Genomic DNA, 112,610 nt, shown 5'->3' with positions numbered 1-112,610 from the left:
AACGGTAGGAATTCTCGGCATAGCCCTTGGTACCCACGGACGTCTTGCGCGCCGTACCCGACTTGCCGGCAACATGGTAGGCGGGCACTTGGGCACGATAGACACCACGCGGCGCCTCGATCACCTGTTGCAGCATGCCTTGCATCGTCTTGGCGACGTCTTCCGGAATCACTTGGGTGGTTTGCGGCGCCTTGTCGGTCTTGACCAGGGTCAGCGGTGCGATCCGCCCATTGTTGGCCAGCGCCGAGAAGGCGTGGACAAGCTGGATCGCCGTCACCGAAACACCATAGCCATAGGACAACGTGGCGGTTTCGGCCTTGCGCCATTCACGGTAGTTGGGCAGGTTGCCGACGCGCTCGCCCGGGAAGCCCAGGCCGGTGTCCTGGCCGAGGCCGATTTTCTGGGCCAGGCGATAGATCGCTTCGCCACCGATATCGAAGGCGATCTTGCTCATGCCCACGTTACTGGAATTGATCAGGATGCCGGTCAGGTCGAGCACCGGGCCTTCAGTCTTGGACACGTCGCGAATGGTGTATTTGCCGATCTGCAACGTCCCCGGATACACCTCGACGGTGTCACCCGGTTTCCAGCGCCCGGTTTCCAGGGCGGCGGCCATGGACACGGCCTTCATGGTCGAACCCGGCTCGAAGACGTCGATCATTGCGCGGTTACGCATCATCGCCGGTTGCAGGTTACGGCGGTTGTTCGGGTTGTAGGTCGGCTGGTTGACCATGGCGAGGATCTCGCCGGTCTTGACGTCCATGATCACCAGGCTGCCGGCCTTGGCGCCGTTCTCGACGATGGCATTGCGCAGCTCGCGGTTGGCCAGGTATTGCAGGCGCAGGTCAATGGACAACGCCAAGGGCTTACCGGCCTTGGCGTTTTTAGTGACTTGGACATCCTTGATCAGCCTGCCGCGCCGATCCTTGATGACCTGGCGCTTGCCGGCAACCCCGGCCAGCCATTCGTCATAGGCCAGTTCGACACCTTCTCGGCCCCGGTCATCGATGTCGGTAAACCCGACCATGTGGGCGGTGACTTCTCCGGCCGGGTAGAAACGCCGGAACTCTTCGATGCCATAGACACCAGGTACTTTCAGGTCGAGCACACTCTGGCCTTGCTCGGGCGTCAACCCGCGCACCAGGTAGATGAATTCTTTATTGGCCTGGGCTTCAAGGCGCTCGGCCAAAGCCTTGGGATCCTGGCCGAGGGCGGCGGCCAACGCCGGCCACTTTTCCTTGGCCTGCTGCATTTCCTTGGCGTTGGCCCACAGGGTGGTCACCGGGGTGCTCACGGCCAGGGGTTCACCGTTGCGGTCAGTGATCAGGCCACGGTGGGCCGGGATCGGAATATGACGCACGCTGCGGGCATCGCCCTGCTCCTTGAGGAAGTCGCGGTCGACGACTTGCAGGTCGATGATGCGCCACGCGATCGCTGCGACCATGATCCCGAGCAAGCCCAGGACCAGACGGAACCGCCACGGGAACAGTGCCCCTTCGAGCTTCATCATGGCGCCACCATCTGCACTTCGGCGGCGCCGGGGATGCGCATCTTCAATTGTTCGGTGGCCAATACCTCGATACGGCTATGGGCGGTCCAGGTGCTCTGCTCCAGGATCAGCCGGCCCCACTCAGCCTGCGCCTTGTCGCGCACGCTCAGTTCGTTATAAAGGGTGTTGAGCAACTGGCGGTTCCAGTGCGCGCTGTAAGACACGGCGATGGCCGAGACGAGCACGCCGATGAACAGCAGCAGCATGAAAAAGCTGCCGCCCGGCAGGGGCTTGGCGAAGAGCTTGCTCACCGCAGCTTCTCCGCGACACGCATGACAGCACTACGGGCACGCGGGTTGGCCTTGAGTTCGGCCTCGGAGGCGAACTGCGCTTTGCCATGGATCTTGATTTTCGGTACGAAAGCCTCGAAACGCACCGGCAGGTTGCGCGGCAGGTTGTCGGCTTCGCCTTTGGTGAGTTTGCGCATGAACAGCTTGACGATGCGGTCTTCCAGGGAGTGGAAGCTGATCACCACCAACCGGCCACCGATCTCCAGCGCCTCAAGGGCGGCCTCGAGGCCAGCCTCAAGATCACCCAACTCATTATTGACATGGATACGCAGGCCCTGGAAGGCGCGAGTCGCTGGATTCTTGCCCTTCTCCCACGCAGGGTTGGCAACCTTCAGCACTTCGGCCAGGTCACCGGTGCGCTCGAATGGCTTGGTCTCGCGACGCTCGACCACGGCTCGCGCCATGCGGCCGGAAAAGCGTTCCTCGCCGTATTCCTTGAAGACACGGGCGATTTCTTCGACGGGCGCGGTGTTGACGAACTCAGCGGCACTGATGCCGCGGGACGGATCCATGCGCATGTCCAGCGGGCCGTCATTGAGGAAACTGAAGCCACGTTCCGGGTCGTCCAGTTGCGGCGAGGACACGCCGAGGTCCAACAGCACGCCGCTGATCTTGCCAGCCAAACCACGCTGGGCAACTTCCGAACCCAACTCGGCAAAGCTGCGCTGCACAACGACAAAGCGGCCGTCTTCGGCCGCCAGCGCTTGCCCGGTGGCAATCGCTTGAGGATCCTTGTCGAACCCCAGCAACCGGCCATCAGGCCCCAACTGGCTGAGGATCAATCGGCTGTGCCCGCCACGCCCGAACGTGCCATCCAGATAGCACCCATCAGGACGTACGGCGAGAGCCTCGACGGCTTCGTCAAGCAGTACGGTGATGTGGTTAAAGCCGCTATCAATAGTCACAGGATCAAATCACGCAGTTCATCAGGCATGGCGCCCGGTTGTTGAATAGCAGCAAGGTCGGCGGCAGAAACCGCATTCCAGGCATCTTCGTCCCACAGTTGGAACTTGTTCAGCTGGCCCACCAGCATCGCGCGCTTGTCCAGCTTGGCGTATTCGCGCAGGCGCGGCGGGACCAGGAAACGACCACTGCCGTCGAGCTCAAGATCAACGGCATTACCGATCAACAAGCGCTGCAAACGACGGTTTTCTTCACGTAGCGAAGGCAGTGCGCGCAGTTTGGTTTCGATGATTTCCCACTCATCCAGCGGGTAGACGCACAAACATGGGTCAACGGCGTCGATCGTGACGATCAACTGCCCCGAACTTCGCGAAACGAGCTCGTCACGATACCGGCTGGGCATGGCGAGCCGGCCTTTTGCATCGAGACTGATTGCGTTAGCTCCGCGAAACACGTCAGCGTTTCTCCACTTTTTGGCGTTTTACCTTCAAAAAAACCCACTTCATGCCACTTTCCGCCACTTGCGCACACTATAGGAATGCGCCCACCGCACCGTCAAGGCGCGGAATGAAGGAAAAGCCTTATAGATCGGAGATTTAGGAGCGTTTCAGGAGGGGCAACAAGAATCTGACGTAGGAAATTTCGCTCCAACCTGAGGCAGTACAGGGGGCTGCGCGCACAAGTTAAAGTGATTTGTTAAGAGTAAGATTTTTTTGGTATTAGGAACTGCGTCTGCCAGCGATTCCGGCAGGGAGGGAAAAAGGTGGAGAGTCGATCTGTAAGCCGGGTTCTGTCTTGAACAGTCATTCGTCTACGATGGCCATCACTGGACATCTTTAGCAACCTACCCGGTCCCAGCGCGGGCCACGCCTTGGGACCCTATTTGGTCTTGCTCCAAGTGGGGTTTACCTAGCCACGAACTGTTGCCAGCCGTGCGGTGCGCTCTTACCGCACCTTTTCACCCTTACCGGCGCCGAAACGCTTAGGCGGTTATTTTCTGTGGCACTTTCCGTAGGCTCACGCCTCCCAGGCATTACCTGGCACTTCGCCCTATGGAGCCCGGACTTTCCTCCCCCCCCTAATTTTCATAGAGGGCAGCGACTGTCCGATCGACTCTCCGCCGCGAAGGTTAACGGTACAGCGCCTCAAGAACAAGCGCTAAAAGCCCGCAGCCAGCCGGGCATGGCGGTTTCATTGGTCCTTCTGCTTTTGCAGCGCGACCTGATACAGCACATTCTTGCGCTCGCCGGTGATCTGCGCGGCGAGGGCCGCCGCACGTTTCAATGGCATTTCCTCTAACAACAGATCCAGGACGCGCATCGCTTCGCCACTTACGGCGTCTTCGCTTTCCGGCGGCGTCCACCCGGCCACCAGTACAACGCATTCACCGCGCTGTTGGTTGCTGTCGCTTTCGACGAAACCTCGCAATTGCGCCAAGGGCAGCCCCTTGAGCGTCTCGAAGGTTTTCGTCAGCTCCCGCGCCAGCAACGCCTGGCGCTCGGGACCAAACACCAGCTCCATATCCTGGAGGCATTCAAGGATACGGTGCGGCGCTTCATAAAAGATCAATGTGCGCGGCTCTTCCTTTATAGCTTCCAGGCGCGCTCGTCGCCCCACCGCCTTGGCTGGCAGAAAGCCCTCGAAGATAAATCGATCCGACGGCAAGCCGGCCGCCGACAGCGCCGCGATCAACGCACACGCCCCGGGTACTGGCACCACATTGATGCCAGCAGCACGAGCCTGGCGCACCAGGTGATAACCCGGATCGGAAATCAGCGGCGTGCCGGCATCGGAAATCAGCGCCACGTTATCGCCCGCCAGCAGCCGGGTGATAAAACGACTGCCCTCGTCCCGCTCGTTATGTTCATGACACGCCGCCAGCGGCGTGGAAATGCCGAAATGCTGCAGCAAGCGCTGGGAGTGACGGGTATCTTCAGCGGCGATAAGGGCGACGTCCTTCAGGATCTTCAGCGCACGGGCGCTGATATCGTCCAGGTTGCCAATAGGCGTCGCCACCACGAAAAGCGAGCCAGCAGCGGAATTCGAAGCACCTGGAGCAGTCAAAACGCACACCTCATGAGGGTAAAAACCGCCATTGTAGCGTGTGCCGCCATTCTCGGCCGGTCACATTAGCAGTTGTGGCGAGGGAGCTTGCTCCCGCTCGGCTGCGCAGCAGCCGTAAAAATCTGACAGCCACATTCTGATGTACCGTGTTGAATGGTTTTGGGGCCGCTGCGCGGCCCAGCGGGAGCAAGCTCCCTCGCCACGGGGAATCGACACCCTCGGATTTATGCTGCGCCGCACTCTTTGAAATACCTAAATTGATCGATTCACACCACTAACATCGCGCCCCAGCCGCTGCTTGGGTACAATTCGACGCTAATTTGATCTCGTATCAGGAACACTTACATGATCGCTTGCCTGCGGCTGCTCTCCGCCCTCTGCCTCGCTGCCCTCCTGGCGGCTTGCGCCAGTTCGCCTTCGTCCAGCCTTGGCGAACTCCCACGCACCCCGGATGCCAGTATCGAGCAATTGCTCGAACAGGCCACCCAAAGCAAAAACCCGGAAAAAGCCGCCCTGCTGCGCCTGAGCGCCGCGGACCTGGCCTACCGCCAGGGCAATGCCGGCCAGTCCGCACAGATCCTGCAACAAGTGCCGCTGGAGCAACTCAAGCCCGGCCAGCAGATTTTCGCCAGCACGCTGTCAGCCGAACTGGCGATGACCCGCAACCAGCCCAAGGCAGCGCTGACGTCCCTGGGCCATCCAAGCCTGCAGCACCTGGGCGAAATGCCGGTGGAACAGCAAGTGCGCACCGGCACCGTGCGTGCTCGCGCCCTAGAAGCCGATGGCCAGACCCTGGCGGCCGCCAAGGAGCGGATCTTTATCGCGCCGTTGCTGGAAGGCGAAGCCGCGGCGAAAAACCACGAGGCGATCTGGTCGCTGATCGCTTCGCTGCCTACCGATCAACTGCAACCGACCACCACCGACGACCTCGGTGGCTGGTTGAGCCTGGCCAAGGCGGTGAAAACCGCCGGCACCCTGGAGCAACAACAGGCCGCCATCGACAGCTGGCGCGAACAAAACTCGAAACACCCAGCCGCGCTTCAACTGCCGACGCCACTGGTCAAGCTCAAGGAGCTGGCAAGCCAGCCGCTGAGCAAGATCGCCTTGCTGCTGCCGCAGAACGGCCCGCTGGCCTCGGTTGCCAAAGCCCTGCGCGAAGGGTTCATGGCTGCGCACTACCAGGCCCAACAGGCTGGACAGAAGCCGCCAAGCATTCAGGTCTATGACAGCGCCAGCCTGACTTCCATGGACGAGTTCTACCGCAAGGCCCAGGCCGACGGCGTACAACTGGTGGTCGGCCCGCTGGAAAAACCACTGGTCAAGCAGATCAGCCTTCGCCCGCAATTGCCGATTACCACCCTGGCATTGAACTACAGCGAGGGCGAACAGGGCCCACCCCAACTCTTCCAGTTCGGCTTGGCCCCGGAAGATGAAGCCCGCGAAGTATCCCGTCGTGCTCGCGCCGACGGCCTGCATCGCGCCGCCGCCATGGTGCCGAAAGGCGAATGGGGCGATCGGGTATTGAAAGCCTTCAGCCAGGACTGGCAGGCCAATGGCGGCACCATCGTTGCGATCGAGCGTGTCGACCAGCCTGTGCAACTGGCCCAGCAGATCGCCGACATGTTCCAGTTGCGCCAGAGCGAAGGTCGCGCCAAGAGCCTGCAAAGCACGGTGGGCACCGCAGTAGCGGCCCAGCCTTCGCGTCGCCAGGACATCGAGTTCATTTTCCTGGCATCGACTCCGCAGCAGGCCCAGCAGATCAAGCCGACCCTGAACTTCCAGTACGCCGGCGACGTGCCGGTCTATGCGACGTCTTCGGTATTCAGCGTCAGCGGCGACCAGAACCAGTACAACGACATGAATGGCGTGCGTTTCTGTGAAACGCCATGGCTGCTCGACGCTAACGACCCACTGCGTCAGCAGGTCACTGCACAATGGCCGCAGGCCGGTGGCAGCCTGGGCCGACTGTATGCGATGGGTGCCGACGCCTATCGCCTCGCTCCACGCCTGGGCCAGCTCAAGGCACTTCCGGACAGCCGCATCGAAGGCCTGTCAGGCAGCCTGGCGATCTCGCCAACCCAACGCGTGCAACGTCAATTGCCGTGGGCCCAGTTCATCAATGGCCAGGTGCAGCGCCTGCCGGACACCCAGCGCTGATGCTTGACCGATCACACTTGCAAAGCGGAAAGAATGCCGAGGGCCAAGCCCTCGCGCATCTGCAACAACAAGGTCTGCGCCTGCTGGCACAGAACTGGTTGTGTAAACGCGGCGAGCTGGATCTGGTCATGCTTGACGGCGATACAGTAGTATTCGTCGAAGTCCGCTACAGAAAAAATACCCAATGGGGCGGCGCGATCGAGAGCATCGACGAGCGCAAGCGCCAGAAGCTGATTTTCGCCGCGCAGTACTTTCTGCAACGCGAGTCTCGCTGGGCCGATTACCCCTGCCGCTTCGACGTGGTCGCCATCGACAGCAACGCCGACCAGTTGAACTGGCTGCAGAACGCCTTCGACAGTTGAACGCCCAGCCTGGCCGGACACCTTCATTCAACTTTTTTGCTCTTTGCTTTGCGCGCCGCACATGCTTGTGCCGATAAGTCGCGCTACTTAAGGTCACACAGATGGACATGCAATCGCGAATCCGCCAGCTTTTTCAGGCCAGTATCGACACCAAGCAACAGGCGATGGACGTACTTGCACCGCACATCGAGCAAGCCAGCCAAGTGATGGTCAACGCCTTGCTCAACGAAGGCAAGATGCTCTCGTGTGGCAACGGCGGTTCGGCCGGCGATGCCCAGCACTTCTCATCGGAGCTGCTCAACCGCTTCGAACGCGAACGCCCGAGCCTGCCGGCCATCGCATTGACGACCGACAGCTCGACGATCACCTCGATCGCCAATGATTACAGCTACAACGAAGTGTTCTCCAAGCAGATCCGCGCCCTCGGCCAACCCGGCGATGTGCTTCTGGCGATCTCCACCAGCGGTAACTCGGCCAATATTATTCAAGCGATCCAGGCCGCACATGATCGCGAAATGATTGTCGTAGCATTGACCGGTCGCGACGGCGGCGGCATGGCATCCTTGCTCTTGCCCGAAGACGTCGAGATTCGCGTACCGGCCAATGTCACCGCACGTATTCAGGAAGTCCACCTGCTGGCGATCCATTGCCTTTGCGACTTGATCGACAGCCAACTGTTCGGGAGTGAAGAATGACCCCTAATCGCCTAGGCCTTCTGGCCCTGACCCTGTGCCTCGGCATCAGCGGCTGCACATCGGTGGTTAACGCCAGCCGGGAAAAGCCGATCGAAGATGACCGCGGCACCCGCACCTTCGGCAGCAAGATCGATGACTCCCTGATCGAAACCAAAGTCGGCGTGAACATCGCCAAGGCCGACCCGGACCTGGACAACAATTCGCACATCGTCGTCACCAGCTTCAACGGTGTCGTGCTGCTGGCCGGCCAGACGCCACGGGCCGACCTCAAGGCCAAGGCCGAGCAGGAGGCCAGCGCCGTGCAGCGGGTCAAGACCGTGCATAACGAATTGCAGGTCTTGCAGCCCTCTTCCCTGCTGGCGCGCCAGAACGATGCCTGGCTGACGACCAAGATCAAGACGCAGATGCTGACCGACGCCAGCATTCCAGGGTCGCGCATCAAGGTCGTGACCGAGAACGGGATTGTCTATCTGCTGGGGCTGCTGACCAAGCAGGAGGCTGCGCAGGCGACCAACCTTGTACAGGGTGTGTCTGGGGTGCAGAAGATCGTTAAGTTGTTCGAGTACATCGACTGAACAAGTAAGTTACAAGAGCGGCGCTTTTCCTTGGAGGGAAAGCGCCGTTTTTTTGTGCATCGTTCGAGGACAATCTTCAGCGTGGATGACCTCAACGCAAAAACGGATAGGCACCAAAACCAAAAAAAATGCCCGTATCCAGCGATACAGGCATTCGTTCAAACAGCCGGCAGACAGCTTCCGCCAGTTATTTCACCACCTTCAAGCTCGGCCGCCCGCTAGGCCGCGGCGGTTCGTCATCCGGTGGAGGCATATCATCGTCCGCCTCGAATTCTTCTTCGCCCTCCAGCGGCACTTCCAGCTCGAATACCATGCCCTGGCCATTTTCCCGGGCATAAATCCCCAGGATCGAAGCAATCGGCACGTACAGCGTGTGCGGCACGCCGCCAAAACGCCCTTCGAAGCTGACCGCATCATTATCCATGTGCAGATGACGCACAGCGGCCGGCGATACGTTCAATACAATCTGCCCGTCGTTGGCAAAACCCTGCGGCACCTGGACCGAGGGATACTCGGCATTGACCAGCATGTGCGGGGTGCAATCGTTGTCCACAATCCACTCATAGAGCGCGCGGACCAAATAAGGTCGACTGGAGTTCATAGCGGCTCCCTAAGCCTTAGCGCATGTCACGTTCGGCAGCAGACAGACTCGCCTGGAAAGCCTCACGCGCAAATTGGCGCTCCATATAATCAAGCAGCGGCTTGGCGGGCCGCGGCAGTTCGATACCCAGGATCGGCAAACGCCAGAGTATGGGCAATAGGCAGCAATCCACCAGACTTTGTTCCTCGCTGAGGAAAAACGGCTTGTCGACAAACAGCGGCGACACGCCCGTCAGGCTTTCGCGCAGTTCTTTACGCGCCACGACCCGCGCCGGTTCCTTGGTTCGCTGATCCAGGATCAGATCCACCAACCCGCACCAGTCACGCTGGATGCGATGGATGAGCAAGCGACTGTTGGCACGCGCGACGGGGTATACCGGCAGCAAAGGCGGATGCGGATAACGCTCATCCAGGTACTCCATCACCACGGTCGACTCCCACAAGGCCAGGTCACGATCGACCAGCGTTGGCAGGCTGCCGTAAGGGTTTACCTCGATCAGCTTCGGCGGCTGACGGCCCGCTTCAACGTAAATGATCTCGGCGCTGACACCCTTCTCGGCCAGTACGATGCGTACCCGGTGGGAATAGTGGTCGGCGGGGTCGGAGTAACAGGCCAACCGATTGGTCACGCCCATGGCGATCCTCCTCGCTTGTTGAAATTATCGAAAAACGGAAAAACGAGCGCGCCCAGAGGACGTCTCCCGTAACCACCTGGCCGACCAGGCTCGTTACACCTTCAGAGACGCCCTTGGGCGCGCACGATTAACAGCAACGGCTTACAGCTTTATCAATGCACGTCTTTCCAGTATTCACGCTTGAGCAGATAAGCGAATACGAAGAAGAACGCCAGGTACAGCAATACATACGTACCGATGCGCTGATGCTCCAGCTTCACCGGGTTGGCCGAGTAGGCCAGGAAGGTCACCAGGTTCTTGACCTTCTCATCAAACTGCTCAGGCGTCAGAGTGCCAGAGTTTGGCACGATGGTCAGCTGGTCGCAGGCCTCATGAGTCAAAGCCGTGCCGGTCAGCGGATCATATTGCTTCTTGCCGTCCTCGACGATCTGGACCTGCTTGCAGCCTACCACTTGGCGACCTTGCAAGCCGACCAGTACGTTCGGCATCCCGACGTTCGGGAAGACCTTGTTGTTCCAACCCAATGGGCGCGCAGGATCTTCGTAGAACGAGCGCAGGTAGCCGTAGAGCCAATCGGTACCCCGCACGCGGGCCACCAGGGTCAAGTCCGGCGGCGCGGCGCCAAACCATGACTTGGCGTCCGCAGGCTGCATGCCGATATTCATGTGATCGCCCAGCTTGGCGCCAGTGAACACAAGCTTTTCGAGCATCAGCTCGTGGGGGATGCCCAAGTCATCGGCCACGCGCTCGTAACGCTGGAATTTGGCGCTGTGGCAGCCCATGCAATAGTTGGCGAACGTACGAGCGCCGTCCTGCATGGCCGCCTTGTCGGAAACGTCGATGTCGACTTTTTCCAGTTCCGGACCACCGTGTTCAGCCGCAAAGGACAGTGCTGGCATGGCAGCAAGAATCAGTACAGCAAATAGTTTTTTCATCAGCCAGTCACCCTTTCCGGAACCGGTTTGGTCTTCTCGAGCCTGGTGTAGAAAGGCATCAGAATGAAGTAGGCGAAGTACAGGAATGTGCAGACCTGCGACAGCAGCGTCCGGCCCGGTGTCGGCGCCAGTACGCCCAGCACGCCCAGGATCACGAACGAAATGCAGAACACCCAGAGCCAGATCTTGCTCAGCCAGCCTTTGTAACGCATCGACTTGACGGGGCTGCGGTCCAGCCACGGCAGGACGAACAGCACGGCAATGGCGGCGCCCATGGCGATGACGCCCAGCAGCTTGTCAGGAACAGCCCGCAAAATTGCGTAGAACGGCGTGAAGTACCAGACCGGAGCAATGTGCTCGGGGGTCTTGAAGGCGTTGGCCTGTTCGAAGTTCGGCTTCTCGAGGAAGTAACCGCCCATTTCCGGGAAGAAGAACACGATGGAGCAGAAGATGAACAGGAAGACCACCACGCCGACGATGTCTTTCACGGTGTAGTACGGGTGGAAGGCGATGCCATCCAGCGGTACGCCGTTTTCGTCCTTGTGCTTCTTGATGTCCACGCCGTCCGGGTTGTTCGAGCCCACTTCGTGCAGCGCCAGGATGTGCAGCACTACCAGGCCGAGGATCACGATCGGCAGGGCAACCACATGCAAAGCGAAGAAGCGGTTCAAGGTGATGCCCGAGATCAGGTAGTCACCGCGGATCCACTGGGTCAGGTCATCGCCGATGACCGGGATCGCACCGAACAGCGAGATGATCACCTGGGCACCCCAGTAGGACATCTGGCCCCACGGCAGCAGGTAGCCCATGAAGGCTTCAGCCATCAGCGCCAGGTAGATCAGCATGCCGAAGACCCACACCAGTTCGCGCGGCTTCTGGTATGAACCGTAAAGCAGGCCACGGAACATATGCAGGTAGACGACGATAAAGAACGCCGAAGCGCCGGTGGAGTGCAGCAGGCGCAGGATCGAGCCGTACTCGACGTCGCGCATGATGTATTCAACGGAGGCGAACGCCTCTTCTGCCGAGGGGGTGTAGCTCATCGTCAGCCAGACGCCGGTGACGATCTGGTTGACCAGGACGAGCAACGCCAAGGAGCCAAAGAAGTAGAAGAAGTTGAAGTTCTTCGGAGCGTAATACTTGCTGAGATGGTCTTCCCACATTTTGGTCGCGGGAAAGCGCGCATCAAACCAGTCCATTAATTTGCTCATCACGCTTTCTCCGTATCGACGCCAACGACAATGATGTCGTCCGACTCATAGGAATGCGGGGGAACTGGCAGGTTTAGGGGTGCGGGCTGCGATTTGTAGACGCGACCGGCCAGGTCATAGTGGGAGCCGTGGCATGGGCAGAAATAACCACCGACCCAGTCTTTACCCAGGTCGGCAGGGGCCACTTCGGGACGGAACGTTGGCGAGCAACCCAGGTGCGTGCAGATCCCGATCAGCAGCAGGACTTCCGGCTTGATCGAGCGCGTTTCAGGGTTGACGTATTCCGGTTGGACCGAGTTCTTGGAGGAGGGATCGGAGAGCTGGCCCTCGATCTTTTTCAGATTCCCCAGGATTTCCTCTGTACGGCGGACGATAAACACCGGCTGACCGCGCCATTCAGCAATCATCTGCTGGCCTGGCTCGATCTTGCTGACATTCACTTTCACCGGTGCACCTGCGGCTTTCGCCTTGGCGCTGGGAAACCATGACCCCACGAACGGGACCGCAGCCCCCACCGCTCCTGCAGCACCCACCACGGATGTGGCTGCTACCAGGAAGCGACGCCGGCCTGCATTCACGCCGTCATTGCTCATTCAGTCCTCTCCCATCAGCTTTGTGGCCTGTTAAATCAGGCGTCTACTAAGTAAAAATCTGAACTTATAAAAATTTTGCCGAATGGTAATGAAAACCCCCAATTCTGACAAGGTAATTACCAAGCGGCTAAACCGCCAAGCCTTGTAGTATAGGGGCTCTACGAATGTGGCAAGTTGTCACAGAGCATTTATTTCGCACATAAAAAAACGCCCAGCTCCGTGAGGAACTGGGCGCCTTTTGAACGCGGAAGCGAAATTAACGCTTCGAGTACTGCGGACGCTTACGCGCTTTACGCAGACCGACTTTCTTACGTTCAACTTCGCGAGCATCGCGAGTTACGAAGCCAGCTTTACGCAGGGCGCTGCGCAGAGTTTCGTCGTAATCCATCAGGGCGCGAGTGATGCCGTGGCGGATTGCGCCAGCCTGGCCACTTACACCACCACCGATAACGGTGACGTAGATGTCGAATTTTTCGACGGTCTCGGTCAGTTCCAGCGGCTGACGAACTACCATGCGGGCAGTTTCGCGGCCGAAGAAGTTATCCAGGGAGCGGTTGTTGATGGAGATGTTACCAGTGCCCGGACGCAGGAAAACGCGTGCGGTTGCAGTCTTGCGACGGCCAGTGCCGTAATTTTGAGTCGCCGACATAATGAACTATTCCGTTAAAACTTCAGTTCTTGGGGCTGCTGAGCAGTATGAGGGTGAGCAGCGCCCGCATAAACCTTCAGCTTACGATACATGTCGCGACCCAGCGGGTTCTTAGGCAGCATGCCTTTAACCGCGGTCTCGATCACGCGCTCAGGGGCTTTGGCGATCAGCTTTTCAAAGTTGATCGACTTGATGCCGCCAGGAAAACCGGAGTGGGAGTAGTACATTTTGTCAGTGGTTTTAGCGCCAGTAACACGTACTTGCTCGGCGTTGATTACGACGATGTAGTCGCCGGTGTCAACGTGAGGGGTGTACTCAGGCTTGTGCTTGCCACGCAGACGGCTCGCGATTTCGGTGGCCAGACGACCCAGGGTCTGACCAGCAGCGTCGACGACAAACCAGTCGCGCTTTACTGTTTCCGGTTTAGCAGTAAAAGTTTTCATTCTTTATAGCCTCAGGGGCCGCCCTGTAAATTAGACGGCGGATCTTACTGAATAGTGCGTACTTTGACAAGTCAAAGGCAGCCGGATACAGACGCTTTCGGGGGCTCGGGTCGGCGCGTCCGTTCAACGGCAAGATTCTTCGGCGGCGGCGCATCACTTCCACTGCAGAAAGAGGTGCGCAATTATGCAGATTGCGAAAAATATTTCAACCTGCTTTTATGATTGTTTTGCCCAAGGAGTCCCCGATGGACTATCGCAAGCTAGGCCGTACCGATCTGAATGTCAGCGCCCTGTGCCTCGGCACCATGACCTGGGGTGAGCAGAACAGCGAGGCCGAGGCATTCGCCCAAATCGAACGCGCCAAGGGTGCCGGCATCAACTTCATCGACACTGCCGAAATGTACCCCGTGCCGCCCAAGGCCGACACCTACGCGACTACCGAGCGCTACATCGGCAACTACTTCAAGAGCCGTGGCGACCGCGCCGACTGGATCCTGGCGAGCAAGATCGCCGGCCCAGGCAACACCATCGACTACATTCGCGACAAGAACCTCAAGCACAACCGCCGCCACATCGTCGAAGCACTGGACGCCAGCCTCAAGCGCCTGCAGACCGACTGGATCGACCTTTACCAACTCCACTGGCCGGAACGCAGCACCAATTTCTTTGGCCAACTGGGCTACACCCACAAGGCCGACGAAGACTTCACGCCCCTGGAGGAAACCCTCGAAGCCCTCGACGAGCAGGTCCGGGCCGGCAAGATCCGCCACATCGGCCTGTCCAACGAGACGCCGTGGGGCACCATGAAATTCCTCGCTTTGGCCGAGGCCCGTGGCTGGCCGCGCGCCGTGTCGATCCAGAACCCGTACAACCTGCTCAACCGCAGCTTTGAAATCGGCCTGGCCGAGGTTGCCATCCGCGAACAGTGCGGCCTGCTCGCTTATTCACCGCTGGCGTTCGGCTTCCTGTCGGGGAAATATGAAAACGGCGCGCGCCCCGCCAAAGGCCGCCTGACGCTGTACAGCCGCTTCATGCGCTACTTCAATCCGCAGTCGGAAGCCGCGTGCAGCCGCTATGTGGCCCTGGCCCGTGAGCACGGCCTGGACCCGGCGCAGATGGCGCTGGCGTTCGTCACCCAACAGCCATTCGTCACCAGCAACATCATCGGCGCCACCACGCTGGAGCAACTGGACAGCAACATCGCCAGCTTCGACTTGAAGCTGTCGGATGAAGTGCTGGCGGGGATCGAGGCGATTCACAAGGATCAGCCGAACCCGGCGCCTTGATTGACTCATAGGCCCAATCGCGAGCAGGCTCGCTCCCACACTGGCTTTATGTTCGACCGCTAGATCGCGAGCGACACAAACACCTGTGGGAGCGAGCCTGCTCGCGATAGCGGACTCAAGGCCACCCCCTTATCAAAGCGACCGCGCAATGATCTCCTTCATGATTTCATTGGTCCCGGCATAGATCCGCTGCACTCGCGCATCCGCCCATGCCCGGGCAACCGGGTATTCCCACATGAAACCGTAACCGCCATGCAGCTGTACGCATTCGTCCAGCACTTTGCATTGCAGATCGGTGCCCCAGTACTTGACCATCGCCGCCGTCGGCACGTCGAGCTTGCCTTGCAGGTGAAGCTCCAGGCAACGGTCGACAAAGACCCGGCCAATCTGGATTTCGGTGGCCATTTCGGCGAGTTTGAAGCGGGTGTTCTGAAACTCGGCAATGGACTTGCCGAATGCCTTGCGGTCGCGGGTGTAGTCCAGTGTCCATTGCAGCGCCGCTTCGGCCGAGGCGAGGCCACCAATGGCGACGGTCAGGCGCTCCTGCGGCAGTTCCTGCATCAGGTAGGCGAACCCCATACCCGCCTGCCCCAACAGGTTCTCCTTCGGCACCCGCACGTCCTGGAAGAATAATTCGGACGTGTCCTGGGCTTTCATTCCCACTTTTTCCAGGCGCTTGCCTTTCTCGAAGCCGGGCGTCCCCGCTTCCACCAGGAACAGGCTGGTGCCCTTGGCGCCAGCCTTCGGGTCGGTCTTGGCGACGACGATGACCAGGTCCGCAAGGAAGCCGTTGGTGATGAATGTCTTGGAGCCGTTGATGACGTATTCATCGCCGTCCAACACCGCGGTGGTCTTCACCCCTTGCAAGTCGGAGCCCGCGCCCGGCTCGGTCATGGCAATGGCGGTCACCATTTCGCCGGATACCAGTTTCGGCAGATATTTATGTTTCAACGCCTCGCTGCCGTAATGAAGGATGTACGGCGCAACGATATCGGAGTGCAACGAGAAACCGATCCCGGTCAGCCCCAGGCGACCGATTTCCTCGATCACCACCGCGCTGTAGAGAAAATCCGCTTCCAGCCCACCGTAGGCCTCCGGAAGGTGCGAGCACAACATCCCCGCCTCCCCTGCCTTGTTCCAGAGTTCACGATCGATGTGCCCCTGTTTTTCCCACTGGCTGTGGTACGGCACGGCTTCTTTTTCTAGGAAAGTTCGTACGCTGTCGCGAAACAATTCGTGCTCGGGACTGAACAGGGTTCTGGGGATCATGGCGCACCTTTGGTTATTGTTGGATGGCTTATCCGACAGAGCCTAAGCCTGCCGCGCACAACGGGACACTGGACACTTGCGCCAAAAAATAAGACGATCCAGCCGTTTGATGACCACTATCCCCTATAAAAATAAAGATGAATTATGTCCATGCACGTCTCCACGCCCTTGCGGCGCGTCAGCATCCTGGCCATCGACCGGGTTTTCGCTTCCACCCTCATGCAAGCCAAGGATTTTTTCCACCTGGCCAGCCTGCGCTATGGCAAACAATTGGGCCACGGCCTGACGCCGGCGTTTGAAACCCGCCTGGTCAGCCCCGATGGCCAACCGGTGAACAGCTTCAGCGATGTGATCATGCCGGTGGACGGCGGCCTGGAAAACACCGACGTCATCATCCTGCCGGCCTTCTGGGATGATTTCGCAACCCTCAGCCAACGTTACCCACAAGTCCTGCCGTGGCTGCGCGAACAACACGCGCGCGGCGCGGTGCTCTGCGGCGAAGCCACCGGGGTCTTCTGGCTGGCCGAGGCTGGGCTTCTCGACGGTAAGGAGGCCACCACTTATTGGCGCTTTTTCAATGCCTTCAAGGAACGTTTCCCCCAGGTCCACTTGAACCAGGACAAGCATTTGACCGACGCGGACAACTTGTTCTGCGCAGGTGGCACCACGTCGGCATGTGATCTGTATATCTATTTGATTGAGCGCTTCTGCGGCGCCAACGTCGCCCAAGCCGTGGCGCGGGACATTCTCTATGAAGTGCAACGTAGCTATTCACCAGGACGGATCGGCTTCGGCGGGCAGAAGCTGCATCAGGATGTGATCATCCTGCAGATCCAGCAGTGGCTCGAAGAGCACTTCGCCGACAAGTTCCGCTTCGAGGACGTCGCCCGCGAGCACGGCATGAGCATCCGCAATTTCATGCGTCGCTTCCAGACCGCCACGGGCGACAAGCCCCTGCATTACCTGCAACGGTTGCGGATCGAAACCGCCAAGGGCCTGCTGTCCGGCAGTCGAAAGAGCATCAAGACCATCAGTTATGAAGTGGGTTACGACGACGCGAGCTTTTTTGCGCGACTGTTCCGGCAACACACCGACCTGTCGCCGAACCAGTATCGGCAGCAGTTTCAGCAGGCGGCGTAGGCCAAGTACCGGGCAAAAATCCATTGTGGGAGCGAGCTTGCTCGCGATGGCGGTGGATCAGCAGCATGGATGTTGACTCACACATCGCCATCGCGAGCAAGCTCGCTCCCACAGGGGTTAAGTGGGGAACCAGCAAATAAAAAGGCCTGCAATCGCAGGCCTTTTTTGATTTTCCGATCTCTTAAGGCTTATGCGCCCGCGACAGGAATTCGTGGGACTGCATCTCCAGCAAGCGACTCAGGGTCCGCTGGAACTCGAACGTCAGGCGCCCGCCCGTGTACAGGTCCTTGAGTTCGACTTCGGCCGAGATGATCAGCTTCACGTTGCGGTCGTAGAACTCGTCAACCATGTTGATGAAACGCCGAGCGATGTCATCAGTGGTGACGCTCATCTGCTCGACGCCGCTGAGCAACACAGCGTGGAAGATCTTGCCCAGCTCGATGTAATCGTTCTGGCTGCGAGGGCCGTCGCACAATTCGCGGAAGTCGAACCAGGCCACGTCGTCACAGGTGCGGATGGCGCGGATTTCGCGATTCTCGATGATCAGCACATCGTTCTCGACCGCCTGGGTGCATTCCGGCGTGAGGGCGCGGAAGCTCTTGCGCAGGCTCTCTTCGGCGGCGGCATCCAGCGGGAAATGGAACAGCTCCGCTTGCTCGAGGTGACGCAGGCGATAGTCCACGCCGCTGTCGACGTTGACGACTTCGGTGTGTTCTTTGATCAGCTTGATGGCCGGCAGGAAACGCGCCCGTTGCAGGCCGTCCTTGTAGAGGCCATCGGGCACGATGTTCGAGGTGGCGACCAGGGTTACGCCGTTCTTGAACAGCTCCTCCATCAGCGTGCCCAGGATCATGGCATCGGTGATGTCGGAGACGAAGAATTCATCGAAGCAGATCACCCGGGTTTCGGCGGCGAAGCGCTTGGCGATGATGGTCAGCGGGTTCTTTTCGCCGCCCAGGGTTTTCATTTCTTCGTGCACGCGCTTCATGAAGCGGTGGAAGTGCGTCCGCGTCTTTTCCTTGAACGGCAGCGCTTCGAAGAAGGTGTCCACCAGGTAAGTCTTGCCACGGCCGACGCCGCCCCAGAAATACAGGCCCTTGACCGGCGCCTGGTCTTTCTTGCCGAACAGTTTGCCCAACAAGCCCGGCTTGTTGTTCGACGCGGCGATCAGGTCGTCGTACAGGCGCTGCAAGTGCCGCACGGCCGTTTCCTGGGCTGCGTCGTGAAAGAATTCCGGGCGTTTCAGATCAGCTTGATATCGTTCTAGGGGCGTCATATTCGTTAGCAAGGCAACAAAAACGGGCCGTCACTGTAGCGATGGCCCAGAAGAATGGCAATCGGCCCTTATTCGGGCCGATGGTCGGGTGACGTCTTCGCTTAGTCCTGGGCAGGCGTCAGGGCCACGCGCAACGCGTCGATGGCCGCATCCCGAGCGGCGCTGTCAGCAAACGCCGGGCTCTGGGCCACGCATGCACCGTCGAGCCAGACACCGAAACCCAAGTCGTCACTGCGTACGTCCAAGGGTTGGCCGGACTGCAACTGCTTGGTCACCTGCCCCGCTGTCTTGCCGTCGGCAAAGTTGTTGGAGAGCAACAGTTGCTCGCCATCGGCGGAAAGCAGGCGGAATCGGAAACTCCCGTCCTCGTCGCGGAAGCTGACGAAGCGCGCTGCCTTGGCTGCTTTCTTTTTGGTCTGGGTCGCCACTTGGACCTGGCTGACGAAGGAGCGCAGGCCGACGGCCTCCCGCAGCTCGTTGAGGAACGGTGTCGCCACGGCCCGGGCCTTGCTCGCGCCCAGTTGCAGGATGTCTTCGAGGTCCGATGGGCGCTCGATGAACTGGTGATAACGCTCGCGCGCTTCGCCCAGCTCGCTGTCGAGCAACTGGAACAGACGATTCTTGGCTTCGCCCCAACCCAGGCCCTGCAGCAGTTCGCTACGGAACTCGGCGGACTGTTCGGCAGTGGCGAACGCTTGGAACAAGGTGAACAAATGCGAGTTGTCCGGATCCTTGGCTTCGCCTGGTGCGCGGGAGTCAGTGACGATCCGCGAGATCGCATCCTTCATGTCCTTGGCGCTGCTGAACAACGGGATGGTGTTGTCATAGCTCTTGGACATCTTGCGGCCATCGAGCCCCGGCAACGTGGCGACGCTTTCCTCGATCAGTGCCTCGGGCATGGTGAAGAACTCCTTGCCCTTGCCGAACAGGTGGTTGAAGCGCTGGCCGATGTCGCGGGCCATTTCCACGTGCTGGATCTGGTCGCGACCGACCGGCACCTTGTGAGCGTTGAACATCAGGATGTCAGCCGCCATCAACACCGGGTAGCTGTACAGCCCCATGGTGATGCCGGCGTCCGGGTCTTCGCCGGCCTCGACGTTCTTGTCCACCGACGCCTTATAGGCGTGGGCACGGTTGAGCAGGCCCTTGGCGGCGACGCAGGTCAGCAGCCAGGTCAGCTCCGGAATTTCGGGAATGTCAGACTGGCGATAAAACGTCACACGGTCCACATCCAGGCCGCCGGCCAGCCAGGTGGCGGCGATTTCCAGGCGCGAGCGCTGGATGCGCATCGGGTCATCGCACTTGATCAGGGCGTGATAGTCAGCCAGGAAGTAGAACGAATCGGCATTGCTGTCGCGGCTGGCGAGGATCGCCGGACGGATGGCGCCAGCATAGTTGCCCAGGTGCGGGGTGCCAGTAGTGGTGATGCCAGTCAGGATACGGGTACGCGTCGTCATGGATTATCGCTTGTCAGACTGCTGTCAATTCGAGAGGCGCGGCAAGAGCAGATCCTTGAGATCGGTCAGCTTGCCATGGAAAAAGTGTCCGCATTCTGCCACTTTCAGCAGCTCATGGGGGCGTTCGAGCGCCTCGGACCAGGTGTAAACCAGTTGCGGATCCACCACTTCGTCGGTTTCCGGCTGGATCACGGTCAACTCTCCCCCCTTCGGCAAAGGCGATTGCTCGTTCAGGCGCATCACCGCGGGGGCAACCATGAACAGGTGCTTGAGGGATTGACCCTGGGCTTCCAGGCGCCCGCCGAGGGTCGCGGCAACGAAGCCGCCGAAAGAGAAACCGAACAGGGTCAGCGGCAGGCCGGGGTGTTTTTCCAGCAGCCAGGCGGCTGCGGCCTGGGCGTCATCCACTTCGCCGGTACCCATGTCATGACTGCCGGCACTGGCGCCGACGCCACGATAATTGAAACGCAACGTAACCAGGCCGGCATCCCGAGCGGTGCGTTGCAGGGTCGACACCACTTTGTTGAGCATGGTCCCACCCTGTACCGGGTTCGGGTGGCAGATCAGCGCCAGGCCGCGGGGAGCCTCGCTGTCCAGGTACAAGGCTTCCAGTTGGCCCACCGGGCCATCGATGACTACAGGGGTTTCGCGCATAAGCAAGGAAAGAACTCCGTGACCCCGAATAGGGTCGACTCGTCTAGCTAAAAGTCTGTGCCTGGCATGATTGCGATGTTCTTCGCGGTATACAGCGCAGGTCCGAGCCGTTAACGTAAAGCAAAGCCGTTTATAGAGGAAGGACTCGTGGAACACTCGCTCTTAGTTTGGCTGTTGCCGACTCTTGCCCTGGTTGCCGGTGTCGCCATTGGTTTCCTGATTGCCCGCCTGCTGCCCAACGCGGTGCCCAACAGCACCCAACGTCAGCTGGACGACATCCAGGAACGTTTCGACAGTTATCAGAATGAAGTGGTCACTCACTTCAACAGCACCGCCTCCCTGGTGAAAAAACTCACCCAGAGCTACCAGGAAGTCCAGGATCATCTGTCCGAGGGCGCCAACCGCCTGGCCCTTGACGAACAGACCCGCCAGCGCCTGCTCGCCGCCCTGCAAGCCGATGCGACGCAGAGCCCACGGGAACGCCTGACCCCACCGAAAGGGATCCAGGAACCGCCACGGGACTACGCCCCAAAGGCCCCGAATTCGCCCGGGATGCTCGATGAGCATTACGGTTTGAAGAAGTAATTTCCAAGCGACACCAAAAAGCCCGCCCGATCACAGATCGGGCGGGCTTTTTTTGGGTTCTATCTCCTCACTGCCATTTGATCCCCCTGTGGCGAGGGAGCTTGCTCCCGCTGGGTCGCGAAGCGGCCCCAAACCAGGCAACTCGGTGTGCCAGGAAAATCGAGTTCGCTGCTAAAGGGCTGCCGCGCAGCCCAGCGGGAGCAAGCTCCCTCGCCACAGGGATTGGTGCCCTGAGGCATCTCAGTTAAGGCAACACTTCTTCCGCCACCTGGTTGATGGCCGCTTTGGTGATGTCGACGATCAGGTCCGCATCCTCGCGAGTCAGGATCAATGGCGGGGCGAAACCCAGGATGTCGCCGTGGGGCATGGCGCGGGCGATCATGCCGCGCTCCAGGCAGGCCGCCGAGACCTTCGGGCCAACCTTGAGGGCCGGGTCGAACGCCGTGCGTTGTTCACGGTCGGCCATGAACTCCACTGCGGCCAGCATGCCGTCGCCGCGAACCTCCCCCACCAGCGGATGACCTTCCAGCGTTTCACGCAACCGACGGTTCAAGTAGCCACCAACATTCTCGGCGTTGGCCGTGAGGTTTTCCCGTTCGAGGATGTCGAGGTTGGCCAACGCCGCCGCCGCGCAGATCGGATGCCCGGAGTACGTCCAGCCATGGCCCATGGCGCCTTCGGCCTGGGAGGCTTTTTCAATCACGCTCCAGACCTTATCGCCGATGATCACCGCCGACAACGGTGCATAAGCACTGGTCAGCCCTTTGGCGGTGGTGATCAGGTCCGGCTTCATGCCGTAGCGCTGGCTGCCCATCTTCGAACCCAGGCGACCGAACGCGCAAACCACCTCGTCGGCAATCAACAGCACGTCGTATTTTTTCAGTACGGCCTGGATCGCCTCCCAGTAACCGGCGGGCGGGACAATGATGCCGCCAGTGCCCATCAGCGGTTCGCCGATGAGTGCCGCCACGGTGTCCGGGCCTTCGGCGAGGATCATTTTTTCCAGTTCATCGGCGCAATAACGCACGAACGTCGCTTCGTCCATCCCCGCCGGTGCCTTGCGATACCAATGCGGGCAAACTGTGTGCTTGATCCCCTCTGCCGGCAGGTCGAAATGTTGGTGAAAGGCGGGCAACCCGGTCAGGCTGCCGGTCATGATGCCCGAGCCATGGTAGCCACGGTCGCGGGAAATGATTTTCTTCTTTTGGGGCCGGCCCAGCACGTTGTTGTAGTAACGCACCAGTTTGATCTGGGTTTCATTGGCATCGGAGCCGGACAAGCCGTAATAAACCTTCTTCATCCCCTCCGGCGCCCAGTCCATGATGCGGCTGGACAGCTCGATGATCGCCTCGCTCGAATGGCCGACATAGGTGTGGTAATAGGCCAGTTCCTTGGCCTGCTTGTAGATGGCATCGGCCACTTCGGTACGCCCGTAGCCGATATTCACGCAGTAGAGGCCGGCAAAGGCATCGATGAACTCGCGGCCTTCATGATCGCGAATGCGGATGCCCGACGCGCTCTTGATGATCCGCCCCTTGAGCGCGCCGCTGGCATGGTCATGGGCGTGGGTTGACGGGTGCATGAAATGCGCACGGTCTTGTTCGAACAGCGTGTTGAGTTCTTGGCTCATGCGGACTCTCCTGGGAACTGGCCTTGATGGTGCAGGCAAAAGTATTTGGTTTCGACAAAGGGCTCGAAGCCCTCGCTGCCACCCTCGCGACCGAGGCCCGAGGCTTTCATGCCACCGAAGGGGATCGGGTGGCCGGTGAACTTGACGCCGTTGACCGCAACCATGGCGTGGTCGAGACGGCGGATCAGTGGGTAAATGACATCCAGGCGGTTGGAGCAAATATAGGCGGCCAGTCCGTACTCGGTGTCGTTGGCCATTTCGATGGCTTCGTCCAAGGTGTCGAACGGCAGCACCCCGGCGATCGGCGCGAAGTTTTCTTCACGGTAGATGCGCATCTGCGGCGTGACATCGGCCAGCACGGTGGGTTGGTAGAACAACCCGCCCAAGGCATGGGCCTCGCCACCCACCAGGCGTTGAGCGCCCAACGCCAGGGCGTCGGCCACACGATCGGAGGTCGCATCGAACGCGGCCTGATGCATCAGCGGACCGACGTCCAGTTCCTGTTCCTGCTGATCGACCATGGCCGGCCCGACCCGCAAGGCGCGCACCGCTGCGGCGAAGCGAGTGAGAAATGCCTGGTAGACCGGGCGCTGCACCATGATCCGGTTGGCCGCGCAACAATCCTGGCCCGACGTCTGGAATTTCGCCTCGACGGCAACTTTCACCGCCAGCGTCAGGTCGGCATCGGCGCAGACAATGAACGGCGCGTTGCCGCCCAGCTCCAACGCGACTTTCTTCACATCATGGGCCGCCGCTTGCAGCACCAGTTTGCCGACCCGGGTCGAGCCGGTAAAACTCACCGAGCGTACGCGGCGGTCCTTGACCAAGGTCTCCATGACCATTTGCGGCTCGCCCAACACCACGTTGAAAACTCCGGCGGGAAAGCCGGCCTCTTCGGCCAGTTGGGCCAGGGCCAGGGCTGAATACGGGGTTTCGTGGGCCGGTTTGATCACCACGGTGCAACCGGCAGCCAGCGCGGCGGCGGCCTTGCGGGTGATCATTGCCGAGGGGAAGTTCCACGGCGTGAGCAGCGCGCAGACGCCCACCGGTTCCTTGATCGTGCCCAGGTGCGCGTTGGGGATATGGCTGGGGATGTTCTGGCCGTAGAGGCGTCGGGCTTCTTCGGCGAACCAAGGGATAAAGCTGGCGGCATAGGCGATTTCGCCACGGGACTCGGCCAACGGCTTGCCCTGCTCCAGGCTCAGGATGCGCGCCAGATCCTCGCGGTGCTCGGTGATCAACTGCGCCCAGCGCCGCAGCAACGCGCCACGGCTATCCAGGCCCAGTTCGCGCCACGCTGGGAATGCGCGATGCGCCGCGTCCACCGCCGCGACGATCTGCGGCGGGTCGAGCATCGGCACATGGCCGACGACCGTGCGGTTGGCCGGGTTGTGGACGGCGACGCTGTGGCCGCTGTCGCTGTGGACCCAATGGCCGTCGACGTAGCAAAGCGCTTTGAACAACAGCGGATGTTGGTAAGGCATGGCGTTCACTCCAGAGCGTGTGCGTGAACCCATGCTAGGGCAGCGACGCTTGGGTTTTCGGGCGTTTGAGCAGCCTCAGACCTTGGTTTTTTTCTGGAAAGAACAGGGCGTAAAGTGGTTTCTGCGGTGCTCAGGAGGGCGATGCCAGCTCCGCCGGCAACGCACCGGCGGTCTTGATGGTCTTGGTGACGATGTAGGTGAAGTAGCGTTCGATGCCAAGGTGTTCGAGCAGCAATTGGTCGACGAAACGTTGATAGGCATCGACGTCGGGCGCCTGGATCATTGCCAGGTAATCCACCCCGCCGCCGGTGGCATAACAGAACGCCACTTCGGGCGCGGCGACCATGCGCTGTTCGAAACGACGCATGTCCTGGGCGGTGTGCCGGGCCAGGGAAATCTCCACCAACACTTGTTGACGCTTGAACACCGCGCCCCAATCGATCTGCGCCCGATAGCCAACGATCAGGCCCGCCGCTTCCAACTTGCGCACCCGCTCCCAGGCCGGCGTCACCGACAGGTTGATGGCTTCGGCCAGGCTCGACTTGGTGATCCGTCCGTCGTCGGCGAGGATTTGCAGGATCTTCAAGTCGTAGCGATCGAGCTTGTGCATGGGGCAGGGCTCTCCAGACAATTCAAATTTCACACCGTCCCTGTGGCGAGGGAGCTTGCTCCCGCTGGGCCGCGCAGCGGCCCCAATAGCAGCTTCGTAATCGCTCAGATCAAAAAGCGACGACTGCTTCGCAGCCGAGCGGGAGCAAGCTCCCTCGCCACAGTGTGTGTGTGTCAGTTGAGGTGCATTACGCCAATACATCCGCAATCACCACCAACGTATCGCCACACTGCACCAGCCCGGGAAAATGCCGGGCCGCGAGCAGGCCGCTGCGGGCGGCGCGGTACTCGACCGGGGCGACGCCGCTGCGGGTGGTGTCATGGATGCGCGCCACCACCTCGCCTCTGCTCACGTTTTCACCGAGGTCGCGGCACATCTCCAGCAAACCGTTGTGCTCGCTGGCGATGAAACAACTGGCGTCCGGCATGTCGAGCACCAACGACGGCTGTAACTCGATAGAGCCCCGCAGGATGCCGGCGTGGATCAGCACGTTGCGCACCCCACGCTCGGCAATCGCCACGCTGCGGGCGGTGGACGAACCGCCGCCGCCCAGCTCGGTGGTGACGAACACCTTGCCCTGGGACTCGGCGGCGGTGTCGTACATCGACCCTGCGTCCAGCTCCAGCATGCGCATGCAATACGGCGCGTTGAAGGCCAGCATCCCGGCCTCGCAGCGGGCCTGTTGCTGTTTGTCCGGCAAGACGTGGCAGGCGGCGAATGGCAGGAAATCCAGGGTCCGGCCACCGGAATGAATGTCCAGGACAATGTCGGCCAGGGGCAGCAAGGTGCGGTTGAAGTAGTCGGCGATTTTTTCCGTGACGGTGCCGTCTGGCCTCCCGGGAAAGCTGCGGTTGAGGTTGCCCTTGTCGATGGGCGAAGTCCGGCGCCCGGCATGGAACGCCGGGGTGTTCATGAACGGCACGATGATCACGCGTCCGCTGATTTCATCGGCGGTCAATTGCTGGGCCAGTTTGCTCAGGGCCACCGGGCCTTCGTATTCATCGCCGTGGTTGCCACCACTGAGCAGCGCGGTCGGGCCGCTGCCGCGCTGGATCACGGTGATGGGAATCATCACCGCGCCCCAGGCCGAATCGTCCCGGGAATACGGCAGCTTGAGGAAGCCGTGTTGCACGCCTTCGCGGGTGAAATCCACCGTGGCGCTAATGGGGTTGATCGGCAATTCAGTCATGGGTCAATCCTTCACGAACAATTGACGAGGCACATTGCACAGCGTCTCGACGCCAGTCTCGGTGATCAGGATGCTCTCGGTGATCTCCAGGCCCCAATCATCCATCCACAGCCCGGGCATGAAGTGAAACGTCATGCCCGGTTGCAACACGCTGTTGTCGCCGGGACGCAGGCTCATGGTGCGCTCGCCCCAATCCGGCGGATAACTGATGCCGATGGGGTAGCCGCAACGGCTGTCCTTGTGGATGCCAAACTTCTCCAGCACCTTGAAAAACGCCACGGCGATGTCGCCCGTGGTATTGCCAGGCTTGGCCGCGTCCAGGCCGGCGGCGATGCCCTCGACCACGGCTTTTTCACCGTCGAGGAAATGTTGCGGCGGCTTGCCCAGGTAAATGGTGCGCGACAGCGGGCAGTGGTAACGCTTGTAGCAACCGGCGATTTCAAAGAAGGTGCCGGCGCCCTTTTCGAACGGCGAATCGTCCCAGGTCAGGTGCGGCGCGCTGGCGTCGGCGCCGGTGGGCAGCAGCGGCACGATGGCCGGGTAGTCGCCGCCATGGCCGTCGGCACCGAGGATGCCGCTGCTGTAGATCTCGGCCACCAGTTCGTTCTTGCGCATGCCCGGCTCTATCCGTTCCAGGATCCGCCCATGCATGTTCTCGACGATGCGCGCGGCGATGCGCATGTAGGCGATTTCCTGGGGCGACTTGACGGCGCGCTGCCAGTTCACCAACCCCGCCGCATCCACCAGCGTCGCGTCGGGCAGATGTTTTTGCAGGGACAGGTAGGCGGCGGCGCTGAAGTAGTAGTTGTCCATCTCCACGCCGATGCTCAGGGCGCCCCAGCCACGGGCGATGATCACCTCGCGGGACAAATAGTCCATGGGGTGGCGCTCGCGGGACTGCACGTAGATGTCCGGGTAGCCGACGATGTTGTCGGCCTGCATGAACACCGTGCGCCTGGCACCGTTGGCATCCTGGCCGCGACCGAACCACACGGGCTCGCCGTCCAGCGCCAGCAGCACGCACTGATGCACATAGAACGACCAACCGTCATAGCCGGTGAGCCAGGCCATGTTCGACGGATCGGTGACCAGCAACAGCTCCAGACCTTGGGCCTGCATGGCCGCGCGAACCTTTGCCAGGCGCTGGGCGTATTCCTCCCGCTGGAACGGAAGATTGACGACTATCTCTGACATCCACCTGCCCTCTGTTGAATGACTCATGAACAAAATGATCTAGCGACCGAACGCAAAGCCCTTGCCCGCCACCCGCGCCCGCTCGGACGCCAGGTTGGCGATGGCGGTGTCCTGGGCGCCGGTGCCGGTGAGATCGCACAGCGTCACTTGCGCGGCATCGGAGCGCCCCAGCCGTTGCCCCGCCAGGACTTGTCCCAGCTCCGTCAACGCCAGCTCATCGCGAACGGTGCCGGCGGCCAAGGCGTGGTGCAGCTCGCCGAGCACGCGGGTCTGGCTCAGGCGATCGGCGACATAGCAATCGACGGCCGCCAACGCTTGCGGGGAGATTTCGTTTTTGTGTTCGGCGTCCGAGCCCATCGCTGTGATGTGCAGGCCCGGATGCAAATGACGGGCTTCGATCAACGGCTCGCGACTGGGGGTGCAGGTGATGGCGATGTCCACGCCTTCCAGGGCGGCGTCAATGGCGTCGCACGGCGTGACGGCAAGCCCCGTGTCCCGCGCCAGCGCAAGGCCGAATGCCTGGGCTTTTTGTGCATCACGCGCCCAGATCCGCACCTCGTCGATGGGCCTTACCAGCCGCAACGCCTGAAGCTGCAACGCCGCCTGTTCACCCGCACCGATCAGCGCCACGCTGCGGCTGTCCTCGCGGGACAGACAACGCGCCGCCACCGCCCCAGCCGCCGCCGTACGGACGGCGGTGAGGTAACCGTTGTCCAACAGCAGCGCTTCCAGCAGGCCGGTGCGCGCCGAAAGCAGCATCATCATGCCGTTCAGGCTGGGCAGGCCGAGCTTGGGGTTGTCGAAAAAGCCCGGGCTGACCTTGATGGCGAAGCGTTCAAGGCCTGGCAGGTAAGCGGTCTTCACATCCACCTCGCCGTTGTGCTCGGGAATGTCCAGCCGCAGGATCGGCGGCATCGCCACGGCGGCGGTGGCCAGCAGCACAAAAGCCTGCTCGACGGCGTCGACGCTGGCCAGGTCGAGGGCCACGCAGCTGCGCAGGTCAGCTTCGCTCAATAGGGTGACTTCACTCATGGCAGGCTCCGTTAAAGGGGATCAGGCGTTGGCGCCAGCGATGACGCGGGCATGTTGTTCGGTGTCGACGTTGCGCCCGCTGACCACCAGGACAATGGGTCCACGCGGCTCGACCAGGCCGTCGAGCAGCGCCGCGATGCCCACCACCGCGGCGCCTTCGAGCACCAGGCGTTCATGGTGATAGGCGTGGCGGATGGCATGGGCGATGGACGCTTCCGAGAGCAGGTGCAGGTCATCGATCAACTGCCGGGTCATGGCGAAGGTGTAGCGGTTGTCCAGCCCGATACCGCCGCCGAGGGAATCGGCCAGGGTCGGCAGTTCTTCGACATCCACGGGCTGCCCAGCGGCAAGGCTGGCGTGCATCGCCGCGCCTCGGGCCATGCTGATGCCGTGGACCTGGATCGCTGGATTGGCGCTTTTGAGGGCCAGGGCAACGCCGGCGAACAGACCGCCGCCGGACAACGGAACGAGGGCCTGGGCCACGTCCGGTTGCTGTTCCAGGATTTCCAGGCCGAGGGTGCCTTGGCCGGCGATGATCGCCGGGTGATCGAAGGGCGGCAGGAAGGTCGCGCCCTGCTCGTTCGCGATGCGCTCGGCTTCGCGCTGGGCATCGTCCTGGGACTGGCCGACGATGCAGACCTCGGCGCCGAGGTCACGAATCGCTTGCACCTTGTTGGATGGCACCAGGTGAGACAGGCAGACAATCGCCCGCACGCCTTGTTGCGACGCGGCGTGCGCCAGCGCCCGGCCGTGATTGCCAGTCGACGCCGTGACCACGCCGCGCGCCTTCTGCTCGACGCTGAGCTGCGCCACCGCATTGCTCGCGCCACGCAGCTTGAAGCTGCCGGTGATCTGCAGGGCTTCCAGCTTGAGGAATACGGGCACGCCCATCCGTCGCGACAGGCTAGGGGAATGCTCCATGGGCGTGCGCCTGACCTGCGACTCGATGCGCTGGCGAGCGAGGTAGATGTCCTGAAGCTGCAACCCTGTCATGACCGCGTCCCGAGCAGATGTGTTGGGCGCAGTCTAAGAGGGCCGGATTGTGGTGATGAATGTACTAGGGCAATTTAGTTTGCATTCACTATCGACCAAAAGAGATGACCACAATCCTCAAAGAACACCTCGCTCCCTGTGGCGAGGGAGCTTGCTCCCGCTGGTCTGCGCAGCAGACCCAACTCCTTTCAACCAGACGCACCTGCAGACGTTTAACTGTTTCTACGACTGCTTCGCAGCCGAGCGGGAGCAAGCTCCCTCGCCACAAAAGCACCTGCAACTTTGGAGTAAGCCCACCGCTTACCCATCAAAAATCATGAATCTGCGGATATTGATTGAAGATCTCCCGCATGCCGATCAACGCATGGCGCATTTCTTCATCGCTGCATTCGGCGCCGACGCACACCCGCACCGCGCGCGGCCTGGGGGTGCCGCGTACAGTGAACGGATCGGGGGACGTGACGGCGATATGCTTGTGGCGCAACGCCCGCACCAGGCTGTCCACTTCCCAGTGCGGCGGGATGCCGATCCAGGCATTCAAGGCATGAGGATGCTGGGCCAATACATGCTCACCCATGTATTCGGTGACCATCGCCTGGCGTCCGGCCAACAGGCGCCGTTGAAGATGCAGCAGCGAATCGGCGCGGCCGTCGCGGATCCAGCGGGCGGCGATTTCCGAGACCATCGGCGTGGCCATCCAACTGTTGACGCGCAGAATGCTTTCGGTGCGCAGCGCCAGGCGCTTGGGCACCACCAGATAACCGATCCGCAACCCCGTGAGCACGGACTTGGTCATGCTCGTGCAATAGAACGACAGCTCCGGCAGGTAGTGGCTGATGGGCGGCGCGCGGCGTTCGTCCAGCAGCGGACCGTACACATCGTCTTCGATGATATGCACGCCAAACCGTCGGGCGATCTCGGCGATTTCCCGGCGACGGGCGTCGGGCATCAGGCTGGTGGTGGGGTTGTTCAAGTTTGGCGTGCACACCAGGGCGGTGATGCGCTCGTTGCTGCACATGTCCTCGAAGTGTTCGGGATCGATGCCATGGCGGTCAGTGTCCAGACCCTTGAGGGTAAAGCCCAGCACCTGGGAGTTGCCGATCACGCCGTGGTCGGTCAGCCCTTCGCAGAGCACCACATCGTCGGGCCCGGCGAGGGATGCCAGGGCGAGAAAAATGCCATGGGCGGCGCCATTGGTGATCAGCACATCGTTGCGATCGACCTTCAGGCCTTGGCGCCCGATCCATTGCACCGCCGCTTCGCGATGGGATTCAAAACCGGCTATCGGACGAAACGCATGGATCCAGGGCTGGTCTTCTTCGGTGCTCAGCTCGGCGCAGGTGTCGCGCCAGAACTGGTCGTGCTCGCGGGTGTGGAGAATGCGCGTGATGGAAAAATCCACCAGCGCCCGCTCGGGGCTGTCGAGTATGTAAGTGGCGACCCGGTCGCTCATGCGCCGCGAGACGAAACTGCCGCGCCCTACTTCGCAACGTACCAGCCCTTGGCGCTCCAATTCTTTGTAGGCATTGGTGACGGTCTGCACGCTGATGCCCATGGCGTCGGCTACCTGCCGTTGCGGCGGCAGGCGCTGGTCGTTGGCCAAGGCGCCCTGTTCGATGTCATCGGCGATCGCCTGCACCAGGATCTTGTATTTGGATTCACCACTGCGGGCGAGGTCCAGGGCTGACTTCCATTTATCCATAACGGCTGCAACCAGCGTGAGAACGGGTGCGCACAGCATTGCGCGGCCATCGCGCCAAAGCAATTGTCCTAGTGCAATACAATCCGCGCCGGGGCTTTTGTATGCTCGGTCCAAGGTCATCGTCCAGGCGGGTTCATTACCCCGACAAAAAGCCGGATCGACCTGTACCGGCGCCGCTACCGATTCCAGGCCTCGCCCGGATCCGCCGCCGTACGCTTTGCTCTTGTCACACTGCCTCCTAACACAGAACCGTCCGCTGACGGATCCACAAGAAACAGGAGATTTTATCGATGAGCAATTTTCTTCCCGGCACCTGCGCACCCTTGCGTCGGATCTTGTTGACCTGTGCCGCACTGGGCCTGGCCGGCAGCGTCCAGGCCGCCACGCTGGACACCATCAAAAGCGACAGCAGCATCCGCATCGGCTACGCCAACGAAACCCCGTTTGCCTTCACCGAAACCGACGGCACCGTCACGGGTGAATCGCCGGAGATTGCCAAGATCATCTTCGCCAAAATGGGCATCAAACAGGTCAACGGCGTGCTCACCGAATGGGGCTCGCTGATCCCTGGGCTGCGCGCGGGTCGCTTCGATGTGATTGCCGCCGGCATGTACATCACCCCGGCACGCTGCAAGCAAGTGTTGTTCACCGATCCGCAATACCAGCTGCCCGATGCCTTGCTGGTGGCCAAGGGCAACCCGAAAAAACTTCACAGTTATGAAGACATCGCCAAGCAACCGGATGTGAAGCTGGCAATCATGGCCGGCACGGTGAACCTGGCGTACGCTCGTGATTCCGGGGTCAAGGATGAACAGATTCTCCAGGTGCCCGACACCACCGCGCAATTGCAAGCCGTACGCGCCGGTCGCGCCGACGCCGCTGTCGGCACCCAACTGACCATGAAAGGCCTGGCCGCCAAGGGCGGTGACAAGGTCGAGGCGATGACTGAATTCAAGGACGACCCGTCCCACATCGGCTATGGCGCCCTGGCCTTCCGTCCCGAAGACAAGGACCTGCGCGACGCGGTCAACGCCGAGCTGAAAAAATGGCTCGGGTCGGAAGAACACCTCAAGGCCGTCGCGCCGTTCGGTTTCGACAAATCCAACGTCACCAGCAAGACCGCGGCCGAGCTCTGCGCTCAGCCCTAATGGCACGCCGAAACGGGCATGACGCGCGGTGCGTGATGCCCGTTCCCTGCTTCATCGGACATCGGGTTGAACCATGGGCGAATTACTTCCGTTATTGATTCAAGGGGCCTGGGTCACACTCCAGGTGACTTTCTTCGGCTCGCTGCTGGCGATTGTCGCGGCGGTACTCGCAGCCCTCGGACGGCTGTCGCCGTGGCGCGCGTTGCGCTGGTTTTCCATCACCTACATCGAAGTGTTCCGAGGCACGTCGCTGCTGGTGCAATTGTTCTGGCTGTTCTTCGTGCTGCCGCTGCCGCCGTTCAACATCGAGCTGAGCCCCTACGCCGTGGCGATTGTCGGCCTGGGCCTGCACATTGGCGCGTACGGGGCCGAGGTGATGCGCGGCGCCATCAGCTCAGTCGCCAAGGGCCAATACGAGGCCTGCACGGCGCTGAACTTCAGCGGTTTCACGCGCTTCAAGCGAATCATCCTGCCCCAGGCGTTGCTGGCGGCCATTCCACCCGGCACCAATTTGTTGATCGAGTTGCTGAAGAACACGTCGCTGGTATCGCTGATCACCTTGTCGGACCTGAGTTTCCGGGCGCGCCAGTTGGATCAGGCAACGTTCCAGACCCTGGAGATCTTCAGCCTGGCGCTGGTGATGTATTTCATCCTCGCCCAGGCCATCAACTTCGGCATGCGCAACATCGAGCGGCGGCTGAGCCGGGGCCGGATGCGTGGAGGTCTGTCATGACACTGTTCGACTGGTCTTACGCCGCGCAAATTCTCCCGGACCTGCTGCGCGCCTCCCTCAACACCGTGGGCATCACCTTGATCGGCTTTGTGATTGCAATCGTGCTGGGGCTGTTCCTTGCGATTGGCCGGCGCAGCCGCCGATTCTGGCTGTCGTGGCCGGCCACGGCGGTGATCGAATTCATCCGCAGCACGCCGTTGCTGATCCAGGTGTACTTCCTCTACTACGTGCTGCCCAACTACGGCCTGAGCCTGACGGCCATGCAGGTTGGCATCGTGGGCATCGGCCTGCACTACGCCTGCTACATTGCCGAGGTCTATCGCAGCGGCCTCGACGCGGTGCCTCGGGCGCAGTGGGAAGCGGTGACAGCATTGAACATCGCGCCATACGACGCGTACCGCAACATCATCCTGCCCCAGGCATTGCGCCCCATCGTGCCGCCGCTGGGCAACTACCTGGTGGCAATGCTCAAGGACACGCCGGTGCTGTCGGCGATCACCGTGGTGGAAATCATGCAGCAGGCCAAGAATATCGGCTCCGAGCACTTCCGCTACCTGGAACCGATCACCCTGGTCGGCCTGTTCTTCCTCGCCCTGAGCCTCGCCTTGGCTTATCTGGTACGGCGCCTTGAAACGCGCATGGAGCTACGCTAATGACTTTACCTCTGTCCACGCCCACCGATCTGTCCCGGCGCAGCACGCTGGCATCGCAGCAGGAGGCCCCGGCCATGAACGTCCCGACACCGTCCCGGCCAATTGTGAGTTTCCAGGACGTGACCAAAAGCTACGGCAGCTTCACAGTGCTCGACCATTTGAACCTGGATGTCGCGCCCGGTGAAAAAGTCGCGATCATCGGCCCCAGTGGTTCCGGCAAATCGACGCTGTTGCGGGTGTTGATGACCCTGGAGGGTATCGACCAGGGCCAGATCCGCATCGAGGATGATTCGCTGACCCACATGCCCAACCGCAACGGCGTGCTGGTGCCCGCGAACGACCGACACATCCGCCGGGTGCGCGGCAAGATCGGCATGGTATTCCAGAGCTTCAACCTGTTTCCCCACATGACCGCGCTGCAGAACGTCATCGAGGCGCCCGTGCAAGTGCTGGGCATGAACCCGAAAGAAGCCCGCGAGCGTGCCGCCGACCTGCTGGAGCTGGTGGGCCTGGGCAACAAGCTAGACCATTACCCGTCGCAGCTGTCTGGCGGCCAGCAACAGCGGGTAGCGATTGCCCGGGCGCTGGCGATGCGGCCCAAGGTGATGCTGTTTGACGAAGTGACCTCTGCGCTGGATCCGGAGCTGTGCGGCGAAGTCTTGAACGTTATCCGCAAACTCGGCGCCGAATACAACCTGACGATGCTGATGGTGACTCACCAGATGGGCTTTGCCCGGGAGTTCGCAGACCGGGTGTGCTTTTTCTACAAGGGCCAGATTCACGAACAGGGCACCCCGGCGCAGATTTTCGAAAACCCGCAGCAGGAGCGTACGTGTGCGTTCTTGAGTGCGGTGAAAGAGGCGAATTGACCCCTAATTACTCAAGTGAACACCTCCGTGGCGAGGGAGCTTGCTCCCGCTGGACTGCGCAGCAGGCCCAAATCAGCGAACACGGTGTGTCAGGAGAATCAAGGCGAATGATCTCAGGACTGCTTCGCAGCCCAGCGGGAGCAAGCTCCCTCGCCACAAAAGCCCAAACGCCAGTCGCAAAAAAAGAGGGACCCCATTTTCGGGGGCCCCCTTTCGTTTACAGCCCAGCGATCAAGGATACTGCTGGTAAGTCTGCCCCTGCTGCTCCGGCGCCTGGTACTGCTGCCCCGGAATAGCCTTGAGGTTGACCTCGACGCGACGGTTCTGCGCACGGCCGTTGACGTCGCTGTTGCTCGCCACCGGGTTGTCCGGGCCGGCGCCACGGGCCGAGAGGTTGGCACCGCTCACGCCCTGGGACGTCAGGTAGGTCGCCACGCTCTGGGCACGGCGCTGGGACAGGTCCATGTTGTGCTGACGGCTGCCAGTACTGTCGGTGTAGCCGACGATTTCGATCTGGTTCTGGTTGAATTCCTTGAGGGAGTTGGCCAGGTTGTTCAGCGGCTGGTAGAAACTGGAGGCGATGTTCGCCGAGTCGGTGGCGAAGGTGATGTTGCCCGGCATGATCAGCTTGATCTGGTCGCCCTGGCGCTGCACCTCAACGCCGGTATTGGCCATGCTCGCACGCAGCTTCTTTTCCTGCTGGTCGGCGTAGTAGCCGTAGCCGGCCGCCGAGGCGCCAACCACCGCAGCGCCGATCAACGCACCCTTGCCCCGGTTATCGTGACCGATGGCCGCACCGGCCAGTGCCCCGGCCAGCGCACCGAGGCCACCGTACTTGGCGGTTTTGCTCATGCCCGACGAGTCGGTAGAGGCCTGGCCCTGATTGTCATAGGGGTTGGGCGACGCACAGCCGGACAACAGGGCCACGGCGGTAGCGACAACGATCAAGCGACGCGAGGTGAACATGAAGATGCTCCTGGGATTTTCAGTCTGGTTGCCAAAGTGTAGGCAATCGACTCTGGCGGGCGTTGGAACGCGGCAATCGTTAAAAATTCCGTCCCGTTGCGCTGCGTTTCGCCCTGACTGAACAACACCCGCCATCGCCCGACCTTGAGCATTCACACCTGCGCAAGGCTGCGGCTCACGCCCCTGGCGATCATCTCCACTTCCCGCCCGTCAATCGTCAGCGGCGGCAACAGGCGGATGGTCTTGCCCCGGGTGACGTTGATCAGCAGGCCATGGTCCCGGGCAGCACGAAGGGTCAGGTCACGGACCGGTTGCTTGAGTTCGATGCCAATCATCAACCCTTGGCCTCGGACCTCCAACACGTTCGGGTTATCCGCCAACTCAGCCCGCAGCCGGCTGAGCAACTGTGCGCCCTGACGCCCGGCGTTCGCCACCAGGCCTTGCTCCTCAATGATGTCCAGCACCGTGCAACCCACACGGCAGGCCAGGGGATTGCCGCCAAACGTACTCCCATGACTGCCGGGCGTGAACAGCTCGGCGGCTTTGCCCCGGGCCAGGCAGGCACCGATGGGGACGCCATTGCCCAAGCCTTTGGCAAGAGTCATGACGTCCGGCACGATGCCTTCGTGCTGGAACGCAAACCATTGGCCGGTGCGGCCGATGCCGGTCTGGATCTCGTCGAGCATCAGCAACCAGGCGCGCCGGCTGCACAGGTCCCGCAGCGCCCGCAGGTAACCCGGCGGCGCGACTTGCACGCCACTTTCCCCTTGGATCGGCTCCACCAGAATCGCGACGATACGCTCGCCATGGGTTTGCTGGATTTTTTCCAACGCCGCGAGATCGCCAAACGGCACCTTGATGAAATCCCCCGGCAACCGATTGAATCCCAGCCGCACCGATGGGCCGTCGCTGGCGGACATCGTGCCCAGCGTGCGCCCATGGAAGGCGTTGTCCATGACCACCACCAGCGGCTGCTCGACGCCTTTGTGCCAGCCGTGCAGACGCGCCAGTTTCAGTGCGGTTTCGTTAGCCTCGGCTCCGGAGTTGTTGAAAAATGCCCGGTCCATTCCCGACAACTGCGTGAGTTTGCCGGCCAACCGTTGTTGCCAGTCGATGCTGTACAGGTTGGAGGTGTGCAGCAACAGGCCGGCCTGCTCACTGATGGCCGCCACCAGCCGGGGATGGGAGTGCCCGACGTTGGTCACCGCCACACCCGCCACCGCATCGAGGTACTCGCGGCCGTCCTGGTCCCACAGGCGAGTCCCCAGGCCATGGGTGAAACTCAGTGCCAGAGGTTGGTAAGTGCTCATCAGGCAAGCGGCGGTCATGACATCTAGCTCCATCGGGTGGTTTTTTCCAGTATGGTTAGCCACCCTCGATGGATAAACGCTGCTTCACTTCAATCATTTATAAGCCGAGCTTGATAATGGACTTGTTCCAGGCAATGACTGTTTACGTAAAAGTCGTGGAGACGGGCAGCCTGACAGCGGCAGCCCTGGCGTGCGAAATGTCCACACCATGGTAGGCAATCATCTTCGTGCGCTGGAACAACGCCTCGGCGTGCGCCTGATCAATCGTACGACTCGTCGTCAACGCTTGACGGAATTCGGCTCAGCCTATTACCAACGTTGCCTGGAGGTGCTCGGGCTGGTCGCCGACTCAGAGCGCCTGGCGGAACAGACCCAAGGCGACCCCACCGGCACCTTGCGCATCACCGCGCCGCTGACCTTCGGCACGGAGCGCCTGGCGCCAGCACTGGCCGAGTTCAGCCAGCGCTACCCACAGGTCAAGCTCGATGTGGTACTGACCAACCAGCGCCTCGACCTGCTCGACCATGGCTTCGATGTCGCCATCCGACTGGGGCTCCCCGATCCGAAGCTGATCGCCCGCCCCTTGGTGGACTACACCCTGACCATCTGCGCGTCTCCCGTTTACCTCGCTCGGCGAGGCACACCGTGCAAGCCCGACGATTTGCGACTCCATGATTGCCTGTCGTTTGCCTATTCCGCCGGCGATGAATGGCGCTTCGCCCAGGAGCACTGGCCAATCAACGGCCCGGAAGGCGAAGTCAAAATCCCGGTGACCGGCCCGATGCTGATCAATAGCTCTTCGGGTTTGCACCGTGCCGCGCTGGCCGGCATGGGCGTGGTAATGCTGCCCGACGCGCTGGTGGCAAAGGATCTGCAGGAAGGGCATCTGGTGGCGCTGCTCCAGGACTATCAACTGCCTCATCGCCCGATGAGCCTGATGTACGCCCAGGATCGCTACCGTTTGCCGAAGCTGCGCAGTTTTGTCGAGTTTGCCCTGGAGTACTGGGCGAGGCCCGTCGGATAGAGAAATTTGCCTTTTAAGGCTACTATTGTAGAAGTAGCTTTTAAAGGCTACTTTTTAGATTCTAACGACTGAGCACATTCAATCAATGAAGCCAGAAGCGGTATTGACCGGTGACCTGATTCACTCGCAGAGCGCAGGGAATACCCTTGCGTACATCGCACGCCTGGAAAAGGTGTTGGGACAGCAGGAAAAACGCTACCAAGCGAAAGCGGACATTTTTAGAGGTGACGGTTTTCAACTTTTGATGAGCCAGCCCGAACAAGCTTTCCACTGTGCCATCGCCTTGCGAGCCGCCTTGATCGAGGCCAGCCCCGAAGGCGAGCGTTGGGATGCGCGCATCGCCGTGGGCATTGGCTCGGCACGCAAATCGCAAACCTATGGTGAAGCTTTCGTCCTTTCCGGCCAAGGGCTCGATAGCATGAAAAAAAATACGCTGGCCGTGTTCTGCAATCACCAGGAATTCCAAGAGCGCGCAGGATTGGTAACAGAGTTCGTTGCAGCCGTACTGGAGGAATGGACAGTGGTCGAAGCCCAGACCTATGCGCTGCACCTGATAGAGGAAACCAACCAACAAACCATCGCCCACAGCCTAGGCAAGTCCCGGGTCACCATCAACAAAGCTCTGCAGCGCGCCCAAGCGCGTTTACTGGACAAATACCTGGCAAGCACCAGCCGGTGGATCAAGGAGCTGGGCAGTGATTGAATCGTCAAGATTGCTCGTAATCCTGTTATTCGCGCATGTGCTTCTGGACTTCTGGATATCCGGTTATTTCACATCAAAAACCTCCGCCAGCCGTACCCGACAAATCGCCTGCAACCTGATCATGCTAGGTATCTATTTCGCAGTTTTTTCCCTGCTGCTGATACTGGCGGGGCAAACCGGTGCTTTAGCCACTAAAGCCGGATTGTTGATGGCAACCGCCAAACTGATTACCCTCATCTTTATTCATGACCCTACCAAATCACCGCTATGGGCTCTGCTTGCCCGACAAACTGTTCTAGTTGCCAGCCTGGCCACGATCTGCCTGCTCTCTGACAGCAGTGCTGCGAGTGTTCAAGGCGCTCTGGCAAAACTAATGACCACGACAAATCTTACGGTTGGCCTCGCCTATCTCGCGATGCTACGACCCGCTTCAGCATTGATTGGCACAGTACTCAGTCCATGGATTAAAGAAATCGACACTGTAGGCTCCTTGACCAACGCAGGGACATTGATCGGCTATCTGGAGCGATTACTCATATTGACATTTGTCTTGCTGGAGCAATGGGAGGCCGTCGGTTTTCTTCTCACCGCAAAAAGCATCCTTCGCTTCAATGAAATCCAGAATGCCAAAGTACGGTCCATCAGCGAATACGTATTATTAGGCACCCTACTCAGCTTTACCTTGAGCATAGGAACAGGGCTGCTCGTCATGAATGCATTAAAGTTGATCGCCGACCAGTAGCCTGAAAAGGCTACTTCTTGATTTGTAGCCTTAAGGCGCTACTTCAGATGCACCATGTCACCCCTAGTGACCCCTAAGCCCATCGGCTACTCTTCACCCTCGGAGAGCATTTTGATATCAGGGCTGATTGAGGGAACAATGATGGACGACGCCTCGAAGATCGATTTGCTGCGGTTCGATTTGTCCGATCTGGACGAAAGCGTGCTGCACACCATCATGGAACTGGTCAGCGATGGCATCTGGGACTGGAACGCCAATACCGGGTTCGTTTATCGCAACCCCGGTTGGTACACCATGCTCGGCTACTCGCCTCATTCGCTGAGCAACACCGTGTTGACTTGGGAGAGCGTGATCCATCCGCAGGATTACCCCCAGGTGATGTCACTGTTCGATGACTACCTTCAACAACGCTCGGCAAAATACCAAGCCGAATACCGCTGTCGCACGCATGACGGCTCGTATATCTGGATCGAAGACCGCGGCTACGTCATCGCTCGCAACCCCGACGGCAGCGTGGCCCGAATGATCGGCGCCCATCGCAGCATCGACGACAAGAAGCGTCTGTTCGAGCAACTTGAACGGCGCAACAAATCCCTGGAAGCGGTCATCGAAGAGCGCACCCGTGAGTTGTCGCGGGTCAACCATCAATTGCAGATCCAACTCGACGAAAACCGCAGGCTCGCCGAAACCGACGCATTGACCCTGGTCGCTAATCGGTATCGCCTGGAGCAGACGCTGCCTCAGGCTTGCGAACGCGCCCAGCGCTTTCGCGAACCGTTGTCGCTGATCGCCATGGACATCGACGATTTCAAGGACATCAACGATCGATACGGCCATGCATTCGGTGATGCGGCGCTGGTGCAAGTGGTGCAGGCGGTCAAGCGTTGTGAGCGCGACAGCGACCTGTTGGTGCGTTGGGGGGGCGATGAATTCATCATGATTTTGCCAAATACATCCTTGGCCGATGCGGTCTTGATGGCCGAAACCATACGCCGCGGCCTGTCCGACCTGCTCCCGGTAGGGGATTTCCAGATCACCATGAGTTTTGGTGTGGTGCAGCGGATCGAAGACGAAACCCAAGAGGTATTGATGGATCGGGCGGACCAGGCGCTGTATCGCTCGAAGATGGCCGGCAAGAACGTGATATGCGACTGACCTCTGCTTGCGAAGAATGAATCCATGAGGCGTTTGTTGCGGTCATAGCTTTGTCCCCGCAATCAGGCCTCCCACATTGGCAACTCGACTCTCACGCTCTTCAATCCATTTCCTGGGCTGCGCGGGCTGGTCATTGCCCAAGGCGCAATGGCCGTCCTTTCCCGATGAAGGCACCCATCTGCAGCGCTACAGCGCACGCTTTCCAGCCGTGGAGATCAACAGTTCGTTCTATCGCCCGCACCGCCCCGCCACGTATGCAAAATGGGCGGACAGCGTGGCCGCAGAATTTCGCTTCTCGGTGAAAATGCCAAAGCAGATCACTCACGAACGACGCTTGGTCGATTGCGAGGGGCTTGTGGAAGAATTCCTCGGGCAGTGCTCGCAACTGGGGGAAAAACTCGGTTGCCTGCTGATTCAACTGCCACCATCGCTGGCCTTTGACGACGCCCAGGCCGAGACCTTCTTCAAGGTTTTGCGTGATCGTTACCAAGGCGATGCGGTGCTTGAACCTCGACACCCGAGCTGGCTCGCACCACCCGCCATGGCGATGCTGCAGACCCAGCGAATCGGTCGCGTGGCCGCCGATCCCTCGCCGCTGCCGGGGGGCGACCAACCGGCGGGGTGGCCCGGCATTCGTTATTACCGTATGCACGGCTCGCCGAAGATTTATTACACCCCTTACGATGATGTCCGGCTCAAGCAAATCGCCCAAGCCTTGAAAGCCGCCCCGGACACACCGACCTGGTGCATATTCGATAACACGGCCAGCGGCGCAGCGACCCCGGACGCGTTGCGGTTGATGGCGCTGTTGCGCGGATGAAATGCGTACCGGCGACCGGTCCGACCGTGACAACGCCGCCCGCGTCCAATAGATTAGGCGGCCGGAAAAAAGCTCAACCCCTTTCTCGCCATATCCCGCTAACAGAAGTAGTGAAATTTCAATGTCCGATTCCAATACCGCTGAATCCGTAATCACCCTGTCGTCCAAAGCGGAATACGAAAACTCCATCAATCTTTCACAGCATCTGCCCCAGGCCAAGACCATCAGCGAGATGGTCCTGGATGCGTTCCAGTCGAACCGCGAAAGCGACCAGATCCGCGAACTGCGCACCGCCATCCGCCAGGCTCACGACGCGTTCGATGACGACAAGGCCTACGAACTGATGGGCCAGCTCAAGCAACTCAAGGACGCCGAAGCTGCGGATTTTGCTGCTTTGGAAGACCTGAGCAGCCGCTTCCCCATCAGCCGCATTCTCTCCAGCTACAAGGATGATGCGGATTTCCAGGAACTGGTCTACGGCCTGGCCTTGAAAGTGCTGAACCAGACCCACCAGGCGATCAGCAACCCAAGCGGTAGCAAAGGCAAGGCCTCGCGGCCCAAAAAGGAAGCCGAGGTGTTCGTCATCAGCAAGGACGGCATCAGCGTCACCCTGCCCCTGCGCACCCCGCGCTCCAAGCCGAACGTCGACCGCGAGGCCTTCGAGTTCCTGGGTTTCAACTTTGTTGGTGAAGGCGACGAAGCCGAACTGGAAAGCGAGACCTTCCTGGACAATGACGGCACCGAACAACCAGTTACCCGTAAAAGCATCGTCACTGCCCTGCAACAGCAGAAAGCGTTCGACGGCTACAGCATCGCCCAGCAATAAAATAAGCCCGCGTCGAGTCGAGTCCCTTGTGGGAGCGAGCCTGCTCGCGAATGCGGTGGATCATTTGAGGTGATGTTGGCTGAACGGGCGCATTCGCGAGCAGGCTCGCTCCCACAGAAGTCCCAAGTAACACCCAAGAAAAAGCCCCGCACTTCTCTCGAAGGCGGGGCTTTTTTTACTGCCTCTGTCGCTTAAGGCGCGTAAGTCAGCAACAACTCACTCGACACCTTGAAATCCAGGGACATCATCACGCTCAGGGCAGTGATGGTGAAGATCGAGAACACGAACAGCTTGCGTGCCCAGACCGTGTCATCCACCGCCTTGTAGCCGGTCCAGGCCATGTACAGCCAGTACATGCCCATGGCAGCGGCGACGGCGAGGTAGCTCATGCCGGCGTAGCCGCTGAAGGTCAGCATCAAGGTCGCCACGAGGAAGGCCAGGATGTAGAGCAGGATGTGTTTCTTGGCCACCTGGATACCGCGCTTGACGGGCAATACCGGAATCGAGGCCGCCAGGTAATCATTGAAGCGGAAGATCGCGATGGCATAGGAATGCGGCATCTGCCACAGGCTGAACATCACCAGCAGCGTCACCGCCGCCATGTCGAAGCTGTTGCTGACCGCGACATAACCGATCACCGGCGGCATCGCCCCCGACAGACTGCCCACCAGCGTGCCGTGAACCGACTTGCGCTTGAGGTACAGGCTGTAGAGGCCGACGTAGATGACAAAGCCGATCACCGCGAACAACGCCGCCAGCGGGTTGGCGACCCAGTACAGCAGCGCCACGCCGGCCACACCCAGCACCGTGGCAAACGCCAGGGCCAGTTGCACCGGAATCAGGCCTTGGACCAGCGCCCGGTTCTTGGTGCGTTCCATCTTGATGTCGATATCACGGTCGATGCAGTTGTTGAACACGCAACCGGACGCCACCACCAGGGAAGTGCCGATCATCGCCGCCAGGAAGATGGCCAGATCGACATGCCCCTTCGAGGCCAGGAAAAACCCGCCCGCCACAGAAAGCACGTTACCGAAAATGATCCCCGGCTTGGTGATTTGGATAAAGTGCTTCAGTGACATCCGGACTTTCCTCAGTGCGCCATCATGTTGGTGTGGATGCTGAACATGATCCACAGCGACAAGCCGACCAGCAGTACGATCACCAGCGCAGCGAAGACAAACGCAATCACGTTGTTACGCTGGGCGGCCGAACGGTCCAGGTGCAGGAAGTACACCAGGTGGACCAATACTTGGACCACGGCGAAGATCAGAATGATCCAAAGCGTCAGGCTCTTGGGCAGCGATGGGTACATCACCAGGCCGAACGGAATGACGGTCAGGATCACCGACAGGATGAAACCGATGGCGTAGGACTTGACGCTGCCGTGGCCGGCGTCGTGGCCATCATGGGAATGAGCGTTAGCCATTTACAGGGTCCCCATCAGATAAACAACGGTGAATACGCAGATCCACACCACGTCCAGGAAGTGCCAGAACAGGCTCAGGCAGCTCAGGCGCGTCTTGTTGGTGGCGGTCAGGCCGTTTTTCTGGACTTGGTACATCATGATCGCCATCCAGATCAGACCGCTGGTCACGTGCAGACCGTGGGTGCCGACCAGGGTGAAGAACCCGGACAGGAAACCGCTGCGGCTCGGGCCGTAGCCTTCGGCGATCAGGATATGGAACTCATTGATCTCCATGGCGATAAAGCCGGCGCCCAGCAGGAAGGTCATCGCCAACCAGCCCAGGACCTGGGTCTTCTTGCCCTTGTACAACGCCAGCATGGCGAAGCCGTAGGTGATCGAACTGAACAGCAGCAGCGCGGTTTCGCCCAGTACATAAGGCAGTTCGAAGATGTCGTGGCCCGACGGGCCACCGGCGACGTTGTTAACCAGCACCGCGTACACCGCGAAGATCGACGCAAACAGAATGCAGTCGGTCATCAGGTAGAGCCAGAAACCGAATACGGTCATCTCGCCCGAGTCGTGGTGATGGTCATCGTGCCCATGGTCATGACCATGGGCGTGTCCAACATTGGTCACTAAGTTCGACATGGTTTAAGCCTGTTCCAACGAGGTTTCAACACGGGTGGCGGTGGCAGGGACTTTCCCGGCCGCGACCAGACGCTTGTGCTGCTCGGCTTCGATGCGTTCGATGACATCCACCGGCACCATGTAGCCCTGATCGTCACGGGCGGCATGGATGGCGAAATACACCACGGTGCCGACCAGGCTGGCGATGGCCAGCCACCAGATGTGCCAGATCATCGCGAAACCGAACACGGTCAACAGCCCGCCCATGACCACACCGGTGGCGGTGTTGTTGGGCATGTGGATCGGCGAGTACTTGGCCGGAGCCTGGTACGCGGTGCCGTTTTCCTTGGCTTCGGTGAACGGGTCGATGACGTCCGCTTTCGGCAGCACGGCAAAGTTGTAGAACGGTGGTGGCGAAGAAGTCGACCATTCCAGGGTATGGGCATTCCACGGGTCACCGTGTTCGCACATGTTTTCCGGCTTCTTGCGGTCACGCACGCTGACGTACAACTGGATCAGCTGGCAGGCGATACCCACGGCAATCATCACCGCGCCGAACATGGCGACGTACAGGTACGGCACCCACTCAGGGTTGGTGGTGGCGTTCAGGCGACGGGTCATGCCCATGAAGCCCAGTGCATAGAGCGGCATGAACGCGACGAAGAAGCCCGAGATCCAGAACCAGAACGCTGCCTTGCCCCAGCCTTCGTGCAGCTTGAAGCCGAACGCTTTCGGGAAATAGAACGCAAAGCCCGCGATGTAGCCGAACACGGCGCCGCCGATGATCACGTTATGGAAGTGCGCGATCACGAACAGGCTGTTGTGCAGCACAAAGTCAGCACCCGGAATGGCCAGCAGTACGCCGGTCATACCGCCGATGGCGAAGGTCACCATGAAGCCCAGAGTCCACAGCACATGGCTGGTGAAACGCAGGCGGCCCTGGTAGATGGTGAACAGCCAGTTGAACAGCTTCACACCCGTCGGGATCGAGATCAGCATGGTCGCCAGGCCGAAGAAGGCGTTGACGCTTGCACCCGAACCCATGGTGAAGAAGTGGTGCAGCCAGACCATGAAGCCCAGTACCGAGATCGCGCCCGAAGCGTAGATCATCGAGTGGTGGCCAAACAGTTTCTTGCCGGAGAAGGTCGAAATGACTTCGGAGAAGATACCGAACGCCGGCAGGATCAGGATGTACACCTCAGGGTGACCCCAAGCCCAGAACAGGTTGACGTACATCATCGGATTTCCACCTAGTTCATTGGTGAAAATGTGGAAATCCATGTAGCGGTCAAGCGTCAGCAGAGCCAGTGTAGCGGTGAGGATCGGGAACGAAGCGACGATCAGCACGTTGGCCCAGGTGCAGGTCCAGGTGAAGATCGGCATGTCCATCAGCTTCATGCCAGGGGTACGCATCTTCAGCACGGTGGCCAGGAAGTTGACCCCTGTCAGCGTTGTCCCCAACCCGGATAGCTGTAGCGCCCAGATGTAGTAGTCCACCCCCACGCCCGGACTGTATTGCAGCCCCGACAACGGCGGATAGGCAACCCAACCGGTCTTGGCGAATTCGCCGACACCCAGGGAAACGTTGATCAGCACGACGCCGGAAACCAGCAGCCAGAAGCTCAAGGAGTTCAGGAACGGATAGGCAACGTCACGGGCGCCGATCTGCAGCGGCACTGCGAGGTTCATCAGGCCGGTGAAGAATGGCATCGCCATGAAAATGATCATGATCACACCGTGGGCGGTGAAGATCTGGTCATAGTGTTCAGGCGGCAGGTAGCCGGGCGAGCCCTCGGTGGCCATGGCCAACTGGGTACGCATCATGATCGCGTCGGCAAAACCGCGCAGCAACATGACCATGGCGACGATGATGTACATCACGCCGATCTTCTTGTGGTCGACCGAGGTCAACCATTCAGTCCACAGGTACGTCCACTTCTTGAAATAAGTGATACCCGCAAACAGCGCCAGGCCACCGAGCCCGATGATGGCGAGGGTCACCATGACAATCGGCTCGTGGAACGGGATCGCTTCCCAACTTAATTTACCAAACATCGTTTACTCCTCTGCCCCGGCAGCTGAATGCGAGCTCATGTCCATCCCTTCCATGTTGTGGGCCACTTCCTTCTCTTTCTTCTCGTGATGCATCGGCTTGCCCGGATTCATCCCTTCATACTTATCGATGATGGTCTGGAACAGGTTCGGCGTGACCGACGAGTAGAGTTCGACTGGGTTGTTCTGGCTCGGCTTGGAAAGGGCTTCGTATTCAGCTTTTTCAAGCTGTTTAGGTGCCTTCTTCACTTCGTTTACCCAGGCGTCGAATTCTTCCTGGGTGGTGGCGGTCGCCTTGAACTTCATGCCGGTGAAACCCGCGCCGCTGTAGTTGGCGGAGATACCTTCAAGTTCGGTGTTCTGGTTGGCGATCAGGTGCAGCTTGGTCTGCATGCCGGCCATCGCGTAGATCTGGCCGCCCAGGCCCGGGATGAAGAACGAGTTCATCACGGTGTCGGAGGTGACCTTGAAGTTGATCGGCGTGTGGGCCGGGAACACGATCTTGTTGACCGTGGCGATACCTTGTTCCGGATAGATGAACAGCCACTTCCAGTCCATCGAGACCACTTCAATGGTGATTGGCTTGACGTCGGAATCCAGCGGACGGTACGGGTCCAGTGCGTGGGTCGACTTGTAGGTGATGTAACCCAGGGCAATGATGATCAATACCGGAATGGTCCACACCGCGACTTCGATCTTGGTCGAGTGGGACCATTTCGGGGTGTAGGTGGCACTGGTGTTGGACGCGCGGTATTTCCAGGCGAACAAGAACGTCATGACGATAACCGGCACAACGACCAGCAACATCAGCAGCGTGGCGGTGATGATCAGGTTTCGTTCATCCAGGCCGACCTGGCCCTTGGGATCGAGCAGGGTCATGTTGCAGCCTCCCAGCAGCAACGTGCCGAGCAGCGGCAACAAGCCTAGTAATCGGGGGTACCTGTTTTTACTCATCTCACGACCTCTAAAGCAGCTTGCGCAATGCAGTTGGGTTTTGATCGCCAACACTTCACCCTGCCAAGGGTTGGCATTTTCTTGGATTGAATAAGGGCTGCCCGTCGAACGTCAGCGGCTGTTCGACACATCCCGGGCCAGCAGTGAGTTCTTATTCGTTGGTCAAAGGCCTAGTTCTCAAGCCCAATTCCATTTGGTGCGGGTAGTTGGAGGCACCGACACCTGGGGTCGCATGGGGCGCTGGCGCCCTTCGACCACTCTCGTGCTCAAGCCTGAGCCGGGTCGGAAAATCGGTGCGGGCGATTGTAGTGAGCTGCGGCGTTGGAGACCATGTCTTAACCCGAAATAATTTTTATCCGATCCGGCAACAATCTATCGCCGATATTGCAACGGGCCAGCATGTTATCGAAATACATTCTCAACAAGAACCCCAAAAAACGTAAGGCTACTACGCCCGATTTAGACAGCTGCGTACGTTTTCGCCGGGCTTGCATGACCCGTCAGCGCCCGTTTTACGGGGCCTAGGCGTCACGGCGCTTCGCTGTTAAAAATGCCTGCTTGGAAGATGACAATATTGCGGTCTGGGAGGATAACAGGCCGTTTTTTTGTTACAGGTTGCAGCGTCAATTCACCGCTTGAAAGGAACGCAGAGGCACGATGTGTGACAACGTGTCGCACATCGTCGCAGGGCATTCTTGCTTCGGATCAAGGCGGGTCCCAGACGGCGCCGAAATGAAAAACGCCCCGGGTCTTGGTGAAAAAACCGGGGCGTCTGTGCAGATCGACTCTAGCGTAGGGCTTTGCGATTACGGGACACCAGCAAGGGCACCAGCACGGCGGTCAACACGAATGCCACCAACGCCCACTGCGCCAGCGACAATCCCAGGACAGGGGGATACGGCGTGGAGCAGAAACCATCAACCTGAAAACCCAGCGGGAAGATCTTCGCCAGTGGCAGGTCATCGACAATCGGCTGCAAGACGTCGACGCCACAACTGACCGCCGGAAAGAACTGCGTGTAGACGTGATGCCCCGCCACGCCCGCGCCGGCCAACGCACACAGCACGACCAACCCTTCGAAAATCGTCAGGCTGCGGCGGGTGCGCATGGCCGCACCGATGAAGGCAAAGAGGGCGATCAGCAACAACGCATAGCGTTGCAGGATGCACAGTGGGCATGGCGCCTCACCCAGCACGACCTGCATATACAGCGCGCCGCCGATCAGTGCGAGGCAGATCACCCCCAGCAACACCAGGTAGCGCCGCTCACGGCCCAGGCGCATCATTTGTTCACTCATTGCGTTTCCCTTCATCTGCATGGATCGACGCGCCGCATGACTGTGCTCGGCGCGTTGTCGGATGGCCGAAGTCTACACGCAGATAGTGAACGAGCGGCAGCCGGCAGCATCGAGGGAATAAACAGGAAGGGGGTTAAGCGCGGATTAATTCCAATGGCGCGTCGGCAGAGCTACCGCTATCGCGAGCAGGCTCGCTCCCACAATGTTCATCGCAGCGACACAGTTTTGTGCGCGCCACAATTCCCTGTGGGAGCGAGCTTGCTCGCGATAAAGGCTATTCCAAAGCCGCCGCCGGCCCGAAGAACTCGTAGCGGCTTTGCTCCGCCGGCACGCCCAAGGCCTTGAGATGGCGCTTGATCGCCGCCATGAAACCTTTCGGTCCAAGGAAATAGACGTCCAGGTCACGCTGTTCCGGCAGCCATTGCGCCAGTTGATCCTGGCTCAACAGCCCCACCTTGTCAGCCGCAGGGCTCGTGCCGTCATGCTCGTCGTAGCAATAGAAGCGCTTGAGTTGCGGATGCCGCCCGGCCAGGTCGTCGATCCAGTCGCGGAAGGCATGTACACGGCCGTTGCGCGCGCAGTGGATGAAATGCACCGGGCGTTCGGTTTGCAATGCCGCCTGCAACATCGCCAGGGTCGGAGTGATGCCAACGCCCCCGCTGATCAGCACCAAAGGCTTGTCGCTGTCGGTGAGGTAGAAGTCTCCGGACGGCGGAAACAGCTGGATGCCGCTGCCGATCGGGAAATGGTCGTGCAGGTAGTTGGACACCCGGCCACCCGCCTCGCGCTTGACGCTGATGCGGTACCGACCATTGTCAGCAAGCGCCGACAAGGAATAGTTGCGGCGTACTTCCTCGCCATCCAGGAGCAGCTTCATGCCGATGTACTGGCCTGGCTCCGCTTGCAGGATGGGCCCCTTGTCTGCCGGCTCGAAGTAGAACGAAGTGATTTCCGCGCTCTCCTGTACCTTGTCGACCAGGATAAACGCCCGCTCACCGCGCCAGCCACCCGGTGCCGCGGCCTTCTGGTCATACAGGCCAGCTTCGGAACCGATCAGGATATCGGCCAATTGGTTATAGGCGGCGCCCCATGCCGAAATCACTTCAGGCGTGGCGATTTCTTCGCCCAGCACCTCGGCAATCGCCCGCAGCAGGCAGGCGCCGACAATCGGGTAATGCTCGGGTTGAATCTGCAAGGCGACATGCTTATTGACGATTTTCGCCACCAGGTCGCCCAGTTGGTCGAGCTGATCGATATGCCGGGCGTACATCAGCACGCCATTGGCCAGCGCCCGAGGCTGGTCGCCGCTGGCTTGGTGAGCCTGATTGAACAGTGGGCGCACTTGTGGATATTCGGACAACATCATGCGGTAGAAATGAGTGATGAGCGCTTCCCCGCCGCTCTCGAGCAACGGAACGGTGGAACGAATGATGGCGCGCTGTTCTTGACTCAGCATGGGTAAACCCCTCACGTGACATAGATAACTGATATCTTGTTTATCACATTCCATGCCAGAAAATTTATGCTTGTTTTTCAGTAAGTTGAAAACAACATAGTCATAAAGACACGGCAGCGTTTATAGTCATTACGACCAGATGGAGTCATTATGACCGCGACCTCCCTGCTAACGTCACTGCTGCCACTGGTGGCAGACCTCTCCCGCGAGCTGCCGGAGGGCGAGCGCTACCGCCGCTTGCTCGGCGCCCTGCGCGCCCTGCTGCCGTGCGATGCCGCCGCGCTGTTGCGCCTGGATGGGGATTGCCTCGTGCCGCTGGCGGTGGATGGCTTGAGTACCGATACGCTGGGGCGCCGGTTCCGCATCAGCGAACACCCCCGCTTCGAGGCATTGCTAGGCAATCCGCTACCCACTCGCTTTGCAACCGACAGCGACCTGCCCGACCCTTACGATGGGCTGGTCGAAGGCTTGGACGAGCATCTGGAAGTGCATGACTGCATGGGTTGCCCGCTGTTCGTCGATGAGCAGCCGTGGGGCTTGCTGACGCTGGACTCGCTGGACCCGGAACGCTTTGAGCCTATCGACCTGAGCGCCTTGCAAGCCTTCGCCAGCCTCGCCGCGGCCACGGTCAGCGCTGCCGAACGTATCGAGCGGCTGGCCTTGAAGGCTGAAGACGAGCATCACCGCGCCGAGGTCTATCGTCAGGCGAGCGGCCAGCAGCATCGCGACATGGTCGGCCAAAGCAAGGCCCACAAACGCCTGGTGGAGGAAATCAAGCTCGTGGGTGGCAGCGACCTGACGGTGCTGATCACCGGCGAAACCGGGGTCGGCAAGGAATTGGTCGCCCAAGCCATTCACGCCGCCTCCAACCGTGCCGACCAGCCGATGATCAGCCTCAATTGTGCCGCCCTTCCGGATACCCTGGTGGAGAGCGAGCTGTTTGGCCATGTACGCGGTGCTTTCACCGGTGCCACCAACGACCGTCGGGGCAAGTTCGAACTGGCCGATGGCGGCACGTTGTTCCTCGATGAGGTGGGCGAGCTGTCCTTGACTGTCCAGGCCAAATTATTGCGCGTCCTGCAAAGTGGGCAGTTGCAACGCCTGGGCTCGGACAAGGAACACCGCGTCGACGTGCGTCTGATCGCGGCCACCAATCGCGACCTCGCCAAAGAAGTGCGCAACGGCCGTTACCGGGCCGATTTCTATCATCGACTGAGTGTGTACCCGCTACAGGTGCCCGCGCTGCGCGACCGCGGACGCGACGTGCTGCTTCTTGCCGGTTTTTTCCTCGAGCAGAACCGTTCACGCATGGGCCTGGGCAGCCTGCGCTTGACCAGCGACGCCCAAGCCGCACTCCTGGCCTACGATTGGCCTGGCAACGTGCGCGAGCTGGAACACCTGATCGGTCGCAGCGCGTTGAAAGCTTTGGGCAACCATCCGGTACGACCGAAAATCCTCAGCTTGAGCGCCAATGACCTTGACTTGCCCCATGCCGCGCCGAAAGACCTTCCTACCGCCGGCCCAGCATCCACTTGCACGGTGCCGGTGACAGGGGATTTACGCCAGGCCACGGAGAACTACCAGCGGCAGATGATCAACGCCTGCCTGGAACGCCATCAGCATAACTGGGCCAGCGCGGCCCGTGAGCTGGGCCTGGACCGGGCCAATCTGGGACGAATGGCGAAGCGGCTGGGCTTGAAGTAGCGACACGCCCGCCCTGGTAATCGGCCATCTATGGCTTTCGCCCTAAAGCCTGCCCTCAACACGTCGATAACCCGTTATCAAAAGCTGTCTTGGCGATGTTCGCGCTCGCCCCACCTTTTCAACAGAAGGTTTTTATGTCCTCCAACAAAGCCCGCGCAGATTCTCTTTCGCTTCTGCTCTTTACCTTGCGCAGCGGCAAGCTGATGGCGATCAACCTGCTCAAGGTCAGTGAAATCATTCCCTGTCCGCCCCTGACCAAGCTGCCGGAGTCGCATCCGCACGTCAAAGGCATCGCCACGCTGCGCGGGGCATCGTTGTCGGTGATCGACCTGAGCCGTGCCATCGGCGAGCGGCCGCTCGAAGACCCGGACGGCGGCTGCCTGATCGTGACGGACGTCAGCCGCTCCAAACAAGGGCTGCACGTACAGGCGGTGAGCAAGATCGTCCATTGCCTGACGACAGACATCAAGCCACCGCCCTACGGCTCTGGCGGCGTACGGGCGTTCATTACCGGCGTGACCTCGGTGGATGGCACCTTGGTGCAGGTGTTGGATATCGAAAAAGTCATCCACGGCATCGCCCCGGCGCAAATCGAGACAGCGCCGACCGAGCTGAGCATGGAAGACGCCGAAGTGCTCGGCGATGCTCGAATTCTGGTGGTCGACGACAGCCAGGTCGCGTTGCAACAATCGGTGCATACCCTGCGCAACCTGGGCCTGCAATGCCACACCGCACGCAGCGCCAAGGAAGCCATTGACTGCCTGCTGGAACTGCAAGGCACCGCACAGGAGATCAACCTGATCGTTTCGGACATCGAGATGTCGGAGATGGATGGCTACGCCCTCACTCGGACCCTGCGCGAAACGCCCGATTTCGCGCATATCTACGTGCTGCTGCACACGTCGCTCGACAGCGCGATGAACAGCGAAAAAGCCCGGCTGGCCGGCGCCAACGGCGTACTCACCAAGTTCTCTTCGCCCGAACTGACCAAATGCCTGATCACGGCGGCCAAGGCCGTTGCCGAACAAGGTCGTTGATTTCACCGGCGCCGATCGCAGGTTTCGTTGTCGCTTTTAGGCACAACGAGACCGCGATCAGCCTCGATAACAGCCCTCTCTTGCAACCTCAGGCATACTCTTGTTTTGGCATCCCAGTACAAGGATTTTCCTGATGAAAGCCCCTACCCTGATTCTTTTCGCCCTGGCCGCGGTGTCTTCGCAGGTTCATGCATCGAGCTCCGATGCCTGGGCCGCCTACGACAAAAAAGTGCTCGCCAGCTGCGTCAAGGCCAGTGGATTGAAGAACGCCGAACCGGTCGGCACCGCCGCTCAATTCGACGACCGGGTCGGCTACACCGCGCTGTTGCTGCAAGGCCAGTACCCTCAGAAACACATGAACGGCGCCACCGGCACCGAGCTGTGCCTTTACCGCAAGAAAACCAAGACCGCGGTCGTGACCGAATGGGACTCGATCCGTCCGGCCGGTCCTGCCCGGTGACTGGCGCATAATTTGCTACGCAGGGCTCAGCCGGCGTTTTTCCGACGCCTTCCAGCCTTTCCCATTCGGTCAGTCAATGAACACAACGTTTTCCTGTGTAGGGTGTGGTAAATGCTGCACCGGTCACCACGTCCCCCTGACCCTCGACGAGGCGCGGATGTGGGCCAATGATGGCGGCCAGGTGATCGTCCTGGCCGAGGCCTTCCTGCCCAATGGCCTCGGCTTGCCGGTGGCTCAACGCGAACATGCCGAACGCCGTTCCACCGTCGTGCGCAGTGGCACGAGCGAAGCCCTGGTGGCGATCACCTTCGCCGCTTATAACGCCGGCCCCTGCCATAACCTGGACGCCGACAATCTTTGCCGTATCTACGAACGCCGCCCCCTGGTGTGTCGTATCTATCCCATGGAAATCAACCCGCATATCCCGCTCAATCCCGCCGCCAAGGATTGCCCGCCGGAGTCGTGGGAAACGGGCCCGAAGTTAATCATCGGTGGGGAGCTGGTTGACCCGGAACTGGCCGGGCTGATCGCTCGTTCACGCCAGGCCGATCGTGACGAAATCGGCACCAAGGCGCGCATATGCGCGTCCCTGGGCATCCACACCACTGCGCTGAAAGGCGACGGGTTTACCGCGTATCTGCCGGACATGGCGGCCTTTGCCGTGGCTATCGACCAGGCCCGTTTGCAGCCACTGGAGCAGCAAGCCGAGTGGCAGTTCCACTTGTCGGGAGATGATATCGCCAGCCAGGTCACGGCCAGTGGCGCAAGCGTGGTCACCGAGGCACCGGCCAATTACGCCTTCATTTCCCTGCGGGCCGCCTGATTTCGTAGAGACTACCAGTGGGAGCGAGCTTGCTCGCGATGGCGATATCTTTGCCAAGCTCCCGGTGCCTGATGCACCGCTATCGCGAGCAAGCTCGCCCCCATAAAGGACTTGCGCTGCTGCGATTACTCCCCGCCTCTCGCCTAACCCGCGCCAAGAATGTTAGCGTGCTTGGTATCCCATGCAGAGAGCCTTGCACGATGAAAAAAACCGTACTTGCCTTCAGCCGTATCACGCCTCCCATGATCGAGCGCCTGCGACAGGACTTCGACGTGATCGTGCCCAACCCAGCGAACGGCGACATCAACGCGCAGTTCAACGAAGCCCTGCCCCACGTCCACGGACTGATCGGTGTCGGTCGCAAGCTTGGCCGCGAGCAACTGCAGAACGCGACGAAACTGGAAGTGGTTTCCAGCGTGTCGGTGGGTTACGACAATTATGACCTGGCGTATTTCAACGAACGCGGGATCATGCTCACCAATACCCCCGACGTGCTCACTGAAAGCACGGCCGACCTGGCCTTCGCCCTGCTGATGAGCAGCGCCCGCCGCGTCGCTGAACTGGACGCCTGGACCAAGGCCGGACAGTGGCAGGCGTCAGTCGGGCCGCAGCTGTTCGGCAGCGATGTGCACGGCAAGACTCTGGGCATCGTCGGCATGGGCAACATTGGCGCGGCCATCGCCCGGCGTGGTCGACTGGGCTTCAACATGCCAATCCTGTACAGCGGGAACAGCCGCAAGGTTGATCTGGAAAATCAGCTGGGCGCGCAATTCCGCTCCCTGGACCAGTTGCTGGCCGAAGCGGACTTCGTCTGCCTCGTGGTGCCCTTGAGCGAGAAGACCCGCCACCTGATAGGCCAACGCGAGCTGGCCCTGATGAAACCGAGCGCTATCCTGGTCAACATCTCCCGGGGCCCCGTGGTGGACGAGCCGGCGTTGATCGAAGCCTTGCAGAACAACCGCATTCGCGGCGCCGGGCTGGATGTCTATGAAAAAGAGCCACTGGCCGCTTCGCCGCTGTTCCAGTTGAAGAATGCGGTGACTTTGCCCCATATCGGCTCGGCTACTCACGAAACCCGTGAGGCCATGGCCAATCTCGCTGTGGAAAACTTGCGCAGCGCCTTGATGGGCGATCGACCGGCGAACCTGGTCAACCCGCAAGTCTGGAAATAAACACACTCCAGGCCCGCCCCAGCGGGCCTGCATCCTTGCCCGCTCAGCGGGCACCCAAGGCAACCTTCATAGCGACCGGGCGCACTTTGCGAAACACCAGCACATTGCCCAGCATCACGAACAGCAGCCCAACCAGCGCTGGCGCCGTCCATTGATAGCCTTCGGCGAATGCCGAGACGTTCAGCGCCACCACCGGGAACAGGACCGTGCAATACGCTGCTCGCTCTGGCCCCATGCGGCCGACCAAGGTCAGGTAGGCGGTAAAACCGATGACCGAGCCCGGGATCACCAAGTACAGCAGCGAGCCGACATATCGCACGTTCCATTCCATGTCGAATGGTATGCCGTTGAACAGGCACCATACCGCCAGCATCGTCGCCCCATATGCCATGCCCCATGCATTGGTGGTCAACGGCTTGAGGCCGGCCTTCTGTTGCAAGCTCGAAAGCATGTTGCCCGCCGAGAAACACAAGGTGCCCAGCAGCGCCAACCCCAACCCTAGCAACGTCTGCGGGCTTGCGCTGTGGCCAGCCAGTTCCGGCCAGAACAGCAGCCCCAATCCCAACAATCCCAAGGCTCCGCCCAGCAAGACATTACGGGCGATCCGCTGGCCGAAGAACACCCGGGCATTCAGAGCGTTCCAGAGGGTTGCGGTGGAGAACACCACGGCGATCAGCCCACTGGGAATCCACTGGCTCGCGGTGAGGAAACACATGAAGTTGACGCAGAACAGGCACAGCCCCTGCGCAACGCAAATCAGGTGGCCGCGCCGGTTCATCACTTGCAGGCGCCGGCTGAGCAACAGCATTACAAACAGGATCAGCGCTGCAAGACCGAAGCGGTAGACAATCGACACAGGGATGGCAACGACGCCTAGCTGCAACTTCAGGGCGATCCAGGTAGTGCCCCATATGAGCACGGTGAGCAGATACAACGAAAGGTTCATGACGGTAACTCCTGGCATTGGCCTCCAGTGTCATGCCGACACCTGCCCCGCGCTTGCGCAAACTTGCGGTTTTTACCGGTGACGGGCTGGCACCGGGCTTTCGACAGAGTAGGATGCAAGCGTTGGAGAACCGATCATGGCCACGCTGCAAACCCTACAAGTCTTCCAAGCCCTCAACAGCTCGCCCAATGCTCGCCTCGAGCACAGCGCCGAGCTCGGTGACGGCATGGCGGCTGCCTTGTGGAGCAATCATCACGACGCCCGGGATTACGAGGCGCCGACTCACCATACCCTGTCATGCTACATCGCCGGTGGCACCGGTACGTTTCGTCGCGAGCGGCCCGATACCACCGGGGCGCCGGGCAAGCTCTGCGTCTTGCCGGCCGGGCATGAGTCGGCGTGGGTCATCAATGGCGATATCCGTCTTGCCCATCTGTATTTCAGTTCCGAACAATTTGCCGTCGGTTGCGTCACTTTGCTCGACCGCGAACCCCGGCAGGTGCAGTTGCACGAGGCGACCTTCCTTGACGACCCACAGCAAGCGCGGCGCTTTCATCAGTTGATCAGCCTGAACTGGGAAGAGCCCGCCGAACGCCTGCTCTGCACCAGCCTGGCCCACGACCTGCTCGGTCATCTGCTGCTCAGCCAGGTCAGCCCGCGCCAGGGGCTGCGCTTGAAGGGAGGGTTGGCGCCTCATCAACGGCGTCTGCTGGTGGACTACATCGACAGTCATCTGGGCGAGGCCGTCAGCCTTGGGCAACTGGCAGCCCTGTGTGCCTTGTCCGAATACCATTTCGCCAGGATGTTTCGCGAGAGCTTTGGGCTCCCGCCCCATCAGTATCTGCTGGCGCGGCGCCTTTCACGGGCGCGACACCTGCTGCGCACCACCCCACAGCCGTTGGGCGACGTGGCGCTGGCCTGCGGATTCGCCAGCGCCAGTCATTTCGCCAATCGCTTTCGCCAGTCCCTGGGCGCGACGCCCGGAGAATATCGACAGGCATTTTTGCGCTGAACGTAAACGGGCCTGCGATTGCAGGCCCGTTTTCAGTCAGACGTCTCGATAGACGGAAGGATCAGCCGTTGAGCGCGGCTCGTTCGTTTTCCAGGAATTCTTCCTCCAGCATTGCATCGGCCAGGGCAATCGATTCTGTCTGGCCATTGCCGGCGCCACGCTTGCCGCGTAATTTTCCGAACAGATGCTCCAGCTTATGTTCCAGCTTGGTGGCAGCACCTTCGATGGCAAGTTCCAGCGATTCAGCCTTGTGTGTCACCGAAATTGGCTGATGGCCTTTTGGCCGGGCTTCAAGCTGGCATCGCAAATCGTGGGGACCAGGCTTGTCGCCGTTCTCATCCCCCAAATGAACCTCGACCCGTGTCAGGTCTTCTTCGTAACGTTCGAGCGTGCTTTCAATGGTAGTACGTACCCACTCCTCCAGTCGGATGCTGCTTTGAATATGGTTATCGCTGTTGACTTGGATTTGCATAGTTCATCCCTTATTTCGGCTAGCTCGCCAGGGGCCCATCGACGTTAGCGCAACGGCCCCTTGAATACAGAGTCGGGCTGGCAGCGGAACAATTCAAGCCCCAAAAAAAGATAAATATTCATTTGCAAATAAAGCCGGACAATCGCCAGAAGCGCTGTTAATGTCGGGAGTTGCCTCGCCACGCATCCCTCCCGACAATCCTCTCTTTAGCCTGCACCGCAAGGGAACATCCGCCCCTCGTTGCCCTGAAAAGGGCTACGCCCAGACCTGCATCGCAGAGCATTCGCCAGCCCGCCCCCCGGCTCATTGGTCCGAAGTTATTCCGGCATGCGCCTTGCAAACTTCATGGCGGAGCTGCCGCAGGCAGGGATCTACCGATCCATCGCCTGCCCGGCCCCTCGATTGCTGGATGAACACGAACATGGAATGGCCGACGGTCCGGTGTTGCGAACTAATCCCGATCAAGGCCGGTCAACAACTGCACGTTCAATCAGGCGGTGACGCATCATGGACAATCCTTTTCAGATCATTACGGACGCCTTCGCGCCGCAATACCAAATCAACTTGAGCATCCAGGGCCTGGATGGCAGCATCATGCTGACCCTGTCCAAGGGCGGGCGCATCGTCGCCAAGCGCATGATCAGCGCCCAGCAACGCAACGATCCGGAACGGCTTCGACGCCTGGTGCAAAGCATCCAGTTCGGCATTGCCATCGAACAGGGCCATAGCGCCGTAGCGATTCTCGAGGCCATGACCGGCGGCGACAACATCAAGGTGCCACCACCGCAATCACAAGGCCCGGCACCCTCCGCTGTCGGCGTTTAGATCTCGCCTTTCTCAACCTCCGAATGCTCGCTGGAACCCGCACCGATCTTGCGGTGCGGATGTTCGATCTTTACCGACGGAAACTGCGACGAGGCGTAGCGCACCACCAGAATCGCAAACGCCAGCAACAAAATGCCGCCGCACAGGTAGATGATTCCCAGGTCCGGCGGGCTGTGGTGGGAGACGTTGGAAATCAACAGCCGCGTCAGCGCGGTGATTGCCACGTAGATAAGGAAACGCACCGGCATGTGGTTGGTCTTGAAGTAAATCCCGACCATTGCCCCCAGTTCCAGATAGATGAACAACAGCAAGATATCGTCGATCTTGATGTGCCCCACCTCGATCATCTGCATAAACTCCATCACCGCCGCCCAGGCGGTCACCGCACCGATGGCGAACAACGCCAGGTAATGGAACGTCTCGACGAACAGGTTGCCCAGGGATTCGGCCAGTTGATGCACGTTCTGGCGCAGGTTCTCGGCCCAGTTGATTTTCACGATGTAGTTTCCTTAGGTCGACTCGACCGGATGATGCGGGATGGACGTGACGGTTTTCTGCATGCAGAAAAAAGGCCATTGTCAGAGATGAGATGGCGATGGGCTGGTATTCGACACGTGCCGACCTGAATCGGCCACGCCGAGCACCAACATGGCGTGCGCGACAAGTCTGGAAACCGGTCTACATTAAAAAGCCACTACCCAAAGGGAAAGGATTCGCTTATTCTTTGCCCTGTATATAAATACAGTAGTCACACAGACAAACCAATGTGAAGGCATGTGAGGTGGTGAATGGCCGTCGAAGTGGTATACCGCAGCAGCCGAGATCTGGAGCGCTTGTTCATGGATAAAGCCGAAGCTGACCGTCATGACAAAATGCTGGAGCTCGCCGAATTGCTGGCCGAGGTGTTGCAAAAAGCCGTTCCATCGCTGAGCGAGCAACAGGTGGAGGAAGCAGGAATCTACATGGCGAAGAATCGCGATGTATTCGCCAAGGCATTCAAGAGCCAGCCGGACGCCCTGTCCGAATTGCTCAATCCGTCGGACGAATGAACCAACAGATCGCAGCCTTCGGCAGCGCGTGCATTAGATATTCCATGCACACGCTGTCGAAGGCTGCGATCTTTTTTTATCGGTACAACAAACGCTCCGCCAATTCGTCGGCCACTCGGGCCGGCGAGCGTTTTTCCGCCTGGGCGTGGGCGTAGACTTCCGTGAGCCGCGCACCGATCTTCGACAGGTGCGCGGTGATGGTTGGCAATTCTTCACCGCGGTGCTTCAGGGCGACGTAGATCAGGCCGCCTGAGTTGATGACGTAGTCCGGGGCATAAAGGATCCCGCGCCTTTCCAGCTGATCAGCGACTTGCAGATTGCTCAATTGATTATGAGCCGAGCCCGCCACCGCCGAGCAGCGCAGTTGCGCCACGCTGTGGCTGTTCAACACGCCGCCGAGACCGCACGGCGCCAGGATGTCGCAAGGGGTACTGAGCAAGGCATCGTTGGCAATGGGATGGGCGCCCAATTGTTCCATTGCCAATTGGACCTTGCCGGGATCGATGTCGCTGACCAGCAATTCCGCGCCCGCTGCGTGCAGTTGTTCGGCCAGGGCATAACCGACATTGCCCAGGCCCTGGATGGCAACCCGCAGGCTCTCCAGGTTATCGCTGCCCAGGCGGGCCATGGCCGTGGCACGGATGCCGGCGAAAACGCCCATCGCCGCGTGGGGCGCCGGGTCTCCCGCGGCGGTGGTGCTAGTGACATGACGGGTCTGCTGGGCAATACAATCCATGTCGGCCACGGACGTGCCGCTGTCGATGGCGGTGATGTAGCGTCCGTCCAACTGCTCGATGCAGCGCCCGAAGGCTTCGAACAGTGCGGCCCGGCTGTCGACATGCGCCGGACGCATGATGACCGCCACTCCCCCACCCACCGGCAAACCAGCCAAGGCGGCTTTATAGCTCATGCCTTGGGCCAGGCGCACCGCATCCGCCACGGCACTTTCGTCGTCGGGGTAGGAAAGATAACGACAGCCACCCAGGGCAGGCCCCGGACGGCTGCAATGAATGGCAATCACCGCCTTCAACCCGGTTGCCGGGTCTACGCTCAAGTGCAGCGATTCAAGGCGGGAGCTTTGCATGAGAGCAAACATCGACAGGCTCCCGAATCACTTTTGTCTGTTTCGCCAGTATAGGCGCGCGGTCGAAATTTGCTGGAGCACGCCGGAATAAGCCCAAGTGTCGCGCAGCTTTTTAGGCATAACCTGTTACTGCGTATTTGCGAGACTGGACGAAAAGCCACGGCAGAGCTAAAACGAGGCATAGTCCGGAGACTGTGATGAAGCCGCGCCAAGCCTTTTTTGACTGTCTGCACCGTTCCCCACCGGCGTTGTTCGAAGCCGCGCTATGGATTGCCGCCGAACACGATCGAGAGGTGGACGTACCGGCGTTGCTGCAGGTGTTTCAGGAGCTGCAACGGCACGTCAGCCATGGCCTGCCCATGCTGCCGCCCAGCGAACTGGGCCAACCGTTGCTTCGACGCCTCAATGACCTGGGTTTCGCACAGGACGACTCCGCCCCGCTACGCCCTCGCGCGGCGTTGCTGGACAAGGTCCTGGCGCGCAAGCACGGCCAGCCGCTAGCCCTGGGCCTGATAGCCTTGGAACTGGCTCGCGGCTTGGAAATCCCGCTGGCGGGCGTCAACTTTCCCGGCCACTTCCTGTTGCGGGTGCCCGGCGCCGATCATCTGCTCGACCCATGCGGTGGACGTCGGTTGTACCCCAACGACTGCCGGGAATTACTGCAACGCCAATATGGCCCGAACCTGCAGCTCAAGGCTGAACATCTGGTCAATGCCCAGCCGATGCAAATGCTGCAACGGTTGTCGCGCAACCTGCGGCAATTGCATCTGGCCAATGATGATTACATTGCGGCACTGATCGACGCCGAACGCGTCTTGGAAATGGGCAACGCCAACGCCGCCGACTACCTGGCGCGCGCCAGCCTCTATCAACGGCTCGACTGCCCCAACGCCGAACGTTTTGACCTTGAGCATGCCTTGATGCTCAGTGAAGATCCAATTCAACGGCTGCGCTTGACCGAGCGACTGGGGCATCTGCCGCCCAATTCGATTGTGCATTGAACGGGCTTTTTGAATCTTGATGATTGTTGTATCGCCATCGCCATCGCCAGCTCCAACGAAGGGCTTGGGTCTGGCGCACCCTGTGTGGCAGCGAGCTTGCTCGCGACGGCGATAGGCCGCCTTATGCCAAATCAGGCAGGGGTATCGGGCTGGTTCGCCGGATGCGCCCGCTTAAAGGCCTCATGCCCAGCCGCCAACGCCGCGATACGGCGGATCCGCGGGTAGGCTTGCAATGAAACATTGAACCGCTCGGCGGCGTACAGCTGCGGGATCAGGTACACATCCGCCACGCCAGGCAATTCGCCGAAACAGTAGCCGTTGTCACCAATCAATTGCTCCACCGCCGTCAGCCCCTGGCTGATCCAGTCCGCGATCCACTCAGTCACCTGCGTTTCATCGTGTCCCCATTTGCGCAGCTTGTTGAGCACGCTGACGTTGTGCAGGGGATGGATATCGCAACCGATCAGCGCCGCGACGCCACGTTCATGGGCGCGGGTCGCAAGGTCGCCGCTGAACAGCGGCACCTGTGGATAACGTTCCTCCAGATATTCGATGATGGCCGGCGATTGCACCAGCAGCGCCCCCTCATCGGTGCGCAGCGCCGGTACCCGCCCCTGTGGATTGATTGCCAGGTACGCCGGCTGGCGATGCTCGCCCCCCGGCGCGGCGATCAGGTTGACGGGCAGGGCCTGGTAATCCAGGCCCTTGAGCGCCAAGGCAATACGCACCCGGTAGGACGAAGTGGAACGGTAATACGTATAGAGCTCCATTCCCATGCCTCACCGTGCCGACAGGATCTTGCCGCGGCACTCGCCGAAGCCGATGGACGCGACGCCCTCGCGGCTGCAACGGGCGCGCAGGATGATTTCATCGCCATCTTCCAGGAACTTGCGGACTTCGCCAGATGCCAGTTCGATCGGCTTCTTCCCGCCCTCGGTGATTTCCAGCAGGCTGCCAAACTGACCGCTTTGCGGTCCCGACAGCGTACCCGAGCCAAACAGATCGCCCGCTTGCAACTGGCAGCCGTTGACGCTGTGGTGCGCAACCATTTGCGCCACCGTCCAGTACATGTATTGGGTGTTGCTCAGGGTCAGTCGATGAGCCGGCAGGTTCTGCTCACGCATGGCTTCGGTCAGCAGCAGCACTTCCAACTCGATGTCAAATGCCCCTTCAGCCTGGTCACGTTTGTCCAGCAAGTACGGCAACGGTTGCGGATCGCCCTCGGGACGCGTTGGCTGCGGACGGCGGAACGGTTCGAGGGCTTCGGCGGTCACGACCCATGGCGAGACACTGGTCAGGAAGCTCTTCGACAGGAACGGCCCCAGTGGCTGGTATTCCCAGGCCTGGATATCCCGGGCCGACCAATCGTTGAGCAGGCAGAAACCGGCAATGTGCTCGGCCGCGTCGCCGATGGCGATCGGCTCGCCAAGGGCGTTGCCTTTGCCGATCCAGATCCCCAGTTCCAGCTCGTAGTCCAACCGCGCGCAGGGGCCGAACGTTGGCTCGGCCTGCCCAGCCGGCAAGGTCTGGCCCTTCGGGCGGCGTACATCGGTGCCCGACGGCCGGACCGTCGAGGCACGTCCGTGGTAACCGATGGGAACGTATTTGTAGTTAGGCAGCAGCGGATTGTCCGGGCGGAATAGCTTGCCGACATTTTGCGCGTGCTCAATGCCGACGTAGAAATCCGTGTAGTCGTTGATTTTCGCCGGCAGGTGCATCTGGCAGTTCGCTGCCAGTGGCAGCAGCTTTTCACCCTGGGCCACGATCTCGTCCCGCCGAGGGCTGCCCTCGCGCAGCAACTCCAGCAACTGTTCACGCAAGGCAACGCGGGCGCCACGGCCGAGGTCGAAGAACGCATTCAACTGGCCGTCTTCCATCGCCCGGATGGCTTCGCCCGCAGCGCCGTCGAACAGGCCTGCTTGCAGCGCCGCCTGCAAGTCGAAAATCCGATCGCCGATGGCAACGCCGCTGCGCGGGGATTTGCCAGCCGGACTGAAAATACCCAGCGGCAGGTTCTGCAAGGGAAAGTCGGCATGGCCGTTGGCGGAGTCGACCCAGCTACGGGTGGATGAAACTTGAGTCATGGATTATCTCCGGGTCGGGTCAAAGGTGACCGGCAACGAGGCCCAGCAGGCATCGTAGTCCGTTTGCAATTGTGGGCAGTCCAAGGCGAAACGGCTCGGGCGCAGCACTTGGCTGGTCTCGAACATGAACGCCATGGTGTTGTCGATTTTTGCCGGTTTGAGTTCGGCATTGATGGCCTTGGTGCAAGTTTCGCCGTCGGGACCATGGGCGCTCATGCAGCTGTGCAGCGACGCGCCTCCCGGCAGGAAACCTTCAGCCTTGGCATCGTAGGCGCCCTGGATCAGCCCCATGAATTCATTCATCAGATTGCGGTGGAACCAAGGTGGACGGAAGGTATTCTCGGCCACCATCCAGCGCGGCGGGAAAATCACGAAATCGAGATTTGCCAAGCCATGGACGCTGGTGGGCGACGTCAGCACGGTAAAAATCGACGGGTCCGGATGGTCGAAGCTGACCGTGCCGATAGTGTTGAAACGGCGTAGATCATATTTATATGGCACGTTGTTGCCATGCCAGGCCACCACGTCCAACGGCGAATGGTCCAGTTCGCAGGTCCACAGCTCCCCGAGAAATTTCTGGATCAACGTAGTGGGTTGGGCGAGATTTTCGTATTGAGCGACCGGCGACAGGAAATCCCTCGGGTTAGCCAGGCCATTGCTGCCGATGGGCCCCAGGTCCGGCAGGCGCAACGGCGCACCATGGTTTTCGGCGATATAACCGCGAGCCTGGGCGTCGAGCAATTCGATGCGGAATTTCAAGCCACGGGGCAATACGGCGATTTCCAAGGGCGCCAGTTCCAGCACGCCCAACTCGGTGGCAATCCGCAACCGCCCTGATTGCGGCACGACCAGCCATTCGCCGTCGGCATTGAAGAAAACCCGCTCCATGGAACGGTTGGCCCGGTAGTGATAAATACTGATGCCAGCCGGTTTGTCCGCGCCAGCGTTGGCGGCCATGCGCACCAGGCCGTCGATGAAATCGGTCGGTTCGCCGGGAATTTCGAGGGGGCTCCAGCGCAGGCGATTCGGCGTGACCTCGCCCAGCGGGCCGCCGGCCATCTGATGTTCCAACCTGGTAAAGGCCGGATGGTTGGCCGATGGCCGGATGCGGTACATCCAGGTTCGCCGCGCTTCGCTGCGGGCCATGGTGAAGGCGGTACCGGAAAACAATTCGGCATACAGCCCGTACGGCGCTTTTTGCGGCGAGTTCTGGCCAACCGGCAAGGCGCCAGGCAGCGCTTCGCTGGAAAATTCGTTACCGAAGCCAGACTGATAAAGCACGTCCGACGGCGTGGAATCGAGGTTCATGGAGCCTCCTGAGATGCGGCCCGTCACTCAATGAAAAACTTGAGGCGTACCGGGTTGTTTTTATCGTAATCAAATTACGCACAACGTAATTTGCTCGGCGACGACCGTCAAGCTATAAAGACGCCCATTCGCCCTACGGACCCGAACCTCCATGGAAAACCCGCCCGGCAACGGTAAACAGAAAGTCCGCTCCGCTGAGGTCGGCACCGATATCCTCAAGGCCTTGGCCGAGCTGTCGCCGTCCACGTCGCTGTCGCGCCTGGCCGAACACGTGCAAATGCCCGCCAGCAAGGTCCATCGTTATCTTCAGGCGTTGATCGCCAGCGGATTTGCCGAACAGAACACAGCCACCAATCACTACGGCCTGGGTCGCGAGGCCTTGCGCGTGGGCTTGGCGGCGTTGAATGGCATGGATGTATTGCAGGTGGCAGCCCTGCCCTTGGCCGAGTTGCGCGATGACTTGAACGAAACCTGTTTCCTGGCGGTATGGGGTAACCACGGTGCAACGGTGGTGCGGATCGAGCCCGCCGTGCGGGCCGTGACCGTGGTGACGCAACTGGGCTCGGTACTCCCTTTGCTCAGCTCATCCACCGGGCTGGTTTTCAGCGCCTATCTGCCGGAGCGCGAGACCATCGAGTTGCGCGACCAGGAAGTACGCGCCACCCACGGCCATGTCCTGGCCGACGAGCAGGCCTATGCAACGCTGTGCGAACACATCCGCAATCGTGGCCTGCATCATGTGCATGGTTTGCTGATGCCCGGAGTGGATGCGTTGTCCGCACCCGTGTTCAACGCCATGGGCGACGTCGCGGCGGTGATCACGATTGTCGGCCCGACATCGCTGTTCCACGCCGATGAGAACGGCCCGGCGGCGCAGCGCCTGTTGGCGGCGACCCGGGCCGTGAGCTGGCGCATGGGCTACGAGGGCGCCCCGGGATCAGCCCAGCAAGTGCGGCACGATCCGGATCAGTAGGTCGTTGAGGTGGCCAGTGGTCAGCTGCGGATGAGCGTGCCTGGCTTCCCCGCTGAAGGCCACCGTGTACACGGCCTGATGGTCGCCCTTGGCATGAAAGGGAATATTGTCATCATCGAAGTGAGCCAAGAGATAGTCCGCCAACTTCTGCGATGAGGTTATCACCCGGCCGCCAAGACCGTCGGGCGCAAAACCGGTGACATAGGTTTCATTCAGGTCGATGCCTGGCAGGTGGTCCTTCAGGATCGACTCAAGGTCCGCAACGGCGAGTGACTTCAGGCCAGGCCGGGATAGATCCATCGAGGGACCGTCAGTCAGGCTGGAGACGATATCGATGACGATCCTCTCAAAACCGATCACGTCCAATCCCTTGATCCGATCCTCAGCGGCGAAAGAATAACGCTTGCTGAAGACTTCACTAACACCTTGGGTGTAGTGAGGGGCAAGTTGTTTTTCAACGCAAGCCAGCGCTTCATCAAACAAGGTGACGGAAGAAACCACCTCGGCGCCAGAAACATCAGTCAGCGTGTTCAAATAATTGTTGTGGGGATTGACTTCCAGCCCTTCCAGGGCCTCTCCCAATAACACCTGCACAGCGAAGTCCACTCGCGTTTTCTTGAGGGCGACGAGCCTTTGCGAATGTGAAGCAAACAATGGAGCGTACATAAAACTTCCTTGTTCTGTATCGAATCAAACTTCCCGTTCGATTCTTGAATTGACGACACTCGTTACGGTGCCGGGGCAGCTGAACTTCAGTCGAACCAACTTCAGCCCGGAACTTATGCACCAACACGCTTCGACCTTTCCCCGATGATATGTAAGCGGGCGTAAGTTGTTTATTTAACTCATCATGCCCAAGACCTTGGCTTTGGCGACAGCTTGTGTACGTCGTTGCACGCCCAACTTGCTGTGGATGCGACGCGAATGGGTTTTTACTGTGTGCAATGAGATGAACAGTTGTTCGGCGATCTGTTGGTTAGAATAACCCTGTGCAATCAACTCGAGCACTTCCAACTCACGGTGGCTGAGCACGGTTTCCTCGGGCACCGTGGGTGGCGGTTCGAGTTGTTCACCGGATTGGGCGGCGCGCACCAGATCCGGTTGACGCAGGCACAGCTCGCGCAAGGCTTGTTGCGCCCGCCAGCAGGCAACCCGCTCAAGCCCTTCTTGCATGAGAGCACGCGCCTGGGAGTGATCGGCCGACAGCCAGACGACTTCCGCCAATACCAGTACCAGTTCGGTCTCCAACCCATGCATTTCGCAACGTTGCGCCTGGGCGATCATTTCCCGGAGCCGAGCCTGCGGATCCTGCGCCCGGTGCAGATAGACTTCGGTCAGCACCAGCAAGTATTCGAGGCGCGGAATCAACTCCAGGGTCGCTGGCGGCGCGTGCTTGGCCTGCGGTCCGCGAAAATGCCGCAACACTCGGGTCAAGACTTCATGGGCCAGTTCCGGGCGCCCCTGCTGCAGCCAGAATTGACAGCTGACTTGCAGCAGTACACCACGGTATACCGTCTCGGGGATGTGCCGCTGTTGCATGATCCGTTCGGCGTCGCGAAGCTGCATGAAGGCTTCGCCATAGTTGCCCTGGTTGGCGGCCAGGCTTGCCTTGCCGAGAAAGCCATAGAGCACTTGCTTGTCCTGGCTGCGCAAGCCGGCTTCGAGCCCTGCCTGAAAATGCTCGCCAGCCTGCTCCTCAAGCCCCATGCGCAACGCCAGGCGTCCCCGCCGCAAGGCGATACGTCCCAGCAACGCAGAGAAATCCTGCCCTGGTTTATCGAGCAACGCCTGAACAGCGCCCAACAAGTGGTCGGCCCGGTGAGGCGCGCCGCGCTGCTCCAGGATTTGCGCGTGGTCCAACTCCAATAGCCCTTCGAACACCAGCGAGCCCCCGGCGCGCGCGACACATAGCGCCTGGCGATTGATCGCCTGCGCCAGCGCCAATTCACCTTGAAGCAGCGCCTGTTGTGTCTGGCCAATCAGGCACAGCACCTTGAGGGCCCAAGCCTCCGGGTCCAGGCCGGCCTGGGCCTGGAAAAAATGTTCGCGCGCCTGTTCGCCGTCTCCGCGCAAGTGCAACAACCAACCACGCAAGACCTGCCAGCGGGCAATCAGCTCTCGCTGCTGACAAGCCAGCGGTTGGGGCAGGAACCTGGTCAGCTGTTCGATACAGCCTTCAGCCTGGTCGAAGCGTCCGGCGAAGAGCAAGGCGGTCGTGATCACCCCGACCGATTGCGCGGTTCCGAGCGACAGCGCTTCGCCCTGCTGATCATGCAGGGCTAGCAGCAATTGGGCATTGCTGCCTTGCAGGACATGTTCGAAATGCAAGTGTTGCAGGAGACTGACGGCGGTCTCGAATTCCCCGGCTTGCATGGCCTGTTCGAATGCCATCGGCCAGTCCTGCTCGGCCGCAAACCACTGGCAGGCTCGTCGATGCCAGGAGCGGCCTTGTGGCCAGGGCTCCTCACGCACCAATCGCGCCAGGGGCGGGAAAATCCGCAGCCAATCCGATGACTGCTCCCAGGGTTCGATAAAGCATCCCAGGTCCAGCAGCAACGGAAGGCATTCGGCGCCCACCGTATCGCCGAAAAGATGGGCGCAAAGCTGCCCGTTGAAGCGCGGCAGGTGCGCCAGCACGCGCCAGGCCTGGGCCAACTCCGGGGTCAACGTACCGAACAGTTCGTATTCAAGGTAATCCAGCAAAGTGCCGGGCCGCCCCGGCGTTGCGTGCCGGCGTGCCCATTCACAGCGTTCGAGCAAAGTGATGCGCACGCCGGCACACCAGCCGCCGCTACGCTGTATCACTTCCCGGGCCGTGCGCGCTGCCAGCGGGCCGGGCAGATGCGCCAGCAGTTGCTGGATATCGTCGCAAGAAAACGCAAGGGCCGGGGCGTCGACTTCATACAATTCGTCATCGAGCAACAAGCGTGGCCAGTTGCAATGGGGACGACGGCGTCCATTCAACCACAGGTGCAATGCCGGGCTGCTGGTGCTCAACAAACGGTCAAGCAACAGGTCCAGCTCAGGATTGGGCGTGCGGCAATAATCGTCCAGGAACAGCCACGTCGGGATTTGTAAACGCGCCAGATGAGCCAACAGGCTCGCCTCATCCGTCACCGGCAGCCCGAGGGCTTGCGCCAGGCATTCGCACAGTTGCGCGGCGTCCATCACCGCGCCCGCCAAGGGTAGCCAATGCAAGCGGCACCCCGTGGGCGCTTGCAGGAAACACTCGGCGAACAATGCGCTCTTGCCACTTCCCGCCGGTGCGCAAAGCAGTTTTACCCGCGCCTCGGAAGCCAACAGGGGCTCGCTCAACGACCTGCGCGGCACGTGTGTCGAAGACAGGCGAGGCAGCAGCCCTGGACGGTCCGGACACGGGGTCATGGCGGTCATTGCGAGGTCCCTTTTATTGTTGTTCCTTCACCCTAGACCGGTGTCGACCACCTTAGGAGAAGTATTCAGCGCGCTGATTGGCGGCCATAAAAAAAAGACCGGCAACTCGGTTGCCGGTCTTCCTTTCGCTGTCCCGCCAGTAGGCTTACCGGACCCCACTCGAACGCAACGCCGCCGGGGTATAGTCAGCCGCCCGGGCCTCGAACCCATATACGTAGGCGTGTTTCTCTTCGTTCTTCATGCCCAGCGCGATGTAGCGGCCGGCGATGATGTCGTAGAGCGCCTCGAGGGTGTAACCCGGGTTCTGATGGTCGTAGTAGAACTGGGCATGCCCCTCTGCCACGCGCCACAACTGGCCGCGACCGTCGTAATGGTCCACCAGCGCCGCTTGCCAGCTGTCCTCGTCGATGTACATGTGACGCTTGGCGTAGATATGCCGCTCGCTGGGCTTGACCGTCCCGACCACTTCCCACACCCGGTGCAATTCGTAGCGGGTCAGGTCCTGGTTGATGTGGCCGGCCTTGATCACGTCATCGTATTTGAGGCTTGGCGAATCGAGCTTGTAGCTGTTGTACGGGATGTACATTTCCTTCTTGCCGATCAGCTTCCAGTCGTAGCGGTCCGGCGCGCCGGAGAACAGGTCGAAGTTGTCGGAGGTACGCAAGCCGTCGGCGGCCGTCCCCGGGCCGTCATAGGCCACCTGCGGGGCACGTCGCACCCGGCGCTGGCCGGCGTTGTAGATCCACGCCAGGCGCGGTTCCTTCACCTGGTCGAGCGTCTCGTGTACCAGCAGCACGTTACCGGCCAGGCGCGCCGGCGCCGTGACCTCCTGCTTGAAGTAGGTCAACACGTTGCTGGCTTTTTCCGGGTCGGCGTCCTTGATCAGGAACGGCACGGCGATCTCTTCTTCGAAGCGGATCGGCGTGAAGCTGCCATTGGTCTGTGGCGTGGCCTGGGTGATGACGCGCCGCAGGTTACCGCCGTGGTACCGGGTGATGTGGTTCCACAGCACTTCCACGCCGTTTTTCGGGATCGGAAACGCGTAATACCGGTTGCCGGTGAAGTTGGCCAGGCCGTTGCCGTCGTTGATGGCGTTCACATTGAGCGCGCTGCGCTTGGCCGCCTCATAGATCTCCGGCGGCAGGCCGACACTGCGATGTGTCGGGTAGACCGGGATCTTGTAGGTTTCCGGGTAGCGCTTGAACAGCGCGACCTGGCCGTCGGACAGCTTGTCCTTGTATTTGTCCACGGTCGCGGCGGTGATGGTGAACAGTGGTTTTTCATTGCCGAACGGATCGGCCAGGAAGCCTTTGCTGTCCACGGCGCCAGCGTTTTTCGGAATGCCGCCGGTCCAGGCCGGGATCGAGCCGTCAGCGTTGCCGGCCTTTTCCGCGCCCAGAGGCGTAAGGCTGGTGCCCAGCTTGTTCGCTTCCTCCGGCGAGACCGCCGCCATCACGTTCACGGCCAGCAGGCTCAGGGCCAGGGCACCGCATTGCAGGATCGTCTTGCGCATTGGGTTTTCCTTGTCAGCCAGATCAGAAGTTCACGCCGAAGCTCAGCGCGAGGAAGTCGCGGTCTTCGAGAACGTTGTAATCGCCGCCGAAGAAGTCGGTGTAGCTCAGACTGGCGGTGTAGGTATTGCGGTAATCGGCATCGACGCCGACGCTGACGGCCTTGGCGCCTTCGTTGAACAGGCCGTTGGGCCCATAGCCGGCCACATCGTGGGACCAGGACACGTTGGGCTTGAAGTTGACCCCGCCGATGACGTTGGAGTAGTCGAGAATCGCCCGAGCGCGGTAGCCCCAGGACGTCGACGTGACGAATCCATCGGTGTCACCGTTGAAGCCGTACTGGCCATAGACCGAGTCGCGGCCGTAACGCAGCTCGTCTTTCGACTCGAGACCACCGACATGCACGACCGCCGCCTCGCCTACCACGGTCAGGCGATCGGCGCCCAATACCTGGTCGAAGAAGTGGGTCAGGGTGCTCTGGAGCTGGGTGACTTCCTTGCGGCGGTAGCCGGTGTTGTCGGCGCCCGGCGAGGTGGCGATGGGGGACGCGGCGCCACCGGCGATCGGGTTCACCAAGGCGAGCGTCAGGTCATTGGTGTTGACCTGCACCGGTGCATTGGGGCGATAGCTGATCTCGCCGGTCCACGCAGTGCCTGTCGGCAGCGTGGTGGAGAAGCTCGCGCCGTACAGGCGGATGTCTTCAGGGTATTCAAGATAATACCCACCGCGACCCAGCATTACGCTTTGTGCCAGTCCCGCGCCGCTGCCCGGAGCAATCCCCTCGGCTATCGCAATCATGCCGGGCAGCGCGGACAACGTGGACAGTCCGGCCGTAGTGGTGCCCACGGTAGGCGTACGACTGTGGTAATTCATGAAATACAGGCCGTACTCGGTGTCATCGCCGAGCCAGCGCAACGCCGTCCCCCACTGGCCGGAATCCCGCGCATCGCGGTCACCGCCGCGGGGAATCACAACCCCTTCGCTGGTCACGCGGATGCCCTGGCCAAATGCCTCGGTCAGCGGTACGAACGGCGCAATCGCCGGGCTGCCTACGGTGTAACCAGTGGTGCATCCATCCGCCACCACATCGTTGCCGAAGAACGTACCGCAGTTATCGACGACCGTCTGGTCCCACTCTATCTGGTAGAAACCTTCGACAGTGAGCTTGTCCGTCAAGCCCTGGGAAGCAAACAGCATGTTCACCGGGATCAAGCCTTCCTTGATCTCCGCGCCCGGACGACGGAACGCAGACACGTCCACCGGGTTGATGCTGTTGATGGAGTTACCGATGAAGGTACTTTCACCCCAACTGACCACCTGCCTGCCGGCGCGCACGGTGCCGGGCAAATCGGCGATGGAATAGTTGTGATAGACAAAGGCATCGAGAATCTGCGCGCCCGATGACTTGGCGCCTTCTTTGCGATTGCTGTCGCTGATGTCCTTGAACTCCCGGTTTTCGTCCTTGAGTTCGAAGTCGTACCAGTACTTGCCGCGCACGAACACACCGGTGTCGCCGTACTTGAGTTCCAGGTCGTGCAAGCCCTTGAAGATTTTCGAGAAGGTCTCGCCTTTCTTGAAGTTAAGTCGCCCATCGTCACCGGTGGAGGATTGCCCCCTCCCCCCGTTGACCGTACCGACCAGATCCTTGTCGGCATCGCGCATGCCCCAGCTCGCGCCGACGGACAGAGAGGAGTCGAACTGCCCCTCGATCTCGCCAATGTTGAAAGAAACGGCCTGCGCCTGGGCACAGCAACCCAAGGCCACCGCGACGGCCAGCGCCTGCGGCTTGAAGATGGCGCGCATTGTTATTGTTGTCATGCGTCTTCCCCGGTGAGTGACAGAGCCTTCACCCTACTGCCGCCGGCATTGGGCGATAAGCGCACCAAGGGGGTATTCGCGCTGTACCCCAAAAGGATTACTGCCCGTGCGGGAACGGCTTATGCGGCAAGCATGAACGGACTGGATGATGGGTCATCAATGCCGCGCATGACCAACATGGTGCTCGCAACTGTTGCGCCCACTGCAACAGTGCATGTCCGTAACCGGACTGTTTCCTACAGCCTGCGCCTACTATGCTGGCCGGGCTTGCAGGACAACGGGCCCGCAAGCACAAGTCGCCTGGCGTCCCCCGCGCCTGACGCACCGTCATTCGGATGGATTGCGCATCAATCCATCGTCCCCGTGTACAACTGACGTTGATTTGTAGCTCCTTTCCAACGTCATGCTTAGGCCGCTGCTTTTGCAGCGGCCTTTTTTATTTGTAGGTTATTTTTCTCGATAAAAACTTCTCGATTCCTACAACACCTAGGTAATCCCTCAGCTGCCGAGTTTATTTAATTAGCCATTATCAATTTCGCGACGGGACCGCCAGGAATAGCTATTTTCGGCCATTCAAATTCTTCCTACCTATCTAACTCTCACTGCCATTAAAAAATCCTCAACCACCTAGCGCCAGTTCCTACAACAAACCGAGAACCCAACTACGCGCACATAAAAATTTCACTGTTACGCTGAAGTCAATCGCAGCACTTCGCTTCGATTTTCATCAGTGGATTATTGATATGCAGATAAACAATACAAGTTATCGCTCTAGAAAAGGTTTTAATAGCCGCATTCGCTTTCTGGTCTTCCATTACACAGCCGGCAACTTCGCCTCTTCCATCACCGCACTGACCGGTCCTTCGGTCAGTGCTCATTACCTTATCCCCGACTTTGCCGACCCCACTTACTTGAAGGCTGGCTTTAAAGAGCCACAGATCTTCAACCTTGTAGACGAAAACCAGCGGGCCTGGCATGCCGGTGTGAGCAGTTGGGGCAACCGCAGCAATTTGAATGACACTTCGATTGGCGTTGAAATTGTCAACCTGGCCACCGACAACCAAGGCCAATTTACCTTTCCGCCCTATAAGGCCCAGCAAATCGAGGCCATCGAGTATTTGGCATCCGACATTCTCAAGCGATATCCGGACATCAGCCCGGTCAACGTGGTGGCGCATTCGGACATCGCTGCGGGGCGAAAAAGCGACCCGGGCCCGATGTTTCCTTGGCGCGCGCTGTATCTCAAGGGAATTGGGGCTTGGTTTGACGATTGCACCCAGAAAACTTACATGCAGGCATACCAAACCCAGGGAATCCCGCTTCGCGAACAATTGCTGGGATTATTCAGGAGGTATGGCTATGACACGTCGGCGGCCACCACAACCGTAGGCTTTCAACGACTCGTACGCGCCTTCCAACTGCACTTCCGCCCGGCCAAGTATGACGGTGTGATGGACATCGAGACCGCCGCGAATCTGGCTGCCCTGGTGAAGAAATACTTCCCCTGAATCGGTCACCGCTGCTGACGGCAACCGGTCCGGGCGATGGGTTTAAACGGCGTAACGCTGCAGGTTAGCCATCATCTCTTTCAAGGCTTCGAGGTTGTCATTCGGGTGAACAGCATCCTGGAAGTCACAGATCTGCTGCCAGTGGGCGGCGACGTCTTGCGGCGAGAAACCTTCGCGCGGGTCGAACCCCGCGCCGAGGCTGCGCTCCCAGCGCACCTTGCCCATCCAGCCGCCGCCCACTTCGAACAATCCGGAGGTTTCCTGGCAGGCTTCACTGGCCAGGTACACCACCAGTGGGCTGACCAGTTCAGGCTTGAGTTGCTCGAACACTTGCGGCGGGATCAGGCCTTCGGTCATGCGGGTGCCGCCGGTGGGAGCGATGGCATTGACCAGGATATTGTTCTTGCGACCTTCGATGGCCAGGGTGCGAGTCAGGCCATAGAGACCAAGCTTGGCCATGCCGTAATTGGACTGGCCAAAGTTGCCGTAGATGCCGGACGTGGAAGCCGTGAAGATTACCCGGCCATAATTCTGCTCGCGCAAATGCGGCCAGGCCGCACGAGTAACTTTGTAAGCGCCTTCGACATGAACGCGATACACCAGGTCCCAATCGGCATCGTCCATTTTGTGAAAAGTCTTGTCTCGCAGGATACCGGCGTTGTTGACGACAACATCAACCCTGCCGAACACGTCGAGGGCATTCTGTACTAGCTTGTCGCCATCGGTAACCGAATCGTGATTGGCTTCGGCAACGCCGCCGGCTTCGCGAATTTCACTGACCACCCGATCCGCCGCCGAAGCGTTGGCTCCCTCCCCCTGCGCCGAACCGCCAAGATCGTTGACCAGCACTTTTGCGCCATGCCTGGCGAACAACAGCGCATGGGCGCGACCCAGGCCGCCACCGGCTCCGGTGACGATCACGACTTTATCTTCGAAGCGCACAGAATCATTCATGGGCAGAACTCCAACAGGCCGATAGGACATTGCCACGAGTCTCCTGTACAAGCCGACCAGTCACAATCAACAAGGGAGAAAGTGAATAGCAGCCGATAAGGTGCAGGGATGATGCCCCGGTTGCGCTACGTCGCCCTGAGGCAAGCGTCAGGAACACGCCAGTTGCCGGGAAGGCGCAGCGATGGCTTCACGAAACGCGAGGTAATGCTTGAGCACCTGTACAGGCGCCTCGGTGTGGGGGTAGTGACCAATATCGGGCAACAACACTGTGTCGGGGTTGGGAACCAGGGCTTGGTAGCGCGCCACCATATGCGCGCCGGAAATGGGATCGAACGCCCCATCGATCACCCGCATGGGCACCTCGCCGCGCTGCATCGCCTTGACCCAGCGATCACGCTGCACGCGCCGCTCCGGGATATAGGCAATGAGTTTGTGCATGATCCGTGGCCCGCGATGGGTTTCGACCAGGCTCCAGTAATCATCCAGTTCACTCTCGGTGGGAGCAGTCCAAGGGCCGAAGATCCGTCGGAAACTCTTGACCAGGCCATCCCTGGAAAACGCCCGGCCGATCAGCCAACCCAGAGGGCTGAGCAACAGTTTTTGCATCAGCACCGGACGATGGGTTTCCGGAAATAAACCGCCATTGAGAAAGGTGCAACTGGCGACATTGGCGCGTGCCTCGCCATGCCGGGCGATGAGCTCCTGCGCCACACTGTCGCCGTAGTCATGGGCCAGTATATGGATCGCTTGCGTCACATTCAGGTGGGCCAGCAGTGCCTGTTGCAGATCGGCCTGTTCGAGCAGGCTGTAGACATGGTCCACTGGCTTGGCGGAGTCACCAAAACCGAGCATGTCGCAGGCAATCACCCGATAACGTTGTGCCAGCGGCTGCCAAAGGTAGTGCCAATCCCAGCTTGCGGTAGGGAACCCGTGGATTAGCAGCAATGGCTCGCCGTGCCCCGCAGTCCAGTAACGGATAGCGTGGCCACGAAACATGAACGTCTGGCCGCGCTGGCGCCAGATACGCAAGGGGATCTGGACCATGGGCATCAGCTCTTATAACTCGGATCTTGCAGGTCGAGTTTGCGCAGGAGCGCCGGCCAGGCCAACGCGCCTCCCATGCCCTGGGCGCTCTTGGTCACGCCGGCCACCATCGCACGGGCACCGGCCAGCACCTGCGGCTCGATGGCAATCAGCTCGGCGCCGCCGGTCTGGGCAAGGACCTGGATTTCGCAGGCTCGCTGGAAAATGAACATCATCAGGAACGTATCGGCAATCGTCCCGCCGCAGGTCAGCAGGCCATGGTTGTGCAACATCAGGAAATTGTTCTCACCGAGGTCAGCTTGCAGGCGGACTTTTTCCTCAGGATTCAAAGCCACCCCTTCATAAGGGTGGTACGCCAGGCTCGACAGTACGAACAACGACTGCTGGCTGATCGGGAGCACTCCTTGCTTCTGCGCCGACACCGCGACGCCGGCGGCGGTGTGGGTGTGCAGCACACACGCCACGTCGTGCCGCACCTCGTGAATCGCGCTGTGGATGGTATAGCCCGCGGGGTTGATCTCGTAGGGGCTGTCCATTAGCTTGTTGCCAGCCTGATCGATCTTGACCAGGTTCGAGGCGGTGATTTCCTGGAACATCAAGCCGTACGGATTGATCAGAAACTCTTCCGTGCCAGGCACCTTCGCAGAGACATGGGTGAAGATCAGGTCGTCCCAGCCATGCAGCGCGATCAGCCGATAACAGGCCGCAAGATCGACTCGGGTTTGCCATTCGGCTGCACTGACCTGATCCTTGATGCTGGCTGCCGATTGAAGGGACGCTACGCTCACGGCTATGACCTCTCTCTGGCTTCTTGTTATAAGAAAACGTCCACTTCTTCGTGAACAAGAAAACCAGTCTAGTCAGCTCCAGCGAGGGCGGTAGTTGCATTGGCAGCCAGCTTACTGGCCGAGCGGGTCACATCAGGCCGGCTTCAATTTGCCGATCAACTCCTTCAGCCAGGGTTCGGCATCCGACTCAGGCGTAACGCTTTCACTGGCATCCAAGCGCAACATAGGCAGTACTTGCTGCACGTCCAGCTCGGCGAACAATTCACACATCTGCTCGCCGCCGCCGCAGAACGTGTCGCCATAACTGGCATCACCCAGGCCGATGACAGCGCCAGGCAAGCCGCGGAACGATGCGGGCAGCTGGTCGCGAATCATTGAGTACAGCGGCATCAGGTTGTCCGGCAGCTCACCCATGCCCGTTGTCGACGTTACGGCTAGCAACGCTTGTGGTCCGAAGGACAGGATATCCGCCAAGGTTGCCCGCGGATTAAGGAAGGTTTCGAAATCGGCATCACGCAACATTGTTTCGGCGTGGCGGGCAACTTCTTCGGCCGTGCCGTATACGGAGCCGGAAAGAATCGCGACTTTCATCAATCTGATCCTGAAGCTGAATAGAAGACCGGAATAGTAACAGGCTGCGGGTAAAAGCTGCGATTGACTCTCAACACCAGATAATGGCAAATAGACATCGCTCGACGTTCTTTTTTATAAAGCGTTTATTCGGCTGCTCAACAGGGAAGGTTTCATGATCAACGCTCATCTGATGCAATTGGTGATCAACGCTTCGAACGACGGGATCGTCATCGCCGAGAAGGAAGGCGAAGACAACATACTGATCTACGTGAACCCTGCATTCGAGCGGCTGACTGGCTATAGCAGTGACGAAATCCTCTACCAGGACTGCCGTTTTTTGCAGTCGGGTGATCGCGACCAGCCTTCCCTCGAATTCATTCGCACGACGTTGAAGCAAGGCGGCTCCTGCCGGCAGATCCTGCGCAACTACCGTAAGGACGGCACACCGTTCTGGAACGAGTTGTCGCTGTCCACGGTGAAAAACGAGGCTGACGGCCACACCTATTTCGTCGGTGTGCAAAAAGACGTAACGGCCCAAGTGAAGGCTCAACAGCGCATTACCCAACTGGAAGCGGAGTTGGCTGAAGCCCGGGAAACCGTCGCGCGCCTCCATGCGACGAATGGCGAAAACAAAACCGCGAATTAGCGGTCAGTCACTACAATCACCGGTGAAAGTAATTTTTTTCGAGCACCTTATGCAGCGCGACGCCCTTCTCACCCAGGATGAGCTGGATTTCATCCGGACCATGCAGCACAACCCGCAGTTGAACGAGCGGGATGTCACGTCGAGCTTGCTGGTAAACGGTGGGTCGCAGATCCGTGATCTGCTGACACGCCTGGCGGCGAATGAACAGGTCACGCTGCAGGCCAATTTCGAAAATCAACAGATGACCTTTCCGTTACAACTGGTCGAAGATGAATTCCACGCGATGCACCTTCGCCTGGGTGTGCCGAGCATCTATGAAGAGGGGCCGAAGGTGCGCCCGTGGCGCTTGACGCTCGATGAACCGGTCGCCCTGGAGAACGCCAAGGGCCAGCCAGGGCCCTTATGGGTGCACGAGGTCTCTTGCAAAGGCGTATTGCTGGAAATACGCAATCGCACCAAGCCGCCCAAGCAATTCGCCCTGTGGTTCAGCCCGTCTGGCTATGAAAGGATTTCTCTTCGCGGGACTTTCGAACGGGAAACAGAGCAAGGCATGTATGCCTATCACCTGGCCCAGCATGACCAGGACGAAACCGAGCGCCTGCGCCAATACATCCTGCAACAGCACCGCCTGACCCATCCGGCGATGCACTTCTAAACGCGGTTCACGTATCCAGGTTACCCGCCAGGAACTGATGCAAGCGCTGCCCCATCACCGAACCCTCATTTCCCAGACAAGCGATCGGCGATCCCGCCAGGCTTTCCTGCGCCAGGTCGGACGCATCGCCGGCCAGCAACAGGGGACAATCCAGGCCCATCGCCAATTTGGTCAGCCGCCTGGGCAATTCGGCGGCCGGTGCATGATTGGAGACCAGCACCAACGCCAACGGCCGGATCTTCTGGCAAACCAGCGTCAGTTCATCAAAGGGCTGCCCGACGGGCATGACCCGCACGCCCACCTCTGCCTTGGAAACGAACAGCGCTGTTACCAGCAACTCCAACTCCCGGCATTGACCAGCAACGGCACTGACCAGCACTCGCCGCGAGGTTGCCTCACGCTTGAGCAAGAGACGGTGCATGACCCGCGAACGCAAGAAACCGTCGAAGAACAGCCATTCGCTGGTATGCCCGAACTCATGCTGGCGATGCAGCAGGTCTCGCCAGAGCGGCATCAGAATGTCCTGGAATACCACGGGCTCGGCGTAACTCGAGAAAATCTTTCCGTAGACACGATCCAGTTCGATGTCGTCAAAATTGCCGACCGCATCCGACACCTGCTGCTGCCAATCGCTGTAATCGGCACGAACCAGATCGGGTGAAATAAACTTGGAGACTGGCCGTACCGATTCGGTTTTCGCAAGGATCTTACCCACCTTGCTCACGGCGACCCCGCGCTCGATCCAGGCGAGAATGCTCCGCACCTTTTCGATATCGATCAAAGAATACAAGCGATGCCCGCTTTCGGTGCGTGTGGGCTGGATCAGGCCGTAGCGACGCTCCCATGCACGCAAGGTCACCGGGTTGACCCCCGTCAACCGGGCGACTTCCCGAATCGGAAGCAAATCCTCGCGGGTCGAAGCGACAGATGCCTGAGAAGGGTGGTTTTCCTCGACTATCGCGCTCATTTGCCTGGATTTCCCAGCTGGAAAATTGGATCCCAGTTTACCCCTTTCCTGCCATAGGCTGACAAGGACAAACACGTCCGCCCTGCGGATTCGTTGTTTATTGCTCGAAAGGAACAATGCTCGCGCACCCTGCTACCAGGCGCAGCCCAACGCCCACGGGGCGTTTTTCCCATAGCCGGTCTCGAAATCGTTAACCCCCTGACAGCGCCCCAGCGCTGGATTCGTCTTTACGCATAGGAGGCGCCGGCCGTCGCTGTTATAGTTTTTGCTTGTGCCGCGAACCGAGCCGAACCGTCCCATGTCCACCGCCCCGATCCTGATCACCGGCGCAGCCCAACGCGTCGGCCTGCACTGCGCCCGACGTTTATTGGAGGACGGGCAGCCGGTCATAGCCACTTACCGCACCGAACGCCTGGGCGTGCAGACGCTGCGGGACCTGGGGGCCACGGTGCTGTTTGCCGATCTTGCCAGCGAACCGGGAATCCTGGCGTTCATCGATCTGCTCAAGCAGCACACCGACCAGTTGCGAGCCATCGTGCACAACGCCTCGGCCTGGCTGGCAGAGACGCCGGATAGCGAAGCCACCGCGTTCAACGCCATGTTTGGCGTCCATATGCTCGCGCCTTACTTGATCAACCTGCATTGCGCCGAGCTTCTGCGTCGTTCGGTCCCAGCGGATATCGTGCACATCAGCGATGACGTGACACGCAAAGGCAGCAGCAAGCACATCGCCTATTGCGCCACCAAGGCCGGCCTCGAAAGTCTGACACTGTCATTTGCGGCGAAGTATGCACCGGCCATCAAAGTCAACGGTATCGCCCCGGCCCTGCTACTGTTCAATCCCGGCGACGACCCAACCTATCGTGCCAAGGCCCTGGCCAAGTCCGCGCTGGGTATCGAGCCCGGCAGCGAAGTCATGTACCAGAGTTTGCGTTATCTGCTGGATAACTCATATGTCACCGGCACGACCCTGACGGTAAATGGCGGGCGGCACATCAAATAGTCACGGTTCGAGGAAGTATCCATGGCGCTTTCGCCCCAGCATTACCGTGAGATCCTGATCGGCCTGGGCGAAGACCCGGAGCGCGAAGGCCTGCTGGATACTCCGGTGCGCGCGGCCAAGGCCATGCAGTACCTGTGTCATGGCTACGAGCAAAGCGTCGAGCAGATCGTCAACGGCGCTCTGTTTGCTTCCGACAGCGATGAAATGGTGATCGTCGCCGACATCGAGCTTTATTCACTGTGCGAACATCACCTGCTGCCCTTCATCGGCAAGGCCCATGTGGCTTATATTCCAACGGGCAAGGTCCTGGGGCTGTCGAAGGTCGCCCGGCTGGTGGACATGTTCGCCCGCCGCCTGCAAATCCAGGAGAATCTCACCCGGCAAATTGCCGACGCCGTGCAGGAGGTCACCCAGGCTGCCGGCGTTGCGGTGGTGATCGAAGCCCAACACATGTGCATGATGATGCGCGGTGTGGAAAAACAGAACTCGACCATGAACACCTCGGTGATGCTCGGTGCCTTTCGCGAATCCAGCACCACGCGTCAGGAGTTTCTGCAATTGATTCGACGGAGCCAATAAATGCCTCAACTTCAACCCGCCATGGCGCGTATCAAGGTCAAGGACCTGCGCCTGCGTACGTTCATCGGCATCAATGAGGATGAAATCCTCAACAAGCAGGATGTGCTGATCAACCTGACCATCCTCTACGCGGCTCAAGAGGCCGTGCGCGACAACGACATCGACCACGCCCTGAACTACCGCACCATTACCAAGGCAGTCATTGCCCATGTGGAAGGCAATCGCTTCGCCCTGCTCGAACGCCTCACCCAGGAGTTGCTGGACCTGGTCATGGCGAACGAGTCGGTGCTGTACGCCGAGGTCGAAGTCGACAAGCCACACGCGCTGCGCTTCGCCGAGTCCGTATCGATCACGCTCGCAGCAAGCAGGGCTACTCCGTAGCCGCCAACAGTCTCAAGCTGTAACCTTCAAGCCTGAACACCGCAAACCAACTTGCAGCTTGAAGCTCGCCGCTTGAAGCTGTCTCGCAGAGACCCTCATGAACGACCAACAACGCCTCGAACTTGAAGCCGCCGCTTTCCGCCGGCTGGTTGCCCACCTCGACAGCCGCAAGGATGTGCAGAACATCGACCTGATGAACCTCGCCGGTTTCTGCCGCAACTGCCTGTCCAAGTGGTACAAGGCCGCCGCCGATGAGCGTCAGGTCGAGGTCAGCCTCGATGATGCGCGCGAAGTTGTCTACGGCATGCCCTATGCCGAATGGAAAGCCCAATACCAGAAAGAAGCCAATGCCGAGCAGCAAGCGGCGTTTGCCAAAGGAAACCCCGATGCTTGACCTGAACACTTTCCGCGCCAGCCTCGAGAGCGGTGAGCATGTCTTTGCCGACACCCTGGCGTTCATTGCCGAAGGCTACGACTACCAGCCCCAGGCCTTCGACAACGGTGGCGTGAAGAACGCGGCCGGGCAGAACGAAGGCTCCTGCAAGACGTTGGGCCTGGCACTGCTTGAAGGCTTGAGCGACAAAGAGGCGCTCCTGGCATTCGGCGAGCACTACCGTTCGGTACTGAACACGCCCGAAGGCAGCGACCACGGCAATATCCGCGCGCTGATAGCCCACGGGTTGGCGGGGGTGAAGTTCGAAGCCCAGCCATTGCAACGCCGCTGATTCACCCGCTGTCGTAGCGAGGGAGCTTGTTCCCTCGCTACGGGGAATACGTCTCAAGTTAAATGGCACCTCACCACATCCCGACTTTTATGATTGACCCGGCGACTTTATTTCGTTTGCCGGGCACTGCTTCTCGCGGCTTAGATAAGGCAAATCCTTTCTTCTTCCGAGCCGTCATCCATGAGCCGCGACAGCATCAGCCAATCGATTTCCTTCGTTCACCCCGTCAGTCTCAGCCACGGGAAAAATGCCGAGGTCTGGGATTGCGACGCCAAGCGCTATATTGATTTCGTGGGTGGCATTGGCGTGTTGAATCTGGGCCATTGTCATCCTCGCATCGTCGAGGCGATCCGCGAGCAAGCCACCCGCCTGACGCACTACGCCTTCAATGCCGCGCCCCACGCGCCTTACCTCCAATTGATGGAGCGCCTGGCCGCATTCATCCCGGTCGGTTATCCGGTGAGCGGCATGCTGACCAACAGCGGCGCCGAAGCGGCTGAAAATGCCTTGAAGATCGTGCGCGGCGCCACGGGACGCACTGCCGTGATTGCTTTCGACGGCGGCTTCCATGGGCGAACCCTCGCCACCCTCAATCTCAACGGCAAGGTCGCGCCGTACAAACAGAAAGTCGGCGTACTGCCCGGACCGGTCTATCACCTGCCCTACCCCAGCCACGACAATGGCGTGACGTGCGCCGAAGCGCTGAAAGCCATGGACAGGCTGTTCAGCGTCGAGATCGATGTAAACGACGTGGCCTGTTTCATCGTCGAGCCGGTGCAGGGCGAAGCCGGTTTCCTGGCGATGGACGTGGCATTCGCCCAGGCGTTGCGGCAGTTCTGCGACGACAAGGGCATCGTGCTGATCGTTGATGAGATCCAGTCCGGTTTCGGCCGCACCGGCCAGCGCTTCGCGTTCTCGCGACTGGGGATCGACCCGGACCTGATCCTGCTGGGCAAAAGCATCGCTGGCGGTGTCCCTCTGGGGGCGGTGGTAGGGCGCAAGTCGCTGATGGATAACCTGCCAAAGGGCGGGCTCGGTGGCACCTATTCCGGCAACCCCATCGCCTGCGCCGCCGCGCTGGCAACGCTGGATGAAATGACTGACGCCAATCTCCACGCGTGGGGCGCACAACAGGAAGAAGCGATCGTCAGCCGCTACGAGTCGTGGCGCCGCCGTGGGCTGTCGCCGTACCTGGGCCGCCTGACCGGCGTCGGCGCCATGCGCGGGATCGAACTGGCCCACGCCGATGGCACCCCGGCCCCGGCACAACTGACACAACTGCTGGCCCTGGCACGTGAGTCGGGCCTGCTGCTGATGCCCAGTGGTAAATCGCGGCACATCATCCGGCTGCTGGCGCCGTTGACGACCGAAGCGGCGGTGCTGGAAGAGGGCTTGGACATCCTGGAGGCGTGCCTGGCGGAACTGGCCTGATCAAGGTTTTCCTGACCACACATAACCTTGTGGGAGCGAGCCTGCTCGCGATCGCGGTATATCAGCCAACACCGACATTGACTGGTTGACGCCATCGCGAGCAAGCTCGCTCCCACAGAAACCGCCTATGAAGTTGCGTTAAATACCAAGCACAAAAAACCGGCCGAAGCCGGTTTTTTTAATGCCCGATGAATCAGAACGAAACGTTCTGCAGGCCGTCCAGGTAACGTTCGGTGTCCAGAGCCGCCATGCAACCAGCGCCAGCCGAGGTGATGGCCTGGCGGTAGACGTGGTCGGCCACGTCGCCGGCGGCGAAGATACCTTCGACGCTGGTGGCGGTAGCGTTGCCGTCGCGGCCACCCTTGACGACCAGGTAGCCGTCCTTGAGCTCCAGCTGGCCTTCGAACAACGAAGTATTCGGCGTGTGGCCGATGGCGATGAATACGCCGTCAACCTTGATTTCTTCGAAGCTGCCATCGTTGTTCTTCAAGCGCGCGCCGGTCACGCCCATGTTGTCACCCAACACTTCGTCCAGGGTCGCGTTGAGCTTGAGGATGATCTTGCCTTCGGCGACGCGGGCGTTGAGCTTGTCGATCAAAATCTTCTCGGCGCGGAATGTTTCGCGACGGTGAACCAGGGTGACCGTGCTGGCGATGTTGGCCAGGTACAGCGCTTCCTCGACCGCGGTGTTGCCGCCGCCGACCACCGCCACGGGTTTGTTGCGGTAGAAGAAACCGTCGCAGGTAGCGCAGGCCGAAACGCCTTTGCCCATGAACGTTTCTTCCGATGGCAGGCCCAGGTAACGAGCGCTGGCGCCGGTGGCGATGATCAGGGCATCGCAGGTGTAGGTCGCGCTGTCGCCGGTCAAGGTGTATGGCTTGGCGGCGAAATCCACGGCATTGATGTGGTCGAAGACGATCTCGGTCTCGAAGCGCTCGGCGTGTTCTTTCATGCGCTCCATCAAGGCCGGGCCGGTCAGGCCGTGGACGTCGCCTGGCCAGTTGTCGACTTCGGTGGTGGTGGTCAATTGACCGCCGGCTTGCATGCCGGTGATCAACAACGGCTTGAGGTTGGCACGTGCCGCATAAACCGCGGCGCTGTAACCGGCAGGGCCGGAACCGAGAATAATCACACGCGAATGACGGACTTCAGACATGACCTGCTCCTGTTGACCGGACCCTGCGGCCCGGAACGCCGGCTGAGCGGCGGGAATAAAAAAAGACTGTTGATGCACTTGGGGAAGGCTTGGGTTCGACAGTCCTGTAAAAAGAATGGGTGCAGCGTATCGAGGGACCGAAGATTAAGGAAATACGGTTTAACAATCCAGCTCATAGGTGAGCTCTATCCGCCGCGACGCCGCCGATAGCGACAAACCTGCGCTAAACCTTTGTTACACGCCGTGTCGCGACTTTCCCGCACAAGGCAAAGTCGGTAAGGTCGGGCGCGTCCACTACCCTTGGAGCCACCTATGCCCGCCCCCGTCCTGTCCGGCCCGCAATATTTGCGCGAAGGGCTCAAATTGGTCCTGAGCCCCAGCCTGCGCCTCTTTGTTCTGCTGCCGCTGGCTGTCAACCTGGTGTTGTTCGTCGGGCTGATCTACCTCGCCGGCCACCAGTTCAGCTTGTGGGTCGACACGCTGATGCCGTCGCTGCCGGATTGGCTGAGTTTCCTGAGCTATGTCCTGTGGCCTCTGTTCGTCGTCCTTGTGGTGCTGATGGTATTTTTCACTTTCACGATGCTTGCCAACATCATCGCGGCGCCTTTCAACGGTTTTCTCGCCGAGAAGGTCGAAGTGGTAGTACGCGGCACGGATGATTTCCCAGCGTTCAGTTGGGGCGAGTTGGTCGCCATGGTCCCGCGCACCCTGGCTCGAGAGGCGCGCAAGCTCGGTTATTTTCTGCCCCGAGCCCTGGGGCTGTTCGTGCTGTCGTTCATCCCGGTGGTCAATCTGGTGGCCGCGCCACTGTGGTTGCTGTTCGGGATCTGGATGATGGCGATCCAGTACATCGACTACCCGGCGGACAACCACAAGCTGGGCTGGAACGAAATGCTCGCCTGGCTGCGGGAAAAGCGCTGGCAGAGCCTGGGTTTTGGCGGCAGCGTGTACCTGGTGCTGCTGATTCCCTTCGTGAACATTCTGATGATGCCGGCGGCGGTGGCCGGGGCGACGTTGTTCTGGGTGCGGGAGCAAGGCGCCGAGACGGCGCTGGCGCGACAGGGCTGACCCGGTCACAAATCCGTCATCCTGACGTCACACTGGCGAAATGGCCCCGGTCGACACTGGGGCCATGACCACACTCCTGCACGTTACGCTCGTCACCGAAACCTTTGCGCCGGAAATCAATGGCGTAGCCAATACCCTGGGTCGTCTTCATGACGGTTTGCGCGCCCGCGGGCATCGGGTAGAACTGATTCGCCCTCGCCAGGCGGGAGACCAGGGTCTGACCAGTGATGACCAATTGCTGCTGTGCCGGGGCTGGCCATTGCCGGGGTATCCGGGTTTGCAGTGGGGACAGGCTTCGATGCACAAGCTGTTGCGGCGCTGGAAGCGTCATCGCCCGGACGTGTTGTATATCGCCACCGAAGGGCCGCTGGGCTTGTCTGCGTTGCGTGCCGCGCGGCGCCTGGGTATTTCGGTGGTCAGTGGCTTCCATACCAACTTCCAGCAATACACCCAGCAATACGGCCTCGGCCTGCTGAGCCGTGGGCTCACGCATTACTTGCGCTGGTTCCATAACCGCTCAAGCCTGACGCTGGTGCCCAGCGTCAGCCAGCGCCTGGAACTGGAACGCCGGCATTTCGAACGCGTGGCATTGTTGTCCCGTGGCGTGGATAGCCATTTATTTCATCCGGCCAAACGCTCAGCCGCCTTGCGCAAGAGCTGGGGCCTGGATGATGACGCTATCGCGGTGCTTCATGTGGGACGCCTGGCGCCGGAGAAAAACCTGGCGCTGCTCAAACGCAGTTTCGACACCCTGCGCAGTGCTTTTGCGACACGGCAAATCAAACTGGTGATCGTTGGAGACGGCCCACAGCGGCTCGCTCTCGAGCAACAACTGCCCGAGGCGATATTCTGCGGGGCGCAACGAGGCGAAGCGCTGGCCGCCCATTACGCGTCCGGGGATGTGTTTGTCTTTCCGAGCCTGACCGAAACCTTCGGCAACGTTGTGCTGGAAGCACTGGCATCCGGGCTGGGCGTGGTGTCCTACGACCAGGCCGCGGCGGCGCAGCACATCCGTCATGGCTATAACGGCGTATTGGCGATGCCTGGGGATGAAGAGGCATTTTGCGACGCGGCCCGTTGGCTGTTGGAAGAGCCAGAGGCCTTGCGTTGCGTGAGGCTCAACGCGCGCCAGCATGCCAGCCGCCAGGGCTGGGGGGCGGTGATCGAGCAGTTCGAGGCGTTATTGCGAAGCGCTTGTGTCGGCGAGCAGGTGCTGCCTGCTGCGCCGACTGTGCGTTGATTATCCGATGATGCCGAGGCAGCCATCGCGAGCCTGCTCGCGAAGGCAGACGCCGCTTACACCAAGGTCATCAACGCCTCGCGACTGAACGGCAGGATGTCCTGCTCACGCCCGTCACGCACTTTCTGCGCCCAGTCGGGATCCACCAGCAGAGCACGGCCCACCGCCACCAGGTCGAACTCTTCCTTGTTCAGGCGCTCCAGCAGGTTTTCCAGGCTGGCCGGTTGGGCAACCTTGTCGGTATTGACCATGAACTGCAGGAACTCGCCGTCCAGGCCGACGCTGCCGACGGTAATCGTTGGCTTGCCGGTGAGCTTGCGGGTCCAGCCGGCCAGGTTCAGGTCCGAACCGTCGAACTCAGGCTCCCAGAACCGACGCGTGGAGCAATGGAAAATATCCACGCCGGCATCGGCCAACGGCTTGAGGAACGCTTCCAGCGCCTCAGGCGTCTGCACCAGGCGCGCGGTGTAGTCCTGCTGCTTCCATTGAGAAAATCGGAAAATGATCGGAAAATCTTCGCCCACCGCAGCGCGCACGGCGCGGATCAGCTCGATGGCGAAGCGCGAACGGTTGGCCAGGTCGCCGCCGTAACCGTCCGTGCGCTGGTTGCTGCCTTCCCAGAAAAACTGATCCACCAGATAGCCGTGGGCGCCGTGGATCTCGACGCCGTCCATGCCGATACCCTTGGCATCTTTTGCCGCTTGGGCGAAGGCGGCGATGACTTCGTCGATGTCTGCCTGGGTCATGCCGTGAACCACGACCTGGCCATCCTTGAGCTTTTCAGTCGGGCCATAGCCTGGTACGGCGCCGTCCGGCTCGGTACCGAGGCGTCGGACATTGCCTACGTGCCACAGTTGCGGAACGATCTTGCCGCCTTCGGCGTGCACCGCATCGACTACTTTCTTCCAACCCGCCAGCGCGGCGTCACCGTAGAAATGCGGTACGTTCGGGTAGCCATTGGACGCCTTGTGACCGACCGTCGTGCCCTCGGTGATGATCAGGCCAACCCCGGCCGCCGCGCGACGACGGTAGTACTCGATCACCTTGCTGTTCGGTACGCCGCCCGGCGAAAAGGAACGGGTCATCGGCGCCATCACGACCCGGGTCGGCAGCTGGAACGTGCCGAGCTGAAAGGGTTTGAACAGGGCTTGTACAGGCATGGGGCACTCCACGGGATCGGTCACGGTTCATATATGACGACGATAATATGAAGCTGAAGCAGAGCTGGGTAGCACTATTGATTGGAGTGATTAAGGATCAGAAGGGAGCCGAGAGAACGCTTTTGTTTTGAGGCCCGCAATACGTGGCGAGGGAATGTATCCTCTCGCCACAAAGGTTCGCCTGACGGTTTAGCTCAGGGCTTTTTCGATCGCCTGGATCACCGCAGGATCATCGGGCGGCGTGCGCGGCGAGAAACGCGCCAGCACCCGGCCGTCCTTGCCGAGCAGGAATTTTTCGAAGTTCCAGGTAATGTCTCCAGGGAACTCGGCGCCCTCGCCCGCCAGCAGACGATAGAGCTGATGACGTTCGTGACCGTTCACTTCCAGCTTGCTGGACAGCGGGAACGTCACGCCATAGTTGAGGCTGCAGAATTCCTGGATTTGCTGCTCGGTTCCAGGCTCTTGTCCGGCGAACTGGTTGCAGGGCAGGCCCAGCACACTGAAGCCCTTGTCCTTGTACTGCTGGTAGAGATTTTCCAGCGCCGCGTATTGAGGCGTCAGGCCACATTTGGAGGCAACGTTGACCACCAGCACGACTTGCCCTTTGAACGGTGCCAGAGGAAGCTCCTGACCATCCAGGGTTGTCAGTTTAAGGTCGTGGAAAGCACTCATGACGAAACTCCAGGTTTGCAGATCTTTTCGATACAGCCATGGGTGATGCTAACAGCAAGCGACTAAAAAGGCGCCGTATGGCGCCTTTCCAGTTCACTGTTTCCTTGAACGTAGCGCAGGAATCAGTGGTGATGGCCGCCTTCGCCATGGACGTGGCCATGGGCAACTTCTTCCTGGCTGGCGTCACGGATATCGACGATCTTGACTTGGAAGTTCAAGCGCTGGCCGGCCAACGGGTGGTTGCCGTCAACGGTGACGTCATCGCCGTCCAGGTCGCGAATGGTGACGATCTGCATCTGGCCATCCGGCGCCGAAGCGTGGAACTGCATGCCGACTTCCAGCTCATCCACACCTTCGAACATGCTGCGGCTCAGGGTGCTGACCAGTTCGGCGGAGTACTCGCCGTAGGCGTCTTCCGGCTCGACGGTCACGTTCAGCTCGTCGCCGGTGGTTTTGCCTTCGAGGGCTTTTTCCAGGCCCTGGATGATGTTGCCTGCACCATGCAGGTAGACCAGCGGAGCGCCGCCGGCAGAGCTGTCGATGACCTCACCAGCGTCGTTGGTCAGGGTATAGTCGATGGAGACAGCCTTATTGGCGGCGATCAGCATGGGGCGAGACCTTTTGCATAAGAATGAAGAACGGACAAGTCTAAACAAGGATTTGCCCGAAAGCGAACGGAACCCGGACAAACGGGCTAGCTCGAACAGACCAACGGTCACGGGTTTCCGCCAGGATGAGGACGGACACTGGGTCGTCGAGCTGTCATGCGGCCACACCCAGCACCTGCGCCACCAGCCACCGTGGCAATCCCGGGCCTGGGTACTGGACCCGGCGCAACGTATTGAAAAAATCGGCCAGCCCTTTGCTTGCGGCTGGTGCGCTCAAGGCCCGGTTAGCGATAACCTTGGCGACTGAATTGTGGGTAGATGACCAGTCATAGGTCGCGCCCTGGTGCCCTGTTTCGCAAATACAGGGCACTGGCCATGCACCCTTAGAGAATCCGCATGCAAACTTTTTTTATCGCACCCACCGATTTTGGCGTGGGCCTGACCTCCATCAGCCTCGGGCTGGTGCGTACCCTGGAACGGGCCGGGCTCAAAGTCGGCTTTTTCAAACCCATTGCCCAGCCTCATCCTGGCGATACCGGCCCGGAACGCTCCACCGAACTGGTGGCCCGCACCCACGGCCTCAAGCCACCGCAACCGCTGGGCCTGGCTCACGTGGAGCGCATGCTCGGCGATGGCCAGCTCGATGAGCTGCTGGAAGAAATCATCACACTCTACCAGCAGGCCGCCGTCGGCAAGGACGTACTGGTCGTCGAGGGCATGGTCCCGACCCGCAGCGCGAGCTACGCCGCCCGGGTCAACCTGCACCTGGCCAAGAGCCTGGACGCCGAAGTGATTCTGGTGTCGGCGCCGGAAAACGAAGTGCTGACGGAGCTTTCCGGTCGCGTCGAGTTGCAGGCACAACTGTTTGGCGGCCCCAAGGACCCGAAAGTCCTCGGCGTGATCTTGAACAAGGTTCGCACCGACGAAAGCATGGAGGCGTTCACCGCGCGCCTGAAGGAACATTCTCCGTTGCTGCGCAGCGGCGACTTCCGCCTGCTCGGCTGCATCCCGTTTCGCCCCGAGCTCAACGCCCCGCGTACCCGCGACGTGGCCGACCTGATGGGCGCGCAGGTGCTCAATGCCGGCGACTACGAAACGCGGCGCATGAGCAACATCATCATTTGCGCCCGCACCATGCGCAACACCGTGGAACTGCTCAAGCCCGGCGTACTGGTGGTGACCCCTGGTGATCGCGACGACATCATCCTCGCCGTAAGCCTGGCGGCGATCAACGGCGTACCGCTGGCCGGCCTGCTGCTGACCAGCGACACCCTGCCCGATCCACGCATCATGGACCTTTGCCGCGGTGCGTTGCAGGCCGGGTTGCCAGTGCTGTCGGTGAGCACCGGCTCGTACGACACCGCCAATCTGCTCAACGGCTTGAACAAGGAAATCCCCATCGATGACCGCGAACGCGCGGAAATAATCACCGATTTTGTCGCCAGCCACCTGGACGCCCGATGGCTGCACCAGCGCTGCGGCACGCCACGGGAGATGCGCCTGTCACCGGCGGTGTTCCGCTATCAACTGATCCAGCGCGCCCAGGCTGCCAACAAACGCATTGTATTGCCGGAAGGCAGCGAACCGCTGACAGTGCAAGCCGCCGCCATTTGCCAGGCGCGGGGCATCGCCCGCTGCGTGTTGCTGGCAAAACCGGCCGACGTCGAGGCCGTGGCCCGTGCCCAGGGTATCGAACTGCCGCCGGGGCTGGAGATTCTCGACCCGGATGTGATTCGCGAGCGTTACGTCGAGCCCATGGTGCGGCTGCGCAAGAGCAAAAGCCTGAACGCTCCCATGGCCGAGCAGCAACTGGAAGACACCGTGGTGATCGGCACCATGATGCTGGCGCTGGATGAAGTGGACGGGCTCGTCTCCGGCGTCATCCACTCCACCGCCAACACCATCCGCCCGGCGTTGCAATTGATCAAGACCGCGCCGGGCTGTTCGCTCGTGTCGTCGGTATTCTTCATGCTGTTTCCCGAGGAAGTGCTGGTGTATGGCGATTGCGTGATGAACCCGCACCCAAGCGCTGCGGAACTGGCCGAGATCGCCTTGCAAAGCGCCGACTCCGCCGCGGCGTTCGGTATCACGCCACGGGTCGCGATGCTCAGCTATTCCAGCGGTGAGTCGGCCAGCGGCGAAGAAGTGGAAAAGGTCCGCGAAGCAACGCTGCTGGCCCATGAGGCGCAACAGGGGCTGTTGATCGACGGCCCGCTGCAATACGATGCCGCCGCCAACGAAGCCGTGGCACGGCAACTGGCGCCCAACAGCCAGGTCGCAGGTCGGGCCACCGTGTTCATTTTCCCGGACCTCAATACCGGCAATACCACCCACAAGGCCGTGCAGCGCAGCGCCGATTGCGTCAGCCTCGGGCCAATGCTGCAAGGTCTGCGCAAGCCCGTGAATGACTTGCCGCGTGGTGCCCAGGTCGATGACATCGTCTACACCATCGCCTTGACCGCGATTCAAGCCGCCAACCGACCTCTGGATATTTAAATGCTGGATTTCCTGCCTCCCCCTGTACGGGGCGTGATCGCCTCGCTGCTGTTGGCGTTGAACACCATCGCCTGCTGCACGCCGCTGTTCATCGTGGCGATCTTCAAACTGTTGCTGCCCTTCCCCGCTGCCCAGCGTATTACCGACTGGCTGATGAGCCATATCCACGAAGCCTGGATCAGCAACAACAAGGCCTGGATGAACCTGTTGCGCCGTACCCGCTGGCATATCAGCGGGCTGGAAGGCCTGGACTACCAACACTCATATCTGGTCACCAGCAATCATCAAAGCTGGGTCGACATCATGGTGTTGCAGTACGTGCTGAACCGACGCATCCGACCGTTGAAGTTTTTCCTCAAGCAAGAGCTGATCTGGGTGCCGGTGATTGGCCTGGCCTGGTGGGCACTGGGCTTCCCGTTCATGAAGCGTTACTCCAAGGCTTACCTGGAAAAACATCCGGAAAAGAAAGGCAAGGACCTGGAAACCACCCGCAGCACCTGTGCGAAATTCCGCAACAACCCGGTGGGTATTTTCAATTTCGTTGAGGGCACGCGCTTCACCGAAAGCAAGCATGCCCAGCAGCAATCACCGTTTCGCTACCTGCTCAAGCCCAAGGCCGGCGGCATCGCGTTTGTGCTCGATGCGATGGGCGAACAATTGGAGTCGATCATCAACGTGACGATTCATTATCCGGGCGGCCGCCCGGGGTATCGGGATTTGCTCTGCGGCAACGTTGGCGAGGTGGTGGTGCACTTCCAGGAGCTGAAGATACCGCCGCAGTTCATTGGCAAAAGCTACGACCAGGACGGGGAGTATCGCCTGGAGTTCCAGGGTTGGATCAACCAGCTGTGGCAGGACAAGGATGCGCTGCTTGAGCAGATGCATCGGGAATATCCAGACCGCCACTGAACTCCTTGTAGGAGCGAGCCTGCTCGCGATTGCGGTTTCAGCCGGCATAGATGGAGACTGAACCACCGCCATCGCGAGCAGGCTCGCTCCCACAGTTGATCGAGTCGAACTCCAGATAAACGAAAAAGCCCGCAGATGATCACTCATCCGCGGGCTTTTCATTTACAGCGGCGTTGCTTAGATCGCGCCACGCTTGCGCAGCAGATCCAGCACTTGCTTGACGCTTTCTTCCAACGTCAGCGACTGGGTGTCGATCACCAGGTCGGCATCCAGCGGCACGTCGTATGGGAACGACTCGCCCGGAATGTTATCGCCGGCAGCCGCGTACAGCCCTTGTGGATCACGCTGGGCACATACCGTTGGCGAGGCCTGGACGTAGACGGTCACCAGGCGCTCGCGACCGATCAAGTCCTTGGCCTGTTCACGGCCTTCGGCACTCGGCGCGACGAACGCAGCCAGGGTCAGCAGGCCGGCTTCGTTGAACTGACGGGCGACGTGAGCCGCGCGACGCCAGTTCTCGGTACGTCCGGCACGGTCTTGCGGCAGCCCCTTGTTGAGGTCGTGGCGCAGGTTCTGGCCATCGAGTACAAACACCGCACGGCCCATGTCGAACAGCTTGCGCTCCACCGCATAGGCCAACGTGCTCTTGCCCGCGCCCGACAGGCCGCTGAACAGCACCGTGGCCGGCTGCTGGCCGAAGCGCTGGGTACGTTCTTCCACCGACACATGGGCCAGTTTGCCGTGGTGCGTGCTGCTGCCGTGGGCCAGCGGCTGGGCCACGATCATGCCCGCGCCCACGGTGCCGTTGGTCAGACGGTCGATGACGATGAACGCGCCAGTGGTGCGGTTGCTCTCGTAACCGTCCAAGGCGATCGGCGCATCCAGGGCGATCTTCACCTTGCCGATTTCGTTGAGTTGCAACGCGCTGGCCGGACCTTCCTCGAGGGTGTTCACATCGACTTTGTTGACGATGCTGGCAATCGAACCGGGCACGTAGCTCGTGGCGCGCTTGATGTCATATTTCTTGCCCGGGAGCATCGGCTCCTCGGCCATCCACACCAGCATCGCTTCGAAGCTGTCGGTGACCGGCGGGACATTGTCGGCATGCACCAGCAGGTCGCCACGGGAGATATCAATCTCGTCTTCCATGGTCAGCGTGACAGCCTGACCCGGGCCGGCGTGCTCCAGCTCGCCTTCGAAGGTGACGATGGATTTCACGCGGCTGCTCTTGCCGGAAGGCAGCACCACCACTTCGTCGCCCTTGTGCACGATGCCGCTGGCGAGGGTGCCGGCGAAACCGCGGAAGTTCAGGTTCGGACGGTTGACGTACTGCACCGGGAAACGCAGGTCGGTGAAGTTGCGATCGCCCGCCACTTCCACGGTCTCGAGGATTTCCATCAGCGACTGGCCGGTGTACCACGGCGAGCGCTCGGACTTGTTCACCACGTTGTCGCCCTTGAGGGCCGACATCGGCACGAAGTGCATGCTGGTGGGCTTCATCTTCAAGCCTTCGGCGAACTTGAGGTAGTCGGCCTTGATCGACTCGAACACGCCCTGGTCGAAGTCCTTGAGGTCCATCTTGTTGATGGCCACGACGATGTGCTTGATGCCTAGCAACGAGGCGATGAAGCTGTGGCGACGGGTCTGGGTCTGCACGCCGTAGCGGGCATCCACCAGGATGATCGCCAGGTCACAGGTGGAAGCACCGGTGGCCATGTTGCGGGTGTACTGCTCATGGCCGGGGGTGTCGGCGATGATGAATTTGCGCTTGGCGGTGGAGAAATAGCGGTAGGCGACATCAATGGTGATGCCTTGCTCGCGCTCGGCCTGCAGACCATCGACCAGCAACGCCAGGTCGATATCGTCACCGGTGGTGCCGACTTTCTTCGAATCACGGGTAATGGCTTCCAGGTGATCTTCATAGATCATCTTGGAGTCGTGCAGCAGGCGCCCGATCAGGGTGCTCTTGCCGTCATCGACGTTACCGCAGGTCAAAAAGCGCAGCAGCTCTTTACGCTCGTGCTGGCCCAGGTAGGCGAGGATGTCCTCGCTGATCAAATCAGATGCGTGCGACATGACAACCCCTTAGAAATAACCCTGACGTTTTTTATCTTCCATCGAGCCTGCGCCATCGTGGTCGATGACCCGGCCCTGGCGCTCGGAAGTTCGCGTCAGGAGCATTTCCTGGATGATGTCCGTCAGGCTCTCGGCCTGGGACTCCACCGCGCCCGTCAACGGGTAGCAGCCAAGGGTACGGAAACGTACTTTCTTCTTGACGATTCGGGCTTTGTCTTCGTCGGACAGGTGCTCGAGGATGCGCTCGTCATCGATCATGATCAGCGTGCCGTTCTTCTCGATCACTTCACGCTCGGCGGCGAAGTACAGCGGCACGATCGGGATGCCTTCGAGGTAGATGTACTGCCAGATGTCCAGCTCGGTCCAGTTCGACAATGGGAAGACGCGGATCGACTCGCCTTTGTTGACCTTGCCGTTGTAGACGTTCCACAGCTCCGGGCGCTGGTTCTTCGGGTCCCAGCGGTGCTTGCTGTCGCGGAACGAGTAGACGCGCTCCTTGGCGCGGGACTTCTCTTCATCACGACGGGCGCCACCGAAGGCTGCGTCGAAACCATGCTTGTCGAGCGCCTGTTTCAGGCCCTCGGTCTTCATGATGTCGGTGTGCTTGGCGCTACCGTGGGTAAACGGGTTGATGTTCTGCGCCACGCCGTCCGGGTTGATATGGGTGATCAGGTCCAAGCCGAGTTCTTCGACCATGCGGTCGCGGAACTTGTACATTTCCTGGAATTTCCACCGGGTGTCGACGTGCATCACCGGAAACGGCAGCTTGCCGGGGAAGAACGCCTTGCGTGCCAGGTGCAGCATCACGGCGGAGTCTTTACCGATGGAGTACAGCATCACCGGGTTATCGAACTCGGCGGCCACCTCGCGGATGATGTGGATGCTTTCCGCCTCCAGCTGTTTCAGATGCGTCAGTTTGTCGACCATGGCTACTCACGAAAGCTTTCTTATGAACGGCCAGCGGGCCGTGTTCGAGCGGGGAATCCTAGCACAGCGACCTCTTCTAATCAGGGCGCCAACTAGATCGAAACAGCATATGGATATGCCTGCCGGTTCGGGTGCCGCATTGGTCTTTTGTGGGACCGAGCCTGCTCGCGAAGGCGGTGTCTAAGTCAATATCAATGTGTCTGGTATAACGCTTTCGCGAGCAGGCTCGCTCCCACAGGGGGCAATCAGTGGCTCAGATCGGATTCGGGCAGTCGATGAAGATGTGTTCCAGCGCAAAACGCCGCGCCAGGTAGTCGCCCAGCGCCTGGACGCCGTAGCGCTCGGTCGCATGATGCCCGGCGGCGATGAAGCTGATGCCGTTTTCCCGCGCGCTGTGGAAGGTCTGCTCGGACGCCTCGCCACTGAGGTACAGATCGACGCCGGCCAGTACCGCCTGGTCGATGTAACCCTGGCCGCCACCGGTACACCAGCCGACTCGGCGGATCATCTGCTCCCCTTCTATCAGCAACGGCTCGCGGCCCATGACTTCCTGGACCTTGCGGGCGAAATCCCGAGGCGTCATCGGTTCGGACAGAGAACCCACGAGGCCGACGATCTTTGGATTATCCGGATCCAGCGGCCCTTCGACGGTGATGTCCAGTTGTCGGGCAAGTTGTACGTTGTTGCCGACTTCGGCATGCAAGTCCAGGGGCAAGTGATAGGCCAGCAGGCTGATATCGTGCTTGAGCAAGGTTCTCAGGCGCCGCTGCTTCATCCCGGTGATGCAGGGATTCTCGCCCTTCCAGAAATAGCCGTGATGCACCAGGACCAGGTCGGCCTCGGCCTCCACGGCAGCATCGAGCAACGCCTGGCTGGCCGTCACGCCGCTGACGATACGCATCACCTGCGGGGCGCCTTCGACCTGCAAGCCGTTGGGGCAATAATCGGCGATCCGGCTGCTTGCCAGGTAACGGTCCGCTTCTTCTACCAGGGTGTTCAGGGCGACGGCCATGAAAAGACTCCTAAATATCCCGTCCAGAGGCGCGCGCGGCCTCGTATAATGCGCGACATTATGGGCGGTCCCATCCCGCCTGCAACCTTTGTAGGACGTGCTTAATGTTCAAGGCGCTGCGTTTTTCCGGCTGGCCGCTGTTGGCCGGCGTGCTTGTCGCTTTATTGATTATCCAGCGCTACCCGGAATGGGTCGGGCTGCCAAGCCTCGACGTCAACCTGCAACAAGCGCCCCAAGCCAAGGCGCCGCAGCAGGGGCCGGTGTCCTATGCCGACGCGGTCACCCTGGCGGCGCCGGCGGTCGTGAACCTGTACACCACCAAAGTCATCAACAAGCCCAACCACCCGCTGTTTGAAGACCCGCAATTCCGGCGTTTTTTCGGCGACAACTCGCCCAAGCAGAAGCGCATGGAGTCGAGCCTGGGCTCGGGTGTGATCATGAGCCCGGAAGGTTATATCCTGACCAACAACCACGTCACCAGCGGTGCCGACCAGATCGTGGTAGCACTCAAGGACGGCCGTGAAACCCTGGCCCGGGTGATCGGCAGCGATCCGGAAACCGACCTCGCGGTACTGAAGATCGATCTGAAGAACCTCCCCGCGATCACCATTGGCCGTTCCGACAGCATCCGAATCGGCGACGTGACCCTGGCAATCGGCAACCCGTTCGGCGTTGGCCAGACCGTGACCATGGGCATCATCAGCGCCACCGGCCGAAACCAACTGGGCCTGAACAACTACGAAGATTTCATCCAGACAGACGCTGCCATCAACCCTGGCAACTCCGGTGGCGCCCTGGTGGATGCCAACGGCAATCTCACCGGGATCAACACGGCGATCTTTTCCAAATCCGGTGGCAGCCAGGGCATCGGTTTTGCCATTCCGGTGAAGCTGGCCATGGAGGTAATGAAGTCCATCATCGAACACGGCCAGGTGATTCGTGGCTGGCTGGGCATCGAGGTCCAACCGCTGACCCAGGAACTGGCGGAGTCGTTCGGCTTGTCCGGGCGACCCGGCATCGTGGTGGCGGGCATCTTCCGCGACGGTCCGGCGCAGAAGGCAGGCCTGCAATTGGGTGATGTCATCCTGAGCATCGACGGCGAACCGGCCGGCGATGGCCGGCGCTCGATGAACCAGGTAGCGCGGATCAAACCCACCGACAAGGTCACGATTCAGGTCATGCGCAACGGCAAGGAACTCAAGCTCACGGCTGAGATTGGCCTGCGCCCGCCACCCGCGCCGGTGGTGCTTAAAGAAGAACAGTAAGCACGCCACTTTGGCGAGATTACTTGGCGAGGGGATTTATCCCCTCGCCACATCTTCTCGATATCCAGCGACCACAACCACACCTGAAATTACAGATAGCATAAATTCTCATTAGTAGTGTTATATTGTTTCAATGCTAAAAATTGGAACAACATAACATGTCATCTCTGAAACGGATTTCCATTGCCAGCCTCACCCTGGGGTTGCTCGGCGATCCGGCTTTTGCCGAAGAAATCCAGCCCCTGGAACTGGACGCCATCAATGTGCATCTGGCCAGCCATTACAAGCAGGGTGAACTCTGGGGATTCGCTTCCGAAGCGCGCCCGTTGAATGCCGACGGCCACACGGTGAACCGTCGTTACCGTGAGCGAGACAACAATTGGCACGACAGCATTACTCAACTTGAAGTACGGGGGATGGTCGACCTCGGGGCCTGAACCTGAACAACATTTTCGACGAAAAATACTACGAACGCTCCTACAGCAATTACTGGGTCACGCCCGGTGATCCACGCAACTTCACTGTCAGCCTCACCCCCAATCTATAAGGAAGTCAGCATGAAATACCCCAAGACCTTCACCCTGCTCGCCCTGCTCCTGGCCACCCAGGCTTCGGCCCATGGCCTGTGGACAGAACAGCGACGCGGCAACATCGAAGTGATCTACGGTCACGGCGCCGAGGACAACGCCTTCAAGGCGAAGAAAATCAGTGGCGCCTGGGCCTACGACCTGGGCGGCAACATGATCCCCGTCACCGTGGAGCGTCTGCCGGACCACGCTCGCCTGCAACCCCTCAAGCCGCCGGCCGTGCTGGCCGTCGCCCTGGACAACGGCATGTGGTCACAGACCGCCGACAAGAAGTGGATCAACGAAGGCCGCAGCAAGGTACCCGGGGCGATCGAATCGACCCAGACCTTCAAGTACAGCCTGGCGATCTATGAGCCGGGAGCGAAGCTGCCGAAACTGGATCAGATCAAGTTCGTCATCGTACCGGAAGTCGACCCACTGACCGTCGGCCCCGGCCAGCCTTTGCCGGTGCGAGTGCTGATCGATGGCAAACCTGCCGCTGGCGTGAAACTGGTGGGCGACTATCGCAGCGCGCCAGGTACTGTCACCACGCAAACCGACGCCGAGGGACGGGCCAAGGTACCGGTACGTAATGAAGGGTTGAATGTCATTGCCGCGCAGATGGAAATCCCGCTCAAGGACAATAAGGATGTCGCGACGCGCGGGGTGTTTACGTCGCTGACGTTCCTTGGCGAGCCGCATCACGAGTAAGCGCTGAAATTGTGGGAGCTGATCTGGCCACTATCGCGAGCAAGCTCGCTCCCACAAAGGATTTCAGTGTCGCTGATCGTTAGGACGCCCTGAAATCAATGTGGGAGCGAGCTTGCCCGCGATGGCGTTGGGTCAGTCATCCAGGCGTTAACTGACACACAGCCTTCGCGAGCAAGCCCGCTCCCACAGGATCCATGCAGCGCTTTAGAGCTCGCCTAGGCCGTCGATCAGCGCCTGGTTCTGCTCCGGCGTACCGATGCTGATCCGCAGGAACTGCGCGATGCGCTCCTGCTTGAAGTGCCGCACGATCACGCCCTGCTCACGCAGTTTCGCCGCCAACCCCGCTGCGTCGTACCGGGGGTGACGAGCGAAAATGAAGTTGGCCGCCGATGGCAGCACTTCAAAGCCCCTGGCCTCCAGTTTGGCCACCACCCACTCGCGGTGCTCGATCACCAACCGGCAGGTTCGGTCGAAATACTCGCGATCGTCGAACGCCGCCGCGCCACCGACATTTGCCAGACGATCCAACGGATAGGAGTTGAAGCTGTTCTTGATCCGCTCCAACGCTTCGATCAGATCCGGATGCCCCACCGCCAGGCCCACTCGCAATCCCGCCAACGAGCGAGACTTGGACAGCGTCTGCGTGACCAGCAGGTTCGGATACCGATCCACCAGGCTGATGGCCGTTTCGCCACCAAAGTCGATGTAAGCCTCGTCGACGACCACCACCGAATCCGGGCTGCCCTTGAGGATCTGCTCGACCGCGTCAAGCGCCAGCAGGCAGCCGGTCGGCGCGTTCGGGTTGGGGAAGATGATCCCGCCGTTCGGCTTGGCGTAATCCGTCGGGTCGATCCGGAACTGTTCATCCAGCGGCACCGCGTCGAACTCGATGCCGTACAGCCCGCAATAGACCGGGTAGAAGCTGTAGCTGATGTCCGGGAACAACACCGGTTGGTTGTGCTGAAGCAGACCGTGGAAGATGTGCGCCAGCACCTCATCCGAACCGTTGCCCAGGAACACTTGGTTGGTTTGCACACCGTAATACCGGGCGACGGCGCTTTTCAGCAAATCGCTATTGGGGTCCGGATACAGGCGCAGGTTGTCATTGAGTTCGGTCTGCATCGCCGCGAGGGCCTTGGGCGATGGGCCATAGGGATTCTCGTTGGTGTTGAGCTTGACCAGGCGGGTCAGCTTCGGCTGTTCGCCTGGCACATACGGCACCAGGTCCTTGACGAACGGGCTCCAGAATCTACTCATTTCAGTTCCCCTTCCGTTCGTCTTTGATGCGGTATTCGGCGCTGCGGGCGTGGGCGCTCAGCGATTCGCCACGGGCCAGCACCGACGCGGTCTTGCCCAGTTCGGACGCGCCCTGCTCCGAGCAGAAAATGATCGAGGAGCGTTTCTGGAAGTCATAAACCCCCAGCGGCGACGAGAAGCGCGCGGTGCCGGAGGTCGGCAGTACATGGTTCGGTCCGGCGCAATAGTCGCCCAGCGCCTCGGAGGTGTGACGGCCCATGAAGATCGCGCCGGCATGGCGGATCTTCGGCAACCAAGCCTGGGGATCGGCAACCGACAGTTCCAAGTGCTCCGGCGCGATGCGGTTGGCGACTTCGATGGCCTGCTCCATGTCATCGACCTTGATCAGGGCACCACGGCCATTGATGGAGGTGTTGATGATCTCGGCGCGGTCCATGGTCGGCAGCAACTTGTCGATGCTGGCGGCCACTTTGTCGAGAAATTCGGCGTCCGGGCTGACCAGGATGGCCTGGGCATCTTCATCATGCTCGGCCTGGGAAAACAGGTCCATGGCGATCCAGTCCGGATCGGTCTGACCGTCGCACACCACGAGGATTTCCGAAGGGCCAGCAATCATGTCGATGCCGACCTGACCAAACACGTGGCGCTTGGCAGTGGCGACATAGATGTTGCCCGGACCGACTACCTTGTCGACCCGCGGCACGCTTTGCGTGCCATAGGCCAACGCGGCCACGGCCTGGGCACCGCCAATGGTGAACACCCGGTCCACGCCGGCAATGCAGGCGGCAGCCAGCACCAGTTCGTTGATTTCGCCGCGCGGGGTCGGGACAACCATGACCACTTCAGTCACGCCGGCGACCTTGGCCGGGATCGCGTTCATCAGCACCGAGGACGGATAGGACGCTTTGCCACCCGGCACGTACAAGCCGGCGCGGTCCAGCGGCGTGACCTTCTGGCCCAGCACCGTGCCGTCGGCCTCGGTGTAGCTCCACGAATCCTGTTTCTGCCGCTCGTGATAACTGCGTACCCGGGACGCGGCTTTTTCCAAGGCTTCGCGCTGGGCCACGGTGATTCGGGTCAAGGCCAGTTCCAGACGCTCGCGCGGCAGGATCAGGTCGGCCATCGACGCCACGTGCAGGCCGTCGAACTTCTGTGTGAATTCCACCAAGGCATCGTCGCCACGCTCGCGCACGGCCTTGATGATGTCCAGCACCCGCTGGTTGACCGAGTCGTCGGACACACTCTCCCAGCTCAGCAGATGATCCAGATGATGTGCGAAATCCGGGTCGGCAGCATTGAGTCGGCGAATCGAGGTGGGAGCGGTCATAGCGAGGGCCTCATTAATGGCAAATGCTCAGGCGCCCTAAGCTACCAGTCCATTCGCGGGGGCACCTGAGAAAATTGGCTATGACGCGGATAGACGGGCGCGACTCAAGGTCGCGCAGGTGAATCAGCCGCGGTGTCGCGATTCCACTGCCTTGCGCAGGGTATCGATCAAAGCCTGGATACGGGCGTGCTGCATTTTCATCGAAGCCTTGTTGACGATCAGCCGGGAGGTGATGTCGGCGATGAAATCCTGGGGTTCCAGGCCGTTGGCGCGCAGGGTGTTGCCCGTGTCGACCACGTCGATGATCTTGTCCGCCAGGCCGATCAACGGCGCCAGCTCCATCGAGCCGTAGAGCTTGATGATGTCGACCTGGCGGCCTTGTTCGGCGTAGTAGCGCTTGGCAACGTTGACGAACTTGGTCGCGACCCGCAGGCGCCCTTTGGGCTCGGGCGCGCCGACCTTGCCAGCGGTCATCAGCTTGCAGCGAGCGATGCGCAGGTCCAGCGGCTCGTACAAACCCTGGCCGCCGTATTCCATCAGTACGTCCTTGCCGGCAACGCCCAGGTCGGCGGCGCCATGCTCCACGTACGTCGGCACATCGGTGGCGCGCACGATCAACAAGCGCACGTCGGCCTGGGTCGTGGGGATGATCAGCTTGCGGCTCTTGTCCGGATTCTCGGTCGGCACAATGCCCGCTTCAGCCAGAAGCGGCAGGGTGTCGTCAAGGATGCGGCCCTTGGACAGTGCGATGGTCAACATGGGAAACGTCAGTCCTAATCAAGGTACTCATGCCCGGTCGCAAGCGGCGCCGGACATACATCGAGGGCGCAACCACCCTCGATTTGAAACGAAATCCTGGCACATCCTTGTGCCATGCAGCCGGAACTAGCCCGGCACGCGGCGGATCTTGGCGCCGAGCATCTGCAGTTTTTCTTCGATGCACTCGTAGCCGCGGTCGATGTGGTAGATGCGGTCGATCAAGGTATCGCCCTCGGCGATCAGGGCCGAGATCACCAGGCTGGCCGAGGCCCGCAGGTCGGTTGCCATGACCGGCGCGCCCTTGAGTTTCTCGGCGCCGGTGACGATGGCGGTGTTGCCTTCGACCTGGATCTTGGCGCCCATGCGGTGCAGCTCATAGACGTGCATGAAGCGGTTTTCGAAGATCGTCTCGATCACCGCGCCCGTGCCTTCGGCAATGGCGTTGAGGGAGATGAACTGCGCCTGCATGTCGGTCGGGAACGCTGGGTAGGGAGCGGTCCGCACGTTGACGGCTTTCGGCCGCTTGCCGTGCATGTTCACTTCGATCCAGTCTTCGCCGCAGGTGACTTCGGCGCCAGCTTCCTTGAGTTTTTCCAGCACAGCTTCAAGGATGGTCGGATCGGTGTCCTTGACCTTGACGCGGCCACCGGTGACGGCGGCGGCAACCAGGTAGGTGCCCGTTTCAATACGGTCCGGCATCACTTTGTAAGTGGCCGAGTGCAGGCGCTCGACGCCATCGATGGTGATGGTGTCGGTGCCAGCGCCGCTGATCTTGGCGCCCATGGCGATCAGGAAGTTCGCCAGGTCCACCACCTCGGGCTCGCGAGCGGCGTTTTGCAGCACGCTGCGGCCCTTGGCCAATGCGGCGGCCATCATGATGTTCTCGGTCCCGGTCACGCTGACGGTATCGAAGAAGAAATGCGCGCCACGCAGGCCGCCTTCAGGGGCCTTGGCCTTGATGTAGCCGCCCTCGACATCGATCACCGCGCCCATGGCCTCCAGGCCACGGATGTGCAGGTCCACTGGACGCGAACCGATGGCGCAACCGCCAGGGAGCGCCACTTCGGCTTCACCGAAACGGGCGACCATCGGGCCGAGCACCAGGATCGAGGCACGCATGGTCTTGACCAGTTCGTACGGCGCGACCAGGGTCTTGATGGTACGTGGGTCGATTTCGACGGCGAGTTTCTCGTCGATCACAGGTTCGATGCCCATGCGACCGAACAGCTCGATCATCGTGGTGATGTCGTGCAGGTGCGGCAGGTTGGCCACGGTCACAGGGCCATCGCACAGCAGCGTCGCGGCCAGGATCGGCAGCGCGGAGTTCTTTGCTCCGGAAATACGGATTTCGCCATCGAGGCGAACGCCGCCGGTAATAATCAATTTATCCATAAGAATCTCGACGCCCTTGGGCTCAGGTGCGCTCGGCCCAGGCCGCGCGGCTGAAAAATTTCATAGTGACCGCGTGGATGCTGCCATCGGCGATCCATGGGTTCAAATGGGCATAGATGCTCTGCTGACGCTTCACCGGGCTCAACGCCGCCAGTTCATCGCTGATCACGTTCAGCTGGAAATTGCAGCCTTCGCCTTCAACTTCCACCTGCGTACCAGGCAGCTTTCCTTCAAGGAAGCTCTTCACTTCTACAGCCTGCATGCTCAACCTCAATCGGCGCCCTGTGCGCACGGGTCGCACATCATACAAAAAAGCCCCGCGCCTGCGAACCCCGCGAAGCAGGACTCTGACGGGGGGCTTTTACGAAGTTGTGAATCAGGGGTGCTCCAACAGCTCGGTCAATTCGCTGACCTGGGCTATTTCGCGCATGTCCTCAGGCATCCCACGGATGCTCCACGTCTTGCCGGCGGCCTTGGCGTCGCGCATGAAGCACAGCAGGAGGGACAGGCCGACGCTGCTGGACTTTTCCACCGCCGAGCAGTCAATGACCAACTCGGCGGCCTTGGCGGATTGGATCAACGCCTGGCCCTGCTTGCGCAAACCCGGGCCGGTGCGGTAATCCAGCACGCCACTGAGCAGCAACTCGCCAGACTCGCCCAGGCGAACGGCCGACTCACTCACCGACGCATTCATTGTTGCTGCTTCTCTTGGGCATCTTCGGCAACTTCCTTCGCCTTGGCGACTTCACCCGCCCAACCGTCGATGGTCTTGTTCAGGTCGTTGCCGTTGCGCTGCATCGCATCGGCGAATTGATCGCGGAACAACTTGCCGATGTTGATGCCGTTGATGATCACGTTGCGTACTTTCCACTCGCCGCTGATTTTCTCGAGCGTGTAGGACACCGGATATACGGCGCCGTTATTGCCCTTGACCGTCATGCCGACGCTGGTGCGATCACCTGACTCATCCTTGGCCGGATCGACCGTGATGCCCTGGTTGTTGTACTCGAGCAAGGCGTTGCCATAGAACTGGAACAGGCTGCGCTTGAAGTTTTCCTGAAAGCGGGTCATCTGCTCGGGCGTAGCCTTGCGCGAGTATTTGACGGTCATGATGCTCTTGGAAATGCCATCGGCATCCACGACCGGCCCGACGATACGGTTCAGGGATTCATAGAACGCACCCGGGTCCTGCTTGTACTTTTCCTTATTGGCAGAGAGATCCGCCAGAAGTTGATCCGTGGTGGTCTTGATGATGTCGTGCGCCGAAGGCGCCGCCACGGCATTGCCCATCAGCGGCAGGGCCGCCAGCAAGACCAGCAGGCTGCGTCGCAGGATAGAGATCATTCAATAGCTCCTCATTTGGCGTCTTTGTTCACGGTATTGAGCAGGAATTTACCGATCAGGTCCTCGAGCACCAGGGACGACTGTGTATCGTGGATGGTCCCACCGTCCTTGAGCAAGGCATCTTCCCCACCCACGCTGATACCGATGTATTTCTCGCCCAACAGCCCAGCCGTGAGAATCGATGCAGTGGAGTCAGTCGGCAGGTTATCCACCCGCTTTTCCAGTTGCAGCGTTACCCGACCGGTGAAACTGTCGCGGTCCAGATCGATTGCCGTGACCTTGCCGATGGTGACACCGGCCATGGTTACCTTGGCTCTGACCGTCAAACCGGCGATATTGTCAAAATAAGCATAAAGTTTATAAGTATCGGTGCTCGCGGTCGGCGCCAGTCCACTGACTCGCAGGGCCAGCAGCAGCAAAGCCAGGATGCCAGCCAGCAAGAAAAGGCCGACACCGATTTCCAGGGTGCGGTTTTGCATCAGAAATCTCCAAACATCAAGGCGGTCAGAATAAAGTCAAGGCCCAGGACGGCCAACGAGGCATAGACCACGGTCTTGGTTGTGGCACGGCTGATCCCCTCTGACGTGGGCTCACAGTCATAACCTTGGAACACGGCGATCCAGGTGACCACGAAAGCGAATACGGCACTCTTGATCACACCGTTGAGCACATCGTCGAGAAAGTCGACGCTGTTCTGCATGTTGGACCAGTAGGAACCTTCATAGACCCCCAGCCAATCGACGGCCACCCAGGAGCCTCCCCAGATCCCCACGACACTGAAGATCATCGCCAGCACCGGCAGCGAGATGAAGCCGGCCCACAGGCGCGGGGCAATGATGTACTTGAGCGGATCGACACCAATCATTTCCAGGCTGGACAACTGCTCGGTGGACTTCATGTTGCCGATTTCAGCGGTCAACGCCGACCCGGCACGCCCAGCGAACAGCAGCGCCGTCACCACGGGCCCGAGCTCGCGCAACAAGGTCAGCGCGACCATTTGCCCGACCGCTTGCTCCGATCCATAGCTGGACAGGATGCTGAAGCCCTGGAGAGCCAGTACCATGCCAATGAAGATGCCCGAGACGACGATGATCACCAGGGACATCACCCCCACCGAATGCAATTGCTTGACCAGCAGGCCAAAACCGCCTCCGGTCGAATTGCGTCCGAGCAGTGCGTGCATCAGGAACAGCGTGGAACGCCCCAGCACGGCCAGCACGTCGATGCCGGAACGGCCGAACAGGCGAATTCTTTCTATTAATGATTTCTTGCGCATCAGCGCTTCCCCAGCAGATCGGTACGGTAATCCGTGGCCGGAAAATGAAACGCCACCGGACCGTCCGGGTCACCTTTCATGAATTGGCGAATGCGTGGGTTGTCCGAATCCTTCAATTCCTTGGGCGTACCCTGCCCCAGCACCTGGCCATCGCCAACGACATAGATGTAGTCGGCGATGCTCGCGGTTTCGGCCAGGTCGTGGGACACCACGATGCTGGTGATGCCCAGGGCGTCATTGAGCAGGCGGATCAACCGCACGAGCACGCCCATGGCAATGGGGTCCTGGCCAACAAAGGGCTCGTCGTACATGAGGATTTTTGGATCGAGGGCGATGGCCCGCGCCAACGCCACGCGACGCTTCATGCCACCGGACAGTTCATCCGGCATCAAATCCAGGGCCCCGCGCAGCCCGACGGCCTGCAGCTTGAGCAAAACGATGTCGCGGATCATTTCGTCCGGCAGTTCGGTATGGACCCGCAGGGGAAACGCCACGTTCTCGAACACATCGAGGTCGGTAAACAGCGCGCCGCTCTGGAACAGCACCCCCATATGCTTGCGCGCATCGAACAAATCGCTGCGCGACAACTTTGGAAGGTTCTGGCCATTGACCCAGACTTCGCCGGCGCTAGGGCGCAGTTGTGCCCCCATCAGCCGCAGCAGCGTGGTCTTTCCGCACCCGGAAGGCCCCATGATGCCGGTCACCTTGCCGCGCGGGATGCGAATATCGATGTCATTGAAAATGCTGCGCGTCCCTCGCTTGAAGGACAGTCCCTTCAGCTCGACCGCGTAGGCGTTGTCGGCACTCATCTAAACTCCTTGCGATGCAGCCTCATATCCGAATGCCCAGGCCAGCCGACAAATGCCGGTACCGCCGGGCACACGAACCGGCGGCGAACTATATCACTGCAAGCGTCAGGCGCCCAAGGCCAACCCCCCGCCCGTTAAGCCTGGCTTAAGGTAAAACACCACATTTTATGTCCAGCCTTGCAACCGTTCGAACAAAGCGTGACGAACTAACGTGAGGGAATCGTTCATTACCGCTATAATCGCCGCCTTTTCATCGGGCTATACGATCTGACATGAGCCAATCCAGCGACCTGATTCAATCGGCACAACGTACCATCCGCCTCGAGCTCGAAGCCGTACAAGGCTTACTGGCCCACATCGACGCTGATTTCGTACGTGCCTGCGAGATGATTCTGGCCAGCAAGGGCCGCGTGGTCGTGGTCGGCATGGGTAAGTCCGGCCACATCGGCAACAAGATCGCCGCCACGCTGGCGAGCACGGGCACGACGGCATTTTTTGTCCACCCGGCCGAAGCCAGCCACGGCGACATGGGCATGATTACCCGGGACGATGTCATCCTGGCCCTGTCCAACTCCGGCTCGACCAATGAAATCCTCACGTTGCTGCCGCTGATCAAGCGCCTGGGCATCCAGATGATCAGCATCACCGGCAACCCGGACTCCCCGTTGGCCAAGGCCGCCGAGGTGAACCTCAATGTCCATGTCGAGCACGAAGCCTGCCCGCTGAACCTGGCCCCGACCTCCTCCACCACCGCGGCACTGGTCATGGGCGATGCCCTGGCCGTGGCCCTGCTGGAAGCCCGGGGCTTCACGGCGGAGGATTTCGCCTTTTCCCATCCCGGTGGCGCGCTGGGCCGTCGCCTGTTGCTGAAAGTCGAAAACGTGATGCACGCCGGAGAAGAGCTGCCGCAGGTGCAACGCGGCACGCTGCTCAAAGATGCGCTGATGGAAATGACCCGCAAGGGCCTGGGCATGACCGTGATCCTCGAAGCCGACGGCAAGCTCGCCGGGATTTTCACAGACGGCGACCTGCGCCGCACCCTCGACCGCGCGATCGACATTCGCAACGCAACCATCGACGAAGTCATGACGCTGCACGGCAAGACCGCCCGCGCCGACATGCTTGCCGCCGAAGCCCTTAAAATCATGGAAGACCACAGGATAAACGCACTGGTGGTAGTGGATGACGAAGACCGCCCGATCGGCGCCTTCAACCTGTCCGACCTGCTGCGTGCTGGAGTAATGTAATGACGACCGACCTGCTGCAACGGGGCAAGACCATCAAGCTCGCCGTATTCGACGTCGACGGTGTACTCACCGACGGCCGCCTTTATTTCCTCGAAGACGGCAGCGAATTCAAGACCTTCAACACACTCGACGGCCAAGGCATCAAGATGCTGATGGCCTCGGGCGTGCAAACGGCCATTATCAGCGGCCGCAAGACCCCGGTGGTCGAACGGCGGGCGAAGAACCTGGGCATCCCCCACCTTTACCAGGGCCGCGAAGACAAACTGGTGGTTCTGGACGAGCTCCTTGGCCAACTCAATCTAAGCTATGAACAGGTCGCCTACCTGGGCGACGATCTGCCGGACCTGCCGGTCATCCGTCGGGTCGGCCTGGGCATGGCAGTGGCCAACGCAGCGGCGTTCGTGCGCGAGCACGCCCATGGCGTCACCACGGCAAGGGGCGGCGAAGGTGCAGCCCGTGAATTCTGTGAACTGATCCTGCGTGCCCAGGGCCACCTCGAAGCGGCCAACGCCGCATACTTGTGAGCCATTTATGCTAAGCAAGAAGATTCGCACCATTCTGGTGTTCAGCTGCATCGCCGCGATTTTCGCTGCGGTGGGCTATTGGAACATCAGCCCGGAACGCTTCCTTGACCAACCCGCGGCCAAGGTCGAGGAAAATGACATCGACTGGTATGCGACCAATACGCATACCCTGAAATACCTGCCGGACGGAAAGGTGCAGTACGAAATGACGGCCGACAAGGTCGATCATGTAAAGGCCAGCGACGTCACGCTGGTGACCAAACCGGACCTGAACATGTTCCGGGGTACCGAATTTCCATGGCACGTGCAGAGCGAACGGGCCGAGGTCAATCCCGGCGGCACCGAAGTCGAACTGATCGACTCGGTGCGCATCGCACGGACCGATGAAAAGAACCGTACGACCATCATCACCAGCAGTCGCATGACGGTCTTCCCGCAGCGAGAATATGCGCAGACCGAGCAACCCGTTAGAATCGACGGCGCTGGCGGCGTGTCGACCGGCGTGGGAATGAAGGCGTATTTGAAGGAAAGCAGGATACACCTGCTATCGAAAGTAAGAGGACAGTATGAAGCTCGCTAAAACCCTCCCTATTTTGCTCAGTCTGGGCGCTGCACTGGGAAGCGCGAGCGCCTGGGCCCTTCCCAACGACCGCGACCAGCCTATCCGCATCCAGGCCGACGACGCGCAACTGGACGACAAGAACGGTGTCGCCACCTATAAGGGTGACGTGATCATTACCCAGGGCTCGATGAAGGTGACCGGCAATACCGTCACCATCACCCGCACCCAGTCCGGCGATATCGACGTAGTGACATCCGTGGGCAACCTGGCGTACTTCGAACAGTTGCAGACCGCAGGCGACACCAAGCCTGTGCAGGGTTACGGGGTCACCATCCAGTATCACGCCGCCCAGGACCGCGTTGTATTGATCGACCGCGCCAAGGTCGTCGACAAGGACAACAACGTGACCCAAGGCGAGAAGATCGTCTACGACACGGTCAAGAAGCTGGCCAGCGCCGGCCGTGCCACTGGCAGCAAGGTGACCGAACAGCGTCCGCGGATCGACATGGTGATCCAGCCGAAAAAGAAAACCGACGAGCAGAAGGCGCAGTAATGGCAACTCTGAAAGCCCAGCACCTGGCCAAGAGCTACAAGAGCCGCCAGGTTGTGCGCGATGTCAGCCTGTCCATCGACAGCGGCCAGATCGTTGGCTTGCTCGGCCCCAACGGCGCGGGCAAGACAACCTGTTTCTACATGATCGTCGGGCTGGTTCAGGCCGACCAGGGCCGCGTACTGATCGACGACCTGGATGTCAGCCACCAGCCGATGCACGGCCGGGCGAAGGCCGGTATCGGTTATCTGCCGCAAGAAGCGTCGATCTTCCGCAAACTGTCGGTGGCCGACAACATCATGGCCATCCTCGAGACCCGCAAGGAGCTCGACAAGGCCGGCCGCCGTCAGGAATTGGAGAGCCTGCTGCAGGAATTCCATATCAGCCACATTCGCGACAACCTGGGCATGAGCCTGTCCGGCGGCGAACGTCGTCGCGTGGAAATTGCCCGCGCCCTGGCTACCGCGCCGAAATTCATTCTGCTCGACGAACCCTTCGCCGGCGTAGACCCGATTTCGGTGGGCGACATCAAGCAGATCATCCATCATCTCAAGGCCAAGGGGATCGGCGTGCTGATCACCGACCACAACGTGCGCGAGACACTGGACATCTGCGAGACCGCCTATATCGTCAACGACGGCCAGTTGATCGCCGAGGGCGACTCGGCCACCATCCTGGCCAACGAGCTGGTCAAGGAAGTGTATCTGGGCCACGAGTTCCGCCTTTAAGCCACGAAGCCTCAGGCGAAGGCCTGGGTGGCGCCGAATGTCCGATGACGACCCGTGGGGCACTCTCAATTAATTGAAGACGCCCCCTAGGCAAACACTTCAGTTTCAGGCATATAATTTGCTTAAGTTTGGCGCTCCGGCGCCCTGTAGTGGATGGCGCATGTGCGCCGGCAAATAAGGTGTTAAGCCCCTGCCATGAAACCATCGCTAGTCTTGAGAATGGGCCAGCAGCTGACGATGACACCGCAGCTGCAACAGGCCATCCGCCTGCTCCAATTGTCGACCCTGGACCTGCAACAGGAAATCCAAGAGGCCCTGGAATCCAATCCGATGCTCGAACGCCAGGAAGAGGGCGACGACTTCGACAACACCGATCCACTGGCCGACAATGTCGAGCAGAAAACCACCCCGGAAATCCAGGAACCAACCTACCAACAGGAAGCCGCCCCCACGGTGGACAACCTTGAGGATGGCGAATGGAACGAGCGCATTCCCAACGACCTGCCCGTGGACACGGCTTGGGAAGACGTCTATCAGACCAGCGCCAGCAGCCTGCCGAGCGGCGATGACGACGAATGGGATTTCACTACCCGCACGTCCGCCGGCGAGAGCTTGCAGAGTCATCTGCTCTGGCAATTGAACCTGGCGCCGATGTCCGATACCGATCGCCTGATCGCCGTGACCCTGATCGATTGCATCAACAACCAGGGTTACCTGGACGAGACGCTGGAAGAAATCCTCGAAGCCTTCGACCCCGAGCTCGACATCGAGCTGGACGAGATCGAAGCCGTCTTGCATCGCATCCAGCAGTTCGAACCCGCCGGCATCGGTGCTCGCAACCTGGGCGAATGCCTGTTGCTGCAGCTGCGCCAATTGCCCGCCAAAACCCCGTGGCTGGCCGAAGCCAAGCGCCTGGTGACCGATTACATCGACCTTTTGGGCGGACGCGACTACAGCCAACTGATGCGTCGCATGAAGCTCAAGGAAGATGAACTGCGCCAGGTCATCGAGCTGGTGCAAAGCCTCAACCCGCGTCCTGGCTCACAGATCGAATCCACCGAGCCCGAATACGTCGTCCCCGACGTAATCGTGCGCAAGCACAACGATCGCTGGCTGGTGGAGCTCAACCAGGAGTCGATGC

The 112,610-nt window shown here is 60.3% G+C and carries 115 protein-coding genes, 1 other RNA gene and 1 pseudogene (2 of these 117 running past the window's edge); 50 read left to right on the top strand and 67 right to left on the bottom strand.

Going from position 1 to position 112,610, the window contains the following annotated elements; translation table 11 throughout:
* From J3P90_RS04710 to rsmI, 6 genes are all read right to left on the bottom strand, one after another.
* On the bottom strand, positions 1-1,507 hold the 5' portion of the coding sequence (locus J3P90_RS04710) for a peptidoglycan D,D-transpeptidase FtsI family protein (RefSeq protein WP_420765650.1). The gene continues 233 nt to the left of window position 1, outside the view; only the first 1,507 of its 1,740 coding nucleotides appear in the window; it begins with the start codon at positions 1,505-1,507; its stop codon lies off the left edge, out of view.
* Positions 1,507-1,800: a cell division protein FtsL gene (gene ftsL, locus J3P90_RS04705; RefSeq protein WP_003178214.1), complete on the bottom strand. Its 294-nt coding sequence runs from the start codon at positions 1,798-1,800 to the stop codon at positions 1,507-1,509. Before ftsL ends, J3P90_RS04710 begins: the two co-directional genes overlap by 1 nt.
* Positions 1,797-2,744 carry a 16S rRNA (cytosine(1402)-N(4))-methyltransferase RsmH gene (gene rsmH, locus J3P90_RS04700; RefSeq protein WP_420765428.1) on the bottom strand — a complete coding sequence of 316 codons (948 nt, stop codon included), beginning with the start codon at positions 2,742-2,744 and terminating at the stop codon, positions 1,797-1,799. The genes ftsL and rsmH overlap by 4 nt, the downstream gene beginning before the upstream one ends.
* Complete coding sequence (gene mraZ / locus J3P90_RS04695) at positions 2,741-3,196, bottom strand: division/cell wall cluster transcriptional repressor MraZ (RefSeq protein WP_003205355.1); 456 nt, start codon at positions 3,194-3,196, stop codon at positions 2,741-2,743. The genes rsmH and mraZ overlap by 4 nt, the downstream gene beginning before the upstream one ends.
* Positions 3,197-3,505: 309 nt before the next feature.
* An RNA gene (gene rnpB / locus J3P90_RS04690) (RNase P RNA component class A) lies at positions 3,506-3,859 on the bottom strand.
* A gap of 74 nt (positions 3,860-3,933) precedes the next feature.
* Positions 3,934-4,806 (bottom strand): 16S rRNA (cytidine(1402)-2'-O)-methyltransferase, encoded by an 873-nt coding sequence (gene rsmI / locus J3P90_RS04685; protein WP_420765429.1) that lies wholly within the window; start codon positions 4,804-4,806, stop codon positions 3,934-3,936.
* 345 nt (positions 4,807-5,151) lie between these two features.
* Here rsmI and J3P90_RS04680 point away from each other — a divergent pair, with 345 nt between their 5' ends.
* The 4 genes from J3P90_RS04680 (at position 5,152) to J3P90_RS04665 (ending at position 8,595) form a co-directional block, all read left to right on the top strand.
* Complete coding sequence (locus tag J3P90_RS04680) at positions 5,152-6,963, top strand: penicillin-binding protein activator (protein WP_434675892.1); 1,812 nt, start codon at positions 5,152-5,154, stop codon at positions 6,961-6,963.
* Positions 6,963-7,325 carry a YraN family protein gene (locus J3P90_RS04675; RefSeq protein ID WP_434675891.1) on the top strand — a complete coding sequence of 121 codons (363 nt, stop codon included), beginning with the start codon at positions 6,963-6,965 and terminating at the stop codon, positions 7,323-7,325. Before J3P90_RS04680 ends, J3P90_RS04675 begins: the two co-directional genes overlap by 1 nt.
* A 101-nt stretch (positions 7,326-7,426) precedes the next feature.
* Positions 7,427-8,020 (top strand): phosphoheptose isomerase, encoded by a 594-nt coding sequence (locus J3P90_RS04670; RefSeq protein WP_007928463.1) that lies wholly within the window; start codon positions 7,427-7,429, stop codon positions 8,018-8,020.
* Positions 8,017-8,595 (top strand): BON domain-containing protein, encoded by a 579-nt coding sequence (locus J3P90_RS04665; RefSeq protein ID WP_030139689.1) that lies wholly within the window; start codon positions 8,017-8,019, stop codon positions 8,593-8,595. The genes J3P90_RS04670 and J3P90_RS04665 overlap by 4 nt, the downstream gene beginning before the upstream one ends.
* A gap of 187 nt (positions 8,596-8,782) precedes the next feature.
* On the opposite strand, the gene J3P90_RS04660 is transcribed toward J3P90_RS04665, so the two are convergent.
* The 7 genes from J3P90_RS04660 to rplM all read right to left on the bottom strand — a co-directional run bounded on the left by J3P90_RS04660 (position 8,783) and on the right by rplM (position 13,661).
* Entirely contained in the window at positions 8,783-9,196 is a 414-nt protein-coding gene (locus J3P90_RS04660) for a ClpXP protease specificity-enhancing factor (RefSeq protein WP_434560531.1), read from the bottom strand.
* 16 nt (positions 9,197-9,212) lie between these two features.
* Positions 9,213-9,830: a glutathione S-transferase N-terminal domain-containing protein gene (locus J3P90_RS04655; protein WP_420765432.1), complete on the bottom strand. Its 618-nt coding sequence runs from the start codon at positions 9,828-9,830 to the stop codon at positions 9,213-9,215.
* A gap of 152 nt (positions 9,831-9,982) precedes the next feature.
* Positions 9,983-10,765, bottom strand: a complete 783-nt coding sequence (locus J3P90_RS04650; protein WP_420765433.1) for a cytochrome c1 — start codon at positions 10,763-10,765, stop codon at positions 9,983-9,985.
* Positions 10,765-11,976, bottom strand: coding sequence for a cytochrome b (locus tag J3P90_RS04645; RefSeq protein WP_305496655.1), 1,212 nt, complete (start codon positions 11,974-11,976; stop codon positions 10,765-10,767). Before J3P90_RS04645 ends, J3P90_RS04650 begins: the two co-directional genes overlap by 1 nt.
* The gene (petA, locus tag J3P90_RS04640) at positions 11,976-12,569 is read right to left on the bottom strand and encodes a ubiquinol-cytochrome c reductase iron-sulfur subunit (protein ID WP_305496657.1); all 594 of its coding nucleotides are present in this window, start codon (positions 12,567-12,569) and stop codon (positions 11,976-11,978) included. The genes J3P90_RS04645 and petA overlap by 1 nt, the downstream gene beginning before the upstream one ends.
* A gap of 256 nt (positions 12,570-12,825) precedes the next feature.
* Positions 12,826-13,218, bottom strand: a complete 393-nt coding sequence (gene rpsI / locus J3P90_RS04635) for a 30S ribosomal protein S9 (protein ID WP_003228056.1) — start codon at positions 13,216-13,218, stop codon at positions 12,826-12,828.
* A 14-nt stretch (positions 13,219-13,232) separates the two neighbouring features.
* A complete protein-coding gene (rplM, locus tag J3P90_RS04630; protein WP_003205365.1) occupies positions 13,233-13,661 on the bottom strand; it encodes a 50S ribosomal protein L13 in 429 nt (142 codons plus the stop codon).
* Positions 13,662-13,906: 245 nt separating this feature from the next.
* On the opposite strand from rplM, the gene J3P90_RS04625 reads away from it, so the two are divergent.
* On the top strand, positions 13,907-14,947 hold the full coding sequence (locus J3P90_RS04625; protein ID WP_420765434.1) for an NADP(H)-dependent aldo-keto reductase: 1,041 nt from the start codon (positions 13,907-13,909) through the stop codon (positions 14,945-14,947).
* 132 nt (positions 14,948-15,079) lie between these two features.
* Here the strand turns inward: J3P90_RS04625 and J3P90_RS04620 are convergent, their stop codons facing one another.
* Positions 15,080-16,216, bottom strand: coding sequence for an acyl-CoA dehydrogenase family protein (locus J3P90_RS04620; RefSeq protein WP_434675890.1), 1,137 nt, complete (start codon positions 16,214-16,216; stop codon positions 15,080-15,082).
* 243 nt (positions 16,217-16,459) lie between these two features.
* On the opposite strand from J3P90_RS04620, the gene J3P90_RS04615 reads away from it, so the two are divergent.
* Positions 16,460-17,356, top strand: a complete 897-nt coding sequence (locus J3P90_RS04615; RefSeq protein WP_420765651.1) for a GlxA family transcriptional regulator — start codon at positions 16,460-16,462, stop codon at positions 17,354-17,356.
* A 181-nt stretch (positions 17,357-17,537) separates the two neighbouring features.
* Here the strand turns inward: J3P90_RS04615 and zapE are convergent, their stop codons facing one another.
* From zapE to J3P90_RS04600, 3 genes are all read right to left on the bottom strand, one after another.
* Positions 17,538-18,632: a cell division protein ZapE gene (gene zapE / locus J3P90_RS04610; RefSeq protein ID WP_420765436.1), complete on the bottom strand. Its 1,095-nt coding sequence runs from the start codon at positions 18,630-18,632 to the stop codon at positions 17,538-17,540.
* Positions 18,633-18,733: 101 nt separating this feature from the next.
* Entirely contained in the window at positions 18,734-20,089 is a 1,356-nt protein-coding gene (locus tag J3P90_RS04605; protein WP_434675889.1) for a tryptophan--tRNA ligase, read from the bottom strand.
* Positions 20,090-20,113: 24 nt separating this feature from the next.
* Positions 20,114-20,743 (bottom strand): alpha/beta hydrolase, encoded by a 630-nt coding sequence (locus tag J3P90_RS04600; RefSeq protein WP_434564148.1) that lies wholly within the window; start codon positions 20,741-20,743, stop codon positions 20,114-20,116.
* 147 nt (positions 20,744-20,890) lie between these two features.
* Here J3P90_RS04600 and J3P90_RS04595 point away from each other — a divergent pair, with 147 nt between their 5' ends.
* The gene (locus tag J3P90_RS04595) at positions 20,891-21,328 is read left to right on the top strand and encodes a YhcB family protein (protein ID WP_420765439.1); all 438 of its coding nucleotides are present in this window, start codon (positions 20,891-20,893) and stop codon (positions 21,326-21,328) included.
* A gap of 244 nt (positions 21,329-21,572) precedes the next feature.
* Here J3P90_RS04595 and J3P90_RS04590 read toward each other — a convergent pair whose 3' ends face one another.
* The 8 genes from J3P90_RS04590 to J3P90_RS04555 form a co-directional block, all read right to left on the bottom strand.
* Complete coding sequence (locus J3P90_RS04590; protein WP_434675888.1) at positions 21,573-22,958, bottom strand: aspartate aminotransferase family protein; 1,386 nt, start codon at positions 22,956-22,958, stop codon at positions 21,573-21,575.
* Positions 22,955-24,442, bottom strand: a complete 1,488-nt coding sequence (locus J3P90_RS04585; RefSeq protein ID WP_434675887.1) for an NAD-dependent succinate-semialdehyde dehydrogenase — start codon at positions 24,440-24,442, stop codon at positions 22,955-22,957. Before J3P90_RS04585 ends, J3P90_RS04590 begins: the two co-directional genes overlap by 4 nt.
* 130 nt (positions 24,443-24,572) lie before the next feature.
* Positions 24,573-25,052 carry an Lrp/AsnC family transcriptional regulator gene (locus J3P90_RS04580; RefSeq protein ID WP_434675886.1) on the bottom strand — a complete coding sequence of 160 codons (480 nt, stop codon included), beginning with the start codon at positions 25,050-25,052 and terminating at the stop codon, positions 24,573-24,575.
* Between the two features lie 187 nt (positions 25,053-25,239).
* Complete coding sequence (doeB, locus tag J3P90_RS04575) at positions 25,240-26,241, bottom strand: N(2)-acetyl-L-2,4-diaminobutanoate deacetylase DoeB (protein WP_434648888.1); 1,002 nt, start codon at positions 26,239-26,241, stop codon at positions 25,240-25,242.
* 3 nt (positions 26,242-26,244) lie between these two features.
* Positions 26,245-27,435, bottom strand: coding sequence for an ectoine hydrolase DoeA (doeA, locus tag J3P90_RS04570; RefSeq protein ID WP_434675885.1), 1,191 nt, complete (start codon positions 27,433-27,435; stop codon positions 26,245-26,247).
* A gap of 39 nt (positions 27,436-27,474) precedes the next feature.
* The gene (eutC, locus tag J3P90_RS04565) at positions 27,475-28,467 is read right to left on the bottom strand and encodes an ectoine utilization protein EutC (protein WP_434675884.1); all 993 of its coding nucleotides are present in this window, start codon (positions 28,465-28,467) and stop codon (positions 27,475-27,477) included.
* Between the two features lie 21 nt (positions 28,468-28,488).
* A complete protein-coding gene (gene eutB, locus J3P90_RS04560; protein ID WP_434675883.1) occupies positions 28,489-29,460 on the bottom strand; it encodes a hydroxyectoine utilization dehydratase EutB in 972 nt (323 codons plus the stop codon).
* Positions 29,461-29,767: 307 nt separating this feature from the next.
* Positions 29,768-31,162 (bottom strand): PLP-dependent aminotransferase family protein, encoded by a 1,395-nt coding sequence (locus tag J3P90_RS04555; RefSeq protein WP_420765447.1) that lies wholly within the window; start codon positions 31,160-31,162, stop codon positions 29,768-29,770.
* A 290-nt stretch (positions 31,163-31,452) separates the two neighbouring features.
* On the opposite strand from J3P90_RS04555, the gene ehuB reads away from it, so the two are divergent.
* The 4 genes from ehuB (at position 31,453) to ehuA (ending at position 34,565) form a co-directional block, all read left to right on the top strand.
* Positions 31,453-32,310: an ectoine/hydroxyectoine ABC transporter substrate-binding protein EhuB gene (ehuB, locus tag J3P90_RS04550; protein ID WP_434675882.1), complete on the top strand. Its 858-nt coding sequence runs from the start codon at positions 31,453-31,455 to the stop codon at positions 32,308-32,310.
* A 73-nt stretch (positions 32,311-32,383) separates the two neighbouring features.
* Positions 32,384-33,043, top strand: a complete 660-nt coding sequence (gene ehuC, locus J3P90_RS04545) for an ectoine/hydroxyectoine ABC transporter permease subunit EhuC (RefSeq protein ID WP_045156852.1) — start codon at positions 32,384-32,386, stop codon at positions 33,041-33,043.
* The gene (gene ehuD / locus J3P90_RS04540) at positions 33,040-33,696 is read left to right on the top strand and encodes an ectoine/hydroxyectoine ABC transporter permease subunit EhuD (RefSeq protein ID WP_420765449.1); all 657 of its coding nucleotides are present in this window, start codon (positions 33,040-33,042) and stop codon (positions 33,694-33,696) included. The genes ehuC and ehuD overlap by 4 nt, the downstream gene beginning before the upstream one ends.
* A complete protein-coding gene (ehuA, locus tag J3P90_RS04535) occupies positions 33,696-34,565 on the top strand; it encodes an ectoine/hydroxyectoine ABC transporter ATP-binding protein EhuA (RefSeq protein WP_434675881.1) in 870 nt (289 codons plus the stop codon). Before ehuD ends, ehuA begins: the two co-directional genes overlap by 1 nt.
* A 231-nt stretch (positions 34,566-34,796) precedes the next feature.
* Here the strand turns inward: ehuA and J3P90_RS04530 are convergent, their stop codons facing one another.
* Both J3P90_RS04530 and J3P90_RS04525 read right to left on the bottom strand, forming a co-directional pair.
* Entirely contained in the window at positions 34,797-35,531 is a 735-nt protein-coding gene (locus J3P90_RS04530; protein ID WP_420765451.1) for an OmpA family protein, read from the bottom strand.
* A gap of 152 nt (positions 35,532-35,683) precedes the next feature.
* The gene (locus J3P90_RS04525) at positions 35,684-36,859 is read right to left on the bottom strand and encodes an aspartate aminotransferase family protein (protein WP_434675880.1); all 1,176 of its coding nucleotides are present in this window, start codon (positions 36,857-36,859) and stop codon (positions 35,684-35,686) included.
* A gap of 98 nt (positions 36,860-36,957) precedes the next feature.
* Here J3P90_RS04525 and J3P90_RS04520 point away from each other — a divergent pair.
* The 6 genes and pseudogenes from J3P90_RS04520 to J3P90_RS04495 all read left to right on the top strand — a co-directional run bounded on the left by J3P90_RS04520 (position 36,958) and on the right by J3P90_RS04495 (position 42,111).
* Positions 36,958-37,865, top strand: a pseudogene (locus J3P90_RS04520) (LysR family transcriptional regulator).
* An 85-nt stretch (positions 37,866-37,950) separates the two neighbouring features.
* The gene (locus J3P90_RS04515; protein WP_420765454.1) at positions 37,951-38,568 is read left to right on the top strand and encodes a hypothetical protein; all 618 of its coding nucleotides are present in this window, start codon (positions 37,951-37,953) and stop codon (positions 38,566-38,568) included.
* On the top strand, positions 38,561-39,310 hold the full coding sequence (locus J3P90_RS04510; protein ID WP_434607682.1) for a hypothetical protein: 750 nt from the start codon (positions 38,561-38,563) through the stop codon (positions 39,308-39,310). Before J3P90_RS04515 ends, J3P90_RS04510 begins: the two co-directional genes overlap by 8 nt.
* Before the next feature lie 141 nt (positions 39,311-39,451).
* Positions 39,452-40,465, top strand: coding sequence for a sensor domain-containing diguanylate cyclase (locus J3P90_RS04505; RefSeq protein WP_434564149.1), 1,014 nt, complete (start codon positions 39,452-39,454; stop codon positions 40,463-40,465).
* A 76-nt stretch (positions 40,466-40,541) separates the two neighbouring features.
* Positions 40,542-41,285, top strand: a complete 744-nt coding sequence (locus tag J3P90_RS04500; protein WP_434607684.1) for a DUF72 domain-containing protein — start codon at positions 40,542-40,544, stop codon at positions 41,283-41,285.
* A gap of 121 nt (positions 41,286-41,406) precedes the next feature.
* Positions 41,407-42,111 (top strand): hypothetical protein, encoded by a 705-nt coding sequence (locus J3P90_RS04495; RefSeq protein ID WP_420765457.1) that lies wholly within the window; start codon positions 41,407-41,409, stop codon positions 42,109-42,111.
* A 191-nt stretch (positions 42,112-42,302) separates the two neighbouring features.
* Here J3P90_RS04495 and cyoE read toward each other — a convergent pair whose 3' ends face one another.
* The 7 genes from cyoE to hmpA form a co-directional block, all read right to left on the bottom strand.
* On the bottom strand, positions 42,303-43,190 hold the full coding sequence (cyoE, locus tag J3P90_RS04490; RefSeq protein ID WP_434675879.1) for a heme o synthase: 888 nt from the start codon (positions 43,188-43,190) through the stop codon (positions 42,303-42,305).
* Positions 43,191-43,201: 11 nt separating this feature from the next.
* Positions 43,202-43,537 (bottom strand): cytochrome o ubiquinol oxidase subunit IV, encoded by a 336-nt coding sequence (gene cyoD, locus J3P90_RS04485; RefSeq protein ID WP_039591596.1) that lies wholly within the window; start codon positions 43,535-43,537, stop codon positions 43,202-43,204.
* Positions 43,538-44,164 carry a cytochrome o ubiquinol oxidase subunit III gene (locus J3P90_RS04480; protein ID WP_039591598.1) on the bottom strand — a complete coding sequence of 209 codons (627 nt, stop codon included), beginning with the start codon at positions 44,162-44,164 and terminating at the stop codon, positions 43,538-43,540.
* A gap of 3 nt (positions 44,165-44,167) precedes the next feature.
* Entirely contained in the window at positions 44,168-46,198 is a 2,031-nt protein-coding gene (cyoB, locus tag J3P90_RS04475) for a cytochrome o ubiquinol oxidase subunit I (RefSeq protein ID WP_420765459.1), read from the bottom strand.
* Positions 46,199-46,201: 3 nt separating this feature from the next.
* Entirely contained in the window at positions 46,202-47,149 is a 948-nt protein-coding gene (gene cyoA / locus J3P90_RS04470) for a ubiquinol oxidase subunit II (RefSeq protein ID WP_420765460.1), read from the bottom strand.
* Between the two features lie 787 nt (positions 47,150-47,936).
* Positions 47,937-48,446: a disulfide bond formation protein B gene (locus J3P90_RS04465; protein ID WP_420765461.1), complete on the bottom strand. Its 510-nt coding sequence runs from the start codon at positions 48,444-48,446 to the stop codon at positions 47,937-47,939.
* A gap of 274 nt (positions 48,447-48,720) precedes the next feature.
* Positions 48,721-49,902 carry an NO-inducible flavohemoprotein gene (gene hmpA, locus J3P90_RS04460; protein ID WP_434675878.1) on the bottom strand — a complete coding sequence of 394 codons (1,182 nt, stop codon included), beginning with the start codon at positions 49,900-49,902 and terminating at the stop codon, positions 48,721-48,723.
* A 150-nt stretch (positions 49,903-50,052) separates the two neighbouring features.
* On the opposite strand from hmpA, the gene norR reads away from it, so the two are divergent.
* From norR to J3P90_RS04435, 5 genes are all read left to right on the top strand, one after another.
* Positions 50,053-51,606: a nitric oxide reductase transcriptional regulator NorR gene (gene norR / locus J3P90_RS04455; protein WP_434675877.1), complete on the top strand. Its 1,554-nt coding sequence runs from the start codon at positions 50,053-50,055 to the stop codon at positions 51,604-51,606.
* A gap of 134 nt (positions 51,607-51,740) precedes the next feature.
* Complete coding sequence (locus tag J3P90_RS04450; RefSeq protein ID WP_420765465.1) at positions 51,741-52,643, top strand: chemotaxis protein CheV; 903 nt, start codon at positions 51,741-51,743, stop codon at positions 52,641-52,643.
* Positions 52,644-52,776: 133 nt separating this feature from the next.
* A complete protein-coding gene (locus J3P90_RS04445; RefSeq protein ID WP_434675876.1) occupies positions 52,777-53,103 on the top strand; it encodes a hypothetical protein in 327 nt (108 codons plus the stop codon).
* 76 nt (positions 53,104-53,179) lie between these two features.
* The gene (locus J3P90_RS04440; RefSeq protein WP_434675875.1) at positions 53,180-53,926 is read left to right on the top strand and encodes a YkgJ family cysteine cluster protein; all 747 of its coding nucleotides are present in this window, start codon (positions 53,180-53,182) and stop codon (positions 53,924-53,926) included.
* A gap of 200 nt (positions 53,927-54,126) precedes the next feature.
* Positions 54,127-55,098, top strand: coding sequence for a 2-hydroxyacid dehydrogenase (locus tag J3P90_RS04435; RefSeq protein WP_434675874.1), 972 nt, complete (start codon positions 54,127-54,129; stop codon positions 55,096-55,098).
* Between the two features lie 43 nt (positions 55,099-55,141).
* Here the strand turns inward: J3P90_RS04435 and J3P90_RS04430 are convergent, their stop codons facing one another.
* Positions 55,142-56,044: a DMT family transporter gene (locus tag J3P90_RS04430; RefSeq protein WP_420765469.1), complete on the bottom strand. Its 903-nt coding sequence runs from the start codon at positions 56,042-56,044 to the stop codon at positions 55,142-55,144.
* 136 nt (positions 56,045-56,180) lie between these two features.
* Between J3P90_RS04430 and J3P90_RS04425 the strand changes: the two genes are divergently transcribed.
* Entirely contained in the window at positions 56,181-57,056 is an 876-nt protein-coding gene (locus J3P90_RS04425) for an AraC family transcriptional regulator (RefSeq protein ID WP_420765470.1), read from the top strand.
* A 61-nt stretch (positions 57,057-57,117) separates the two neighbouring features.
* Here the strand turns inward: J3P90_RS04425 and J3P90_RS04420 are convergent, their stop codons facing one another.
* Entirely contained in the window at positions 57,118-57,528 is a 411-nt protein-coding gene (locus tag J3P90_RS04420; RefSeq protein ID WP_434675873.1) for an HPF/RaiA family ribosome-associated protein, read from the bottom strand.
* Between the two features lie 507 nt (positions 57,529-58,035).
* Between J3P90_RS04420 and J3P90_RS04415 the strand changes: the two genes are divergently transcribed.
* Entirely contained in the window at positions 58,036-58,353 is a 318-nt protein-coding gene (locus tag J3P90_RS04415) for a DUF3509 domain-containing protein (RefSeq protein ID WP_420765471.1), read from the top strand.
* On the opposite strand, the gene J3P90_RS04410 is transcribed toward J3P90_RS04415, so the two are convergent.
* Positions 58,350-58,850, bottom strand: coding sequence for a phosphate-starvation-inducible protein PsiE (locus J3P90_RS04410; RefSeq protein WP_434560577.1), 501 nt, complete (start codon positions 58,848-58,850; stop codon positions 58,350-58,352). The two genes, J3P90_RS04415 and J3P90_RS04410, sit on opposite strands and share 4 nt — an antisense overlap.
* A 291-nt stretch (positions 58,851-59,141) precedes the next feature.
* On the opposite strand from J3P90_RS04410, the gene J3P90_RS04405 reads away from it, so the two are divergent.
* Entirely contained in the window at positions 59,142-59,402 is a 261-nt protein-coding gene (locus tag J3P90_RS04405) for a YebG family protein (protein ID WP_003205410.1), read from the top strand.
* 76 nt (positions 59,403-59,478) lie between these two features.
* On the opposite strand, the gene J3P90_RS04400 is transcribed toward J3P90_RS04405, so the two are convergent.
* Positions 59,479-60,498 (bottom strand): Glu/Leu/Phe/Val dehydrogenase dimerization domain-containing protein, encoded by a 1,020-nt coding sequence (locus J3P90_RS04400; RefSeq protein WP_434560579.1) that lies wholly within the window; start codon positions 60,496-60,498, stop codon positions 59,479-59,481.
* Positions 60,499-60,683: 185 nt separating this feature from the next.
* Here J3P90_RS04400 and J3P90_RS04395 point away from each other — a divergent pair, with 185 nt between their 5' ends.
* Positions 60,684-61,487, top strand: coding sequence for a SirB1 family protein (locus J3P90_RS04395; protein WP_434648914.1), 804 nt, complete (start codon positions 60,684-60,686; stop codon positions 61,485-61,487).
* 131 nt (positions 61,488-61,618) lie between these two features.
* Here the strand turns inward: J3P90_RS04395 and maiA are convergent, their stop codons facing one another.
* From maiA to hmgA, 3 genes are read right to left on the bottom strand one after another with little or no spacing between them, the layout of a single operon-like run.
* Positions 61,619-62,257, bottom strand: a complete 639-nt coding sequence (maiA, locus tag J3P90_RS04390; protein WP_434560583.1) for a maleylacetoacetate isomerase — start codon at positions 62,255-62,257, stop codon at positions 61,619-61,621.
* 9 nt (positions 62,258-62,266) lie between these two features.
* A complete protein-coding gene (gene fahA, locus J3P90_RS04385; protein ID WP_434675872.1) occupies positions 62,267-63,571 on the bottom strand; it encodes a fumarylacetoacetase in 1,305 nt (434 codons plus the stop codon).
* A 3-nt stretch (positions 63,572-63,574) separates the two neighbouring features.
* Positions 63,575-64,879: a homogentisate 1,2-dioxygenase gene (gene hmgA / locus J3P90_RS04380; RefSeq protein ID WP_434675871.1), complete on the bottom strand. Its 1,305-nt coding sequence runs from the start codon at positions 64,877-64,879 to the stop codon at positions 63,575-63,577.
* Between the two features lie 151 nt (positions 64,880-65,030).
* On the opposite strand from hmgA, the gene J3P90_RS04375 reads away from it, so the two are divergent.
* The gene (locus J3P90_RS04375) at positions 65,031-65,852 is read left to right on the top strand and encodes an IclR family transcriptional regulator (RefSeq protein ID WP_434675870.1); all 822 of its coding nucleotides are present in this window, start codon (positions 65,031-65,033) and stop codon (positions 65,850-65,852) included.
* On the opposite strand, the gene J3P90_RS04370 is transcribed toward J3P90_RS04375, so the two are convergent.
* The 4 genes from J3P90_RS04370 to J3P90_RS04355 form a co-directional block, all read right to left on the bottom strand.
* A complete protein-coding gene (locus tag J3P90_RS04370; protein ID WP_434607717.1) occupies positions 65,817-66,518 on the bottom strand; it encodes a hypothetical protein in 702 nt (233 codons plus the stop codon). The two genes, J3P90_RS04375 and J3P90_RS04370, sit on opposite strands and share 36 nt — an antisense overlap.
* 174 nt (positions 66,519-66,692) lie before the next feature.
* Positions 66,693-69,245, bottom strand: coding sequence for a LuxR C-terminal-related transcriptional regulator (locus J3P90_RS04365; RefSeq protein WP_434675869.1), 2,553 nt, complete (start codon positions 69,243-69,245; stop codon positions 66,693-66,695).
* A 145-nt stretch (positions 69,246-69,390) separates the two neighbouring features.
* Complete coding sequence (locus tag J3P90_RS04360; RefSeq protein ID WP_434675868.1) at positions 69,391-70,758, bottom strand: DUF1329 domain-containing protein; 1,368 nt, start codon at positions 70,756-70,758, stop codon at positions 69,391-69,393.
* A gap of 22 nt (positions 70,759-70,780) precedes the next feature.
* The gene (locus tag J3P90_RS04355; RefSeq protein WP_434675867.1) at positions 70,781-72,574 is read right to left on the bottom strand and encodes a DUF1302 domain-containing protein; all 1,794 of its coding nucleotides are present in this window, start codon (positions 72,572-72,574) and stop codon (positions 70,781-70,783) included.
* Positions 72,575-73,317: 743 nt separating this feature from the next.
* On the opposite strand from J3P90_RS04355, the gene J3P90_RS04350 reads away from it, so the two are divergent.
* Positions 73,318-74,082 (top strand): N-acetylmuramoyl-L-alanine amidase, encoded by a 765-nt coding sequence (locus J3P90_RS04350; RefSeq protein WP_434560595.1) that lies wholly within the window; start codon positions 73,318-73,320, stop codon positions 74,080-74,082.
* Between the two features lie 42 nt (positions 74,083-74,124).
* Here the strand turns inward: J3P90_RS04350 and J3P90_RS04345 are convergent, their stop codons facing one another.
* From J3P90_RS04345 to J3P90_RS04330, 4 genes are all read right to left on the bottom strand, one after another.
* Positions 74,125-75,036, bottom strand: a complete 912-nt coding sequence (locus J3P90_RS04345) for an SDR family oxidoreductase (protein ID WP_420765484.1) — start codon at positions 75,034-75,036, stop codon at positions 74,125-74,127.
* Positions 75,037-75,183: 147 nt separating this feature from the next.
* Positions 75,184-76,086: an alpha/beta fold hydrolase gene (locus J3P90_RS04340; RefSeq protein WP_434607723.1), complete on the bottom strand. Its 903-nt coding sequence runs from the start codon at positions 76,084-76,086 to the stop codon at positions 75,184-75,186.
* Positions 76,086-76,868, bottom strand: a complete 783-nt coding sequence (locus tag J3P90_RS04335; protein ID WP_434607725.1) for a class II aldolase/adducin family protein — start codon at positions 76,866-76,868, stop codon at positions 76,086-76,088. The genes J3P90_RS04340 and J3P90_RS04335 overlap by 1 nt, the downstream gene beginning before the upstream one ends.
* A gap of 132 nt (positions 76,869-77,000) precedes the next feature.
* Positions 77,001-77,459, bottom strand: a complete 459-nt coding sequence (locus tag J3P90_RS04330; protein ID WP_434675866.1) for a flavodoxin — start codon at positions 77,457-77,459, stop codon at positions 77,001-77,003.
* A 154-nt stretch (positions 77,460-77,613) separates the two neighbouring features.
* Here J3P90_RS04330 and J3P90_RS04325 point away from each other — a divergent pair, with 154 nt between their 5' ends.
* Positions 77,614-78,087: a PAS domain-containing protein gene (locus J3P90_RS04325; protein WP_434560601.1), complete on the top strand. Its 474-nt coding sequence runs from the start codon at positions 77,614-77,616 to the stop codon at positions 78,085-78,087.
* A gap of 49 nt (positions 78,088-78,136) precedes the next feature.
* Positions 78,137-78,742, top strand: coding sequence for a hypothetical protein (locus tag J3P90_RS04320; protein ID WP_420765489.1), 606 nt, complete (start codon positions 78,137-78,139; stop codon positions 78,740-78,742).
* Positions 78,743-78,749: 7 nt separating this feature from the next.
* Here J3P90_RS04320 and J3P90_RS04315 read toward each other — a convergent pair whose 3' ends face one another.
* Complete coding sequence (locus J3P90_RS04315) at positions 78,750-79,709, bottom strand: MerR family transcriptional regulator (protein WP_434675865.1); 960 nt, start codon at positions 79,707-79,709, stop codon at positions 78,750-78,752.
* A gap of 298 nt (positions 79,710-80,007) precedes the next feature.
* Here J3P90_RS04315 and folM point away from each other — a divergent pair, with 298 nt between their 5' ends.
* From folM to J3P90_RS04285, 6 genes are all read left to right on the top strand, one after another.
* Positions 80,008-80,712, top strand: coding sequence for a dihydromonapterin reductase (folM, locus tag J3P90_RS04310; RefSeq protein ID WP_434675864.1), 705 nt, complete (start codon positions 80,008-80,010; stop codon positions 80,710-80,712).
* Positions 80,713-80,733: 21 nt separating this feature from the next.
* Positions 80,734-81,291, top strand: a complete 558-nt coding sequence (folE, locus tag J3P90_RS04305) for a GTP cyclohydrolase I FolE (protein WP_434560605.1) — start codon at positions 80,734-80,736, stop codon at positions 81,289-81,291.
* Positions 81,292-81,672, top strand: a complete 381-nt coding sequence (folX, locus tag J3P90_RS04300) for a dihydroneopterin triphosphate 2'-epimerase (RefSeq protein ID WP_420765493.1) — start codon at positions 81,292-81,294, stop codon at positions 81,670-81,672.
* 97 nt (positions 81,673-81,769) lie between these two features.
* Positions 81,770-82,066, top strand: a complete 297-nt coding sequence (locus J3P90_RS04295; protein WP_420765494.1) for a DUF1244 domain-containing protein — start codon at positions 81,770-81,772, stop codon at positions 82,064-82,066.
* Entirely contained in the window at positions 82,059-82,397 is a 339-nt protein-coding gene (locus J3P90_RS04290; protein ID WP_420765495.1) for a HopJ type III effector protein, read from the top strand. Before J3P90_RS04295 ends, J3P90_RS04290 begins: the two co-directional genes overlap by 8 nt.
* Before the next feature lie 180 nt (positions 82,398-82,577).
* A complete protein-coding gene (locus tag J3P90_RS04285; RefSeq protein WP_420765496.1) occupies positions 82,578-83,828 on the top strand; it encodes a 2-aminoadipate transaminase in 1,251 nt (416 codons plus the stop codon).
* 193 nt (positions 83,829-84,021) lie between these two features.
* On the opposite strand, the gene trxB is transcribed toward J3P90_RS04285, so the two are convergent.
* Complete coding sequence (trxB, locus tag J3P90_RS04280) at positions 84,022-84,984, bottom strand: thioredoxin-disulfide reductase (RefSeq protein ID WP_420765497.1); 963 nt, start codon at positions 84,982-84,984, stop codon at positions 84,022-84,024.
* 312 nt (positions 84,985-85,296) lie between these two features.
* Between trxB and cysZ the strand changes: the two genes are divergently transcribed.
* Entirely contained in the window at positions 85,297-86,052 is a 756-nt protein-coding gene (gene cysZ / locus J3P90_RS04275) for a sulfate transporter CysZ (protein ID WP_434607736.1), read from the top strand.
* Positions 86,053-86,092: 40 nt separating this feature from the next.
* Positions 86,093-87,292: a glycosyltransferase family 4 protein gene (locus tag J3P90_RS04270; protein ID WP_434675863.1), complete on the top strand. Its 1,200-nt coding sequence runs from the start codon at positions 86,093-86,095 to the stop codon at positions 87,290-87,292.
* Between the two features lie 56 nt (positions 87,293-87,348).
* Here the strand turns inward: J3P90_RS04270 and J3P90_RS04265 are convergent, their stop codons facing one another.
* The 3 genes from J3P90_RS04265 to J3P90_RS04255 form a co-directional block, all read right to left on the bottom strand.
* Entirely contained in the window at positions 87,349-88,452 is a 1,104-nt protein-coding gene (locus J3P90_RS04265; RefSeq protein WP_434648939.1) for an NADH:flavin oxidoreductase, read from the bottom strand.
* Between the two features lie 189 nt (positions 88,453-88,641).
* The gene (locus J3P90_RS04260; protein ID WP_434607742.1) at positions 88,642-89,124 is read right to left on the bottom strand and encodes a glutathione peroxidase; all 483 of its coding nucleotides are present in this window, start codon (positions 89,122-89,124) and stop codon (positions 88,642-88,644) included.
* Positions 89,125-89,246: 122 nt separating this feature from the next.
* Positions 89,247-89,732: an FKBP-type peptidyl-prolyl cis-trans isomerase gene (locus J3P90_RS04255; RefSeq protein ID WP_265066092.1), complete on the bottom strand. Its 486-nt coding sequence runs from the start codon at positions 89,730-89,732 to the stop codon at positions 89,247-89,249.
* On the opposite strand from J3P90_RS04255, the gene J3P90_RS04250 reads away from it, so the two are divergent.
* From J3P90_RS04250 to J3P90_RS04240, 3 genes are all read left to right on the top strand, one after another.
* Positions 89,701-90,039, top strand: a complete 339-nt coding sequence (locus J3P90_RS04250) for a DUF3565 domain-containing protein (protein WP_420765502.1) — start codon at positions 89,701-89,703, stop codon at positions 90,037-90,039. The two genes, J3P90_RS04255 and J3P90_RS04250, sit on opposite strands and share 32 nt — an antisense overlap.
* A gap of 89 nt (positions 90,040-90,128) precedes the next feature.
* Positions 90,129-92,228, top strand: coding sequence for a phosphate acetyltransferase (gene pta, locus J3P90_RS04245; protein WP_420765503.1), 2,100 nt, complete (start codon positions 90,129-90,131; stop codon positions 92,226-92,228).
* Positions 92,229-93,137: an acyltransferase gene (locus tag J3P90_RS04240; protein WP_434675862.1), complete on the top strand. Its 909-nt coding sequence runs from the start codon at positions 92,229-92,231 to the stop codon at positions 93,135-93,137.
* Positions 93,138-93,314: 177 nt separating this feature from the next.
* Here the strand turns inward: J3P90_RS04240 and cysN are convergent, their stop codons facing one another.
* From cysN to J3P90_RS04225, 3 genes are all read right to left on the bottom strand, one after another.
* A complete protein-coding gene (cysN, locus tag J3P90_RS04235) occupies positions 93,315-95,213 on the bottom strand; it encodes a sulfate adenylyltransferase subunit CysN (RefSeq protein ID WP_420765505.1) in 1,899 nt (632 codons plus the stop codon).
* 9 nt (positions 95,214-95,222) lie between these two features.
* Complete coding sequence (gene cysD / locus J3P90_RS04230; protein ID WP_434675861.1) at positions 95,223-96,140, bottom strand: sulfate adenylyltransferase subunit CysD; 918 nt, start codon at positions 96,138-96,140, stop codon at positions 95,223-95,225.
* A gap of 253 nt (positions 96,141-96,393) precedes the next feature.
* A complete protein-coding gene (locus J3P90_RS04225; RefSeq protein WP_434560621.1) occupies positions 96,394-97,152 on the bottom strand; it encodes a Nif3-like dinuclear metal center hexameric protein in 759 nt (252 codons plus the stop codon).
* Positions 97,153-97,256: 104 nt separating this feature from the next.
* Here J3P90_RS04225 and algW point away from each other — a divergent pair, with 104 nt between their 5' ends.
* From algW to J3P90_RS04210, 3 genes are all read left to right on the top strand, one after another.
* The gene (algW, locus tag J3P90_RS04220) at positions 97,257-98,417 is read left to right on the top strand and encodes a Do family serine endopeptidase AlgW (protein ID WP_420765507.1); all 1,161 of its coding nucleotides are present in this window, start codon (positions 97,257-97,259) and stop codon (positions 98,415-98,417) included.
* Positions 98,418-98,575: 158 nt separating this feature from the next.
* Positions 98,576-98,854 (top strand): hypothetical protein, encoded by a 279-nt coding sequence (locus J3P90_RS04215; RefSeq protein WP_434611704.1) that lies wholly within the window; start codon positions 98,576-98,578, stop codon positions 98,852-98,854.
* 120 nt (positions 98,855-98,974) lie between these two features.
* Positions 98,975-99,694 carry a DUF4198 domain-containing protein gene (locus J3P90_RS04210; RefSeq protein WP_434607748.1) on the top strand — a complete coding sequence of 240 codons (720 nt, stop codon included), beginning with the start codon at positions 98,975-98,977 and terminating at the stop codon, positions 99,692-99,694.
* A 204-nt stretch (positions 99,695-99,898) separates the two neighbouring features.
* Here the strand turns inward: J3P90_RS04210 and hisC are convergent, their stop codons facing one another.
* The 10 genes from hisC to J3P90_RS04160 form a co-directional block, all read right to left on the bottom strand.
* On the bottom strand, positions 99,899-100,951 hold the full coding sequence (hisC, locus tag J3P90_RS04205; protein WP_420765509.1) for a histidinol-phosphate transaminase: 1,053 nt from the start codon (positions 100,949-100,951) through the stop codon (positions 99,899-99,901).
* Position 100,952: 1 nt separating this feature from the next.
* Complete coding sequence (gene hisD, locus J3P90_RS04200; RefSeq protein WP_434607752.1) at positions 100,953-102,278, bottom strand: histidinol dehydrogenase; 1,326 nt, start codon at positions 102,276-102,278, stop codon at positions 100,953-100,955.
* A 123-nt stretch (positions 102,279-102,401) separates the two neighbouring features.
* Entirely contained in the window at positions 102,402-103,037 is a 636-nt protein-coding gene (gene hisG / locus J3P90_RS04195; protein WP_047699553.1) for an ATP phosphoribosyltransferase, read from the bottom strand.
* A 126-nt stretch (positions 103,038-103,163) separates the two neighbouring features.
* Complete coding sequence (gene murA / locus J3P90_RS04190; protein ID WP_144922830.1) at positions 103,164-104,429, bottom strand: UDP-N-acetylglucosamine 1-carboxyvinyltransferase; 1,266 nt, start codon at positions 104,427-104,429, stop codon at positions 103,164-103,166.
* 22 nt (positions 104,430-104,451) lie between these two features.
* Positions 104,452-104,691, bottom strand: coding sequence for a BolA family protein (locus tag J3P90_RS04185; RefSeq protein ID WP_003221710.1), 240 nt, complete (start codon positions 104,689-104,691; stop codon positions 104,452-104,454).
* A 114-nt stretch (positions 104,692-104,805) separates the two neighbouring features.
* Positions 104,806-105,111 carry an STAS domain-containing protein gene (locus J3P90_RS04180; RefSeq protein WP_434560631.1) on the bottom strand — a complete coding sequence of 102 codons (306 nt, stop codon included), beginning with the start codon at positions 105,109-105,111 and terminating at the stop codon, positions 104,806-104,808.
* 8 nt (positions 105,112-105,119) lie between these two features.
* A complete protein-coding gene (locus J3P90_RS04175) occupies positions 105,120-105,773 on the bottom strand; it encodes an MlaC/ttg2D family ABC transporter substrate-binding protein (protein ID WP_420765511.1) in 654 nt (217 codons plus the stop codon).
* 11 nt (positions 105,774-105,784) lie between these two features.
* Complete coding sequence (gene mlaD, locus J3P90_RS04170) at positions 105,785-106,252, bottom strand: outer membrane lipid asymmetry maintenance protein MlaD (RefSeq protein ID WP_420765512.1); 468 nt, start codon at positions 106,250-106,252, stop codon at positions 105,785-105,787.
* Positions 106,252-107,049, bottom strand: coding sequence for a lipid asymmetry maintenance ABC transporter permease subunit MlaE (mlaE, locus tag J3P90_RS04165; RefSeq protein WP_420765513.1), 798 nt, complete (start codon positions 107,047-107,049; stop codon positions 106,252-106,254). Before mlaE ends, mlaD begins: the two co-directional genes overlap by 1 nt.
* Positions 107,049-107,858 (bottom strand): ATP-binding cassette domain-containing protein, encoded by an 810-nt coding sequence (locus tag J3P90_RS04160; RefSeq protein ID WP_420765514.1) that lies wholly within the window; start codon positions 107,856-107,858, stop codon positions 107,049-107,051. The genes mlaE and J3P90_RS04160 overlap by 1 nt, the downstream gene beginning before the upstream one ends.
* A 272-nt stretch (positions 107,859-108,130) precedes the next feature.
* Between J3P90_RS04160 and J3P90_RS04155 the strand changes: the two genes are divergently transcribed.
* The 6 genes from J3P90_RS04155 to J3P90_RS04130 form a co-directional block, all read left to right on the top strand.
* On the top strand, positions 108,131-109,105 hold the full coding sequence (locus tag J3P90_RS04155) for a KpsF/GutQ family sugar-phosphate isomerase (protein WP_420765515.1): 975 nt from the start codon (positions 108,131-108,133) through the stop codon (positions 109,103-109,105).
* The gene (locus tag J3P90_RS04150) at positions 109,105-109,629 is read left to right on the top strand and encodes a KdsC family phosphatase (protein ID WP_039592232.1); all 525 of its coding nucleotides are present in this window, start codon (positions 109,105-109,107) and stop codon (positions 109,627-109,629) included. The genes J3P90_RS04155 and J3P90_RS04150 overlap by 1 nt, the downstream gene beginning before the upstream one ends.
* Positions 109,630-109,636: 7 nt before the next feature.
* On the top strand, positions 109,637-110,209 hold the full coding sequence (gene lptC / locus J3P90_RS04145; protein ID WP_434675860.1) for an LPS export ABC transporter periplasmic protein LptC: 573 nt from the start codon (positions 109,637-109,639) through the stop codon (positions 110,207-110,209).
* The gene (gene lptA, locus J3P90_RS04140; RefSeq protein WP_420765517.1) at positions 110,196-110,744 is read left to right on the top strand and encodes a lipopolysaccharide transport periplasmic protein LptA; all 549 of its coding nucleotides are present in this window, start codon (positions 110,196-110,198) and stop codon (positions 110,742-110,744) included. Before lptC ends, lptA begins: the two co-directional genes overlap by 14 nt.
* Positions 110,744-111,469 carry an LPS export ABC transporter ATP-binding protein gene (gene lptB / locus J3P90_RS04135; RefSeq protein WP_047228667.1) on the top strand — a complete coding sequence of 242 codons (726 nt, stop codon included), beginning with the start codon at positions 110,744-110,746 and terminating at the stop codon, positions 111,467-111,469. The genes lptA and lptB overlap by 1 nt, the downstream gene beginning before the upstream one ends.
* 195 nt (positions 111,470-111,664) lie before the next feature.
* Positions 111,665-112,610, top strand: partial view of an RNA polymerase factor sigma-54 gene (locus tag J3P90_RS04130; protein WP_434560635.1) — the 5' portion only. Its footprint extends 551 nt past the window's final position; 946 of the gene's 1,497 nt are visible here — the first part of the coding sequence; the start codon lies at positions 111,665-111,667; the stop codon falls past the right edge of the window.

The organism is Pseudomonas sp. D3-10 (genome assembly GCF_051132175.1).
In the GTDB taxonomy this organism is placed as follows: Bacteria; Pseudomonadota; Gammaproteobacteria; order Pseudomonadales; family Pseudomonadaceae; genus Aquipseudomonas.
This window is presented reverse-complemented; position numbering and strand designations above follow the sequence as displayed.

Bases quoted from the DNA above. Each gene is read 5' to 3' on its own strand.
- J3P90_RS04590 (WP_434675888.1), bottom strand. From the start codon at position 22,958: ATGAGCCAAGAACTCAACACGCTGTTCGAACAAGACCGTGCGCATTTC.
- J3P90_RS04270 (WP_434675863.1), top strand. From the start codon at position 86,093: ATGGCCCCGGTCGACACTGGGGCCATGACCACACTCCTGCACGTTACG.
- trxB (WP_420765497.1), bottom strand. From the start codon at position 84,984: ATGTCTGAAGTCCGTCATTCGCGTGTGATTATTCTCGGTTCCGGCCCT.
- J3P90_RS04345 (WP_420765484.1), bottom strand. From the start codon at position 75,036: ATGAATGATTCTGTGCGCTTCGAAGATAAAGTCGTGATCGTCACCGGA.
- J3P90_RS04660 (WP_434560531.1), bottom strand. From the start codon at position 9,196: ATGAACTCCAGTCGACCTTATTTGGTCCGCGCGCTCTATGAGTGGATT.
- cysN (WP_420765505.1), bottom strand. From the start codon at position 95,213: ATGTCGCACGCATCTGATTTGATCAGCGAGGACATCCTCGCCTACCTG.
- J3P90_RS04580 (WP_434675886.1), bottom strand. From the start codon at position 25,052: ATGCACAAGCTCGATCGCTACGACTTGAAGATCCTGCAAATCCTCGCC.
- J3P90_RS04450 (WP_420765465.1), top strand. From the start codon at position 51,741: ATGTCCTCCAACAAAGCCCGCGCAGATTCTCTTTCGCTTCTGCTCTTT.
- J3P90_RS04465 (WP_420765461.1), bottom strand. From the start codon at position 48,446: ATGAGTGAACAAATGATGCGCCTGGGCCGTGAGCGGCGCTACCTGGTG.
- J3P90_RS04315 (WP_434675865.1), bottom strand. From the start codon at position 79,709: ATGAGCGCGATAGTCGAGGAAAACCACCCTTCTCAGGCATCTGTCGCT.
- fahA (WP_434675872.1), bottom strand. From the start codon at position 63,571: ATGACTCAAGTTTCATCCACCCGTAGCTGGGTCGACTCCGCCAACGGC.
- folE (WP_434560605.1), top strand. From the start codon at position 80,734: ATGGCGCTTTCGCCCCAGCATTACCGTGAGATCCTGATCGGCCTGGGC.
- J3P90_RS04495 (WP_420765457.1), top strand. From the start codon at position 41,407: ATGTCCGATTCCAATACCGCTGAATCCGTAATCACCCTGTCGTCCAAA.
- J3P90_RS04605 (WP_434675889.1), bottom strand. From the start codon at position 20,089: ATGACGACGCGTACCCGTATCCTGACTGGCATCACCACTACTGGCACC.
- hmpA (WP_434675878.1), bottom strand. From the start codon at position 49,902: ATGCTGAGTCAAGAACAGCGCGCCATCATTCGTTCCACCGTTCCGTTG.
- J3P90_RS04155 (WP_420765515.1), top strand. From the start codon at position 108,131: ATGAGCCAATCCAGCGACCTGATTCAATCGGCACAACGTACCATCCGC.
- lptB (WP_047228667.1), top strand. From the start codon at position 110,744: ATGGCAACTCTGAAAGCCCAGCACCTGGCCAAGAGCTACAAGAGCCGC.
- rplM (WP_003205365.1), bottom strand. From the start codon at position 13,661: ATGAAAACTTTTACTGCTAAACCGGAAACAGTAAAGCGCGACTGGTTT.
- J3P90_RS04480 (WP_039591598.1), bottom strand. From the start codon at position 44,164: ATGTCGAACTTAGTGACCAATGTTGGACACGCCCATGGTCATGACCAT.
- J3P90_RS04340 (WP_434607723.1), bottom strand. From the start codon at position 76,086: ATGCCCATGGTCCAGATCCCCTTGCGTATCTGGCGCCAGCGCGGCCAG.
- J3P90_RS04215 (WP_434611704.1), top strand. From the start codon at position 98,576: ATGTCATCTCTGAAACGGATTTCCATTGCCAGCCTCACCCTGGGGTTG.
- doeA (WP_434675885.1), bottom strand. From the start codon at position 27,435: ATGTCAGAGATAGTCGTCAATCTTCCGTTCCAGCGGGAGGAATACGCC.
- J3P90_RS04225 (WP_434560621.1), bottom strand. From the start codon at position 97,152: ATGGCCGTCGCCCTGAACACCCTGGTAGAAGAAGCGGACCGTTACCTG.
- J3P90_RS04515 (WP_420765454.1), top strand. From the start codon at position 37,951: ATGAAGCCAGAAGCGGTATTGACCGGTGACCTGATTCACTCGCAGAGC.
- J3P90_RS04285 (WP_420765496.1), top strand. From the start codon at position 82,578: ATGAGCCGCGACAGCATCAGCCAATCGATTTCCTTCGTTCACCCCGTC.
- J3P90_RS04210 (WP_434607748.1), top strand. From the start codon at position 98,975: ATGAAATACCCCAAGACCTTCACCCTGCTCGCCCTGCTCCTGGCCACC.
- J3P90_RS04420 (WP_434675873.1), bottom strand. From the start codon at position 57,528: ATGCAAATCCAAGTCAACAGCGATAACCATATTCAAAGCAGCATCCGA.
- J3P90_RS04365 (WP_434675869.1), bottom strand. From the start codon at position 69,245: ATGACCGCCATGACCCCGTGTCCGGACCGTCCAGGGCTGCTGCCTCGC.
- J3P90_RS04445 (WP_434675876.1), top strand. From the start codon at position 52,777: ATGAAAGCCCCTACCCTGATTCTTTTCGCCCTGGCCGCGGTGTCTTCG.
- J3P90_RS04260 (WP_434607742.1), bottom strand. From the start codon at position 89,124: ATGAGTGCTTTCCACGACCTTAAACTGACAACCCTGGATGGTCAGGAG.
- petA (WP_305496657.1), bottom strand. From the start codon at position 12,569: ATGAGCAATGACGGCGTGAATGCAGGCCGGCGTCGCTTCCTGGTAGCA.
- cysZ (WP_434607736.1), top strand. From the start codon at position 85,297: ATGCCCGCCCCCGTCCTGTCCGGCCCGCAATATTTGCGCGAAGGGCTC.
- lptA (WP_420765517.1), top strand. From the start codon at position 110,196: ATGAAGCTCGCTAAAACCCTCCCTATTTTGCTCAGTCTGGGCGCTGCA.
- hmgA (WP_434675871.1), bottom strand. From the start codon at position 64,879: ATGAACCTCGATTCCACGCCGTCGGACGTGCTTTATCAGTCTGGCTTC.
- J3P90_RS04625 (WP_420765434.1), top strand. From the start codon at position 13,907: ATGGACTATCGCAAGCTAGGCCGTACCGATCTGAATGTCAGCGCCCTG.
- pta (WP_420765503.1), top strand. From the start codon at position 90,129: ATGCAAACTTTTTTTATCGCACCCACCGATTTTGGCGTGGGCCTGACC.
- J3P90_RS04355 (WP_434675867.1), bottom strand. From the start codon at position 72,574: ATGACAACAATAACAATGCGCGCCATCTTCAAGCCGCAGGCGCTGGCC.
- J3P90_RS04405 (WP_003205410.1), top strand. From the start codon at position 59,142: ATGGCCGTCGAAGTGGTATACCGCAGCAGCCGAGATCTGGAGCGCTTG.
- lptC (WP_434675860.1), top strand. From the start codon at position 109,637: ATGCTAAGCAAGAAGATTCGCACCATTCTGGTGTTCAGCTGCATCGCC.
- J3P90_RS04645 (WP_305496655.1), bottom strand. From the start codon at position 11,976: ATGAGCAAATTAATGGACTGGTTTGATGCGCGCTTTCCCGCGACCAAA.
- J3P90_RS04670 (WP_007928463.1), top strand. From the start codon at position 7,427: ATGGACATGCAATCGCGAATCCGCCAGCTTTTTCAGGCCAGTATCGAC.
- folM (WP_434675864.1), top strand. From the start codon at position 80,008: ATGTCCACCGCCCCGATCCTGATCACCGGCGCAGCCCAACGCGTCGGC.
- cyoB (WP_420765459.1), bottom strand. From the start codon at position 46,198: ATGTTTGGTAAATTAAGTTGGGAAGCGATCCCGTTCCACGAGCCGATT.
- hisD (WP_434607752.1), bottom strand. From the start codon at position 102,278: ATGACCGCTCCCACCTCGATTCGCCGACTCAATGCTGCCGACCCGGAT.
- J3P90_RS04555 (WP_420765447.1), bottom strand. From the start codon at position 31,162: ATGGATAAATGGAAGTCAGCCCTGGACCTCGCCCGCAGTGGTGAATCC.
- J3P90_RS04675 (WP_434675891.1), top strand. From the start codon at position 6,963: ATGCTTGACCGATCACACTTGCAAAGCGGAAAGAATGCCGAGGGCCAA.
- ehuC (WP_045156852.1), top strand. From the start codon at position 32,384: ATGGGCGAATTACTTCCGTTATTGATTCAAGGGGCCTGGGTCACACTC.
- J3P90_RS04620 (WP_434675890.1), bottom strand. From the start codon at position 16,216: ATGATCCCCAGAACCCTGTTCAGTCCCGAGCACGAATTGTTTCGCGAC.
- hisC (WP_420765509.1), bottom strand. From the start codon at position 100,951: ATGAGTAGATTCTGGAGCCCGTTCGTCAAGGACCTGGTGCCGTATGTG.
- algW (WP_420765507.1), top strand. From the start codon at position 97,257: ATGTTCAAGGCGCTGCGTTTTTCCGGCTGGCCGCTGTTGGCCGGCGTG.
- J3P90_RS04425 (WP_420765470.1), top strand. From the start codon at position 56,181: ATGGCCACGCTGCAAACCCTACAAGTCTTCCAAGCCCTCAACAGCTCG.
- cyoA (WP_420765460.1), bottom strand. From the start codon at position 47,149: ATGAGTAAAAACAGGTACCCCCGATTACTAGGCTTGTTGCCGCTGCTC.
- zapE (WP_420765436.1), bottom strand. From the start codon at position 18,632: ATGACGCCCCTAGAACGATATCAAGCTGATCTGAAACGCCCGGAATTC.
- J3P90_RS04330 (WP_434675866.1), bottom strand. From the start codon at position 77,459: ATGAAAGTCGCGATTCTTTCCGGCTCCGTATACGGCACGGCCGAAGAA.
- J3P90_RS04150 (WP_039592232.1), top strand. From the start codon at position 109,105: ATGACGACCGACCTGCTGCAACGGGGCAAGACCATCAAGCTCGCCGTA.
- maiA (WP_434560583.1), bottom strand. From the start codon at position 62,257: ATGGAGCTCTATACGTATTACCGTTCCACTTCGTCCTACCGGGTGCGT.
- eutB (WP_434675883.1), bottom strand. From the start codon at position 29,460: ATGACAGGGTTGCAGCTTCAGGACATCTACCTCGCTCGCCAGCGCATC.
- J3P90_RS04255 (WP_265066092.1), bottom strand. From the start codon at position 89,732: ATGCTGATCGCCGCCAATAAGGCTGTCTCCATCGACTATACCCTGACC.
- cysD (WP_434675861.1), bottom strand. From the start codon at position 96,140: ATGGTCGACAAACTGACGCATCTGAAACAGCTGGAGGCGGAAAGCATC.
- hisG (WP_047699553.1), bottom strand. From the start codon at position 103,037: ATGTTGACCATCGCACTGTCCAAGGGCCGCATCCTTGACGACACCCTG.
- J3P90_RS04400 (WP_434560579.1), bottom strand. From the start codon at position 60,498: ATGTTTGCTCTCATGCAAAGCTCCCGCCTTGAATCGCTGCACTTGAGC.
- J3P90_RS04370 (WP_434607717.1), bottom strand. From the start codon at position 66,518: ATGTACGCTCCATTGTTTGCTTCACATTCGCAAAGGCTCGTCGCCCTC.
- doeB (WP_434648888.1), bottom strand. From the start codon at position 26,241: ATGACTGAATTGCCGATCAACCCCATTAGCGCCACGGTGGATTTCACC.
- cyoE (WP_434675879.1), bottom strand. From the start codon at position 43,190: ATGTCACTGAAGCACTTTATCCAAATCACCAAGCCGGGGATCATTTTC.
- rpsI (WP_003228056.1), bottom strand. From the start codon at position 13,218: ATGTCGGCGACTCAAAATTACGGCACTGGCCGTCGCAAGACTGCAACC.
- folX (WP_420765493.1), top strand. From the start codon at position 81,292: ATGCCTCAACTTCAACCCGCCATGGCGCGTATCAAGGTCAAGGACCTG.
- J3P90_RS04435 (WP_434675874.1), top strand. From the start codon at position 54,127: ATGAAAAAAACCGTACTTGCCTTCAGCCGTATCACGCCTCCCATGATC.
- J3P90_RS04160 (WP_420765514.1), bottom strand. From the start codon at position 107,858: ATGAGTGCCGACAACGCCTACGCGGTCGAGCTGAAGGGACTGTCCTTC.
- J3P90_RS04415 (WP_420765471.1), top strand. From the start codon at position 58,036: ATGGACAATCCTTTTCAGATCATTACGGACGCCTTCGCGCCGCAATAC.
- J3P90_RS04240 (WP_434675862.1), top strand. From the start codon at position 92,229: ATGCTGGATTTCCTGCCTCCCCCTGTACGGGGCGTGATCGCCTCGCTG.
- mlaD (WP_420765512.1), bottom strand. From the start codon at position 106,252: ATGCAAAACCGCACCCTGGAAATCGGTGTCGGCCTTTTCTTGCTGGCT.
- J3P90_RS04185 (WP_003221710.1), bottom strand. From the start codon at position 104,691: ATGCAGGCTGTAGAAGTGAAGAGCTTCCTTGAAGGAAAGCTGCCTGGT.
- cyoD (WP_039591596.1), bottom strand. From the start codon at position 43,537: ATGGCTAACGCTCATTCCCATGATGGCCACGACGCCGGCCACGGCAGC.
- J3P90_RS04505 (WP_434564149.1), top strand. From the start codon at position 39,452: ATGGACGACGCCTCGAAGATCGATTTGCTGCGGTTCGATTTGTCCGAT.
- J3P90_RS04665 (WP_030139689.1), top strand. From the start codon at position 8,017: ATGACCCCTAATCGCCTAGGCCTTCTGGCCCTGACCCTGTGCCTCGGC.
- ehuB (WP_434675882.1), top strand. From the start codon at position 31,453: ATGAGCAATTTTCTTCCCGGCACCTGCGCACCCTTGCGTCGGATCTTG.
- J3P90_RS04530 (WP_420765451.1), bottom strand. From the start codon at position 35,531: ATGTTCACCTCGCGTCGCTTGATCGTTGTCGCTACCGCCGTGGCCCTG.
- J3P90_RS04440 (WP_434675875.1), top strand. From the start codon at position 53,180: ATGAACACAACGTTTTCCTGTGTAGGGTGTGGTAAATGCTGCACCGGT.
- J3P90_RS04680 (WP_434675892.1), top strand. From the start codon at position 5,152: ATGATCGCTTGCCTGCGGCTGCTCTCCGCCCTCTGCCTCGCTGCCCTC.
- J3P90_RS04655 (WP_420765432.1), bottom strand. From the start codon at position 9,830: ATGGGCGTGACCAATCGGTTGGCCTGTTACTCCGACCCCGCCGACCAC.
- J3P90_RS04350 (WP_434560595.1), top strand. From the start codon at position 73,318: ATGCAGATAAACAATACAAGTTATCGCTCTAGAAAAGGTTTTAATAGC.
- J3P90_RS04585 (WP_434675887.1), bottom strand. From the start codon at position 24,442: ATGCCTTACCAACATCCGCTGTTGTTCAAAGCGCTTTGCTACGTCGAC.
- J3P90_RS04265 (WP_434648939.1), bottom strand. From the start codon at position 88,452: ATGCCTGTACAAGCCCTGTTCAAACCCTTTCAGCTCGGCACGTTCCAG.
- J3P90_RS04320 (WP_420765489.1), top strand. From the start codon at position 78,137: ATGCAGCGCGACGCCCTTCTCACCCAGGATGAGCTGGATTTCATCCGG.
- J3P90_RS04175 (WP_420765511.1), bottom strand. From the start codon at position 105,773: ATGATCTCTATCCTGCGACGCAGCCTGCTGGTCTTGCTGGCGGCCCTG.
- J3P90_RS04360 (WP_434675868.1), bottom strand. From the start codon at position 70,758: ATGCGCAAGACGATCCTGCAATGCGGTGCCCTGGCCCTGAGCCTGCTG.
- J3P90_RS04325 (WP_434560601.1), top strand. From the start codon at position 77,614: ATGATCAACGCTCATCTGATGCAATTGGTGATCAACGCTTCGAACGAC.
- eutC (WP_434675884.1), bottom strand. From the start codon at position 28,467: ATGAGTGAAGTCACCCTATTGAGCGAAGCTGACCTGCGCAGCTGCGTG.
- norR (WP_434675877.1), top strand. From the start codon at position 50,053: ATGACCGCGACCTCCCTGCTAACGTCACTGCTGCCACTGGTGGCAGAC.
- J3P90_RS04290 (WP_420765495.1), top strand. From the start codon at position 82,059: ATGCTTGACCTGAACACTTTCCGCGCCAGCCTCGAGAGCGGTGAGCAT.
- murA (WP_144922830.1), bottom strand. From the start codon at position 104,429: ATGGATAAATTGATTATTACCGGCGGCGTTCGCCTCGATGGCGAAATC.
- J3P90_RS04295 (WP_420765494.1), top strand. From the start codon at position 81,770: ATGAACGACCAACAACGCCTCGAACTTGAAGCCGCCGCTTTCCGCCGG.
- J3P90_RS04395 (WP_434648914.1), top strand. From the start codon at position 60,684: ATGAAGCCGCGCCAAGCCTTTTTTGACTGTCTGCACCGTTCCCCACCG.
- J3P90_RS04525 (WP_434675880.1), bottom strand. From the start codon at position 36,859: ATGACCGCCGCTTGCCTGATGAGCACTTACCAACCTCTGGCACTGAGT.
- J3P90_RS04375 (WP_434675870.1), top strand. From the start codon at position 65,031: ATGGAAAACCCGCCCGGCAACGGTAAACAGAAAGTCCGCTCCGCTGAG.
- J3P90_RS04250 (WP_420765502.1), top strand. From the start codon at position 89,701: ATGGAGACAGCCTTATTGGCGGCGATCAGCATGGGGCGAGACCTTTTG.
- mlaE (WP_420765513.1), bottom strand. From the start codon at position 107,049: ATGCGCAAGAAATCATTAATAGAAAGAATTCGCCTGTTCGGCCGTTCC.
- J3P90_RS04650 (WP_420765433.1), bottom strand. From the start codon at position 10,765: ATGAAAAAACTATTTGCTGTACTGATTCTTGCTGCCATGCCAGCACTG.
- ehuD (WP_420765449.1), top strand. From the start codon at position 33,040: ATGACACTGTTCGACTGGTCTTACGCCGCGCAAATTCTCCCGGACCTG.
- ehuA (WP_434675881.1), top strand. From the start codon at position 33,696: ATGACTTTACCTCTGTCCACGCCCACCGATCTGTCCCGGCGCAGCACG.
- J3P90_RS04600 (WP_434564148.1), bottom strand. From the start codon at position 20,743: ATGCGCGAAACCCCTGTAGTCATCGATGGCCCGGTGGGCCAACTGGAA.
- J3P90_RS04430 (WP_420765469.1), bottom strand. From the start codon at position 56,044: ATGAACCTTTCGTTGTATCTGCTCACCGTGCTCATATGGGGCACTACC.